The sequence below is a fragment of the Citrobacter sp. R-1.5.2 genome (assembly GCF_035064245.1).
Lineage (GTDB): Bacteria > Pseudomonadota > Gammaproteobacteria > Enterobacterales > Enterobacteriaceae > Citrobacter.
In genome coordinates this window covers 159,620-271,057 of record NZ_JASEYC010000007.1, presented here as the reverse complement: position 1 = coordinate 271,057, position 111,438 = coordinate 159,620, and the positions used below count along the sequence as shown (strand labels likewise).

The 111,438-nt window shown below is 52.3% G+C and carries 94 protein-coding genes and 1 tRNA gene (1 of these 95 running past the window's edge); 51 read left to right on the top strand and 44 right to left on the bottom strand.

Annotated elements, in window-relative coordinates:
- The first annotated feature begins 229 nt into the window (after nt 1-229).
- Nucleotides 230-970, top strand: coding sequence for a MipA/OmpV family protein (locus tag QMN38_RS15145; RefSeq protein WP_271456088.1), 741 nt, complete (start codon nt 230-232; stop codon nt 968-970).
- 92 nt (nt 971-1,062) lie between these two features.
- On the opposite strand, the gene QMN38_RS15140 is transcribed toward QMN38_RS15145, so the two are convergent.
- Both QMN38_RS15140 and QMN38_RS15135 read right to left on the bottom strand, forming a co-directional pair.
- Nucleotides 1,063-3,018, bottom strand: a complete 1,956-nt coding sequence (locus tag QMN38_RS15140; protein ID WP_271456087.1) for a glycoside hydrolase family 127 protein — start codon at nt 3,016-3,018, stop codon at nt 1,063-1,065.
- A gap of 10 nt (nt 3,019-3,028) precedes the next feature.
- On the bottom strand, nt 3,029-4,429 hold the full coding sequence (locus tag QMN38_RS15135) for an MFS transporter (RefSeq protein WP_271448746.1): 1,401 nt from the start codon (nt 4,427-4,429) through the stop codon (nt 3,029-3,031).
- Between the two features lie 252 nt (nt 4,430-4,681).
- Here QMN38_RS15135 and QMN38_RS15130 point away from each other — a divergent pair, with 252 nt between their 5' ends.
- Together QMN38_RS15130 and QMN38_RS15125 are read left to right on the top strand one after the other, a co-directional pair.
- Nucleotides 4,682-5,497, top strand: a complete 816-nt coding sequence (locus QMN38_RS15130; protein WP_323605294.1) for an AraC family transcriptional regulator — start codon at nt 4,682-4,684, stop codon at nt 5,495-5,497.
- Between the two features lie 98 nt (nt 5,498-5,595).
- Entirely contained in the window at nt 5,596-6,069 is a 474-nt protein-coding gene (locus QMN38_RS15125; protein WP_271440375.1) for a 4Fe-4S dicluster domain-containing protein, read from the top strand.
- Nucleotides 6,070-6,105: 36 nt separating this feature from the next.
- Here the strand turns inward: QMN38_RS15125 and avtA are convergent, their stop codons facing one another.
- Entirely contained in the window at nt 6,106-7,356 is a 1,251-nt protein-coding gene (gene avtA, locus QMN38_RS15120; RefSeq protein ID WP_271448745.1) for a valine--pyruvate transaminase, read from the bottom strand.
- Nucleotides 7,357-7,532: 176 nt separating this feature from the next.
- Nucleotides 7,533-9,563: an alpha-amylase gene (gene malS / locus QMN38_RS15115; protein ID WP_271448744.1), complete on the bottom strand. Its 2,031-nt coding sequence runs from the start codon at nt 9,561-9,563 to the stop codon at nt 7,533-7,535.
- Nucleotides 9,564-9,879: 316 nt separating this feature from the next.
- On the opposite strand from malS, the gene QMN38_RS15110 reads away from it, so the two are divergent.
- Entirely contained in the window at nt 9,880-10,704 is an 825-nt protein-coding gene (locus tag QMN38_RS15110; RefSeq protein ID WP_061066797.1) for a protein bax, read from the top strand.
- A gap of 70 nt (nt 10,705-10,774) precedes the next feature.
- On the opposite strand, the gene xylR is transcribed toward QMN38_RS15110, so the two are convergent.
- Nucleotides 10,775-11,953 (bottom strand): D-xylose utilization transcriptional activator XylR, encoded by a 1,179-nt coding sequence (gene xylR / locus QMN38_RS15105; protein WP_048213671.1) that lies wholly within the window; start codon nt 11,951-11,953, stop codon nt 10,775-10,777.
- A 359-nt stretch (nt 11,954-12,312) separates the two neighbouring features.
- Here xylR and xylA point away from each other — a divergent pair, with 359 nt between their 5' ends.
- The 3 genes from xylA to yiaB all read left to right on the top strand — a co-directional run bounded on the left by xylA (nt 12,313) and on the right by yiaB (nt 15,697).
- The gene (gene xylA, locus QMN38_RS15100) at nt 12,313-13,635 is read left to right on the top strand and encodes a xylose isomerase (RefSeq protein ID WP_323605293.1); all 1,323 of its coding nucleotides are present in this window, start codon (nt 12,313-12,315) and stop codon (nt 13,633-13,635) included.
- Nucleotides 13,636-13,707: 72 nt separating this feature from the next.
- On the top strand, nt 13,708-15,162 hold the full coding sequence (xylB, locus tag QMN38_RS15095) for a xylulokinase (protein WP_323605292.1): 1,455 nt from the start codon (nt 13,708-13,710) through the stop codon (nt 15,160-15,162).
- Nucleotides 15,163-15,331: 169 nt separating this feature from the next.
- Entirely contained in the window at nt 15,332-15,697 is a 366-nt protein-coding gene (gene yiaB, locus QMN38_RS15090) for an inner membrane protein YiaB (protein WP_323605291.1), read from the top strand.
- On the opposite strand, the gene QMN38_RS15085 is transcribed toward yiaB, so the two are convergent.
- A complete protein-coding gene (locus QMN38_RS15085) occupies nt 15,694-16,689 on the bottom strand; it encodes an acyltransferase (protein ID WP_271440381.1) in 996 nt (331 codons plus the stop codon). The two genes, yiaB and QMN38_RS15085, sit on opposite strands and share 4 nt — an antisense overlap.
- 170 nt (nt 16,690-16,859) lie before the next feature.
- On the opposite strand from QMN38_RS15085, the gene QMN38_RS15080 reads away from it, so the two are divergent.
- From QMN38_RS15080 to glyS, 3 genes are all read left to right on the top strand, one after another.
- Nucleotides 16,860-17,168, top strand: a complete 309-nt coding sequence (locus tag QMN38_RS15080) for a YsaB family lipoprotein (RefSeq protein ID WP_271448740.1) — start codon at nt 16,860-16,862, stop codon at nt 17,166-17,168.
- Nucleotides 17,169-17,263: 95 nt separating this feature from the next.
- Entirely contained in the window at nt 17,264-18,175 is a 912-nt protein-coding gene (glyQ, locus tag QMN38_RS15075) for a glycine--tRNA ligase subunit alpha (protein ID WP_001168551.1), read from the top strand.
- 9 nt (nt 18,176-18,184) lie between these two features.
- Nucleotides 18,185-20,254, top strand: a complete 2,070-nt coding sequence (gene glyS, locus QMN38_RS15070; RefSeq protein WP_271448739.1) for a glycine--tRNA ligase subunit beta — start codon at nt 18,185-18,187, stop codon at nt 20,252-20,254.
- Between the two features lie 113 nt (nt 20,255-20,367).
- On the opposite strand, the gene cueP is transcribed toward glyS, so the two are convergent.
- From cueP to QMN38_RS15055, 3 genes are all read right to left on the bottom strand, one after another.
- Nucleotides 20,368-20,907: a copper-binding periplasmic metallochaperone CueP gene (gene cueP / locus QMN38_RS15065; RefSeq protein WP_271440384.1), complete on the bottom strand. Its 540-nt coding sequence runs from the start codon at nt 20,905-20,907 to the stop codon at nt 20,368-20,370.
- Nucleotides 20,908-21,092: 185 nt separating this feature from the next.
- Nucleotides 21,093-21,305, bottom strand: a complete 213-nt coding sequence (gene cspE / locus QMN38_RS15060; protein ID WP_000014594.1) for a transcription antiterminator/RNA stability regulator CspE — start codon at nt 21,303-21,305, stop codon at nt 21,093-21,095.
- A gap of 280 nt (nt 21,306-21,585) precedes the next feature.
- Nucleotides 21,586-21,876 (bottom strand): HTH-type transcriptional regulator, encoded by a 291-nt coding sequence (locus QMN38_RS15055; RefSeq protein ID WP_048213664.1) that lies wholly within the window; start codon nt 21,874-21,876, stop codon nt 21,586-21,588.
- Between the two features lie 380 nt (nt 21,877-22,256).
- Here QMN38_RS15055 and QMN38_RS15050 point away from each other — a divergent pair, with 380 nt between their 5' ends.
- Nucleotides 22,257-22,967: a DUF3053 domain-containing protein gene (locus QMN38_RS15050; RefSeq protein ID WP_271440385.1), complete on the top strand. Its 711-nt coding sequence runs from the start codon at nt 22,257-22,259 to the stop codon at nt 22,965-22,967.
- Between the two features lie 61 nt (nt 22,968-23,028).
- Here QMN38_RS15050 and ghrB read toward each other — a convergent pair whose 3' ends face one another.
- The 6 genes from ghrB to QMN38_RS15020 form a co-directional block, all read right to left on the bottom strand.
- Entirely contained in the window at nt 23,029-24,003 is a 975-nt protein-coding gene (ghrB, locus tag QMN38_RS15045; protein ID WP_202037453.1) for a glyoxylate/hydroxypyruvate reductase GhrB, read from the bottom strand.
- Nucleotides 24,004-24,025: 22 nt separating this feature from the next.
- Nucleotides 24,026-25,306: an MFS transporter gene (locus QMN38_RS15040; protein ID WP_137382051.1), complete on the bottom strand. Its 1,281-nt coding sequence runs from the start codon at nt 25,304-25,306 to the stop codon at nt 24,026-24,028.
- Between the two features lie 64 nt (nt 25,307-25,370).
- Complete coding sequence (locus QMN38_RS15035) at nt 25,371-26,309, bottom strand: sugar kinase (protein ID WP_202037455.1); 939 nt, start codon at nt 26,307-26,309, stop codon at nt 25,371-25,373.
- Between the two features lie 3 nt (nt 26,310-26,312).
- Nucleotides 26,313-27,062 (bottom strand): sugar phosphate isomerase/epimerase family protein, encoded by a 750-nt coding sequence (locus QMN38_RS15030; protein WP_323605290.1) that lies wholly within the window; start codon nt 27,060-27,062, stop codon nt 26,313-26,315.
- A 100-nt stretch (nt 27,063-27,162) separates the two neighbouring features.
- On the bottom strand, nt 27,163-28,179 hold the full coding sequence (locus tag QMN38_RS15025) for a LacI family DNA-binding transcriptional regulator (RefSeq protein WP_286629949.1): 1,017 nt from the start codon (nt 28,177-28,179) through the stop codon (nt 27,163-27,165).
- 141 nt (nt 28,180-28,320) lie between these two features.
- Nucleotides 28,321-28,983 (bottom strand): OmpA family lipoprotein, encoded by a 663-nt coding sequence (locus QMN38_RS15020; RefSeq protein ID WP_271440388.1) that lies wholly within the window; start codon nt 28,981-28,983, stop codon nt 28,321-28,323.
- A gap of 159 nt (nt 28,984-29,142) precedes the next feature.
- Between QMN38_RS15020 and QMN38_RS15015 the strand changes: the two genes are divergently transcribed.
- Complete coding sequence (locus QMN38_RS15015) at nt 29,143-31,476, top strand: molybdopterin guanine dinucleotide-containing S/N-oxide reductase (RefSeq protein WP_323605289.1); 2,334 nt, start codon at nt 29,143-29,145, stop codon at nt 31,474-31,476.
- Here QMN38_RS15015 and QMN38_RS15010 read toward each other — a convergent pair.
- Nucleotides 31,445-31,885 carry an N-acetyltransferase gene (locus tag QMN38_RS15010; protein ID WP_271456074.1) on the bottom strand — a complete coding sequence of 147 codons (441 nt, stop codon included), beginning with the start codon at nt 31,883-31,885 and terminating at the stop codon, nt 31,445-31,447. The two genes, QMN38_RS15015 and QMN38_RS15010, sit on opposite strands and share 32 nt — an antisense overlap.
- A complete protein-coding gene (gene tag / locus QMN38_RS15005; RefSeq protein WP_271456073.1) occupies nt 31,875-32,444 on the bottom strand; it encodes a DNA-3-methyladenine glycosylase I in 570 nt (189 codons plus the stop codon). Before tag ends, QMN38_RS15010 begins: the two co-directional genes overlap by 11 nt.
- Nucleotides 32,445-32,603: 159 nt before the next feature.
- On the opposite strand from tag, the gene QMN38_RS15000 reads away from it, so the two are divergent.
- The 12 genes from QMN38_RS15000 to QMN38_RS14945 all read left to right on the top strand — a co-directional run bounded on the left by QMN38_RS15000 (nt 32,604) and on the right by QMN38_RS14945 (nt 44,889).
- A complete protein-coding gene (locus tag QMN38_RS15000) occupies nt 32,604-33,305 on the top strand; it encodes an autotransporter outer membrane beta-barrel domain-containing protein (protein WP_271456072.1) in 702 nt (233 codons plus the stop codon).
- A 251-nt stretch (nt 33,306-33,556) separates the two neighbouring features.
- Nucleotides 33,557-34,759: an L-lactate MFS transporter gene (locus QMN38_RS14995; protein ID WP_323605288.1), complete on the top strand. Its 1,203-nt coding sequence runs from the start codon at nt 33,557-33,559 to the stop codon at nt 34,757-34,759.
- Between the two features lie 210 nt (nt 34,760-34,969).
- On the top strand, nt 34,970-36,661 hold the full coding sequence (gene eptB / locus QMN38_RS14990) for a kdo(2)-lipid A phosphoethanolamine 7''-transferase (RefSeq protein ID WP_271456071.1): 1,692 nt from the start codon (nt 34,970-34,972) through the stop codon (nt 36,659-36,661).
- Between the two features lie 90 nt (nt 36,662-36,751).
- A tRNA-Pro gene (locus tag QMN38_RS14985) sits at nt 36,752-36,828 on the top strand.
- A gap of 251 nt (nt 36,829-37,079) precedes the next feature.
- On the top strand, nt 37,080-37,448 hold the full coding sequence (locus QMN38_RS14980) for a BTB/POZ domain-containing protein (protein ID WP_323605287.1): 369 nt from the start codon (nt 37,080-37,082) through the stop codon (nt 37,446-37,448).
- A gap of 209 nt (nt 37,449-37,657) precedes the next feature.
- A complete protein-coding gene (locus QMN38_RS14975) occupies nt 37,658-37,894 on the top strand; it encodes a hypothetical protein (protein ID WP_170974355.1) in 237 nt (78 codons plus the stop codon).
- Nucleotides 37,809-39,416, top strand: a complete 1,608-nt coding sequence (dppA, locus tag QMN38_RS14970; RefSeq protein ID WP_271456070.1) for a dipeptide ABC transporter periplasmic-binding protein DppA — start codon at nt 37,809-37,811, stop codon at nt 39,414-39,416. Before QMN38_RS14975 ends, dppA begins: the two co-directional genes overlap by 86 nt.
- Nucleotides 39,417-39,583: 167 nt before the next feature.
- Nucleotides 39,584-40,603, top strand: coding sequence for a dipeptide ABC transporter permease DppB (gene dppB / locus QMN38_RS14965; RefSeq protein WP_200008797.1), 1,020 nt, complete (start codon nt 39,584-39,586; stop codon nt 40,601-40,603).
- Between the two features lie 9 nt (nt 40,604-40,612).
- Nucleotides 40,613-41,515: a dipeptide ABC transporter permease DppC gene (gene dppC, locus QMN38_RS14960; RefSeq protein ID WP_137382040.1), complete on the top strand. Its 903-nt coding sequence runs from the start codon at nt 40,613-40,615 to the stop codon at nt 41,513-41,515.
- Between the two features lie 10 nt (nt 41,516-41,525).
- Complete coding sequence (gene dppD / locus QMN38_RS14955; protein WP_323605286.1) at nt 41,526-42,509, top strand: dipeptide ABC transporter ATP-binding protein; 984 nt, start codon at nt 41,526-41,528, stop codon at nt 42,507-42,509.
- Nucleotides 42,506-43,510, top strand: a complete 1,005-nt coding sequence (dppF, locus tag QMN38_RS14950; RefSeq protein WP_043018667.1) for a dipeptide ABC transporter ATP-binding subunit DppF — start codon at nt 42,506-42,508, stop codon at nt 43,508-43,510. The genes dppD and dppF overlap by 4 nt, the downstream gene beginning before the upstream one ends.
- Before the next feature lie 176 nt (nt 43,511-43,686).
- Nucleotides 43,687-44,889, top strand: coding sequence for a sigma-54 interaction domain-containing protein (locus QMN38_RS14945; protein WP_271456069.1), 1,203 nt, complete (start codon nt 43,687-43,689; stop codon nt 44,887-44,889).
- A gap of 33 nt (nt 44,890-44,922) precedes the next feature.
- On the opposite strand, the gene QMN38_RS14940 is transcribed toward QMN38_RS14945, so the two are convergent.
- Nucleotides 44,923-46,221 carry an SLC5/6 family protein gene (locus QMN38_RS14940; RefSeq protein ID WP_271454429.1) on the bottom strand — a complete coding sequence of 433 codons (1,299 nt, stop codon included), beginning with the start codon at nt 46,219-46,221 and terminating at the stop codon, nt 44,923-44,925.
- Nucleotides 46,222-46,338: 117 nt separating this feature from the next.
- Nucleotides 46,339-47,535 carry a methionine gamma-lyase gene (gene megL, locus QMN38_RS14935; protein WP_271440395.1) on the bottom strand — a complete coding sequence of 399 codons (1,197 nt, stop codon included), beginning with the start codon at nt 47,533-47,535 and terminating at the stop codon, nt 46,339-46,341.
- A gap of 439 nt (nt 47,536-47,974) precedes the next feature.
- Between megL and QMN38_RS14930 the strand changes: the two genes are divergently transcribed.
- The 4 genes from QMN38_RS14930 (at nt 47,975) to QMN38_RS14915 (ending at nt 53,460) form a co-directional block, all read left to right on the top strand.
- Nucleotides 47,975-48,067 carry a type I toxin-antitoxin system toxin Ldr family protein gene (locus QMN38_RS14930; protein ID WP_323605295.1) on the top strand — a complete coding sequence of 31 codons (93 nt, stop codon included), beginning with the start codon at nt 47,975-47,977 and terminating at the stop codon, nt 48,065-48,067.
- 226 nt (nt 48,068-48,293) lie between these two features.
- The gene (hmsP, locus tag QMN38_RS14925; RefSeq protein WP_271448730.1) at nt 48,294-50,300 is read left to right on the top strand and encodes a biofilm formation regulator HmsP; all 2,007 of its coding nucleotides are present in this window, start codon (nt 48,294-48,296) and stop codon (nt 50,298-50,300) included.
- A 157-nt stretch (nt 50,301-50,457) separates the two neighbouring features.
- Complete coding sequence (gene dctA, locus QMN38_RS14920) at nt 50,458-51,744, top strand: C4-dicarboxylate transporter DctC (protein ID WP_048213643.1); 1,287 nt, start codon at nt 50,458-50,460, stop codon at nt 51,742-51,744.
- A 222-nt stretch (nt 51,745-51,966) separates the two neighbouring features.
- Nucleotides 51,967-53,460, top strand: a complete 1,494-nt coding sequence (locus QMN38_RS14915; protein ID WP_271448729.1) for a M16 family metallopeptidase — start codon at nt 51,967-51,969, stop codon at nt 53,458-53,460.
- A gap of 58 nt (nt 53,461-53,518) precedes the next feature.
- Here the strand turns inward: QMN38_RS14915 and kdgK are convergent, their stop codons facing one another.
- Nucleotides 53,519-54,448, bottom strand: coding sequence for a 2-dehydro-3-deoxygluconokinase (kdgK, locus tag QMN38_RS14910; RefSeq protein WP_271456067.1), 930 nt, complete (start codon nt 54,446-54,448; stop codon nt 53,519-53,521).
- A 227-nt stretch (nt 54,449-54,675) separates the two neighbouring features.
- On the opposite strand from kdgK, the gene pdeH reads away from it, so the two are divergent.
- Nucleotides 54,676-55,443 carry a cyclic-guanylate-specific phosphodiesterase gene (pdeH, locus tag QMN38_RS14905; protein WP_271440399.1) on the top strand — a complete coding sequence of 256 codons (768 nt, stop codon included), beginning with the start codon at nt 54,676-54,678 and terminating at the stop codon, nt 55,441-55,443.
- 77 nt (nt 55,444-55,520) lie between these two features.
- On the top strand, nt 55,521-57,581 hold the full coding sequence (locus QMN38_RS14900) for an AsmA family protein (protein WP_323605285.1): 2,061 nt from the start codon (nt 55,521-55,523) through the stop codon (nt 57,579-57,581).
- Between the two features lie 83 nt (nt 57,582-57,664).
- Here the strand turns inward: QMN38_RS14900 and QMN38_RS14895 are convergent, their stop codons facing one another.
- The 3 genes from QMN38_RS14895 to QMN38_RS14885 form a co-directional block, all read right to left on the bottom strand.
- The gene (locus QMN38_RS14895) at nt 57,665-58,987 is read right to left on the bottom strand and encodes an MFS transporter (RefSeq protein ID WP_137382029.1); all 1,323 of its coding nucleotides are present in this window, start codon (nt 58,985-58,987) and stop codon (nt 57,665-57,667) included.
- Nucleotides 58,988-59,337: 350 nt separating this feature from the next.
- Nucleotides 59,338-60,336, bottom strand: a complete 999-nt coding sequence (gene yhjD, locus QMN38_RS14890; protein WP_202037475.1) for an inner membrane protein YhjD — start codon at nt 60,334-60,336, stop codon at nt 59,338-59,340.
- 70 nt (nt 60,337-60,406) lie between these two features.
- On the bottom strand, nt 60,407-61,306 hold the full coding sequence (locus QMN38_RS14885; RefSeq protein WP_323605284.1) for a LysR family transcriptional regulator: 900 nt from the start codon (nt 61,304-61,306) through the stop codon (nt 60,407-60,409).
- A gap of 119 nt (nt 61,307-61,425) precedes the next feature.
- Between QMN38_RS14885 and QMN38_RS14880 the strand changes: the two genes are divergently transcribed.
- Nucleotides 61,426-62,184, top strand: coding sequence for an SDR family NAD(P)-dependent oxidoreductase (locus tag QMN38_RS14880; RefSeq protein WP_271440443.1), 759 nt, complete (start codon nt 61,426-61,428; stop codon nt 62,182-62,184).
- 367 nt (nt 62,185-62,551) lie between these two features.
- Nucleotides 62,552-63,154, top strand: coding sequence for a helix-turn-helix transcriptional regulator (locus QMN38_RS14875; protein WP_323605283.1), 603 nt, complete (start codon nt 62,552-62,554; stop codon nt 63,152-63,154).
- Between the two features lie 12 nt (nt 63,155-63,166).
- On the opposite strand, the gene QMN38_RS14870 is transcribed toward QMN38_RS14875, so the two are convergent.
- Complete coding sequence (locus tag QMN38_RS14870) at nt 63,167-63,523, bottom strand: glycoside hydrolase family protein (RefSeq protein WP_271441319.1); 357 nt, start codon at nt 63,521-63,523, stop codon at nt 63,167-63,169.
- A gap of 411 nt (nt 63,524-63,934) precedes the next feature.
- Between QMN38_RS14870 and QMN38_RS14865 the strand changes: the two genes are divergently transcribed.
- Nucleotides 63,935-65,524, top strand: coding sequence for an STY4199 family HEPN domain-containing protein (locus QMN38_RS14865; RefSeq protein ID WP_271456063.1), 1,590 nt, complete (start codon nt 63,935-63,937; stop codon nt 65,522-65,524).
- Between the two features lie 38 nt (nt 65,525-65,562).
- On the opposite strand, the gene QMN38_RS14860 is transcribed toward QMN38_RS14865, so the two are convergent.
- Nucleotides 65,563-67,212: an alpha,alpha-trehalase gene (locus QMN38_RS14860; RefSeq protein ID WP_271448720.1), complete on the bottom strand. Its 1,650-nt coding sequence runs from the start codon at nt 67,210-67,212 to the stop codon at nt 65,563-65,565.
- A 426-nt stretch (nt 67,213-67,638) separates the two neighbouring features.
- Here QMN38_RS14860 and QMN38_RS14855 point away from each other — a divergent pair, with 426 nt between their 5' ends.
- Nucleotides 67,639-69,033, top strand: coding sequence for a cytochrome-c peroxidase (locus QMN38_RS14855; protein ID WP_323605282.1), 1,395 nt, complete (start codon nt 67,639-67,641; stop codon nt 69,031-69,033).
- A gap of 110 nt (nt 69,034-69,143) precedes the next feature.
- Here QMN38_RS14855 and QMN38_RS14850 read toward each other — a convergent pair whose 3' ends face one another.
- Entirely contained in the window at nt 69,144-69,866 is a 723-nt protein-coding gene (locus QMN38_RS14850; protein WP_323605281.1) for a hypothetical protein, read from the bottom strand.
- A 191-nt stretch (nt 69,867-70,057) separates the two neighbouring features.
- Between QMN38_RS14850 and QMN38_RS14845 the strand changes: the two genes are divergently transcribed.
- The gene (locus QMN38_RS14845) at nt 70,058-70,486 is read left to right on the top strand and encodes a hypothetical protein (RefSeq protein WP_271441279.1); all 429 of its coding nucleotides are present in this window, start codon (nt 70,058-70,060) and stop codon (nt 70,484-70,486) included.
- An 18-nt stretch (nt 70,487-70,504) separates the two neighbouring features.
- On the opposite strand, the gene gorA is transcribed toward QMN38_RS14845, so the two are convergent.
- Complete coding sequence (gene gorA / locus QMN38_RS14840) at nt 70,505-71,857, bottom strand: glutathione-disulfide reductase (RefSeq protein ID WP_323605280.1); 1,353 nt, start codon at nt 71,855-71,857, stop codon at nt 70,505-70,507.
- A 104-nt stretch (nt 71,858-71,961) separates the two neighbouring features.
- Nucleotides 71,962-72,804, bottom strand: a complete 843-nt coding sequence (locus QMN38_RS14835) for a 23S rRNA (adenine(2030)-N(6))-methyltransferase RlmJ (protein ID WP_271441281.1) — start codon at nt 72,802-72,804, stop codon at nt 71,962-71,964.
- Between the two features lie 207 nt (nt 72,805-73,011).
- Between QMN38_RS14835 and prlC the strand changes: the two genes are divergently transcribed.
- Both prlC and rsmJ read left to right on the top strand, forming a co-directional pair.
- Nucleotides 73,012-75,054, top strand: a complete 2,043-nt coding sequence (prlC, locus tag QMN38_RS14830) for an oligopeptidase A (RefSeq protein WP_323605279.1) — start codon at nt 73,012-73,014, stop codon at nt 75,052-75,054.
- Nucleotides 75,055-75,062: 8 nt separating this feature from the next.
- Nucleotides 75,063-75,812: a 16S rRNA (guanine(1516)-N(2))-methyltransferase RsmJ gene (gene rsmJ / locus QMN38_RS14825; RefSeq protein WP_323605278.1), complete on the top strand. Its 750-nt coding sequence runs from the start codon at nt 75,063-75,065 to the stop codon at nt 75,810-75,812.
- 222 nt (nt 75,813-76,034) lie between these two features.
- Here the strand turns inward: rsmJ and QMN38_RS14820 are convergent, their stop codons facing one another.
- A complete protein-coding gene (locus QMN38_RS14820; protein WP_271441284.1) occupies nt 76,035-77,234 on the bottom strand; it encodes an NAD(P)/FAD-dependent oxidoreductase in 1,200 nt (399 codons plus the stop codon).
- Between the two features lie 231 nt (nt 77,235-77,465).
- Here QMN38_RS14820 and QMN38_RS14815 point away from each other — a divergent pair, with 231 nt between their 5' ends.
- Nucleotides 77,466-77,969 (top strand): RrF2 family transcriptional regulator, encoded by a 504-nt coding sequence (locus QMN38_RS14815; protein WP_271448710.1) that lies wholly within the window; start codon nt 77,466-77,468, stop codon nt 77,967-77,969.
- An 86-nt stretch (nt 77,970-78,055) separates the two neighbouring features.
- Here the strand turns inward: QMN38_RS14815 and dtpB are convergent, their stop codons facing one another.
- Both dtpB and uspA read right to left on the bottom strand, forming a co-directional pair.
- Complete coding sequence (gene dtpB, locus QMN38_RS14810) at nt 78,056-79,528, bottom strand: dipeptide/tripeptide permease DtpB (protein ID WP_271448709.1); 1,473 nt, start codon at nt 79,526-79,528, stop codon at nt 78,056-78,058.
- 281 nt (nt 79,529-79,809) lie between these two features.
- Entirely contained in the window at nt 79,810-80,247 is a 438-nt protein-coding gene (uspA, locus tag QMN38_RS14805; RefSeq protein WP_137382013.1) for a universal stress protein UspA, read from the bottom strand.
- Nucleotides 80,248-80,640: 393 nt separating this feature from the next.
- Here uspA and uspB point away from each other — a divergent pair, with 393 nt between their 5' ends.
- The gene (uspB, locus tag QMN38_RS14800) at nt 80,641-80,976 is read left to right on the top strand and encodes a universal stress protein UspB (protein ID WP_003023371.1); all 336 of its coding nucleotides are present in this window, start codon (nt 80,641-80,643) and stop codon (nt 80,974-80,976) included.
- 64 nt (nt 80,977-81,040) lie between these two features.
- On the opposite strand, the gene pitA is transcribed toward uspB, so the two are convergent.
- Entirely contained in the window at nt 81,041-82,540 is a 1,500-nt protein-coding gene (gene pitA, locus QMN38_RS14795) for an inorganic phosphate transporter PitA (RefSeq protein ID WP_137382012.1), read from the bottom strand.
- 229 nt (nt 82,541-82,769) lie between these two features.
- Between pitA and QMN38_RS14790 the strand changes: the two genes are divergently transcribed.
- Together QMN38_RS14790 and QMN38_RS14785 are read left to right on the top strand one after the other, a co-directional pair.
- A complete protein-coding gene (locus tag QMN38_RS14790; protein WP_271448708.1) occupies nt 82,770-83,963 on the top strand; it encodes a BaiN/RdsA family NAD(P)/FAD-dependent oxidoreductase in 1,194 nt (397 codons plus the stop codon).
- A gap of 143 nt (nt 83,964-84,106) precedes the next feature.
- Complete coding sequence (locus QMN38_RS14785; protein WP_271441287.1) at nt 84,107-84,778, top strand: FadR/GntR family transcriptional regulator; 672 nt, start codon at nt 84,107-84,109, stop codon at nt 84,776-84,778.
- 10 nt (nt 84,779-84,788) lie between these two features.
- Here the strand turns inward: QMN38_RS14785 and QMN38_RS14780 are convergent, their stop codons facing one another.
- From QMN38_RS14780 to QMN38_RS14765, 4 genes are all read right to left on the bottom strand, one after another.
- Complete coding sequence (locus tag QMN38_RS14780) at nt 84,789-86,261, bottom strand: fructuronate reductase (protein ID WP_271456054.1); 1,473 nt, start codon at nt 86,259-86,261, stop codon at nt 84,789-84,791.
- 105 nt (nt 86,262-86,366) lie between these two features.
- Entirely contained in the window at nt 86,367-87,551 is a 1,185-nt protein-coding gene (uxuA, locus tag QMN38_RS14775; RefSeq protein ID WP_271441289.1) for a mannonate dehydratase, read from the bottom strand.
- A 20-nt stretch (nt 87,552-87,571) separates the two neighbouring features.
- The gene (locus QMN38_RS14770; RefSeq protein ID WP_271454585.1) at nt 87,572-88,597 is read right to left on the bottom strand and encodes a zinc-binding dehydrogenase; all 1,026 of its coding nucleotides are present in this window, start codon (nt 88,595-88,597) and stop codon (nt 87,572-87,574) included.
- On the bottom strand, nt 88,569-89,858 hold the full coding sequence (locus QMN38_RS14765) for an MFS transporter (protein WP_048213619.1): 1,290 nt from the start codon (nt 89,856-89,858) through the stop codon (nt 88,569-88,571). Before QMN38_RS14765 ends, QMN38_RS14770 begins: the two co-directional genes overlap by 29 nt.
- Before the next feature lie 548 nt (nt 89,859-90,406).
- Between QMN38_RS14765 and QMN38_RS14760 the strand changes: the two genes are divergently transcribed.
- From QMN38_RS14760 to QMN38_RS14715, 10 genes are all read left to right on the top strand, one after another.
- Nucleotides 90,407-91,897 (top strand): MFS transporter, encoded by a 1,491-nt coding sequence (locus QMN38_RS14760; RefSeq protein WP_323605277.1) that lies wholly within the window; start codon nt 90,407-90,409, stop codon nt 91,895-91,897.
- Nucleotides 91,894-93,438, top strand: coding sequence for an FGGY family carbohydrate kinase (locus tag QMN38_RS14755; RefSeq protein ID WP_323605276.1), 1,545 nt, complete (start codon nt 91,894-91,896; stop codon nt 93,436-93,438). The genes QMN38_RS14760 and QMN38_RS14755 overlap by 4 nt, the downstream gene beginning before the upstream one ends.
- Nucleotides 93,435-95,114: a glycerol-3-phosphate dehydrogenase/oxidase gene (locus tag QMN38_RS14750; RefSeq protein ID WP_323605275.1), complete on the top strand. Its 1,680-nt coding sequence runs from the start codon at nt 93,435-93,437 to the stop codon at nt 95,112-95,114. The genes QMN38_RS14755 and QMN38_RS14750 overlap by 4 nt, the downstream gene beginning before the upstream one ends.
- Nucleotides 95,111-96,667, top strand: coding sequence for an FAD-binding oxidoreductase (locus QMN38_RS14745; protein ID WP_323605274.1), 1,557 nt, complete (start codon nt 95,111-95,113; stop codon nt 96,665-96,667). The genes QMN38_RS14750 and QMN38_RS14745 overlap by 4 nt, the downstream gene beginning before the upstream one ends.
- Nucleotides 96,667-97,242 (top strand): glycerol-3-phosphate responsive antiterminator, encoded by a 576-nt coding sequence (locus tag QMN38_RS14740; RefSeq protein ID WP_323605273.1) that lies wholly within the window; start codon nt 96,667-96,669, stop codon nt 97,240-97,242. Before QMN38_RS14745 ends, QMN38_RS14740 begins: the two co-directional genes overlap by 1 nt.
- Nucleotides 97,243-97,260: 18 nt before the next feature.
- Complete coding sequence (locus tag QMN38_RS14735) at nt 97,261-97,575, top strand: putative quinol monooxygenase (protein ID WP_271441295.1); 315 nt, start codon at nt 97,261-97,263, stop codon at nt 97,573-97,575.
- A gap of 33 nt (nt 97,576-97,608) precedes the next feature.
- The gene (locus QMN38_RS14730) at nt 97,609-98,775 is read left to right on the top strand and encodes an iron-containing alcohol dehydrogenase (protein ID WP_323605272.1); all 1,167 of its coding nucleotides are present in this window, start codon (nt 97,609-97,611) and stop codon (nt 98,773-98,775) included.
- 362 nt (nt 98,776-99,137) lie between these two features.
- Nucleotides 99,138-100,205, top strand: coding sequence for an HlyD family secretion protein (locus QMN38_RS14725; protein WP_202037506.1), 1,068 nt, complete (start codon nt 99,138-99,140; stop codon nt 100,203-100,205).
- Complete coding sequence (rbbA, locus tag QMN38_RS14720; protein ID WP_323605271.1) at nt 100,202-102,949, top strand: ribosome-associated ATPase/putative transporter RbbA; 2,748 nt, start codon at nt 100,202-100,204, stop codon at nt 102,947-102,949. Before QMN38_RS14725 ends, rbbA begins: the two co-directional genes overlap by 4 nt.
- Nucleotides 102,949-104,073 (top strand): ABC transporter permease, encoded by a 1,125-nt coding sequence (locus QMN38_RS14715; protein ID WP_137381997.1) that lies wholly within the window; start codon nt 102,949-102,951, stop codon nt 104,071-104,073. Before rbbA ends, QMN38_RS14715 begins: the two co-directional genes overlap by 1 nt.
- Before the next feature lie 83 nt (nt 104,074-104,156).
- Here QMN38_RS14715 and nikR read toward each other — a convergent pair whose 3' ends face one another.
- The 8 genes in view from nikR to QMN38_RS14675 are tightly spaced (at most 49 nt apart) and all read right to left on the bottom strand, a layout consistent with a single transcriptional unit that may run on beyond the window.
- Nucleotides 104,157-104,558 carry a nickel-responsive transcriptional regulator NikR gene (nikR, locus tag QMN38_RS14710; protein WP_005121550.1) on the bottom strand — a complete coding sequence of 134 codons (402 nt, stop codon included), beginning with the start codon at nt 104,556-104,558 and terminating at the stop codon, nt 104,157-104,159.
- Between the two features lie 49 nt (nt 104,559-104,607).
- Entirely contained in the window at nt 104,608-105,186 is a 579-nt protein-coding gene (gene acpT / locus QMN38_RS14705) for a 4'-phosphopantetheinyl transferase AcpT (RefSeq protein ID WP_323605270.1), read from the bottom strand.
- Nucleotide 105,187: 1 nt separating this feature from the next.
- Nucleotides 105,188-106,417 (bottom strand): beta-ketoacyl-ACP synthase, encoded by a 1,230-nt coding sequence (locus tag QMN38_RS14700; RefSeq protein ID WP_271441300.1) that lies wholly within the window; start codon nt 106,415-106,417, stop codon nt 105,188-105,190.
- Nucleotides 106,414-107,145, bottom strand: coding sequence for a 3-ketoacyl-ACP reductase FabG2 (locus QMN38_RS14695; RefSeq protein WP_271454576.1), 732 nt, complete (start codon nt 107,143-107,145; stop codon nt 106,414-106,416). Before QMN38_RS14695 ends, QMN38_RS14700 begins: the two co-directional genes overlap by 4 nt.
- Nucleotides 107,142-107,618, bottom strand: a complete 477-nt coding sequence (locus QMN38_RS14690) for a hotdog family protein (RefSeq protein WP_271456046.1) — start codon at nt 107,616-107,618, stop codon at nt 107,142-107,144. Before QMN38_RS14690 ends, QMN38_RS14695 begins: the two co-directional genes overlap by 4 nt.
- A complete protein-coding gene (locus QMN38_RS14685; RefSeq protein WP_271448697.1) occupies nt 107,615-108,784 on the bottom strand; it encodes a beta-ketoacyl-[acyl-carrier-protein] synthase family protein in 1,170 nt (389 codons plus the stop codon). Before QMN38_RS14685 ends, QMN38_RS14690 begins: the two co-directional genes overlap by 4 nt.
- Before the next feature lies 1 nt (nt 108,785).
- A complete protein-coding gene (locus QMN38_RS14680) occupies nt 108,786-109,454 on the bottom strand; it encodes a DUF3261 domain-containing protein (RefSeq protein ID WP_271441304.1) in 669 nt (222 codons plus the stop codon).
- On the bottom strand, nt 109,451-111,438 hold the 3' portion of the coding sequence (locus tag QMN38_RS14675) for an MMPL family transporter (RefSeq protein ID WP_323605269.1). Its footprint extends 331 nt past the window's final position; 1,988 of the gene's 2,319 nt are visible here — the last part of the coding sequence; the start codon falls outside the window, past its right edge; the stop codon is at nt 109,451-109,453. Before QMN38_RS14675 ends, QMN38_RS14680 begins: the two co-directional genes overlap by 4 nt.

The following is a 111,438-nucleotide window of genomic DNA, read 5'->3' as shown; positions in this document are numbered from 1 at the left end:
CTGATAGAAACAGAAGCCACTGGAGCACCTCAAAAACACCATCATACACTAAATCAGTAAGTTGGCAGCATCACCCAGTTCCCGGTGTTTGAGTTGTAATTTATTCATCGCCAAGCCCGATATATATAATTTTTTATATATTACTATATAAATATGGATGTTGCACCGATGAAATTGTAAGCATTATTATGCACGCGCTTTGTAGCTTATTTTAAAATGGAATGTTGGCATGTTAATTAAACGCAATATTGTGGCGCTATTTGCCTTTTCTTTTATGGCGAGTGCGACAGCCGCGGAATTTTCTATTGGCGGTGGCGCTGTATATAATGAATCTCCTTATCGTGGATATAATGATAATGTTCACGCAGTACCGCTTGTCAGTTATGAAAGTGAATCATTTTATTTTAGGCAAACAACGTTAGGCTATATTTTGTCGAAGAGTAAAAGTAATGAATTTAGTCTTACTGCCTCATACATGCCGCTTGAGTTTGATCCAGGTGATAACGACGATCATGCGATGAAAAAGCTGGATAAGCGCGATGCGACCGCTATGGCGGGCGCCGCGTGGTATCACCATGAGAAATGGGGCAGCGTGAAAGTCTCCGCGGCGGCAGATGTTCTGGACAACAGCAATGGTTGGGTCGGGGAATTGTCGCTGTTCCGCCAAATGCCAATGGGTAAGCTGACGCTGACGCCTGCGATTGGCGTGCTCTACTATGACGAAAACTTCAACGAATATTACTACGGTATATCTGGCAATGAATCCCGCCGTAGCGGGTTATCAAGTTATTCCCCAGGCGATAGCTGGACGCCCTATGTCGGGCTGTCGGCAAAATATGCGTTAACCACTAATCTGACGTTGCTGGCAAGCGCCAACTATAGCGTGCTACCGGATGATATTAAGAATAGCCCAATGGTTGATCGCGACGACAGCTTCACTTTCCTGTCAGGGGTGAGCTGGCGCTTCTGATTCTCACCCGTTTGTCCTCATGGAGGAGGGCAATTTTTTCAGTGTTGCAGGCCGGATAGGACATGAAGCGTCGCCATCCGGCATGTTTTCACTTACCGCTCATTTACCCAGATGCGCATTTCACCTTCACCACGGTTTGCCCAGCTAAACCACGGAATAAATGTTAATGTCTGCGCCTTGCGGGAAGAGGGGGAGACATCGTAGTGCCACAAGGACTGTTGCGTCGCATCGTTCGCGCTGTGTTTCACGCCTTCAGCTTGAATCAGCATTTTATGGCTGAACAATCCCTTACCCTCAAATACCCTGAATTCACTCTCTTTCGGCAGCCACAGGTTATGTAACTCTTCACCATTGTCGGCTTGCTCCAGGCAATACACCAGCGGTCCACGTTGAACGGCAACTTTACCAGCAACATGGCGAACAAGTGGGTTCCCGTACACCCGACGCACTGGCATAGGAAGCGTCAGGCTGAGCGTATCGCCCTCCTGCCAGGTGCGACTGATGTGCAGATACCCTTTGCGAATATCCTGTTCAACCGGCAGACCATTCAGTGTGACCTGTGGTGCGGAGCACCAGTCTGGCAGGCGTAACGCCAGGGTGTGATACACCGGCTGGACTGAATCAATGGTGATTTTTACCTGCTCATGCCACGGATAGTTGCCACTAATGCGTAATTTGAGCGTCCCGTTCTCAACGGGAACCTCCATGCTATTGCCCACATACATATTGATATACAGCGCGTCCTGACGTGGTGTGTAGAGGTAATGACCAATTGAGGTTAAGACGCGGGCGATATTCGGTGGACAGCAGGCGCAACCGAACCAGCGCTGACGAACAGGTTTAACGTGATCATAAATATGATTGAATTTTAACGATTTAGGATGCACTTCCAGCGGGTTAACGTAGAAAAAATGCTTGCCGTCCAGCGCCATGCCACCGAGTACGGTGTTGTACAATGCACGCTCCATGACATCGGCATACTGGCTGTCGGCCTCCATCTCCAGCATCCGGCGGGCGAACATCATCAATCCGATTGAGGCGCAGCTTTCTGCATATACGGAATCGTTGGGTAGATCGTAATCGCTGCTAAATGCTTCACCGCTGCTCTGAGAGCCGATTCCACCCGTAATATACAGCTGGCGCTGGGCCATATTGTTCCACAGACGCAGACAATCCTGACGTTTGCTCTCGTCCTGGCTTAAACGCGCCAGATGCGCAACGCCAGTCATCAGATAGACAAAGCGCACGGCATGACCGATGGCTGTTTGCTGTTCTGAAATCGGTTGATGTGCCTGACTGTAAGGTTTGTCCTTCACCATCCACGCCGGGCCGTATATGTGCCAGTAAGAGGTTTTTCCGCGTTTTTCGTACTCTTCGTCGTAGAAATGAGGCTGTGTGCCGCGCTGCTCAACAAAGTAGTTTACCAACGTCATATAGCGTGATTGCTGGGTCACTTCGTACAATCGCATGAGCGCCAGTTCAATTTCCGGATGTCCGGGGTAGCCGCGCAGTTGATTTTTTCCGAGCCCAAACACGCTGTCGATATGATCTGCCAGGCGGCAAACGACGTCTAACAGGCGACGTTTTCCCGTGGCCTGGAAGAAGGCGACGCCCGCTTCAATTAAATGACCGGCGCAGTACAGTTCATGGCATTCGGCGAGGTTGGTCCAGCGTTCATCCGGTGCTTTTACCGTAAAGTAAGTATTGAGATAGCCATCTTCACACTGTGCCGCAGCCACCAGTTCAATGACCTCATCAGCGGTTTTCTCGAGCTCGGCATCCGGTTTTTGGCACAGTGACCAGGCGACAGCCTCCAGCCATTTCGCGACGTCGCTATCCTGGAAAACCATGCCGTAAAATTCGCCCTCTTGTTGCCCGGCCGCAATACGGAAGTTTTCTATCGCATGGCTGGGATCGGCTTCGGCGATGCGGTCATTGAGTGCATCCCACTGGTAGGGGATCACCACATCACGCACCAGCTGCTGATATTGTCCGAGGAACGGATCGCTGACCGTAAGCTTATGCAGGTCGACTTCCAGTACGTTCATTTCGTGCTCCTTAAGGCTGTACATGACGCTGACGCAGATCGGTGGAAATACGCGACATCATCGGGTTATTGAGTTTGCAGATGCGGATAAAGAGTGCCAGCAGAAGGTGGAACAGTGCCGGCAGCAGCGTCTCCATGGCAGTAATACCTTGCAATGAACTGACAGTTTGGTTGCCGGCACCTGGCTGGTAGGCGACAAAAATAAACAACAAGCTGATGATCCCCGCGCTGGAAGCCCAGGCCAGTTTGATGAAAAACAGGTTGAAGGCGAAGTTCATGCCTGATGAACGAACGCCGGTTTTCCACTCGCCGTAATCGTCGGCAAAAGCCATCAGTGAGAAGTGCAACGGAAGTGTGAAGCCCAGAATAATGCCGTTGCCGAGGATCACCGCCAGCCACAATGTCTGATAGGCCGGGCCGGTTGGCAGGAACCACATCATTACCGCCAGCGCGGCCAGTACCAGGTTGGTGTAGTAATAGAGTTTGACGGTATCGATGCGACGGGTTAGCGGACTGACAATCACCGAGCCAAGGATGGACGCGAAGGTGACCATGGTGAAAAACAGCGACGTGTAAGCGGTACTGCCTTTCAGCACGTAGGTAATGAAGTACATGTACCCGCCGCCGCGAATATTGAAAACGTTGATCAGCAGGAATGACATCACCAGCATCAGCAATAGCTGGTCATTTTTACGTAGCCCGCCGATATGTTCGCGCAGGGTAAATTTCCCCATCATCGCCAGCGGCACACGCTCGCGCACCCAGAAGAAACAGCACAGAAACATTACCACCGCGATAGCACACAGTATGCCAACGCCGAACTGATAACCCTGCGCGGCATTGCCCTGACCGAGAGCATCGACCATCCACGGCAGACCTACGGAGACAAGGAATCCAGCTACACCGCACAGCACAAAGCGCCAGGACTGACAGCCGATGACCTCACTGTGACGGGTTGTCATGGTGTTGATCAGCGCGCAATACGGCACGTTGATGGCGGTGTAGCCGACGGAAAGCAGCAGATAGGTGCCAAACGCCCACGCGATTTTTACGCCCATACTGGCGTCCGGGACGGTAAAGGTCAGTACACCAATGATGCCAATGGGAACTGCGATCCACAGTTGCCATGGGCGAAAGCGCCCCCAACGGCTTTGTGTGCGGTCGGCGAGTATGCCCATAATGGGGTCGGAAATGGCATCAAATACACGCAAAGCGATAAACAGTGTACCGACCAGTGCGGGCGTTAAACCGAACACGTCGGTGTAGAAAAAGGTGAGGAAGTTCATGATCAGGCAGGTAATTACCGTTCCACCCGCATCGCCTAATCCATAACCTATCTTTTCACGCAGAGATAATTTGTCGTCTTGCGCACGTTGCGCTAAATCGCTTGTCGTAATCGGAGCCGAAGTCATAAATAACTCCTGGAGATGATGTTCAGAAAGTATCCCGCTACATTGCGGGTTTTTTAGTGGTAATTTGCAAAGTACGTTATTTATTCTGCACGAAATGTTTAGCGCAACAAGGGAAGGGAAAAGTATAAAAAGATGACAATTCCGACTTCATTATGAAAATGTGATTTTGATCCTGCAGAACATGATTTTATCGTGAATAATCAAAGGCAAAGAGCACGTTAGATAATGTAAAAAGCAGAGGTTTGAATAGTTATGCTCGAATTATCCATGTCTCTTCCGATTAAAGTGCAAAATGGTGGCTTATTTATTTCCCGTGGTGTCGGTAGTCATCCGGCACGGCAATTGCAATCCTGGGAAATAATTTTTGTTGAAAAAGGGACATTAACGATTCGCGAGGGTAATGATCTTTTTCGCGTGAATGCCGGTGAAAGTTTGCTGTTATGGCCGCAACGATTACATATCGGTGTGGGGCAATTTCCAGCCGACCTGAAGTTTTACTGGCTGCACTTTGAGGTGGCGGCAGAAACCGACGCAGCCATACCTGAACCGCTACTCACAATTCCTCAGCATACCCGGGTGGGTGAGCCGCAGTATATTATTTCGCTGTTTCGCCAGTTCTTACGTGAGCAAGAAAATATACATCGCAGTATCGCATTAGAGCTGCTCTTGCTGTTGATTCTGCAGCAAATATCCGCCGCTGCCAGCGAACAGCCCGCTGATAGCCCTGGTAATGCGCTGGCATGGAAGGCCCAGCAAATTATACATACTCAGTTTCATCTGCCGATTTCGGCTTCAGCGCTGGCAAAAGAGCTACATTGTAATGCGGACTATCTGGGGCGTGTATTTCGTGGTGCTTTTCAACTGACATTAACCGAGGCGCTGCATCGTCAACGGGTGAGAGCAGCAGAAAAGCTGCTCATTAGCGATTCACTGTCGTTAACTGAAGTGGCGATGAAATGCGGATTTAATGACGTCGGTTATTTTCGCAAAATCTTTCGTAAGCACACCAGCCTGACACCGGCGGCGTGGAAGCGCCGCTATTGTAAGGAGCATATTAATTCGGCGTAACCGAAGCCTGACAAAATTTAACCGTTTCCCTTGTCCGATCAAGGCAGCATAACCGGGCTCTCTGGCACTCTGTGATTTTCATGCAGATGGAGGGGGCAATGAACGCGTTTATTATGGCGGATGCGGCGAAGTGTATTGGGTGTCGTACCTGTGAAGTTGCCTGTGTCGTCGCGCATCAGGAAAACCAGGATTGTGCGGCCGTCTCCTCTGGAGCATTTGCCCCGCGGATCCGGGTTATCAAAGATGATGCGTTTACCACTGCAGTTGCCTGCCATCAATGTGAGGATGCGCCCTGCGCTAACGTCTGTCCCACGTACGCTATTCGCCGTGAACATGGACATATCTTCGTTGAACAGGCGCGTTGCATTGGTTGTAAAAGCTGTATGCTGGCCTGCCCGTTTGGGGCGATGAATGTCGTCGCGCACACGTCACGGGTGCAGGCGATTAAATGCGATTTGTGCTGGCATCGCGAGACGGGTCCGGCGTGTGTAGAAGCCTGCCCGACCAGCGCGTTGCAGTGCATTGATGCTGTTAGTATTCAGCGGCAGCGTCTGCGGTCACAACCGCTGTAAAGCGAGTCCCGACCTGCACAGAGATCGGGGTTTTCGTCAGCCTTCAAGCCAGGCGTGTTCTATCTCTTCAGCCAGAATCTTCACGCCAGCCTCGATTTTTTCCGGGTCCGGTACGTAATTCATCCGCATGCACTGATGCGTATGCGGCCAGGGTTTATCCAGCCCTGGGAAGAAATAGTCGCCAGGCACCATCAGGACACCGCGCGCTTTCAGACGCTGATATAACAGCTCGGTGGAAATCGGTAAATCCTTGAACCATAACCACAGGAAAATCGCCCCTTCGGGTTTATGAATCAGGCAGCGATCTTCAGATAAATAGCGGCGAATAATCGCAATTGTTTCCTGAACGCGCTGGTAATAAAACGGTTTGATAACCGTCTCAGACAGACGCAGAAGGTCGTTGCGCTTGATCATTTCGCACATGATTGCCGGACCCATTCCGCCAGGTGCAAGGCTGATAATGCCGTTCATATTGGTGATGGCGGTGATGATTTTTTCATTAGCAATAATGATGCCGCAGCGAGAGCCCGGTAGCCCCAGCTTGGAAAGGCTCATGCACAGTACAATGTTTGGGTTCCACAGCGGACGCGCTTCGCTAAAAATGATGCCTGGGAATGGGACACCATAGGCGTTATCGATAACCAGCGGAATTCCATGCTGATTGGCCAGCCGGTCCAGCTTCATCAGCTCTTCATCGGTGATCACATTGCCGGTCGGGTTCGTCGGACGTGACACGCAAATCATGCCTGTCTCTTCGCCGATATGCAGGTGTTCAAAGTCAACGTGATACTTAAACTGGCCTTCCGGTAACAGTTCGATGTTTGGGCGTGCTGAAACGAAAAGGTCTTCTTCGAGCCCTGAATCGGCATAACCAATGTATTCCGGTGCCAACGGGAACAACACTTTTCGGGTGGTTCCATCGGCGCGACGTCCGGCGAAGAGGTTGAATAAGTAGAAAAACGCGCTCTGACTGCCATTTGTCAGTGCAATATTTTGTGGTTCGATATCCCAGCCCAGCTTCTCACGTAGTAGTTTCGCCAGCTCAGACAGTAGCTCGGTTTTACCTTGTGGACCGTCATAATTACAAAGCGCATCAGTGGCTTTGCCGTTTTCCAGCATCTCTGCCAGCAGAGACTGGAAGTAATTTTGCATCTCTGGGATTTGTGCCGGATTACCGCCACCGAGCATGATAGCGCCTGGGGTGCGTAAGCCGTCGTTGAGGTCCTCCATCAGGCGTGTGATGCCTGAATGGCGGGTAAATTTGTCGCCAAAAAGTGAGAATGTCATAGCAGGTGGTCTGTCGAACTCAGTATTAAAGTGGCTAACCATAGCGCTACCTATGGCGGGGTGCAAATCAGGCCTACAGAGCCGAATTGATGTTTTGTGCTGCAGATTTTTTGCTGGATAGTTTTTTATATTGAATCTGGCTTCCCGCACCGTTGAGCACGAGAAGCCTGTTGGGATCAGCGTTGTCCGGCCCACACGACCATGACTTTATCGTCGCCGTGTTCGCGGATAAATCCGTATCCTTGCTTTAATGAAAGCGTGGTTTGTTTACCCGCTCCGATTGCGGGATGCCGGGCCCTGAACTGGCTAATGCGCTGCCAGTGTGCGACGCTGGCGGCCGATTTCCCGCTAACGTCCTGCCAGTTCATCTGCGAGCGCGTACCTTGTAACGGGTCTGAGCCGGTTGGGCCGAAGGGGCGTGCCGATTCGTCACCGTAAAAAAGTTGTACCGCGCCTGGTGCCAGCAACAACAACTCGGCGGCTTTGTCTCCACCTTCACGGAACAGCCGGGTGTCGTGTGATGAGAGATAGCTTAGCACGTTGAAATTCTGCAATTTATCGGCCATCTGTTGCCAGGTGAGATCGATATTCGCCAGACAATCGACGGCCCTGGCCGCCTGCTCCTGATAGTCAAAATTGATCATCGCATCGAAACCGTGGCGGTAATAATCGCTTTGCATGACGCCATGTCCCCAGGCCTCACCGGTCATCCAGAAGGGTTTATCATCCAGCGCTTTGTCTGGATTAGCTTTCTTCCATTCGGCCAACGCTGAGCTGGCCTGCGCTTTTAGCTGTTGCCAGGCCGGAAGCTCGACATGTTTAGCGGTATCGACCCGAAAACCGTCAATGCCGTAGTCACGCACCCACTGGCTGAGCCAGTGAGTCAGATAATCTCGTGGCGTATAACCAGGGATGGCTTTGGCGTGGGTATCCGGCTTGTGTTGATAAAAATTCGGCAAACCCGAAGGCGCAGTGGACTCCGTTTTCAGATCGGGCAGGAAAGCCAGCGACATGGTCAGGTCGTCAAAACCTGGATTGTCGTAGTCGCCAATGTCAGTGCGGATCCACTTTTCCCCCCACCATTTTTCCCACGCGGCTTTATCACTGAAGTTGATGTAATCATTAAAGCTGTGCCAGCTCTGCCCGGACACGGGTTTCCAGTCCGTCCAGCGTTCACCGAGCGTTTTTTTCAGTTCCTCACCTGACAAGTACAACGCCCCAAACTGGTACTCCTGCATATCAGCCAGCGTGGCGTAACCGGTATGGTTCATGACAATATCGAACAGAATGCGGATGCCGCGTTGATGTGCGCCGTCAACCAGCGCGCGCAGGTCGGCCTCGTTACCCATATTGGCGTCGAGCGTGGTCCAGTCCTGGGTGTAGTAACCGTGATAGGCGTAGTGGGGAAAATCGCCTTTAGTACCACCGCCAACCCAGCCGTGGATTTGTTCAAACGGTGCGCTGATCCACAAGGCGTTGATGCCCAGATGTTGCAGGTAGTCGAGTTTGTTGGTCAGCCCGCGTAAATCTCCCCCGTGAAAGGTACCAATTTCCTGCATACCGTCATTGCGACGTCCATAGCTGTGATCATTAGTTGGATCACCGTTTTCAAAGCGGTCTGTCAGTACGAAATACACCGTGGCGTTGTGCCAGTCGAAAGCGGCAGGTGTATCTGTTTCCGCCCGTTCTAACAGTAAAAGTCCATTACCGGCCGCGTCGGGTTGTAGGGTAATGGTTCCGTTTTTCACCGTTGCCGTTTGCTGGCTATAGTAATCACGTACCACGGTGCCTTCCGGGAAGGTCTGGCTCACATCCAGCGTCAGTGGCGAGCCATCCCATTTTGGACACTGGCGGATCTGGGCGGTGATGGGGTCCGCCTCATTTTTTACTGACAGCATTAGCGTCGGTGTACCGGAGCGGGTATCGACTTCCAATGTGTAATCGCCGTCTTTAAATAAACGCCACTGTGGCGGTGTGCCTTCACAGGGTTTTAGCGACAGCATCTGATTGAGTTTAATGGCATCTGTAGGCTGCCAGCACTGTTGGTCAAAATTCAGGGTCAAAGGGCGAGTACCCTTCGTCAACGCTGCATGGCTGACAAATTTACCCGTACCTTCCGCTTCGAAAGTCGGGAATCCCTGAGAAGTCCATGATGAGGCGATGGCAATGCCGGGCAGTAATACCAGCGCAACGGCGGCAAGTTTCATAATGCTGTCCTTGATGCTGCGATTTACGCCAGTTTGCCAGTGAAATCAGAGCGGAAACTCATCCTTAGCGTCGATTTTGCCCGGATGAGAGATGAGGGTGAGCGATCGCGCGCAAAAAACGACCTGATTTTGCGATAACCTCCACATTTTCTTCGAATTAACCGCACCCGGAACGGTTTGTACGTGACATAGTTTCAGAATTGGACTATTCCTTTGGGTGCTCTTGACGGCTATTTTTGATATGATTTGAGATTCATCTCTCATTTTTGTGAAAAATATAAGGTGTTGGAATGTTTAAATCCGACCAGGAGACCTAATGATATTGACTCCCATTCGACGATATGGGGCAATGATTCTTATGTTACTCACCATTGCATTTTCGGGTGAGGTGCTGGCAAAGACACACACGGCGACAACGAGTCATAAGCCCCAGGTAATCAAGGCAAGTAATACACAGGTAAGCAGTAAACAAGAGTATTCTCGCAATAGTGCAAAGAGTAGTTCACTTCCTGATTTGCGAAAATACCCTTCCGGAACACCAAGGAAAAAAGCGTTTCTCCGGACGGTTATGCCTTATATTACCAGTCAAAATGCTGCCATTACGGCGGACCGTAACTGGCTGATCTCAAAGCAGTACCAGAATCGCTGGTCACCGACTGAGCGTACGCGTATGAAAGACATCGCGAAACGCTACAAGGTGAGCTGGTCTGGTAACACGCGTAAAATTCCATGGAATACGTTGCTTGAGCGCGTAGACATCATTCCTACCAGTATGGTGGCGACTATGGCTGCGGCTGAAAGCGGTTGGGGCACATCGAAACTGGCGCGTAGCAATAACAACCTGTTTGGCATGAAATGTGTCAAAGGCCGCTGCAACAATGCACCCGGTAAGGTGAAAGGCTACTCACAGTTTGAATCGGTAAAAGAGTCGGTGAATGCCTATGTCATTAACCTGAACACGCACCCGGCATACTCTTCCTTCCGTAAATCGCGCGCGCAGTTGCGTAAAGCCGATCAGGAAGTGACAGCGACCGCGATGATCCATAAGCTGAAGGGGTACTCCACCAAAGGACAGAGTTACAATAACTATCTGTTCGCGATGTACCAGGATAACCAGCGTTTAATCGCCGCGCATATGTAATTCCACAGGCCTGATGGCGCGACGCTTATCAGGCCTGTGAGTCGCTCTGTGGGCTCCGGCACAATTCCCCTTACAGCAACACCTCACTGTTCATGTCACGGTACTCTTTTGGCGTCGTGTCATACTCTTTCTTGAAAACGGAATAGAAATACTGCAACGACGGGTAGCCGCACATTTGTGAAATTTCGTTTATCGCGAGCGTCGTGGAGATCAACAGGCTACGCGCTTTTTCCAGTTTTTCGGCATGAATCACGGCGTGGATGGTCTCCCCGACCTCGTCTTTAAAGCGCTTCTCGAGATTCGAACGTGAAATCCCAACTGCATCCAGCACTTGTTCGACTTTGATGCCTTTACAGGCATGGTTGCGGATAAAGTGCATTGCCTGAATGACAGCGGGATCGGTCAGTGAGCGATAGTCGGTTGAACGACGATTCACGACGCGTACCGGAGGCACCAGAATGCGTTGCAGCGGCAGTTCTTCATTCGCCAGTAAGCGGTGCAGAAGTTTTGCAGCCTGATAGCCCATCTGTCGTGCGCCCTGAGCAACGGATGACAGCGCGACGCGGGACAGGTAACGGGTGAGTTCTTCGTTATCGATCCCAATGACACACAGTTTTTCCGGCACCGGGATATGCAAATGCTCGCAAGCCTGCAGAACATGCCGCGCACGTGCGTCGGTCACGGCGATAATACCGGTTTGCGGGGGTAAAGTTTGCAGCCAGTCCGCCAGTCGATTTTGAGCGTGCTGCCAGTTTTCTGGTGCGGTTTCCAGCCCCTGATAAACAACGCCACGGTACTTCTCTTTGGCGACCAACTGGCAAAAGGCATATTCACGCTCGGCAGCCCAGCGCTTGCCGCTGGAAGAGGGCAGACCATAAAATGCGAATCGGTTGACCCCTTTTTCTTTTAGATGCAAAAAAGCGCTTTCCACCAGTGCATGGTTATCAGTCGCAATGTAATGGACGGGTGGATAATCGCTTTCAAGATGGTAGGAACCACCGACACCGATGATGGGAACATCGACATCAGCAAGTAATTGCGCAATGTCATCATCGTCATAATCAGCAATAACACCGTCGCCTAACCAGTCTTTGATATTATCAATACGGGCACGGAAATCTTCCTCAATGAATATATCCCACTCGGATTGCGATGCCTGTAAATATTCACCTACGCCCTCTACCACCTGGCGGTCATAGGCTTTATTAGCATTAAATAATAGGGTGATGCGGTGTCGTTTATCAAACATAAGAGCCTATCCTGAAAGGTTAACGTGGCCTGTCGATACTACCAAAACCGCAGGTGCGACTACTTGATGAAGCGTGACAAATTTCTTATTTGCGTAACGCTACGCAAAATTCACACACCCCGACCAGGAAGACAATTGTCATTTCTTATCTGCGTATTACGGTTTTTTGTTTATTGATGAAGAGCCGATCGCGATCGCTTTTTTAATTGCTTATTCAGTGTGCATTTTTGGGAGCCAGCGCACATTTGGGTATTCTCTTAATGGCGGTGTGAAATAACGTAATTGAGCAATAAATCAGGAAATTCCAGTATGACTGTATCGCAGTTTACTTGCCGTATTACCTGATTATGGAGCTTATTATGCAGGCTTATTTTGACCAACTTGATCGCGTTCGTTTTGAAGGTACAAAATCCACTAACCCACTCGCATTTCGCCATTACAACCCTGATGAAATCTTGCTGGGCAAGCGCATGGAAGATCATCTGCGTTTTGCCGCCTGCTACTGGCACACTTTCTGCTGGAACGGCGCGGATATGTTCGGTATGGGGGCCTTCGACCGTCCGTGGCAACAGCCGGGTGAAGCATTGGCGCTGGCAAAACGTAAAGCGGATGTGGCCTTTGAGTTTTTCCATAAGCTGAATGTGCCTTATTACTGCTTCCATGATGTTGACGTCTCGCCTGAAGGCGCGTCACTGAAAGAGTATAAAAATAACTTTGCCCAGATGGTGGATGTGCTGGCGGCAAAACAGGAACAGAGCGGCGTGAAACTGCTGTGGGGTACAGCAAACTGCTTTACTAACCCACGTTATGGCGCAGGTGCGGCGACTAACCCGGACCCGGAAGTCTTCAGCTGGGCGGCCACGCAGGTCGTGACTGCCATGGATGCCACACATAGATTAGGTGGTGAGAACTACGTTCTGTGGGGCGGCCGTGAAGGTTATGAAACGCTGCTTAATACCGACCTGCGTCAGGAGCGTGAGCAGATTGGCCGCTTTATGCAACTGGTGGTCGAGCATAAACACAAAACAGGTTTTCAGGGCACCTTACTGATCGAACCGAAGCCGCAAGAACCCACTAAACACCAGTATGACTACGATGCCGCGACCGTTTACGGATTCCTGAAGCAGTTCGGTCTGGAAAAAGAGATCAAACTGAACATTGAAGCAAACCATGCCACGCTGGCAGGGCATTCGTTCCACCACGAAATCGCTACGGCGATTGCTCTGGGGCTATTTGGTTCCGTCGATGCGAACCGTGGCGACGCACAACTGGGCTGGGATACCGACCAATTCCCGAACAGTGTAGAAGAGAATGCGCTGGTCATGTACGAAATCCTGAAAGCGGGCGGATTTACCACAGGTGGCCTGAACTTTGATGCCAAAGTCCGTCGTCAGAGTACTGATAAATACGATCTGTTCTATGGTCATATTGGTGCGATGGATACCATGGCGCTGTCGCTGAAAATTGCGGCCCGTATGATTGAAGACGGTGGCCTGGATCAGCGCGTGGCAAAACGTTATGCCGGTTGGAATGGTGAGCTGGGCCAGCAAATTCTGAAAGGTCAGATGACGCTGACGGAAATTGCACAGTACGCTGAACAACATAACCTGGCACCGGTGCATCAGAGCGGCCATCAGGAACAGCTGGAAAATCTGGTAAACCATTATTTGTTCGACAAATAACGGACTGCCGAGTACGTCCGTAAGCCCGGATAGCGATTCGCTACCGGGCCTTTCTTTAAGGAACGATACCCTATGTATATCGGGATAGATCTTGGTACATCAGGCGTAAAGGCCATTCTGCTGAACGAGCAGGGCGATGTGGTGGCCTCGCACACGGAGAAATTGACCGTCTCCCGGCCTCATCCATTATGGTCGGAGCAGGATCCTGAACAGTGGTGGCTGGCGACGGATCGTGCTGTAAAAGCGTTGGGCCAGCAACATTCTCTCAGCGAGGTAAAGGCGTTAGGTATTGCCGGGCAGATGCACGGCGCGACGCTGCTTGATAAGCAGCAGAAGGTTCTGCGTCCGGCAATCCTGTGGAATGACGGTCGCTGCGCTGAAGAATGCGTGATGCTGGAAAATCAGGTGCCACAATCTCGTGTGATTACCGGCAATCTGATGATGCCTGGCTTTACCGCCCCTAAATTGCTGTGGGTTCAGCGCCATGAACCGGATATTTTCAGCCAGGTTGATAAAGTCTTGCTGCCGAAAGATTATCTGCGTCTGCGTATGACCGGAGAGTTTGCCAGCGATATGTCGGATGCCGCAGGTACGATGTGGCTGGATGTCGCGAAACGTGACTGGAGTGACGTCATGTTGTCTGCGTGTCAACTGACTCGCGCACATATGCCGGCCTTGTACGAGGGCAGTGCGATTACCGGAACGCTGTTGCCTGCTGTCGCGCAATCCTGGGGCATGTCAGAAGTTGCGGTCGTTGCCGGTGGTGGCGATAACGCGGCGGGTGCGGTTGGCGTAGGGATGATGAATGCAGGCCAGGCGATGCTGTCATTGGGTACGTCCGGCGTCTACTTTGCTGTAAGCGATGGCTTTCTCAGTAAACCAGAAAGTGCGGTACACAGCTTTTGCCACGCGCTGCCTGAACGGTGGCATCTGATGTCAGTGATGCTGAGCGCCGCATCCTGCCTCGACTGGGCGGCAAAATTAACCGGGCTGGCAAGCGTACCTGCGCTGATTGATGCCGCACAGCAGGCAAATGAGCAGGCTGAACCGGTCTGGTTCTTGCCCTATCTGTCAGGTGAACGTACGCCGCACAATAACCCGCAGGCGAAAGGTGTCTTTTTTGGCCTGACGCATCAGCATGGTCCGGCAGAACTGGCGCGAGCGGTACTTGAAGGTGTGGGATTTGCCTTAGCTGACGGTATGGATGTGGTACATGCCTGTGGCGTTACACCGGCCAGCATTACGCTCATCGGTGGTGGGGCGCGTAGCGAATACTGGCGGCAGATGTTGTCCGATATCAGCGGGCTGCAGTTGGATTACCGTACAGGCGGCGATGTCGGTCCTGCCCTGGGCGCAGCACGGCTGGCGCAAATTGCGATGAATCCACAACAACCACTCTCTGACTTACTGCCTCAACTGGTGCTGGAGCAGGCGCATTATCCTGATGCAGAGCATCATGCTCGTTATCAACAACGTCGGGAAACCTTCCGTCGTATCTATCAGCAATTGCTGCCCTTAATGTCCTGATCGTGTTCCCCTCTGATGAGCAGAGGGGATTTTCCTCATATATGTTTCCATTGAATCAATAGCTCATGTGCATGAATGTATTCTGAAATTTCAGTTGGATAGCGTTTTTCTGTGTTGTCTTGAGTGGGTTATTCATATTGTATCCGTGGTAGAGGATAAGGAGATCCCAATGAAGACGACGCGGCTATTGCCATGGCTATTGTTTCTTTCCGGCGCACTCATTTACTGCGCAGGCCTATGGTGGTCATGCCCCTTACTCAGCGGAAAAGGTTACTTTTTAGGTGTTCTGATGACCGGATTGTTCGTGACCTACGCTTACCTGCGAGCTGAAAACCGTAATCAGAGTGATGAACGCTTTGCTTTTGTGTGTCAGATGGTTGCGCTCATAACGGTCGGGTTACTGCTCGTGGGGGTGTGGAATGCCCCGTTAGCTCCCCTCGAAATGGGGCTGTACCCGGCAGCATTCTGTGTGTGTATATCAGGGCTGATTTTGCTGATGTGCCCAACGGAAGAGGCACATTCTGATGAATTCTAACTTACCAGTCTGCGTGTATCGATGCGCTGTAGCAGCATGGAAAGCAATAGACTGCCCGCCAGCGTAGCGCTAAAAATCCATAGCATATCCAGCGGTGGCCAGTTTTTGAGTTCAATACCGCGGGTACGTAGCGCATGAATGATCAGCGCGTGGAAACCGTAAATACCTAACGAGTGACGGGAAACAATCCCCAGTATGGGCAGTGTGCGTGTGCTGAGCGTGTTTTTGACCAGCGTCAGGAGCGATGCAGCAAAGATAAATACCGCCGGGCCACAATAGAGATACCAGGTATCGGCAAAATTACCTCTCCACTGGAGCTCATGCAGCGTCCCGCGGGAAATAACAAACACGGCGACGATACACAACGCTGCACAGAGCCAGGTGAGTGAGCGCTTTTGTGTCTCCATCATGCCAATTGCCCGGCCCAGCATGCCGTACAGAATGTAGTAGAAGGTATCGCCACTGATGTACAGGTTGATGGGTAGCCACTCAAAGCTGCCCAATTTTTGCGATACGGTATTGGGATTGGCAATAACGCCAATCACGACCATCAATGCCAGCAGCATTTTTCCGCTGACATTTTTCACCTGAATTAACGGGGATACCAGGTAGATAACGGTAATAGCGAAGAAAAACCACAGGTGGTAGAACACCGGTTTTTGTAGCAGGTTTTTCAACGATAGCTCAGCGTTGATCGAGGTAAACAGCAGGATGTAGGCCAATGCAACGGTGCTGTAAAACAGTATGCACAACGCAATGCGGATGAAATGTCGCGGTCTGGCGCTGCGTTCGCCAAAAAAGAGATAACCCGAGATCATAAAAAACAGCGGGACGCTAACGCGAGAAGCAGAATTTAGCACATTGGCAAGATCCCAATTTACCGGGCTGACGCTTTGCGCATTGGTGATGTACCAGGTCGTGGTGTGAATCATCACAACCATTAAACAGGCTATCCCGCGTAAGTTATCAATCCAGAAAATTTTGGGCTGCATCAGTTCCTCTGTTTTCATTAAAAAAGTCTGACCGGTATTTGCGAACGTCGCTCACTGGATTAATCCGAGTTATTACGCTAAAGCTTGTGATGGCCTGGGGAGATTCTCACAATAGGATCTGTTTCCAGACACTAATAATAAGACTGACCAGTAAACCAGGCGGTAATAAAATGATGATGAAGTATTTCTTTCCAGCAATCCTTACGCTGCTGCTGGCGGGGTGCGCCGATCCACAATCGTCAGCACCCGTGCAGAAAGCGCAAAAGGTCAAAATTACTGCCACGCGTTCACTGGATATGGAGTCATTGTGCAAAAGTGAAGCATCGGAGCTTTATAATACGGGTGCCCAGAAAATTGCTATCACCGGTCTTGAGCAATTCCAGGGTAGCTATGAGATGCGCGGTTCTACCTTCCGTAAAGAGAGTTTTGTCTGCTCATTTGACGCAGACGGGCAGTTTTTGCACCTTTCCATGCGCTAAGTTCCCCCTTTTTCCCGTTTCGTACTGTATATCTTGCAGCCAGCGGGTATACTGATCGCTTCCTTTAAATCCACACGTATCCAGCACGAAATAATATGCAAAAGTTTGATACCAGGACCTTCCAGGGCTTGATCCTGACCTTACAGGATTACTGGGCTCGCCAGGGCTGCACCATCGTTCAACCATTGGACATGGAAGTCGGCGCGGGAACATCTCACCCAATGACCTGCCTGCGTGCACTGGGGCCGGAACCGATGGCGACTGCTTATGTGCAGCCTTCTCGTCGTCCGACCGACGGGCGCTATGGCGAAAACCCGAACCGCTTACAGCACTACTATCAGTTCCAGGTAGTGATTAAGCCGTCACCGGACAATATTCAGGAATTGTACCTGGGTTCTCTGAAAGAGCTGGGTATGGACCCGACCATTCACGATATCCGTTTCGTGGAAGATAACTGGGAAAACCCGACGTTGGGTGCCTGGGGTCTCGGTTGGGAAGTGTGGCTGAACGGCATGGAAGTCACGCAGTTCACCTACTTCCAGCAGGTTGGTGGTCTGGAATGTAAGCCAGTTACCGGGGAAATCACCTACGGTCTGGAACGTCTGGCTATGTACATTCAGGGCGTAGACAGCGTTTACGACCTGGTCTGGAGCGACGGTCCGCTGGGCAAAACAACCTACGGCGATGTGTTCCATCAGAACGAAGTGGAGCAATCCACTTACAACTTCGAATACGCTGACGTGGACTTCCTGTTCACCTGCTTCGAGCAGTACGAGAAAGAAGCGCAGCAGCTGCTGGCGCTGGAAAACCCACTGCCACTGCCTGCGTATGAACGTATTCTGAAAGCCGCCCATAGCTTCAACCTGCTGGATGCGCGTAAAGCCATCTCCGTCACCGAGCGCCAGCGCTATATCCTGCGCATTCGCACGCTGACCAAAGCAGTGGCAGAAGCTTACTACGCTTCCCGTGAAGCCCTTGGCTTCCCGATGTGCAACAAAGACAAATAAGAGGCGGCCATGTCTGAGAAAACTTTTCTGGTGGAAATCGGCACTGAAGAGCTGCCACCAAAAGCACTGCGCAGCCTGGCTGAGTCCTTTGCTGCGAACTTCACCGCGGAGCTGGATAACGCTGGCCTCGCGCACGGCAATGTTGAGTGGTTTGCTGCTCCGCGTCGTCTGGCGCTGAAAGTCGCTGCCCTGGCGGAATCTCAACCCGATCGTGAAGTTGAGAAGCGTGGACCGGCAATTGCCCAGGCGTTTGATGCTGAAGGTAAACCGAGTAAAGCGGCGGAAGGTTGGGCGCGTGGTTGCGGTATCACCGTTGATCAGGCTGAGCGTCTGACCACTGATAAAGGTGAGTGGCTGCTGTACCGTGCGCACGTGAAAGGCGAAAGCGCTGAAGCGCTGCTGCCGAACATGATTGCGACTTCGCTGGCGAAGCTGCCGATCCCGAAACTGATGCGCTGGGGGGCGTCTGACGTCCACTTCGTGCGTCCGGTTCACACTGTGACCCTGCTGCTGGGCGACAAAGTGATTCCGGCAACGATTCTGGGGATTCAGTCCGATCGCGTGATCCGCGGTCATCGTTTTATGGGCGAGCCGGAATTCACCATCGATTCTGCCGATCAGTATCCAGAAATCCTGCGTGAGCGTGGCAAAGTGATCGCGGATTACGCTGAGCGTAAAGCGAAAATCAAAGCCGATGCTGAAGAAGCAGCGCGTAAGATTGGCGGTAACGCTGACCTGAGCGAAAGCCTGCTGGAAGAAGTCACCTCGCTGGTGGAATGGCCGGTAGTGCTGACTGCGAAGTTCGAAGAGAAATTCCTCGCAGTTCCGTCTGAAGCGCTGGTACACACCATGAAAGGTGACCAGAAGTACTTCCCGGTTTATGCGAACGACGGCAAACTGCTGCCGAACTTTATCTTCGTTGCTAACATCGAATCGAAAGACCCGAGCCAGATTATCTCCGGTAACGAGAAGGTGGTTCGTCCGCGCCTGGCAGATGCCGAGTTCTTCTTCAATACTGACCGTAAAAAACGTCTGGAAGACAATCTGCCGCGTCTGCAAACCGTGCTGTTCCAACAACAGCTGGGTACGCTGCGTGACAAGACTGACCGTATTCAGGCGCTGGCGGGCTGGATTGCCGAACAGATTGGCGCTGATGTAAACCACGCAACGCGTGCTGGCCTGCTGTCCAAGTGCGACCTGATGACCAACATGGTCTTCGAGTTCACTGACACCCAGGGCGTAATGGGCATGCACTACGCACGTCATGATGGCGAAGCGGAAGATGTGGCCGTCGCGTTGAACGAGCAGTATCAGCCGCGCTTCGCCGGTGATGACCTGCCGTCTAACCCGGTTGCCTGTGCGGTGGCGATTGCCGATAAGATGGACACCCTGGCGGGTATTTTCGGTATCGGTCAGCATCCGAAAGGCGACAAGGACCCGTTTGCACTGCGTCGTGCCGCGCTGGGCGTGCTGCGTATCATCGTTGAGAAGAACCTGAATCTGGATCTGCAAACGCTGACGGAAGAAGCGGTACGTCTGTATGGCGACAAGCTGACCAACGCCAACGTGGTGGATGACGTTATCGACTTCATGCTGGGTCGTTTCCGCGCCTGGTATCAGGACGAAGGCTATACCGTAGATACCATTCAGGCCGTGCTGGCGCGTCGTCCGACTCGTCCGGCTGATTTCGATGCGCGTATGAAGGCGGTCTCGCACTTCCGTACGCTGGAAGCCGCTTCTGCACTGGCTGCCGCGAACAAGCGTGTATCGAATATTCTGGCGAAGTCCGAAGAAACGCTGAATGAGCGTGTCAATGCAGCAACGCTGAAAGAGCCAGAAGAAATTGCGCTGGCGATGCAGGTTGTGGTGTTGCGCGATAAGCTGGAGCCTGTCTTCGCTGCGGGGAACTATCAGGAAGCGCTGGTTGAATTAGCTGAGCTGCGCGCGCCGGTCGATGCGTTCTTCGAGAAAGTGATGGTGAACGTAGAGGATAAAGACCTGCGTATTAACCGTCTTTCTATGCTCGAAAAACTGCGCGAACTGTTCCTGCGCGTGGCGGATATTTCGCTGCTGCAGTAACGGTTCTGAGCTGATTTAGAAAATGCCGGATGGTGGCTGTGCCTTATCCGGCCTACAAGAAAGACACCAGTAGGCCGGATAAGCATTGCGCTATCCGGCATTTTTTTATGCTGTTAGCGCAGTTGTAATTTTGTCAGGCAGGTCTGGCTATCTTCCATCGTTTTAATGGGATACTCGGCTGATTTACCGTTGTAGCTTACCGCGATGGTACCTGTCATATTGCGCGGTAACCAAATCCCGACGAAACCATTTCGGCCACTTTTCATCTCTTTTTGTACAACCACATCCCCTTTGCTATCCGTCACTTTGACGTTGAATTTTTTCCCAGGCATTTCTCCCTGACAACCGGAAAGGCTGTGGTTGAAACAAGGGTGCGTTTGCCACTCATAGGGGGCAAACGACAGATAGAACTTATCGCCGAGCGGCATCGTATACACCTGGTCGCCCGAAGACAGCTTCAGCGCGGTACTGGTGACAGAGGCTGAGTACGGCAGCGGGCGACTCTGGGGGGATTGGTCAATGGTCTCGACTATTTGCTCGACGGATTTCCCGCTGAGTCCGTGTTCAGCCAGGAAATTGGCTTCCGGTGTTGCCGCGAAGGCGGTACCGGTTGTGAGCAAACCTAAAAATAACAGCAGTGAGGATTTCGACATAGCTTCAATTCCTTGTGAAAATTGTGGAATATAAACTCGCTCACTATAAAGCTTGCCCTTAGGGAAAGGTCAAAGGTGTGATGGGTAAAGTAATGCAAAGACGTGTTCGGGAGAGGGGGCGTGGAGAACAAATAAAAAAAATCCCCGCCGTTTGGCAGGGATCTTGAATTCTGAGCTTTTTAAGCTTACAGGCTGGTTACGTTGCCAGCTGCCGGGCCTTTAGCGCCGCTTTCGATGGTGAAGGAAACTTTCTGACCTTCGTCCAGAGATTTGTAGCCATCGTTCTGGATAGCAGAGAAGTGTACGAACACGTCTTTAGAGCCATCGTCAGGAGTGATGAAGCCGAAACCTTTATCAGCGTTGAACCATTTTACGATACCAGTCATTTTACCGGACATAGTGTATTACCTTTTAAAAAATAAGTGTGCCTTTCGGCGATATGGCGTGCTCTACAGATTTTTTAACAGTAAAGGAAATGCTCACTACGAGGGGTATCAATGATAACTCTTGAAGGGACTTGCCTTACTAAACTGCTTTAATGGTCTGTACGTCAAACCGTAGAGCGCATTAACTCATTTTACGCCTGTGGATGCAACTACTATTTTCTTATTTGTGGATACCCTCCGTAAGGGAACGGCCCTTTTACCGGACCGTTCTTCAGAAAAATTAAAAAATAGCTCAATCCATCAACTGTTTACTTAATCGAGGGTCTGCCTGAATCAGACGCATCAACTTCAATTCGGTACTGGATGGCTTCACGCGTTTAGACTCCCATTCATGAACCATCGCGACCGTTACGCCCATCACCCGGGCGAAATCATCTGTTTTTAAACCTGTCCCTCGTCGTAGTTGTTCAAATTCAGCGAAAGGGTTGGTTTTTTGCGTCTGAGTAACTGTCTGCGATACATCTTTAAAAACAATCTGCTCCAGACTGCTTAGCAGTTCAAACATAGGATCTTTGTATTCCATTGAGAACTCCTATAAATCACACAGCGGGATCGTGAATTTCATCGAAGCTCATTAAGCGTAGTCGGAAAAAATGAAGGCGAATTTAAGGTATGCGTTGTGGATTCGTTTCAGCGAATCGCGGGTGACAACCTTTAGTTGGCTAACGAACTGATAAAGGTCGGGATCTCCGATCGAACCCTTCCAATTGTAAAGATGACTAAAATAGACCGCCGTTATGTGAATGGAGCATTGTTGAGCAAAACACCGGGTGGTGGAAACCGTTATTTTCCCCGACAAGATTACGCGGAAAGGGTATCTTGCGGGGCTGACCTGGACTATCCTTGTCAACGTCAGGCACGCGGGTGTCGTTGTGCGCATTTTTGGGTGAAAGGAGTATTAAAATGGCGACAGGTAAGTCCTGCTCTCGCTGGTTTGCGCCTGTTTTGGCGCTCTTAATGGTAGTTGGCCTGAGTGGGTGTTTTGATAAAGAAGGCGATCAACGCAAAGCGTTTATCGATTTTCTGCAGAATACTGCAATGCGTAGCGGAGAGCGTTTACCGACGCTTACTGCCGATCAGAAAAAACAGTTTGGCCCGTTTGTGTCCGATTACGCGATTCTTTATGGCTATTCACAGCAGGTTAATCAGGCAATGGACTCCGGTCTGCGCCCGGTTGTTGATAGCGTAAACGCAATCCGTGTTCCTCAGGATTACATGACTCAGCGTGAACCGCTGCGTCAGGCAAATGGCGCGCTGGGCGTGTTAGGACAACAGTTGCAGAATGCGAAGCTACAGGCAGATGCTGCCCATGGCGCGCTGAAGCAGGGTGATGATCTGAAACCTGTCTTTGATCAGGTTTACAGCAAAGTCGTGACCGCACCGGCAGAGGCGTTACAGCCGCTGATCCCAGCCGCGCAAGTTTTCACGCAGCAGTTGGTGCAGGTAGGCGATTTTATCGCGCAGCAGGATACGCAGGTGAGCTTTGTTGCGAACGGCATCCAGTTCCCAACCTCACAACAGGCCAGTCAGTACAATACGCTGATTGGCCCGCTGGCGGCGCAGCATCAGGCATTTAATCAGGCATGGACTGCTGCGGTGAGTGCCGCGCAGTAATCGTCGTACGGTAAGACACATTAAAGGCCGGGTGAGCACCAATGCTACCCGGCCTTTTGTGTTATTTGGCCACTTGCGGATTTACGCAGTTCTTCTCAACTTTTCCCTGCAGTGCGTCAATTAAGTTATCCACAGCACAAGCCGCCATGTTATAGCGCGTTTCATGCGTGGCTGAACCAATATGCGGCACCGCCACCACATTCGGCAGTGACAGCAGCGGTGAGTCTGACGGCAACGGCTCTTGTTCAAACACATCCAGCCCAGCGGCATGAATCTCCCCGCTTTGCAGAGCGGCGATCAGTGCGTTCTCATCCACCACCGGGCCACGCCCGGCGTTAATGAAAATGGCAGAAGACTTCATTTTGGCAAACTGTTCGGTACTGAACAGATGGTGGGTTTCGTCCGTTAACGGCAGAATCAGGCAAACAAAGTCCGATTCTTGCAGCAGCGTATCCAGGTCGCAGTAGCGCGCGTTGAAACGTTCTTCCGCTTCCTGATGGTGGCGGCGCGCGTTGTAGAGAATCGGCATGCTAAAGCCGAAATGCGCGCGTTGTGCCAGCGCCAGCCCAATACGTCCCATGCCGACAATACCCAACGTCTTATGGTGAACATCGGTACCAAACCAGTCGGCTCCGATGCTTTTTGTCCATTCGCCTGCCTTCACGCGTTCAGCGACTTCCACCACGCGTCGCGCCGTACTTAACACCAGCGCCATTACCGTGTCCGCCACGGTTTCTGTCAGCACCGTTGGCGTGTGCATCAGCAGCACCTTACGTGCGTTTAAGGCTTCAACATCGAAATTGTCATAACCTACGGAAATGGTCGAGGTCGCACGCAGTTTGGGCATTTTCTCCAGCAGGGCGGTATTGACGGCTTCACTGGAGCCCAGCAGGCCTTCCGCGCTGGCAAAGGCTGCGGCGTGCTGTGCTACGGTTTCCGCACGCAGGTTAGGCACCTGAGTGACAGTAAAATGCTCTTCCAGGCGATGCAGTAAATCGTCAGGTAACGCTTTATAGAGAATAATGGACGGCTTCATGCGAATCTCCGTAAGTTAAAATTTAAGCGTGGCGTGCGCCAATAGGTAGCTGTTGATTATTAGCAGGCTTAACAATAAGAGTTAGCCACACTGAGACAAAAAGCGCTACCCCCATAAAAATGTATGAGGCGGACGGGCTGCCGGTGGTGCCATTGAGGTAGCCGACAAACCAGGAACCAAAGAAGGAGCCTAATGCGCCCATGCTGTTGATCAACGCCATGGCTCCCCCAGCGACGTTGCGCGGCAACATCTCAGGAATGATGGCGAAGAAGGGACCATACGGGGCGTACATCGCCGCGCCGGCGATAACCAGCAGTGTGTAAGAAATCCAGAAGTGGTCTGCGCCAACGGCCCAGGAGCCAATAAAGGCGAAAGCGGCAATCAGCAGCAGTGGCCAGACAAACAGCTTACGGTTTTGCAGTTTATCGGAAGCCCATGAAACCAGGATCATCGCCGCCGTTGCGGCCAGATACGGAACGGACGAAAGCCAACCGACCTCTACCATACCCAGGTTGGCACCGCCGCTGCGGATAATTGACGGCAACCACAGAACAAAACCGTAGACGCCAATACTCCAGGCAAAGTACTGCATGCACAGCAGAATAACGTTACGTGAACGGAACGCTTCGCCGTAGTTACGCACGGCTTTGATACCCTGCTGTTCTTTTTCTAACTGGGCCTGCAGCGCGGCTTTTTCGGATTCTGACAACCAGCCCACCTGCGACGGTTTATCTTTTACCAGTACCCACCAGCAGAACGCCCAGATGATGGCCGGAAAACCTTCAATGATGAACATTTCACGCCAGCCCAGCGCCTGAATCAGGTATCCGGACACGACGGACATCCACAGGACGGTGACAGGGTTACCGAGGATCAGGAAGGTATTGGCACGCGAACGCTCGGACTTCGTAAACCAGTTGCTGATATAAATCAGCATGGCCGGCATTACCGCGGCTTCAACGACGCCAAGAATGAAGCGAATGGCGGCCAGCATCGGAATGTTGCTGACCATCCCGGTCAGTGACGCGCAGGCGCCCCACAGAATCAGACAGACAAAAATCAGTTTACGTACGCTGCGGCGTTCGGCGTAAATTGCGCCTGGGATCTGGAAGAAGAAATAGCCGAGAAAAAACAGCGCGCCCAGCAGGGAAGAGATCCCTTTGGTAATGCCGAGGTCCTCGTTGATACCGGCGGCGGAAGCGAAGCTAAAGTTCGCACGGTCAAGGTACGCCAGGCTGTACGTGATAAACACGATTGGCATGATGTACCACCAGCGTTTTGCTGCGTTGGTTGAGCTATTCATAGACTGCCCTCTGGTTATGCTGATACGCCGCCTCTGTCTGTAGGGTACAGAGTTGGCCGGGAATTTATTCCCCTAATTGTTCACGTGTGGGTAATCCTTCGCTGTCGCCCTGAACCTGAATGGCCAGAGCGCCAATTTTATTGCCCCGGGTCACTGCCTGATGCAGCGTTCGGCCTTCCAGCAGCGCGCTGATCACGCCGACGGCAAAGCCATCACCCGCGCCGACGGTATCGACCACGTTGTCGACTTTCACCGGCGCGACGCTGCCTTGCTCGCCGCTAGCTGCTTTGTACCAGGCCCCATCAGCCCCGGTCTTCACGATGACGGCCTTCACGCCATGACGCAGATAAAAGTCTGCAATGGCTTCTGGTGTCTGTTGTCCGGTTAAAATCATGCCCTCTTTTAACCCCGGCAGTACCCAGTCAGCCTGGAATGCCAGTCGGTTGAGTTTTTCCACCATCTCGCCTTCGCTTTTCCACAGTACCGGGCGCAAATTCGGGTCGAACGAGATGGTCTTCCCCTGGGCCTTCATGGTGCGGGCGGTGTGCGCCAGTAGTTCATATGAACTGGCAGACAGCGCAGCCGCAACGCCGCTCAGGTGCAGGTGGCGTGCGCTGGAGAAATACCCATCGTGATAATCCTCAACGCTGAGATGGCTGGCTGCAGAGCCTTTGCGGAAATATTCCACAATGGGATCGGTTCCATTTTCGACTTTAGATTTAAGCTGAAAGCCGGTAGCGTAGCGCCCGTCCAGAGTGACTCCCTGCGCATCAATCCCTTCTTTCTCCAGCGACTTAATAATAAAACGGCCAAAACTGTCGTTACCCACGCGGCTGACCCAGCCTACGTTCAGACCCAGACGAGCAAGGCCGGTCGCCACGTTAAGTTCAGCGCCTGCAACGCGTTTAATAAACTGCTCCACGTCCGCCAAATCACCGGTTTGCGTGGCGACAAACATCGCCATCGCTTCACCAATGGTGACAACGTCCAGTGAATTTTTCATGTGTTACTCCTTGCGTAACAGAGCGACGTAATGACGGGTAACCGCCGTCAAGTCTTGCCCTTCCAGGGGGAATTCAATGCCGCGCGGAACATCTGCGGGCAACGTGTCCAGCAGCGACAGCCAGCGTGGTTCCGTGTGATCCGGCGGCACGGCACGGTAACTGTCACGATGTGGTGTGGCGGCTTTCACATGGATATATCCAACGCTTGAGGCCAACTGCTGTGCAGCCTCTTCCGGAGAATCACCTACCCACAACCAGTTACCCATATCGAAGGTCAGAGAAATGGGCAGATTGAATGCCTGACAGGCATCGTTAAAGCGCTTCATCGGTTGCAGGCGTCCACAGGATGTCTGATCGTTTTCGACAACCAGCTCCATCCCGCTGTTGTCCAGCCATTCGCGCAACACGTCGAACTGTCCGTCATGGGCAAAATGGCCGAGGGAAACTTTTAACCACAGTGCTTGCAGGGCTTGCGCTTCCTGGAGTAATTCCGGAAGGCGAGGATTAAGATTTCCGTCTTCGGTGAACAGCGGTTCGGGGGCGGAGTAGCATGCCAGCAGGCCGAAAATCTCAATCGCAGAGGCCATTGTTGGCAGTGTTTTTAGCTCGGCGTCGGTCAGCATCTCGCGGCGGATTTCAACCCCGTCAGCACCGGCTTCGGCAATGATGGGCAGCAGGGCCGTTTGCCCACCTGCGGCGCGTACCTGGTCGTAGCCGTAAGCGGCAGTGACCACCATAATTTTTCTTTTCATGGAAACTCCAAAACTAGCGTTCTTGCTATAACGCTAGATGGAACCGGTTCCAAAGAAAAGCCTGTGATGTTGAATTTATGATCACCATCACGAAGGAAATTTAGCGGGCGGTGGAGCCACGAACGATCAGTTCGCCGGAAAAAACCTGTTCCTGGATTGCGTCTGAGTCGCCATCGATCCGGCGTACTACCTGCTCGACGGCGGTGTAGCCAATCTGCCAGGTGGGCTGTTTTAGCGTAGTGATGCCGACGCCAGCCAGCTCGGCCCATTCCAGCTCGTCAAACCCGAGCAAACCGATGTCGCTGCCCCAGTTGAGGCCAATACGCTTTAACGCACGGGCAACCTGCAACGTCAGGGCGCCATTGGCAGAGATAACGGCTTTGCGCATCCCTCGATGCTGCTGGTGAAACTGGCGCAGTGTGTCATCGAGTTGCGTATTGTCCGTTAGCGGGACTTCCGCATTTTGTGCGATGACACCAGGGTATTGTGCGAGCGTGGCGCGAAAGGCGCTCAGGCGCTCGCGGCGAGTATTCACCATCCCCAGCGGCTCGCTAAGGAACAGAATGGCTTCAAAACCTTGTTCAAGCAGGTGTTCGGTAGCGACGGTCGCTGCCTGGGTGTTATCCAGCCCGACCATATCGCAGGCGAAATCCGGGATCTTACGGTCAATCAGTACCATTGGCAGCGCAGACTGTTGCAGACGGTTCAGTCCTTCTTCACGCATCCCGACGGCGTTCACCACGATCCCTTCGACCTGGTAGCTGCGCAGCAGATCGAGATAATGCAGCTCCTGATCCACTTCGTTGTTCGTGTTACAGACCAGCGGGGTAAAACCTTTGTCACGGCAGGCGGCTTCAATACCGCTTAACACGTTGACGGAGTAGGGGTTGGTTATATCAGCGATAATCAGGCCAATCAGGCGAGTACGCCCATGCTTCAGGCCTCTGGCCATCAGGCTGGGACGGTAGTCGAGTTCGGCAATGGCTTTTTCAATGCGGGCTAACAGCGCGTCGGATAGCAGATGCTTTTCACCATTGAGGTAGCGTGAAATGCTGGTCTTGCCGGTTTTTGCGGCCTTTGCCACATCGCTGATGGTTGCCCGTGTTGATTTGCTCATCGCTGATTTCCCTGGATTTAGTGAGAATACCTTAGCGGGAAAATCTGACGAAGCAAGTAATTTGCCCGGTGGCGCTGTGCTTACCGGGCCTATATGTCGAACGTAGGCCGGGTAAGGCGAAGCCGCCACCCGGCTCAACGATTACTGCACAGGACTCAACGTAATCTCTACGCGACGGTTCTGCGCTTTACCCTCAGCCGTGCTGTTGCTGGCGATGGGGTTCGCCGGGCCCATACCCTGAGTGCGAATGCGGTTCGCTGCCACGCCCTGGGTAATCAACGCGCTGGCGACGGAGTCGGCACGCTGCTGTGACAGACGCATGTTCAAATCGTGGCTGCCAGTGCTGTCGGTGAAGCCCAACACGTTGACGGCTGTTTTATTGTACTCTTTCAGTACCATTGCCACGCCGGTCAGCGTGTTTGCGCCCGCTGGTTTCAGGTTGGCGCTGCTGCTGTCGAAGGTGACATTGTTTGGCATGTTCAGAATGATGTTATCGCCGCTACGCGTCACGCTCACGCCTGTTCCCTGCATTTTCTCACGCAGTTTTGCTTCCTGCACATCCATGTAATAACCGATACCGCCACCTACAGCCGCACCTGCCGCTGCACCAATCAGCGCGCCTTTGCCGCGATCTTTCTTCGAAGACGAGAGTGCGCCAATACCCGCACCAACCAGTGAACCGATACCCGCGCCGATGCCGGATTTCCCTGCTTCTCGCTCGCCGGTGTAAGGGTTTGTTGTGCAGCCAGATACCGCCAGGGCGCCGCTCACGATGGCAGCAATAACAAATACACGTTTCTTCATCTTAATTCCTTAATGACTTTTTTCTTCTTTACCACAGCGACCGTGGCGGTTGATTATGACGTCTGAACATGAAGAAAATTCCAGGGAAGACTCTGAAATTTGTAAGTAACATTGAACGGCATAACAATAAGCCGTCACATCGTATTCAGGAGCGCCATCTTGGCTAATTCACCTGCACATTACCCGGTGTTAACTGCCGCACACTGGGGGCCCATTCTTGTCGAAACCGATGGCGAGACTGTTTTTTCATCCCGGGGGGCATTACCCACCTCTCATCCCAACTCGCTGCAAACCGTGGTTCGCGATCAGGTACACAGTAAAACGCGGGTACGTTTTCCCATGGTGCGTAAAGGATTCCTTGCCTCGCCGGATAATCCGCAAGGCGTGCGCGGGCAGGATGAGTTTGTTCGTGTTAGCTGGGACGATGCACTGAATCTTATCGATGCGCAGCATAAACGCATCCGTGACAGTTACGGTCCAGCCTCGATTTTTGCCGGCTCGTACGGCTGGCGGTCGAACGGTGTATTACACAAAGCGGCGACCCTGCTGCAGCGCTATATGGCGCTGGCGGGGGGTTATACCGGGCACCTGGGGGATTATTCTACGGGGGCGGCACAGGCCATCATGCCGTATGTGGTAGGTGGCAACGAAGTTTACCAGCAGCAGACCAGTTGGCCGATGGTGCTGGAGCATAGCGATGTGGTGGTGCTGTGGAGTGCTAACCCACTGAATACGCTTAAAATTGCCTGGAATGCTTCTGACGAACAGGGTATTGCTTACTTTGAAGCGCTGCGCGATAGCGGTAAGCGATTGATCTGCATCGATCCAATGCGATCGGAAAGTGTGGCGTTCTTTGGCGACAAGATGGAATGGATTGCCCCGCATATGGGGACCGACGTAGCGTTGATGCTGGGTATCGCGTATACGCTGGTGGAAAACGACTGGCATGACGAGGATTTTCTCGCCCGTTGTACAACCGGATATGATTCGTTCGCCGACTACCTGCTGGGTAAATCCGATGGGATAGCGAAAACGGCAGAGTGGGCTGCTGAAATTTGTGGTATTCCGGCAGCGAAAATACGCGAACTTGCGGCAATATTTCACCAAAATACCACCATGCTGATGGCGGGATGGGGCATGCAACGCCAGCAGTATGGCGAGCAGAAACACTGGATGATCGTCACCCTGGCCGCCATGCTCGGTCAAATTGGCACGCCCGGCGGTGGCTTTGGACTGTCGTATCATTTTGCCAACGGAGGAAACCCGACGCGTCGTGCAGCGGTACTGGCTTCGATGCAAGGGAGCCTCAAAGGCGGCACCGACGCGGTGGATAAAATCCCGGTGGCGCGTATCGTCGAGGCGCTGGAAAATCCCGGCGGTTTCTATCAGCACAACGGTATGGATCGGCATTTCCCGGACTTCCGCATGCTCTGGTGGGCCGGGGGTGCAAACTTCACGCATCACCAGGACACCAATCGTCTGATCCGCGCCTGGCAAAAGCCGGAACTGGTGGTTATCTCGGAGTGTTTCTGGACCGCTGCGGCGAAGCATGCCGATATCGTGTTACCCGCGACAACCTCTTTTGAACGTAACGATTTGACCATGACCGGAGACTACAGCAACCAGCATCTGGTGCCGATGAAGCAGGTCGTACCGCCACAGGCTGAAGCGCGCAACGATTTTGATGTTTTTGCCGAGCTGAGTGAGCGCTGGGAACAGGGCGGTTATACCCGATTCACTGAGGGGAAAAGCGAACTGGCGTGGCTGGAAACTTTTTACGACATTGCTGCGCAGCGTGGTGCCAGCCAGCAGGTTACACTGCCGCCCTTCGCTGAGTTCTGGCAAAAGAATGCACTGATCGAAATGCCGGAAAACGCCGCAAATACGCAGTTCATCCGTTTTGCTGATTTTCGCCGCGATCCACAGGCGCATCCGCTGAAAACGGACAGTGGAAAAATTGAAATCTATTCTGCAAAAATTGCAGGTTACGGCTATGCAGATTGTGCAGGACACCCGATGTGGCTGGAGCCTGATGAGTGGTTCGGCAACGCCGAACCCGACCAGCTGCAGGTGCTCTCCGCCCATCCGGCTCACCGTTTGCACAGCCAGCTCAACTACAGTGCGTTACGCGAACAGTATGCGGTGGCGGATCGGGAGCCAGTGACGATTCATCCGCAGGATGCGCAAGCGCGGGGGATTGCAGATGGCGATACGGTCAGGGTGTGGAACCACCGTGGGCATATCCTGGCGGGTGCTGTTGTGACGACAGGGATCAAACCCGGCGTCATCTGTATTCACGAGGGGGCCTGGCCTGATTTGGACCCTACCGCCGACGGTATTTGTAAAAATGGCGCTGTTAACGTGCTGACCAAAGATCTCCCCAGCTCGAAGCTGGGGAACGGCTGTGCGGGCAATACCGCGCTGGCGTGGCTGGAGAAGTACAATGGGCCTACGCTGACACTTACCGCGTTTGATCCACCTGCCAGCCCATAATCCAGGTTGGATGGTGAGTCTCTTCCTGCCATGCGCTGTCTTCAATGCGAAATCCCAGTGCGTGGTAGAAGTTTACCGCTGATTGATTCTTCTGGTAGACCTCCAGGCTGAGCCACGAAAAGCGCTGCTGCACATGTTGCACCAGCGCTTTGCCGATGCCGCTTCTGATGGCGGAAGGTTCTACAAACAGCGCGCCTAAAAAGCGCTCTTCCATCACGCTGGCAAAACCTTTGAGCACACCGTTTTCTTCCCACACCCAGGTTTGCGCAGCGGGCAGGTAGACATCACGTACGATAGGCTCACTCTCGCGCCAGTAGCGTTCTTCGATAAAAGGATGGGCAAAAATGGTGCTTTCCATCCACAGTGCCAGAATGGGTGCCAGATCGTCAGCATTGGATTCACGAATCATGTTGTTCTCCTGGGTAGCACATGCAGCCGATGACATGGTCGTTGACCAGACCGCATGCCTGCATAAAGGAGTAACAGATGGTGGTGCCAACAAACTTAAATCCCCGTTTTTTTAACGCTTTAGAAAGTGCGTCAGAGGCGGGCGTTGAAGTAGGGATATCGCTCAGACTGGCTGCACGGGTTAACTGCGGTTGGTTATCGACGAATGACCAGACGAACTCGCTAAACGGCTCACCGTTTTGCTCCATTGCCAGCCAGGCGCGGGCGTTGCCGATAATGGCCTGAATCTTTCCTCGATGGCGAATAATACCGGCATCCAGTACCAGCCTTTCTACATCCTCTTCGGTCATCGCCGCAACGGTTGCAGGATCGAAGTGGTGGAATGCCTGGCGATAGTTTTCCCGTTTCTTTAGCACCGTTATCCACGACAGCCCAGCCTGCTGGCCTTCAAGGCAGATCATTTCGAACAGCTTTTTACCATCGGTTTCCGGGACGCCCCATTCCTTGTCATGATAGGCAATGTATAGTGGATCCTGACTGACCCAACCGCAACGCTGCATACTCTTCCTCGCTGTTTTTACTGGCGTAAAAATTTCATTCGGCCCGCCTTGACGCGCCCGCTAAAAAGACAATATTTAATACAGGGCCTCATGTGCCCGATATCCTTTAAACAATGACAATAATATCGCCGAATTCGGCTCTTTTCTGGAGTCGCGTTGATGATTATAAGAAACAGTAGTGGTCGTCAGAGGTTAATCCTGGCGAACGTCATCGTCTGTGCGCTGTTTGCCAATACGGCATATGGCTGGCAACAAGAATATATCGTTGATGCGCTGTCCGGTCATACGTCGGAACGTTATACATGGGACAGCGATCACCAACCACGTTATAACGACATCCTGGAAGAGCGTATTCGCTCCACCCAGAACGTGGCGGGGCCGGTGGTGAATCTTGCGGACCAAGCGGCTCTGGATGCGACCAGCGGTATGAGTGTGGGCTGGAATTTTCCCCTTTCCCGTAAGGTGACGACGGGGCCCGTCGCAGCCCTGCATTATGATGGTTCAACCACATCTACCTACAACGAATTTGGCGACAGTGTGACTTCGTTAACGCTGACCGATCCGATGTGGCATGCCAGCGTCAGTACCTTGGGCTGGCGGGTCGACTCGCAGTTTGGTGATGTGCGGCCATGGGCGCAAATCAGTTATAACCAGCAATTTGGTGAGAATATCTGGAAGGCGCAATCGGGCCTCAATCGTATGGCGGCGGCGAGTCAGGAGGGTAACTGGGTCGATGTCACTGTCGGTGCAGATATGCTGCTGAATCAGCATATGGCTGCCTATGCGGCACTTTCTCAGGCAGAAAACAGTACGAATAACAGCGATTATCTGTACACCATGGGAGTGAGTGCCAAATTTTAACGAAAAAAAGCCTGGTTAAAACATCTGTGTTACATATTGGGATCAATAATCACACGCATTCCAGCGATAGCGTGCACTAACTCCGGCAATAAAATTCAGTAACCCGACTTTTTGTCTCGTCATTCATTCCGCAATCCAGGCATTTCATTCCGTCCTGATGGCATTTCATGCCGTTTTCCCCAGGTCATAAAAGCACTTCGGTATGGTTGTCGGCAGAGAATTTCCCATTTTGTTTATGCAGGAAGACTGCCATGAAAACTTCTGATTATCAGCGTACCCGGTGGCTGACACTGATCGGCACCATCATTACCCAATTTGCATTAGGTTCTGTTTATACCTGGAGCCTGTTCAATGGCGCACTCTCTTCAAAGCTCGATGAACCGGTTAGTCAGGTCGCATTTTCCTTTGGTTTGCTGAGTCTGGGTCTGGCGATCTCTTCTTCCGTCGCCGGGAAGCTTCAGGAACGTTTCGGCGTGAAACGCGTCACCATGGCATCCGGTATCTTACTGGGTGTGGGCTTCTTCTTAACCGCGCATTCTGACAGCTTGATTATGCTGTGGCTGAGTGCCGGTGTACTGGTTGGCCTGGCTGACGGTGCAGGATACCTGTTAACCCTGTCCAACTGCGTGAAATGGTTCCCTGAGCGTAAAGGGCTGATTTCCGCCTTTGCGATCGGTTCTTACGGCCTGGGTAGCCTCGGCTTTAAATTTATCGACAGCCAACTGCTGAGCACAGTGGGTCTGGAAAAGACCTTTATGATTTGGGGCGCGATTGTACTGGTGATGATTGTCTTTGGCTCCACGCTGATGAAAGATGCGCCAAACCAGGAAGTTAAAGCCGTAAATGGCGTGGTAGAGAACGACTACACGCTGGCGCAATCCATGCGTAAACCACAGTACTGGATGTTGGCAGTGATGTTCCTGACAGCATGCATGAGCGGGCTTTACGTGATTGGTGTCGCGAAAGATATCGCCCAAAGCCTGGCAAAAATGGATGTGGCAACAGCGGCGAATGCGGTAACTGTTATTTCTATCGCGAACCTGTCAGGTCGTCTGGTTCTGGGTATTCTGTCCGACAAAATTTCCCGTATTCGCGTTATCACCATTGGTCAGGTTGTTTCGCTGGTGGGTATGGCGGCGCTGCTTTTTGCTCCGCTGAATGAAGTGACATTCTTCGCAGCCATTGCCTGTGTCGCCTTCAACTTCGGTGGCACCATTACGGTTTTTCCGTCACTGGTGAGTGAGTTCTTCGGCCTGAATAACCTCGCGAAAAACTATGGGGTCATCTACCTGGGCTTCGGGATTGGCAGCATCTGCGGGTCAATTATCGCCTCGCTGTTCGGCGGTTTCTATGTGACCTTCTGCGTTATCTTTGCGCTGTTAATCATCTCGTTGGCGCTGTCCACGACCATTCGCCAGCCGCAGCGTAGTGTATTTACTGAGGCACACGCCTGATTTTACTCTTTGTCTGATTTATACACGGCGCATATATTTACAAAAATATATGCGCCGTTTGCATTCTCCATAAGCACTTTTCTCCCCTCCTGTGGTCTACTTAGCCGCGCCCGTAGACATTTCATCTCTGCTGTTGTCGCATTTTTCCCTGTTTGGTTCGATTGACCACTTCACAGGGTGTTTTTATCCCGATTCCCAGGGTTTTTTTGCATGAGATACATTAAATCGATGACGCAGCAAAAGCTTAGCTTCTTGCTTGCGCTCTATATCGGTCTGTTTATGAACTGCGCAGTTTTTTATCGCCGCATCGGCAGCTATGTGCAGGAATTTACCGCGCTGAAAGGAATCTCTGCGGTTGTTGAATTAGCCGGCACCGTGCTGGTTACCTTCTTTTTACTTCGTCTTCTGTCTCTGTTTGGTCGGCGGGCCTGGCGTGTACTGGCTACCTTTGTGGTGCTGTGTTCCGCTGGTGCCAGCTATTACATGACCTTCCTGAATGTGGTAATTGGCTACGGCATTATTGCCTCGGTCATGACAACCGATATTGATTTATCAAAGGAAGTTGTGGGCTGGCATTTTATTGTGTGGCTGGTCTCGGTCAGCATCTTACCGCTGCTGCTTATCTGGAGTAATCGCTGCCGCTATACCCTGTTAAAACAGATACGTACGCCAGGTATGAGATGGCGTAGCGTGGCCGTTGTTCTGTTGGCTGGCTTGATGGTGTGGGCGCCGATTCGGTTACTGGGAATACAGCAGAAATCGGTTGAACGGGAAACGGGTATTGATTTGCCCAGCTACGGTGGCGTAGTGGCAAATTCATATTTGCCTTCAAACTGGTTGTCCGCGCTGGGTCTGTATGCCTGGGCGCAGGTTGATGAGTCTTCAGATAACAAGTCGCTGATGAATCCGGCGAAGAAATTTACCTACGTCGCCCCCAAGAATATTGATGATACCTACGTCGTGTTTATTATCGGCGAAACGACCCGTTGGGATCATATGGGTATTTTTGGCTACGAGAGAAATACTACGCCAAGGCTGGCTCAGGAAAAAAACCTGGCCGCTTTCCGCGGATATTCGTGTGATACGGCAACCAAACTTTCGCTACGCTGTATGTTTGTTCGTGAAGGCGGAGCAGAGGAAAACCCGCAGCGTACGCTGAAAGAACAAAACGTCTTTTCCGTACTCAGCCAGCTAGGTTTTAATACCGATCTCTACGCGATGCAAAGTGAGATGTGGTTCTACAGCAACACGATGGCGGAGAACATCGCATATCGTGAGCAGATTGGCGCTGAGCCGCGTAACCGTGGCAAAACGGTTGACGATATGCTGCTGATTTCTGAGATGCAGCAATCAATCAAACCGGACGATAATGGTAAGCACCTGATTATCCTGCATACCAAAGGCTCACACTTTAACTACACGCAGCGCTATACCCGTGAGTACGCCCAGTGGAAGCCGGAGTGTGTCAATGTTGATAGCGGTTGTTCGAAAGCGCAGATGATTAACTCATTTGATAACTCGGTAACTTATGTTGACCACTTTATCACCAAAGTGTTTGACCAGCTGCGCGATAAGAAAGCGATCGTGTTCTATGCTGCCGATCACGGTGAGTCGATCAACGAGCGTGAGCACCTGCACGGTACGCCACGTAAAATGGCACCACCAGAGCAGTTCCGCGTTCCTATGTTGGTGTGGATGTCTGATAAGTATCTGGAAGACCCCGATCATGCGAAAGCCTTCGCCCACCTTAAGCAGGAGGCTGATATGAAGGTTCCGCGTCGCCATGTTGAACTGTACGACACCATTCTCGGTTGCCTTGGATATACCTCGCCAAACGGCGGTATAAATGAGAATAACAACTGGTGTCATGTCCCGGACGATAAGAAGGTTGTAGCCCGGTAATGGGCTGCTGACTTTCTCACCGATCGAATGGCATTTTGATACTAAGGGATTGACGGGCGCGCAGCTGAGCAGTAAGATGCGCCCCGCATTCGGTGATTGGCGCAGCCTGGTAGCGCACTTCGTTCGGGACGAAGGGGTCGGAGGTTCGAATCCTCTATCACCGACCAAATTTAAAACCCTGCTCAACGAGCAGGGTTTTTTGCTTTCTGGAATCCAAAATATTTGTAGGCCTGATAAGCGCAGCGCCATCAGGCAATTAAAGCGCGCGGGAGTCGGCATCGCCGGATGGCGGCGTAGACGCCTTATCCGGCCTACGAACGCAGTGCTATCAGGCAAAACATTGCAGCGTTTTGGCATCGCCGGATGGCGGCGTAGACGCCTTATCCGGCCTACGAACACAGAGCCATCAGGCAAAACATTGCAGCGTTTGGCATCGCCGGATGGCGGCGTAGACGCCTTATCCGGCCTACGAACGCAGCGCCATCAGGCAAAACATTACACCGTTTTGGCATCGCAAGCACCTTATCCGGCCTACAGGCAAGCGCTGACAGGATGTATTTTGCGGTTTCCCATCCCTATTTTGACCTTCATTTTATCTGCAAAAATTGTGCACCACTTCCCACTGACTGTTAACGATTCTGTGACATATTCCATTGCCTTTTTTTATATTTGCTTGAATCTTTTTTTGCGTTACTTATGGCTGAACCCAGCATTTTCCGCTGTGCGTTTTAACGTTCATGGTATTAATCGCTCAGATATGCAGCATGTGTTGAGAAAATTTTCATAATTTGCATAAATGTTAATCACCAAATGTTTCTGAATATGAAGATATTTATTCTGGCATAGTGCGCGTAGCACAAATTTCCCTGCTGAAAATACCCGCCTGCACTTTTTTTAATCTTTGTTTGCCAATTCTCACCGTTGGTGTAAATCACGGTTACCTGTATTGACGTTTTCACATTCTGTTGACAGATTGTAGGGCATGAGGGGCATTTCATGGAGAATCCGCACTGCAACTCAGTCGCTTATGTGAACGGAATCCCCATCCTCTTAACGCCGACCCGGCCGGGTAAAAAACAAAAAAGGCCAGGCGGTGCAAACCCACTGCAAAGGGTAAAACAACAAACATCACATTTGGAGCAGAAGAATGAGTATTTCCTTGAAGAAGTCAGGGATGCTGAAGCTTGGTCTGAGCCTGGTGGCCATGACCTGCGCCGCAAGCGTACAGGCTAAAACTCTGGTTTATTGTTCAGAAGGATCTCCTGAAGGCTTTAACCCGCAGCTTTTCACCTCTGGTACTACCTATGATGCCAGCTCCGTACCGATCTATAACCGCCTGGTTGAATTCAAAACCGGTACCACCGAAGTGATCCCCGGCCTTGCTGAGAAGTGGGAAATCAGCGAAGACGGTAAAACCTATACCTTCCACCTTCGCCCTGGCGTGAAGTGGCAGGACAATAAAGAATTCAAGCCGACGCGTGATTTCAACGCTGATGACGTGGTGTTCTCTTTCGATCGTCAGAAAAATGCTCAGAACCCGTACCATAAAGTTTCTGGCGGTAGCTACGAATACTTCGAAGGGATGGGTCTGCCTGACCTGATCAGCGAAGTGAAAAAAGTGGACGATAAAACTGTCCAGTTCGTACTGACCCGTCCGGAAGCACCGTTCCTGGCTGACCTGGCCATGGACTTCGCCTCTATTCTTTCTAAAGAATATGCGGACAACATGCTGAAGGCCGGTTCGCCGGAGAAAGTTGACCTGAACCCAATCGGTACCGGTCCGTTCCAGCTGCAACAGTACCAGAAAGATTCTCGTATTCTGTATAAAGCGTTCGACGGCTTCTGGGGCACCAAGCCGCAGATTGACCGTCTGGTCTTCTCCATTACGCCTGACGCTTCCGTGCGTTATGCCAAACTGCAGAAAAATGAATGCCAGGTGATGCCGTATCCGAACCCGGCGGACATTGCGCGCATGAAGCAGGACAAAAATATCAATCTGATGGAGCAGGCTGGTCTGAACGTCGGTTATCTCTCTTTCAACACCGAGAAGAAACCGTTTGATGACGTGAAAGTTCGTCAGGCGTTGACCTATGCGGTAAACAAAGAAGCGATCATCAAGGCTGTTTATCAGGGGGCTGGAGTTGCCGCGAAGAACCTGATCCCGCCGACCATGTGGGGCTATAACGACGACGTTAAAGATTACAACTACGATCCTGAGAAAGCGAAAGCACTGCTGAAAGAAGCCGGTCAGGATAAAGGCTTTACCGTTGAACTGTGGGCAATGCCGGTACAGCGTCCGTATAACCCGAACGCGCGCCGTATGGCTGAAATGATCCAGGCTGACTGGGCGAAAATTGGTGTTCAGGCCAAGATTGTTACCTACGAATGGGGTGAGTACCTCAAGCGTGCCAAGTCTGGTGAACATCAGGCTGTAATGATGGGCTGGACCGGTGATAACGGGGATCCGGATAACTTCTTCGCCACGCTGTTTAGCTGTGCTGCGGCGAAAGATGGCTCCAACTACTCTCGCTGGTGCTACAAGCCGTTTGAAGATCTGATTCAGCCGGCACGTGCAACCGATGACCACAACAAGCGTATTGAGCTCTACAAACAGGCTCAGGTTGTGATGCATGACCAGGCACCTGCGCTGATCATTGCTCACTCCACCGTGTACGAGCCAGTGCGTAAAGAAGTCAAAGGCTATGTGGTTGATCCATTAGGCAAACACCACTTCGAAAACGTTTCTGTCGAATAATTAAAAGCAATTAAGGAAGCGCTGCGCCCCGGTATTGTGTAAGCCGGATAAGCGCAGCGCCCTCCGGCGTAATGCTTTACCCGCGATGCAGTTTGCGTGGGATAAGATTTGTGAGCAATACAGACGCACTGTCACCAGGCTGCGCGTCATTAGAGAGAATCCGGGTTATGTTGCAGTTCATTCTCCGACGTTTGGGACTCGTCATCCCCACGTTTATCGGTATCACTCTTCTCACCTTTGCCTTCGTCCATATGATCCCCGGCGATCCGGTCATGATCATGGCAGGTGAACGTGGGATCTCCCCTGAGCGTCACGCTCAATTGCTGGCTGAACTTGGTCTGGATAAGCCGATGTGGCAGCAGTACCTCCATTATATTTGGGGGGTTATGCATGGTGATCTCGGTATCTCGCTGAAAAGCCGCTTACCGGTGTGGGAAGAGTTCGTGCCTCGCTTTAAAGCGACACTGGAACTCGGTGTCTGCGCCATGATTTTCGCCACCGCAGTCGGTATCCCAGTCGGTGTACTGGCCGCCGTTAAGCGTGGTTCTATTTTTGATCATACCGCCGTTGGTCTGGCGCTGACCGGCTACTCAATGCCTATCTTCTGGTGGGGCATGATGCTGATCATGTTGGTTTCTGTGCAGTGGAATCTGACGCCGGTTTCCGGTCGCGTGAGCGACATGGTGTTCCTTGATGATTCCAATCCACTGACCGGATTTATGCTGATCGACACAGCCATCTGGGGTGAAGAGGGCAACTTCATTGATGCGCTGGCGCATATGATCCTGCCGGCGATGGTGCTTGGCACCATTCCCCTGGCGGTGATTGTGCGTATGACCCGTTCATCGATGTTGGAAGTGCTGGGCGAAGACTACATTCGTACCGCGCGCGCCAAAGGGTTGACCCGTATGCGCGTCATCATCATTCATGCTCTGCGTAACGCCATGCTGCCTGTTGTGACCGTTATTGGCCTTCAGGTCGGTACGCTGCTGGCGGGGGCGATCCTGACCGAAACCATCTTCTCGTGGCCGGGTCTGGGGCGCTGGCTGATTGATGCGCTGCAACGCCGTGATTATCCGGTAGTGCAGGGCGGGGTATTACTGGTGGCGACGATGATTATTCTCGTCAACCTGCTGGTAGACCTACTGTACGGCGTGGTGAACCCGCGTATTCGGCATAAGAAGTAAGGGGCCATCATGTCACAGGTTACTGAAAATAAAGTTATTGCTGCACCGGTGCCGATGACCCCGTTGCAGGAGTTCTGGCACTATTTTAAACGCAACAAAGGTGCGGTTGTCGGGCTGGTGTATGTGGTGGTGATGATCCTGATTGCGGTCTTTGCCAACGTTCTCGCACCGTACAATCCAGCTGATCAGTTCCGCGATACGCTATTGGCTCCTCCTGCGTGGCAGGAAGGCGGCACCATGGCACATCTGTTCGGTACTGACGATGTCGGCCGCGATGTGCTGTCGCGTCTGATGTATGGTGCGCGTTTATCGCTGCTGGTTGGCTGCCTGGTGGTCGTACTGTCCCTGTTGATGGGCGTGGTGCTCGGTCTGGTTGCCGGTTACTTTGGCGGTATCGTCGATAACGTCATCATGCGTGTGGTCGATATTATGCTGGCGCTGCCGAGCCTGCTGCTGGCTCTGGTGCTGGTTGCCGTATTTGGTCCTTCTATTGGTAACGCCGCGCTGGCGTTGACGTTCGTGGCATTGCCGCACTATGTCCGTCTGACGCGTGCCGCAGTTCTGGTGGAAGTGAACCGCGATTACGTTACCGCTTCCCGCGTAGCGGGTGCAGGTGCGATGCGTCAGATGTTCGTTAATATTCTTCCTAACTGTCTTGCGCCGCTGATCGTTCAGGCGTCGCTCGGTTTCTCTAACGCTATTCTCGATATGGCCGCGCTTGGCTTCCTGGGTATGGGTGCGCAACCACCAACACCGGAATGGGGAACCATGCTCTCCGATGTGTTGCAGTTTGCGCAGAGTGCCTGGTGGGTCGTGACCTTCCCGGGTCTGGCGATCCTGCTGACGGTGCTGGCATTTAACCTGATGGGTGACGGTCTGCGTGACGCGCTCGATCCCAAACTGAAGCAGTAAGAGGTTCGAGATGGCGTTATTAAATGTAGATAAATTATCGGTGCACTTCGGTGACGTTGGTTCCGAATTCCGCGCCGTAGACCGTATTAGTTACAGTGTGAACCAGGGCGAAGTGGTTGGTATTGTGGGCGAATCCGGCTCCGGTAAATCGGTCAGTTCGCTGGCGATTATGGGGCTGATTGACTACCCCGGCCGCGTGATGGCCGAAAATCTGGAGTTTAACGGTCGCGATCTGAAGCGTATCTCTGAGAAAGAGCGTCGTCAGTTGGTGGGTGCGGAAGTGGCAATGATCTTCCAGGACCCGATGACCAGTCTTAACCCGTGCTATACCGTGGGTTACCAGATCATGGAAGCCATTAAGGTGCACCAGGGCGGAAATAAAAAAACGCGTGTTCAGCGGGCAATTGACCTGCTAACCCTGGTGGGTATCCCTGACCCGGCCTCGCGTCTGGATGTGTATCCGCACCAGCTGTCCGGTGGGATGAGCCAGCGTGTGATGATCGCGATGGCGATCGCCTGTCGTCCGAAGCTGCTCATTGCCGACGAACCGACAACAGCGCTGGATGTGACCATTCAGGCACAGATCATTGAGCTGCTGTTGGAACTGCAACAGAAAGAGAATATGGCGCTGGTTCTGATCACTCATGACCTGGCGCTGGTGGCGGAGGCTGCGCATAAAATTATCGTGATGTATGCCGGTCAGGTGGTGGAAACCGGAGCGGCGCACGACATTTTCCGCGCACCGCGTCATCCATATACCCAGGCGTTGCTGCGTGCGTTGCCAGAGTTTGCTCAGGATAAAGCGCGTCTGGCATCGTTGCCGGGTGTGGTGCCAGGGAAATATGACCGCCCGAACGGTTGTCTGTTGAATCCTCGCTGCCCCTATGCAACCGAAAAATGCCGGGCTGAAGAACCTGAACTGAACCTGCTGGAAGGCGGTCGTCAGTCGAAATGCCACTACCCACTTGATGATGCCGGGAGGCCTGGGCTATGAGTACGCAAAAGGCCGCTTTGCCACAGCCGCTGTTGCAGGCCATTGATCTGAAAAAACACTATCCGGTGAAGAAGGGTATGTTCGCTCCGGAACGCCTGGTGAAAGCGCTGGACGGTGTTTCGTTCACCTTAGAGCGCGGTAAAACATTGGCGGTAGTCGGTGAGTCGGGTTGTGGGAAATCCACTCTTGGACGCCTGCTGACGATGATTGAAGTCCCGACCGGCGGTGAACTGTATTACCAGGGACAGGATCTGCTGAAGCACGACCCGCAGGCGCAGAAGTTGCGTCGGCAGAAAATCCAGATTGTGTTCCAGAACCCGTACGGTTCTCTGAACCCGCGTAAGAAAGTGGGGCAGATTCTGGAAGAGCCGTTGCTGATCAACTCCACGCTCAGCAAAGAGCAGCGCCGTGAAAAAGCGCTGGCGATGATGGCGAAAGTGGGGCTGAAAACCGAGCACTACGACCGCTATCCGCATATGTTCTCCGGCGGTCAGCGTCAGCGTATTGCGATTGCCCGTGGCCTGATGCTTGACCCGGACGTAGTGATTGCCGACGAACCCGTTTCCGCGCTGGATGTATCCGTGCGCGCGCAGGTGTTGAACCTGATGATGGATCTGCAGCAGGAACTGGGGCTGTCCTACGTCTTTATCTCGCACGACCTGTCGGTAGTGGAACATATTGCGGATGAAGTGATGGTGATGTACCTGGGCCGTTGTGTGGAAAAGGGCACCAAGGATCAGATCTTCAATAATCCGCGCCATCCGTATACGCAGGCGCTGCTTTCTGCGACACCACGTCTGAACCCGGATGACCGCCGCGAGCGCATTAAGCTGACCGGCGAGCTGCCAAGCCCGCTGAATCCGCCACCGGGCTGTGCGTTCAATGCCCGTTGCCGTCGTCGCTTTGGTCCTTGTACCCAGCTACAGCCACAGTTGAAAGACTACGGCGGCCAACTGGTAGCGTGCTTTGCCGTTGACCAGGATGAAAATCCGCAGCAATAAACGTGGGTTATGACCTAATAACCGGAGCCTTGTGCTCCGGTTTTTTTATAATTCGTTTTTACTCCCACAATGTGAGTCCATTGGCAGAACATTATTCCATAGTGTCTAGAATGTAGTCAGGTTGGCTTTCGTCACAGAAATATCTACTTCGCAGTTGCTAACTACCAGGAGCAAATGTGGTCACGATACGCTGGGATATTAAAACAATTGATCGTCTGTCGATGGTTGAGGATGTCCTGAAGGAATTTTCCTGCTGTGATATCAATATCATCTCCATGAAAGTTACGCCTGGACGCATTCTGATTAAATCCTGGTGTCGACAGTTGCAGGATATTTCCTGCGTACAATCCAGCTTAAGCCAACGCGCTGATATTATTAACGTTGCTTATCTGTGTGAAGAGATAAGCGAACTGTCGATGTCTGAACCGGAACGTCCGCGTTATTTTTCTGACATTATTTGCAGCAGCCAGAGTATGCAACTGCTGATAGAAAAAGCGATCAGAATAGCGGATAGCAAATATACCGTTTTGGTTCGTGGTGAAACCGGAACCGGTAAGGAGCTGCTGGCCCGGGCCATCCATAATTCCGGGTCACGGCGTTTTTATCCGTTTATTCCGGTTAACTGTTCAGCGCTTCCCGAATCGCTGATGGAAAGTGAATTTTTTGGCTATGAGAAAGGGGCCTTCAGTGGCGCGGACTGTAAAGGCAAAAAAGGGTTGTTTGAAATGGCTGATAAAGGCACCCTTTTTCTGGATGAGTTTGGTGAAATGTCGCTGAGCTTACAGGCCAAATTGTTGCGTGTCCTTCAGGATGGGGGGATCCGTCGCGTTGGCGGGGCGCAAACCATTCCGGTTAATGCGCGTATTATTGTGGCGACTAACGCGAATCTGGAAGAGATGGTGGAGCAACGTCTGCTGCGCGCCGATCTCTATTACCGCATCAACGTACTTTCACTCACCATTCCACCGTTACGCGAGCGCCCACAGGATATCAGTCTGCTGATCCGCCACTTTGTGCAGAAATACGCGAAGGAGTTCCAACGGCGAATTATTCTGGATAAAGCCTGTTTTGACGCTTTGCACCAGCACAGCTGGCCGGGGAACGTACGTGAGCTGGAAAACACGATTATTCGTCTGATGCTGATGGCCGAATCTGATGTTATTACCCGGGAGGACCTGGGGATGGCGAATCTGTCGGCAGGCGAATTGCGCCACACCCAACGTCCGTTTAAAGAACAGGTCCAGTGTGCTGAGCGTCAGTTAATTGAGCAGATGGTGGAAGAGAATGTGTCGTCGCGGCATATTGCTAAGGCGCTGGGCGTATCGCATACCACGGTATTGAATAAAATTCGGAGTTACCAGCTTGAGAGCGTGAGTTAAGCGCCGCCAGACATTGACGGCGCTGTCATCGGATTATTCAATCAGTTTTAACAGTGGCGACAGGCACAGCAAAATCCCGTAGATCAGGATTAGCCAGGTTTTTAGCCCGCGCAGTTTTTCCAGTTGCGCCACTTTATAGATCAAGAAAAACGGAATAATACACGACACAATTCCATATAGCGGACTGCCTAACTGGAAGAATACCAGCACTGAGACGCGGAACGAAACCCAAATAACCAGCGTAATAACGATAAACGTGCAAATACCCAATGTAAGCACTAGTGGGTTTATTTTATCAACATCAATTACGCGGCTAAGCACGTTAAGGATAATTCCTTTAATCGCTTCATGGAAGCCCAGGTAAATACCGAAGAATGCGGTCAGGACAGCAAAGATATTCAATATCGTGGAGGTGATATGAATAATCTGACCAGGAATGACCTGCGCCGCCAGAGCCAGTGCAGAAATATTCTGTTCGAAGGCTGAAACCGCCTCTTCATGGCTAATCGAAAAGGTAAATGAGAATGAGAAAAACAGGATGACTGCAATCAACGTAATGTAGCTGATGCGGTGGGTACGAATGGCCATGCGCGTTGCCAGTACCCGATCAGCCACCCGTTTGCGGTAGGCGATATTCATGGGGTTGAGCACCTGAATAAACACCGCAGAGAAGAAGCAGAATGGGATGGTCAACAGAACGTCACGAAAGAAGACCGAAGCTTCAGGAAAGGCGCTGATATTGCTGAAGTTCCAGTGTGGGACCATCGCAAAGCCGAAGATAATGATAATGCCGACTTTTACCACCACCATCGGGCCGGAGATTTTGAACAGCAGCTTTTCTCCACCGGAAGCAATGGCGACCAGTACCGCAAAAATAGCCACTTTATAGATGATTGATTGCGAAAGGTCGGTGTCGGTTAGCCCGAAGGTTTTTATATATGAGGCACTGTCAAAAACAACGGATAATGAATAGATGAATATTCCATGAATAATCATCAAAAAGTAAATCACACCGAGAAATACACCCCAGTTTTTTCCAAGGTAATGACTTATAATATCGGTGTAGTCATTGCAGGTTTCACTTTCGGATAATGTTTTTAAATAAATGTCCTGCACAATATACGTTGCCGGGTAAGCGATAATAAAGGCGACAATAAAAACCCAAATGCCGGTTAAGCCAATTTGTACCGGCATCAGAACTGTACCAGCACCAATTGCCATGCCGATGCAGAGTAATACCCAGCCAAAATCGTATTTTGTAAATGGTATTTTCTTTGAGAATGGTACGGCGGTTGCTGTATTGTTGCTTAATTGTAATGTGTTGTCCTGCATAGAACCCCCTGCCCAAAATACCCGTTCTCCCCAAAAAAGGAGTGCGCGTATAGCCAGACTGTTGTGCCTTGATTCTCAACGACCTGAACCGAGCATCGTCGGTTCAGGTCGTAATGGTCAGAATGTTGCCTTTCTGATGGCGTGTTCAAGGTCGTTAATAATATCTTCTGGATCTTCAAGACCGACAGAAAGACGGATAAGTCCGTCGGTAATACCTGCTTTAAGCCGTTCCTCTGGCGCAACGGGCGAATGTGTCATAGACGCTGGGTGCTGAATGAGGGTTTCGGTATCACCGAGACTGACCGCGAGGAGGCACAATTCTACAGAATTGATCATCCGTCTGCCAGCATCGAGGCCGCCGGCAATTTCAAAGCTGATAATTCCCCCGGGCAGGCTCATCTGCCGTTGGCCCAGCTCATACTGTGGGTGCGAAGTCAGACCTGGATAATACACGCGGGTAATGGAGGGATGTCCTTCCAGGAAACGGGCAATTTTCAGCGCGTTTTCACAGTGACGTTCCATACGAATGCCCAATGTTTTAACGCCGCGTAGGGTTAGCCAGGCGTTGAAAGGGCTCATACAGCCACCGGTAATATCCTTCAAACCGACAAACCGCGCCTGGTCGATAAACTCCTGCTTCCCGACAATGATGCCGCCAATCACATCACCGTGTCCGTTAATGTACTTGGTTACACTGTGGACCACGATGTCTGCGCCCAATTGCAGAGGCTGCTGACAATATGGCGACATAAAGGTGTTATCCACGACCAGCAAAGCGCCCTGCTGGTGGGCAATGCCCGCCACTGTTTCGATATCGACCAATGAGAGCGTCGGGTTGGCGGGCGTTTCGATATACACCACTTTAGTTTCCGGCCGCATTGCGGCGCGGATTTCTTCCGGTTTCGCGGCGTCGACAAAACTCACGTTAATGCCGAACTTCGGCATGCTGTGCGACAGAAATGCGTGAGTACAACCATAAATTGCGCTGGCAGAAACGATATGGTCACCTTGTTGACACAGCGTCAGCAGAGTTGTGGTGATGGCGGAAATGCCGGATGCCGTTGCCAGCGCGGCTTCACCCCTTTCCAGAACTGCCAGCTTTTTCTCCAGCGCATCGGTGGTGGGGTTACCCAAACGGGTATAAATGTACCCGGACTCTTCGAGCGCAAAGCGGGCGGCACCCTGTTCGGCGCTGTCAAAAACAAACGTTGAAGTCTGGAAGATAGGCGTACTGAGCGCGCCGGTTGAAGGGTCGGGTTGTTGTCCCGCGTGAACGATCTGGGTATTGAATCCGTAAGTACGACAGTCAGACATGATATCTCCTTTAATTCGGAACAGAACAGCTCACACTCAAATAGCAATTGCTGTGCCAGAAAATGAATTAATAGATATCAATGGGTTATGTGTTTTCCTTGATTGATGGTCGGCAGGAATGTTGCCAACTGGCAAGAATCTTTCCAGCGTACTGGCGAGAAACGGGTGAAGTGCGAGGCGCTACGCAGAGCGGAATATTGCGCAGTGATATGGCGAATGGGTTACCGTAGAATCAGCGGCAAGCCGGGATATCCCGGTGAGGCGCAATGTTGCGGGGGCTTGATCCCCGGCGGCATAGGTTGCTGGAAAGAGAAAACCCCCGCACGTTGTTCGGTAAAAACCTGGCAACAAAACGGGGGCTAACTTGAACCTGAACAACTCAAGAATAGCCGTGAATAGTTGCCATTGCAACGCAGGCGGCTATATGACGCTCATGTAACTGGGTAGTGCTTTCTGGCACGATCTGGCAGCGCCGATCATCGCTGGTATTATTGCCAGCCTGATTGTGAACTGGCTACGTAACAGTAAGTAATGCCCCTTATGGGTGTCTGGTTGCCGTAATGGCAATATGCGTCCGAACCAGGCCGCAGAGGCAACTTTGCGGCCTTTTTCGCCTTAATTGCAGGTAAATCCCAGCGTCATGTGTCTAACCTGCGGCGATAATGCCCAAAGGGAAGTTTTCAGATACCGCCTCTCTTAATACCGCTACGATGGGGTATACTCTGACGGCAGTTTTTGTCTATCCGTGGAGAGTCAGTTTGCGTGTCAGTCGCTCGTTAACAATTAAGCAGATGGCGATGGTTGCGGCCGTTGTCATGGTGTTTGTTTTTATTTTTTGCACCGTTTTGTTGTTCCATTTGGTCCAGCAGAACCGCTATAACACGGCTACGCAACTGGAAAGCATCGCTCGCTCCGTCCGTGAACCTCTGTCGGCCGCCATCCTGAAGGGGGATATCCCCGAAGCGGAAATGATTTTAAGCCGTATCCAGCCCGCTGGCGTGGTCAGTCGCGCGGATGTGGTACTGCCTAACCAGTTTCAGGCATTGCGGATGAGCTTTATCCCTGAACGCCCCGTTCCGGTTACGGTGACTCGACTGTTTGAACTGCCGGTGCAGATTTCGCTCCCGGTCTATTCTCTTGAGCGCTCCGCCAACCCACAGCCGCTGGCGTATCTGGTGTTACAAGCGGATTCATACCGCATGTACAAATTCGTGACGAGCACGCTTTCAACGTTAGTGACCATTTACTTACTTTTGTCGTTAATCCTGTCGGTCGCCATCTCCTGGTGTATTAACCGCCTGATTGTGCACCCGTTACGCAAAATTGCTCGCGAACTGAACGATATCCCGCAGCAGGAACTGATCGGCTATCAACTGACATTACCGCCTATGCATCAGGATGATGAGATTGGGATGTTGGTGCGTAGCTACAACCTGAATCAGCAACTGGTCCTGCGCCACAGTGAAGAGCAGAACGACAATTCGATGCGCTTTCCGGTCTCTGAACTGCCAAATAAGACGTTCTTAATGGGACTACTTGAGCAGATTGTTACTGGCCCGCAAACAACTGCGCTGATGATTGTCACCTGCGAAACCCTGCGTGATACCGCCGGTGTATTGACCGAGACCCAGCGGGAAATCCTGCTGTTGACGCTGGTTGAGAAACTGAGATCGGTGCTGGCACCCAGAATGGTGCTTACTCAGGTGAGCGGCTATGACTTCGCGATTATCGCGCACGGTGTGAAGGAACCCTGGCATGCAATCACATTAGGTCAGCAAGTACTCACTATCATGAATGAACGGTTGCCTATTCAGGGTATCCAGCTACGCCCGAGTTGCAATATTGGGGTGGCGATGTACTACGGCGATTTGACGGCGGAACAGCTATACAGCCGCGCGCTATCGGCAGTGTTAACCTCGCGTCGCAAGGGTAAAAACCAGATCCAGTTCTTTGATCCGCAACAAATGGAAGAAGCACAGCAGCGTTTGACCGAAGAGAACGACATTCTGACCGCGCTTGATCACCAGCAATTTGCGTTGTGGATGCAGCCGCAGGTAGAGATCGCCAGCGGCAAGATGTTGAGTGCTGAAGCTTTATTGCGGATGCAGCAGGCAGACGGAAGCTGGGAATTACCGGAAGGGTTAATCGACAGGATTGAATCCTGTGGTCTGATGGTGAAGGTTGGATATTGGGTGCTGGAGGAGTCTTGTCGCCAACTTGCAGCCTGGCAGGAACGAGGTCTGATGTTACCGCTTTCGGTGAATCTGTCTGCGCTACAACTGATGCACCCTAGTATGGTGTCGGATCTGCTGGAGTTGTTAAACCGTTATCGCATTAAGCCCGGCACCTTGATTCTTGAAGTTACCGAAAGCCGACATATCGATGATCCGAACGCCGCTGTCGCTATCCTGCGTCCGCTGCGCAATGCGGGGGTACGCATTGCGTTGGATGACTTTGGTATGGGCTATGCGGGTCTGCGACAGTTGCAGCACATGAAGTCACTGCCAGTTGATGTGCTCAAAATCGATAAGATGTTTGTTGAAGGCCTGCCAGAGGATAGCAGTATGATTTCTGCCATTATTCAGCTGGCTCATAGTCTCAATTTGCAAATGATTGCGGAAGGCGTTGAAACCGAAGCGCAACGCGACTGGTTATCACAGGCAGGGGTGGAAGTCGCGCAAGGATTCCTGTTTGCCCGTCCGGTTCCGGCAGATATCTTCGAAGAACGCCATTTAGCGAAGGAATCAGCTGATTACAAAAGTTAAAAAAGGTAGCGCTTGTGCGAGCCAGTTCAAAATTTTTAACAAATTTGTATCAATTATGATCCAGGTGCATTTCTGTCATGTTGTGTGGGTGTTACTTTAAGGCCGCAGGTTAAACAAAACCTTACAAGACCTGTGGTTTTTACTTTAAGGACACCCTATGAAAACCTCTATCTTCAAAAGCCTTTACTTTCAGGTCCTGACAGCAATTGCCATTGGTATCCTCCTTGGCCATTACTACCCTGAATTAGGCGCCCAAATGAAACCGCTTGGCGACGCGTTCGTTAAGCTCATTAAGATGGTCATCGCACCTGTTATCTTCTGTACTGTCGTTACCGGCATTGCAGGTATGGAAAGTATGAAAGCAGTAGGCCGCACCGGTGCGGTTGCACTGCTTTATTTTGAAGTGGTTAGTACGATTGCGCTGATCATTGGTCTTATCATCGTCAACGTGGTGCAACCCGGTGCCGGGATGAACGTCGATCCGGCAACGCTGGATGCCAAAGCGGTAGCGATTTACGCCGAGCAGGCAAAAGACCAGGGGATCGTGGGCTTCCTGATGGATATTATCCCGGGTAGCGTCATCGGCGCGTTCGCCAGCGGCAACATCCTGCAGGTATTGTTGTTCGCGGTGATGTTTGGTTTTGCTCTGCACCGTCTGGGCAGCAAAGGCCAGATGATTTTCAACGTAATTGAAAGTTTCTCGCAGGTTATTTTCGGCATTATCAACATGATCATGCGCCTTGCGCCGATCGGTGCTTTCGGTGCCATGGCCTTTACCATCGGTAAGTATGGCGTCGGAACGCTGGTGCAACTGGGTCAGTTGATTATTTGCTTCTACATCACCTGTATCTTGTTTGTGGTCGTGGTGCTGGGTTCGATTGCCCGCGCAACCGGCTTCAGCATCTTTAAGTTCATCCGCTATATCCGTGAAGAACTGCTGATCGTTCTGGGGACCTCTTCTTCCGAGTCAGCGCTGCCGCGTATGCTTGATAAGATGGAAAAGCTGGGCTGCCGGAAGTCTGTCGTTGGTCTGGTTATTCCCACCGGCTACTCGTTTAACCTTGATGGAACATCGATATATCTGACGATGGCGGCGGTGTTTATCGCGCAGGCCACCAATAGTCATATGGATATCTTCCATCAGATAACCCTGTTGGTGGTGCTGCTGCTCTCCTCGAAAGGTGCAGCGGGCGTGACCGGAAGTGGCTTTATCGTGCTGGCAGCGACGATTTCCGCAGTAGGGCACCTGCCGGTAGCGGGTCTGGCGCTCATCCTGGGTATTGACCGCTTTATGTCTGAAGCGCGTGCGCTGACTAACCTGGTCGGTAACGGTGTGGCAACGGTCGTTGTGGCTAAGTGGGTGAAAGAACTGGACCACAAAAAGCTTGATGATGTGCTGAATAATCGTGCGCCGGATGGCAAAACGCACGATTTATCCTCTTAATCTCGCCACTTATGCCCGTAGTCCCTTCCAGGACTGCGGGCGTTTGCGCATAATTACCCCCTGAGCCTGAAACTGTCTGTTCGACGGTTTCGGGATTTTTTCACTTCTTCCGTGACATTTTTATGTTCTTGCGGTCTAACACGAAGTGTTTTTAACGTCATATTCAGAGAGTCCTTCTCAGGGCTGTCTTTTTATTACCAGGATAGTTGATCAGGGGTTCACATGCAGGGCACAAAAATTCGACTTTTAGCGGGCGGCTTGCTGATGATGGCCTCTGCCGGCTATGTGCAGGCAGATGCGCTCCAGCCTGACCCGGCGTGGCAACAGGGCACGCTGGCGAATGGCCTCCAGTGGCAAGTGTTAGCCACCCCCCAGCGCCCCAGCGACCGTATTGAGGTTCGCCTGCTGGTAAATACCGGTTCACTCACCGAAAGTACGCAACAGAGTGGTTTTAGCCATGCGATCCCACGTATCGCGCTGACGCAAAGCGGTGGCCTTGATGCCACGCAAGCCCGTTCTCTGTGGCAGCAGGGGTTTGATCCTAAACGCCCCATGCCGCCCGTTATCGTTTCCTATGATTCCACGCTGTATAACCTTAGCTTGCCCAATAGCCGAAATGACCTGCTGAAAGAGTCGCTTTCATATCTGGCGAATATCTCCGGCAAGCTAACCATTACCCCTGAAACGGTTAACCATGCGCTGAGCAGCGAAGATATGGTGGCAACATGGCCGACGGATACCAAAGAGGGGTGGTGGCGTTATCGTTTGAAAGGTTCCACGCTGTTAGGGCACGATCCCGCCGATCCGCTGAAAAAACCGATTGATGCAGCAAAAATTCAGTCGTTCTACCAGAAATGGTATACCCCGGACGCAATGACGCTCATTATCGTCGGTAACGTTGACGCGCGCAGCGTGGCTGAGCAAATCAATAAAACCTTCGGGGAGTTAAAAGGAAAACGTGAAACGCCGGCTCCGGTGCCTACGCTCTCTCCACTGCGTGCGGAAGCGGTAAGCATTATGACCGATGCGGTACGTCAGGATCGTCTTTCCATCATGTGGGACGCGCCGTGGCAACCTATTCGTGAATCCGCCGCGTTGTTACGCTACTGGCGTGCTGATTTAGCCCGTGAAGCGCTGTTCTGGCATATTCAGCAGACGTTATCCAGGAACAACGCAAAAGATATCGGCCTCGGTTTTGATTGTCGGGTGCTGTTCCTGCGTGCACAGTGCGCCATTAACGTTGAATCGCCGAACGATAAGCTAAATGCGAACCTGGGCACGGTGGCACGTGAACTGGCGAAAGTGCGGGATAAGGGCCTGCCGGAAGAAGAGTTTAATGCGCTGGTGGCGCAAAAAAATCTGGAATTGCAGAAACTGTTTGCCACCTACGGCCGCACCGATACCGATATTTTGATCAGCCAGCGTTTGCGCTCGTTGCAAAACCAGGTGGTGGATATCGCGCCAGAACAGTATCAGCGTTTACGGCAGAACTTCCTGAATGGCCTGACCGTTGAGATGTTGAATCAGGATTTGCGTCAGCAGCTATCGCAGGATATGGCTCTCATTCTGCTTCAGCCGAAAGGGGAACCTGAGTTCAACATGAAGGATCTGCAGGCGACATGGGATAGCATCATGGTGCCAGCGACTACGGCGGCAACGCCGGTTGAAACGGATGAATCTCACCCAGAAGTGACGGATATTCCGGCGGTACAGTAAAGGTATCGTAACGTGTAGGCCGGGCAAGCGAAGCGCCTCCGGCCTACAAGGATAATAGTTACTGCGGCATGGCGTCGCGTGGAATAATCGCCCCGCGATGCTGAATAACGGTACTTGCCGTCAGGTGACCGCGTTTAGCGGCTTCAGCGGCATCGCCACCGGTTAAACGTACTGCCAGATACCCGGCACTGAAGGAGTCTCCTGCCGCCGTGGTATCGATCACTTTCTCTTTCGGTAATTTTACAGCCGGTACGTCGATAAGTCCTTCACCCTCGATGGACACCAGGCAAGAGTCTGCGCCGCGCTTCACAACCACTTCCTTTACGCCGGCTGCGTGAGTCCGGGCAATCACGTCCTCTACGGGTTTTTCACCCCACAGCGCGTCTTCATCGTCCAGCGTCAGGAACGCAATATTGGTGCACTCCAGCATCTGCTGATACACCTGCTGAGTTTCTTCTTTGCTGCTCCACAGACGCGGGCGGTAGTTGTTGTCAAAAATGACCTTGCCGCCGTTGGCACGACACTCGCGCAGCAGCGACAGCAGTTTGTCACGGCTGGCCGGGCTTAAAATCGCCAGGCTGATTCCGCTCAGATACAGATAGTCAAATGTCGCCAGCTCTTCGCAAATAGCGGCGGATTGTTCGCTCTCCAACCAGAATTTCGCCGCTGCTTCATTACGCCAGTAGTAGAAGGTGCGCTCACCAGTACTGTCAGTCTCGATGTAATAGAGACCCGGCAGACGGTTTTCCATACGCTGGGTTAATGACGTATCGACGTTTTCGCCCTGCCAGGATTCCAGCATTTGCTGGCTGAAACTGTCAGTGCCCAGCGCCGTGACATAATGTACGGAAAGGGCCGCAGAATCGACCTGACGGGCAATATAAACGGATGTATTCAACGTGTCGCCACCGAATCCGCGCTGAACGTCAGCGCCTTTCTGTGACAGCTCAATCATGCATTCGCCAATCACGGCAATCTTCCTGGACATAGTCGTAACCTGCTCTGAAAAAAATTAGCGTTAGTGTGCGCTGTGGGTGTTAAGTGGTCAACTATATTAAAACAACGTTCCATTATTTTTTTGAGCCAGAACGTGTTCTGTGTCGTTTTTGCTGCTGTTTTTATTTTGCGTACTGCTGAACGTAAAGTTCTGCGCCTGAGCGCCGATAACCTTTGACGAGTCCGGTCAGTCACACTCTTATTTACAGGACACCTCAGATGATAAAGCAGGTCACCCAGCAGCTAATTACGCCAGATGCGAGTATCGAATGCTTGCAGGAGCGACGCTATTGGCTGCAGTGCGAGCGTGCTTACACTTATCAGCCCATTTACCAGACCAATGGTCGGCTGATGGCCGTTGAGCTGCTAACCGTCGTGAGCCATCCTGATAACCCTTCTCAACGCATTGCGCCAGACCGTTATTTTGCTGAAGTTGCTGTTCGGCATCGCGTTGAGGTAGTGAAAGAGCAGCTTGAACAACTTGAACTTAAAAGTGATTTTTTCAGAGCCCACGATCTGCTGGCCTCCGTCAATGTTGATGGCCCGACGCTCATTGCGATGCGCCAGGACCCCGAGATCCTGAAAATCATTGAATGCCTGCCCTGGTTGCGCTTTGAGTTGGTAGAGCATATCCGTTTACCGAAGGGGTCGTCGTTTGCCTCAATGTGCGAATTCGGCCCGCTCTGGCTGGATGATTTTGGTACCGGAATGGCCAATTTCTCGGCCCTTAGCGAAGTGAGCTACGACTACATCAAAGTGGCGCGGGATCTGTTTGTGATGCTGCGTCAGACGCCGGAAGGCCGTAACCTCTTCACTCTGCTGCTCCAGCTTATGAACCGCTATTGCCGTGGCGTGATTGTCGAAGGTGTTGAAACCCTGGAAGAGTGGCGCGATGTGCAAAACTCACCGGCTTTTGCTGCTCAGGGCTATTTTCTCTCTCGTCCGGTGCCGCTGAGCACCCTTGACGAGGTGATTCTGTCGCTTTGATGCGGATGTAGCGTGCCTCCTTTTCGCCCTGCTGGACTATCTTTAGGACAGGCAAGGGAGGAAGTCAGGAGGAAAAAGTGACGAAAACAAGCAAAATAGCCACAACTGTAGCAGGGGTTTTCTTGTTGCTGATCGTCGTGCTCATCATTGTGATTGCGACATTTGACTGGAACCGGCTCAAACCGACCATCAACCAGAAAGTCTCTACTGAACTTAACCGTCCATTCGCCATACGCGGCGATCTGGGCGTCGTCTGGGAACGCCAGAAGCAGGAAACCGGCTGGCGCAGTTGGATTCCGTGGCCGCATGTTCATGCTGAAGATATTATCCTCGGCAACCCGCCAGATATTCCCGACGTCACAATGGTACATCTCCCCCGCGTTGAGGCGACGCTTGCCCCGTTGGCACTGCTGACAAAAACCATCTGGTTACCGTGGGTCAAGCTGGTGAAACCCGATGCGCGGCTCATCCGGCTGTCGGAGGAAAACAACAACTGGACCTTTACGCCCGTTGGGGATAAAAACCGCGATCCGGATGCCACTCCCTCTGCCTGGTCATTTCGCCTGGATAACATTCTGTTCGATCAAGGGCGTATCGCTGTGAACGATAAGGTGACGCAATCGGAGCTGGAGATCCTGGTCGATCCATTAGGCAAGCCGCTACCGTTTAGCGAAGTGACAGGTACCAGCAGCAAAGAAGGGAGCGCCAGCGTTGAGGATTACGTTTTTGGTCTGAAAGCCCAGGGCCGCTACAACGGTGAACCGCTAACCGGAACGGGAAAAATAGGCGGGATGCTGGCGTTACGCGGCGAAGGTACCCCTTTTCCGATACAGGCTGACTTTCGCTCGGGCAACACGCGCGTGGTATTTAGCGGCACGATAAATGACCCGATGAATATGGGCGGTGTCGATCTACGGCTTAAATTCTCTGGGGATTCACTCGGGGATTTATACGATTTGACCGGTGTGCTGTTACCGGATACGCCACCGTTTGAAACGGATGGGCGTCTGGTGGCAAAAATCGATCCAGAAAAGTCCTCTCTTTTTGAATACCGCCATTTTAATGGTCGCATTGGCGATAGCGATATTCACGGAACGCTTACCTATACCACCGGCAAGCCGCGCCCGATGCTAAAAGGCGACGTTGAATCACGCCAACTACGACTGGCGGATTTAGGACCGTTGATTGGCATTGATTCGGGTAAAGGGGCCGAGCGGGCAAAACAATCTGAACGACGCAAAGGTGAGACCAGCGTGCAACCCGCCGGCAAAGTTTTGCCATATGACCGTTTTGAAACCGATAAATGGAACGTGATGGATGCTGACGTGCGTTTCAAAGGGCAACGGATTGAGCACGGTAGCCGCTTGCCCATCAGCGGTCTCTCCACCCATATCCTCCTGAAAAATGCTGACCTGCGCCTGCAGCCACTGAAATTTGGTCTGGCAGGGGGCAGCATTGTTTCCAGCATCCATCTGGAAGGTGATAAAAAGCCGATGCGGGGGCAGGCGGATATTCAGGCGCGGCGGCTTAAGCTAAAAGCGCTGATGCCGGATGTGGCGCTGATGCAGAAAACGCTTGGTGAGATGAACGGTGACGCCAGGTTGAGCGGTAGCGGAAATTCAGTGGCTGCGTTGCTGGGTAACAGCAACGGTAATCTGAAGCTGTTGATGAATGATGGATTGGTCAGTCGCAATCTGATGGAGATCGTTGGGCTGAATCTGGGTAACTATATCGTCGGACAAATATTCGGTGATGACGAAGTACGGGTGAACTGCGCAGCGGCAAATCTGGATATCGTCAAGGGTATCGCGCGCCCACAAATTTTCGCGTTCGACACGGAAAACGCAGTCATTAACGTGACCGGGACTGTAAGCTTTGCATCGGAGCAACTGGATTTAACCATCGACCCGGAGAGCAAAGGTATTCGTATTATTACCCTGCGTTCACCGCTGTATGTTCGCGGGACATTTAAGAACCCACAGGCCGGGGTAAAAGCTGGGCCGTTGATTGCACGCGGTGCGGTGGCTGCCGCGCTGGCAGCGCTGGTTACGCCAGCGGCGGCGCTGCTGGCGCTAATTTCTCCGTCGGAAAACGAAACGAATCAGTGCCGGACGATTTTGTCGCAGATGAAGCAGTGATGTCTGGCCGGATGTTTATCCGGCCTGGATTGTATGCTCAATCCAGACCGGAGAAGGGCTTACACCGCCATCCGGCAAAAAAATCACAATGACTTATGCCGTGTCTCATGGGTTAACAGCAGGGCGACCAGGGTTAACGCCGCCATTGATGCCAGATAGGTTCCTACCGCCGCCAGACCGTAGTTCCCCTGCAGCCATGCGGCAATATAGGGGGCAACAGAGGCACCGAGAATCGACGAGACGTTATACGAGAATGATGCGCCCGTGTAGCGAACTTCGGTCGGGAACAACTCCGGAAGCAGTGCTCCCATCGGGCCGAATGTCAGCCCCATCAGGCTCAATCCCAGCAACAGGAAGGCGAACACCAGCACCGGGTTACCGGAACCCAGCAACGGCTTAAAGGCAAACAGTGCAAACAGAATGATAAGCGTGGTGATGATGAGCATGCTTTTGCGACGACCAAACGCATCGGCCAGTAGACCTGCCACTGGTACCATCACACCGAAGCCAATCACCGCCATCATCAGCATCCACAATACGTCATTACGCGGTAAGCCAAGACCCACAGGTGCTGCGGCGGTACTGAACGTCATCGAGTAGACGGTCATGATATAGAACAGCGTATAGGTCGCCAGCATGATGAACGTGCCGAGGATGGTCACGCGAACATGCTTTGTCAGCAGAGTGCCCAGCGGGATTTTTACCTGCTTTTTCGCTGCGGCGACTTTGGCAAATACCGGTGATTCGTGGAGCGAAACACGGACGTACAGACCGATAATAACCAGTACGGCAGAGAAGATGAAAGGTACGCGCCATCCCCAGCTCATAAATTGCTCATCAGTCAACAGCCAGGAGAGCAACAGGAACGTGCCGTTAGCGAAGAAGAAACCGATAGGCGCACCCAACTGCGGGAATGAACCGTACAGCGCACGTTTACGCGGTGGCGCGTTTTCCGTCGCCAGCAGTGCAGCACCGCCCCATTCACCTCCCAGGCCTAAACCCTGGCCAAAACGCGCCAGCGCCAGCAGCAACGGGGCGAAAATGCCGATGGTTTCATAACCCGGCAGCAGACCGATGACGACCGTTGAAATCCCCATGGTGAGCAGTGAAGCAACCAGCGTGACTTTACGTCCAACACGATCGCCGAAATGGCCGAATACGGCAGAGCCGATCGGACGGGCCACGAAGGCGATAGCAAAGGTAGCCAGCGACTGTAGCGTTGCCGCCGCTGGGTCACCCTGCGGGAAGAAGATGTGGGGGAACACGATCACCGCTGCGGTCGCGTAAATATAGAAGTCGAAGAACTCAATAGCGGTGCCGATGAGCGAAGCGACGACGACTTTATTGCGCGAGTTGACCGGGGCGTGTTCCTGTTCGTTATCGAGTGTTGTAGCGGTTGCTTGCATAATATTTTCTTATTTTGGGTCGAACGAAAGGTCATATTACGCACAGCAAAAGAGACATTTCAATCTGTAACAAACGCTGAGCCTGGTCAAAATAAAGTCAAAAAGAGGATAATTTTTATGCTGGCGTTTTCACTTCCATGAAATGCTTCACATAATTTAAAACTTAGTTGATAAAACTGGTTTTTGGTTAAATAAAAGTTACGAGTTGGATTTATTCACTAAATCGGTGAGAACAGACGGCATTATAATTGCCGGATGGCGCTGCGCTTATCCGGCCTACACAACTCCCCCGTAGGCCGGATAAGGCGCGCGCGTCGCCATCCGGCAATTCACAACTCATCCGGCGGTGACTATTGCGTTTTCCCCGGCATGCGCGGGTCATCTTTGTATTCTGCGGTCGCAATCCAGGCCGCGCAGAACAAGGTCAGACGGGCGAAGAAGTAGAAAAATGCCATCAGCCCAAGTACAGAGCCAAATGCTGCGCCTGACGGTGATTGCACCAACGATGGCAGCGTGTACGTCATAATCATTTTGATCGCTTCAAAGCCCAGCGCGGCGATAAATGTGCCACGAATCAGCGCTCTCTTGCGCGGACGATGGCGCGGCAGGCGCCAGAAAATCCAGAAGAACAGCAAATAGTTGGCGAAAATGGAGATCGCCAGGCCAATCAACCGCCATGCGGGTTTCAGCCATTCAATGCCGTCGAGATACAGTGCCGAGATGATCATTTGCTGGGCAGAACCGGCAATGGAGGTAATCGACAGCGTAACGATCAACGCAATCAGCAATCCAATCAATGAGACAAAATCACGCAGGTATTTAACCCATATTTTTTCCTGATCCTGCGGTGTGCGTTCCCAGACGTCCCGCGACTGTGCACGAATAGCTTCACGCAGGTTTCCCATCCAGTTGATACCAGAGTAGAGGGCGATGCCAAGCCCCACCAGACCCACGGTGGTACGTTGCTGAACGGCAGTATTGATGGTGTTTTTCAGCGTTGAGGCCAGCGTCGGATCGCTAACGTTGAGCAATATTTTGCTGAAGATATCCTGTAATAACGTGGGGTGTGAGGCGAGTATAAAACCGGCCGCCGCAAACGACACCATCAGGATAGGGATCATCGACAGAAACGAGAAATACGTGATGGCTGCGCCAAACTGATTCCCCATTCGGTCATTAAAACGCTCTGCAGCGCGGATCAGGTGGGCGATAACAGGTTGACGTTGAATTTTATCTGCGAAGGTTATGGCTGTTTTCAGCGCCTGGTTCGCTTTGGCGTTTTTCACCGGCGTTGTGGTGGTTTGCTGTTGTTCAGGCGTAGGGTGTTTTGCGTCGTGTTCCTGCGTCATCCGATCGGTAGTCCTTATTTTGTTTACTCATGACATTATAGCCGCTCAGACCCACTTCCCGGAAAATGGGCTAATCCACATAGTTTTTCATCACACCGGTCAACCATTCCATGAACAGATGTACCCGGCGGGAAAGGTTACGGCGATGTGGATACAGCAAAGAAACGGGCATGGGCTCGGCCCGATATTGCGGCAGCACTTCAACCAGCGTACCGGCGCGAAGAGCTTCACGCACCCCGACGCGTGGTACCTGAATAATGCCCAGCCCGGCAAGGCATGCTGCATGATAGGTTTCGGTGCTGTTCACTGTCAGCATGCCGCCCGTTTTTACCCATGCAGTCCCATTGTCTGTAGCCACCTCGAAACCCTGTGCGCGCGTACCCAAATTCACCGAGTAATGCACTACAGCATGTGAGGCCAAATCCTCCAGACTTTCCGGATAACCAAAGCGGGCCAGATACTGTGGACTGGCACAGTTAATCTGTGTGAGTTTCCCCAGCGGTCGAGCAATCAACCCCGAATCTTTCAGTGTGCCAACGCGTACGACGCAGTCGAAACCCTCACGAATTAAGTCTACCAGGCGGTCACTGCTGCTGAGTTCAAGCTCCAGACCCGGATACTGATGCAAAAAGGTGGGCAGGCGGGGCATGACCAGATTTCTCGCCACGCCAACCGGCATATCGACGCGCAGCTTACCGCTGATACTGGCTGGATCGTGATGGAACAACCCATCCAGTTCATCCAGATTGCTCAACAGATCTTTTGCACGTTCGTAATAGATCATGCCGTCCTGCGTCAGCTGAACGCGCCGGGTGGTGCGGTGCAGAAGCTGCGTACCCAGGTGATTTTCCAGGGCCTGAATTTGGCGCGATACGCTACCTTTAGGAAGTCCAAGGGTGTCTGCCGCACGCGAAAAACTCTCCAGTTCTGCGACGCGGATGAACAACTGCATTGCGTGAATTTTATCCATTCCCATGCCCTATTGTTGTTCTGTATGAAACAGTAATGCGCAATTAGCGATATTTATTGTTCTTCTACCACCTAATAAGCTTTGTCTCAATCATCACAACACCTGAAATGAGGTTTCTTATGACGCAACGTATCGCATTAGTGACCGGTGGCGGTCGTGGGCTCGGTAAAAACGCGGCACTTAAGCTGGCGAACAAAGGAATAGGTATCGTCCTGACGTGGAACAGCAATGAAAAAGAGGCACAGCAGGTTGTGGATGAAATTCGGCAATCTGGTGGAAAAGCAGCGGCATTGCCGTTAAATGTCGGCGATATTTCAACGTTCCCATCCTTCGTGGAACAGATGAAGCACACCGTAAAGGCACAGTGGCAGAGCGAAGGGTTTGATTATTTATTGAACAACGCCGGAATCGGCATTAATGCGCCGTACTCTGCATTCACCGAAGCGCAATTTGACCAACTGATGAACATCCAGTTTAAGGGGCCATTTTTCCTGACGCAGAGTCTTCTTCCGCTGATGAACAAGGGGGGAAGGATCCTCAATGTCTCGACTGGTCTGGCGCGTTTTGCTCTACCGGGCTACAGCGCCTATGCCGCCATGAAAGGGGCGATGGAAGTGCTCACCCGCTATCAGGCTAAAGAGTTGGGGGAACGCGGTATTACGGCAAATATCATTGCGCCGGGCGCGATTGAAACTGATTTTGGCGGAGGGAATGTGCGCGATAACGCGCAACTGAATGCGTACATTGCCTCGCAAACGGCGCTGGGACGCGTCGGGTTACCGGATGATATCGGTGCTGCCATCGCCGCGTTGCTCAGCGATGAGCTCGCCTGGATGACGGCACAACGTATTGAGGTATCTGGCGGGATGTTCCTGTAACGCTGCAACGTGCTTATTCAATAGACGCAGTATCTGTTGAATGAGCACTTAATGCTATATTGTCATTTGTAACATATTCATTGTTTGTTCAGGATTTCTTATTTTCAGCTAAAAATGTATTCTCCGAAAAATTAATATTAATAAGGAGTTCTGACCCGCGATAAATGAGGAATATCTCAGAAATCTATCCTGTTCTGCCCGCTTTGTGTAATCCTTTTTTTTGAGCTGTAACTATTCATAACTCCTGCTTCTTTATTCTTCTGTTATCGGTAGAATGACCCCTGCCAAATGGTGAGTTCTTATTTTTCCTCGTGAATAATACCCTTTCACGTCTCAAAGCCACTATTTTTCAGACGGAGAGTTAATAATGCAGGTAATAATGTTTGACAGGCAGTCAATATTTATTCATGGAATGAATGTAAGTTTGCAGCAACGAATTCCAGGAGTGAATGTTCAGGGTGTCAGTCAGGCAGATGACCTTTGGCAAAAACTGGAAAACACCCCAGATGCGCTGCTTATGCTGGATGGCGATCTCGACGGTGTGTTTTGCTGCGGCTTGTTGCAACAGATTGCACACTCTTTTTCAACGGTGAAGGTGCTGATCTCAGCCACTGATTGCAGTAAGAAATGGCTGCAGGATGTGACGCAATTAAACGTGCTGGCCATTGTGCCACGTGACTCTGATGCTGAAACCTTTACTCTGGCGCTTAACAGCGTTGCGATGGGCATGATGTTTCTTCCCAGGGATCACTTAGCGACAAACGATAGCAGTAGGCAAAATATAAAAACATTAAGCGCCCGCCAGCGAGAGATCCTGACCATGCTGGCGGCTGGTGAGTCAAATAAGCAAATTGGTCGGCTGTTAAATATCAGTACCGGAACGGTAAAAGCCCACCTTGAGTCACTTTATCAGCGCCTGGAAGTTAAAAACCGTACTCAGGCGGCAATGATGTTAAATGAATTTCTATAATTGATATTTATTTCACGGCCAGACGCTATCTGGCTGTGAAATATTAACTGACCACATTTCTGCGTGACAAAAGCGCGTTATCCCAACACTTAGCATCCACGCAATAAAGGCCTCTTGTTGAAACGGGTCGTTAAGCTGAGGTTTATTTGTGCGTATTAATGCTTTGCAGATATCCAGATCCGCGAGCAACAGAGCCTCTGCCTGCGCCATTGAAATGGGGGTAACAAAGGTTTCATCGGGTGTAATTTCATGCCCGTAGCCAATGACCCATACACCATTTTTATCCTGATACTTTTCCAGCGACAGGCCCTGCCATTGCTTGATAAATGCAATACCGGCGGGGGTAAAATGAGCGGCGCAATGCGGCATAATGATTTCTCTTAAAAGAAAAACAGTATAAAGATAATTATCAGCAGACGTAGTTGCCATATGGCCATTTTTGGCCATAAACGCCTTACGACTTAAGGGGCGGCACTCACGTTTTTACCGGCTGAACATCCTGTCATCTCAGGCACTTTTCCCGATATGCTATTGCGAATCACCAGACATAGCCAGTCACTCTCCGTCATTGTGAGGCGGTCGCGCTGTTTTCAACACAGACACGGGTTTATCTCCAGAATTAATTTCAATGATTTTGCCGTTGTCACTGCAAAACACATTTATTTGTTATATGAATGTGTTCTAGTGTGCTGCGGCGCAATTCTGCGCAGTACCACGTTTATAAAAAGATAACGAATACATCGTGAGGCCGCACCTTTCTGGGCTCTTTTAGGGAAGATAATGACCAATAGCGCGTTACAGGCGACATGTGCGCCATTCGAACATTGTTTGGGGATCATCCGTCAGGCGTCGGTGGAAATTTTGCTGCTATTAGGCGTCCATGTGGCCGAGGGCAAAGATCCGCGCTGGTTTCTGGAGCAACTCGATCAGGCCCGACTGAATCTGGGAGGTTGGGGGGCTGTCGCCAGACGCTTGCAGATGAATGATGCGCAACTCAGCCAGTTCACGTTGCGTTTACGCCATCTTCAACAGAGTGTGCCTCAGTATGAAAGCGGTCAGGATGTCAGTGAAAACCAGCTGATTTCCGCGCTGCGTTTTGTGGCCGCACTGGAGCAATTACGCCAGCAACAGCCGCTCCTGAACTATCAAACCGATATCGAAATCGGGGGGCCGGATGCGCAGATGCGGGCGCAACGTCAGCTTCGCGCAATAGAGTTGACGCTCAAAGCCCTCGTCGCTCGGGTATGGCCAGATCAGCATCCGCTAAACAGTTTCCTGAAGCAGCACTTTGGCGCCGAACGCTTGCGCCGCTGGCTAAAGCTGGGCGAAGGGCGTGATGCGCTGGATGGCATGTTGTTTAGCGAACTGGCGTTGATGGTGGTCGATAAGAAGCTATTTGTTCGTCACTTTACGCAGATTTTTAATGATACGTCAGTGTTGATGCTGTTTGTCGAACCGCGCTTAACGCTGCGGATGTTTCTGGATGATTGCCGACTGGCACGAAACGCTGTCATTGCTCAGCAACCGCTGACGTCAGTACAGCTGATGCTGTTAAATTACCAGTACCAACAAATTACGCATTCTGTGCAGCGGGCGTTTGAAGAGCGCCGAACACGTATCAATCCCGCATCATATCTGGACTCTGATGAGTCGACAGTTCGTCAATTCTGGGAAACGGCAAGGCAAAAAGACGAGCAGGCTGGAGGCGATAAAAAGGAAATAGCCGACAGTATCGATCCTCCTGAAAAACGAGCGCAGCGCACGGCCGAAGAGCGCGAACAACTGATTTCCGGCATGCTGTGGGTGGCTGTCGGTGTCATGGTACTGGCGATCTCGCTGGGTGCTTTCTGGCTATTCAATGCACCCGCACCGCAAGCATCTTCAGGGCAAGCTGTTGAGATAGTACAGGAGGAGCCGCGGCGTGATGCACCTTCCGCGCGAGAATCGGTGACCCGAATGGGCATTACATGGGATACCTTTAATATGCGAGCGGCTATCGATCGCAACGATACCCGCGTCACGTCACTGTTCCTGCAAGGGGGTATGGACTGGAAGCTGGCGTGGACGGAGCAGGCATTTTCCGCGGGGAATACCGCCGTTCTGAAGCTGCTGCTGCGATATCCCTCACAGATGGATGAGGCCAGGCCCTGCCAGCAGTTTATGAATACGCTCAGCCATGCCATGTCGAATGGCGCATCACTAACGTCACTGCATAAAAGCTACCTACACAGTTTCTGCTCTACACCGGAGGTCGTTGCTCGTCAGCAGTATGATGTGGAACAGGCCCAACTGCGTGTGCGTGCAGATCCCAATGCAGAGAACAAGAAATGGCAGAAAATCCACACCGCGCTGTACGATGCCATTAACTAACGGCCCGATGCATTTCGTGGCATCAGGCCGTCAGACATTTACGGTTCACCGTACAAACCGATTAATCGGCGCACCACGCCATTCGTCCAGCCAAATCCGTCCTGCAGCGGATATTCCCCACCGCCGCCTTCGCGCGGCGTGCCGTCAGCGATATGGTACTTTTCAATTAGCTTGTGGTGTTCCTGATAAAAAATATTAACCGTCTTCAGCCAGTTACGGGCAATCTCATCGCCGAGATGGTCATCGCCATACAGTTTAAACCCCTGAATCGCCATCCACTGCAACGGTGCCCAGCCGTTGGGTTTATCCCACTGTTCACCGGTTTCATACTCGGTTGCTAAAATGCCGCCTGGCGTGAGTAAGCGACTGCGTACCGTGTTGGCGAGTCGGTCAGCTTGTTCATGGGTCGCCATGCCGACATACAGCGGAACGATGCTGGCAGCAGAGAAGAGGGCCATCTGCTCACGTCGCCAGTCGTAATCGCGATAGCAGCCATTTTCATCGTCCCACAAATAGCGGTTCACGGCGGCACGGCGGTCGCTGGCTTTCTGGCGAAACAGTGCTTCGGTATCTCGCTCTCCCTTTAATGCAGAAATGTTCGCAATCGTACTTTCCAGTTTGTAGAGGAATGCGTTCAGGTCAATCGGGATGAACTGAGTGGTGCGGATGCTGGCGAGGCGACCGGCATCGCGCAACCAACGTGATGAATAATCCCAGCCGGAGGCCGCACCCGCACGTAGATCCCGATAAACCTCATTTGGTGGTCGACCTGAATGCTTAGCCGTTTCTACATCTTCAAGCCAGGACTCATCGCGCGGGGTATCACGATCGTCCCAATAGCGGTTGAGCAGAGAACCGTCCGGCATTCTGATAACATGACGGTACGCCTGATTAAGTACCAGCGAGTCGGCACCATCCATCCAAAACGCGTACTCCATTTTGAGATGATCAAGATAGCGACGAGCGCCGCGTACGCCATCTTCTTCGAACAGTTCGACCATTAGCGCAAAGACCGGTGGCTGGGAGCGACTCAGATAGTAGGTGCGGTTACCGTTTGGGATGTGACCATAGTTTTCGATCATCCAGGCAAAGTTATCTGCCATACATTTCAGTAAGTCTTCCCGGCCACTCTCCGCAAGACCCAGCATGGTGAAGTAGGAATCCCAATAATAGGTTTCGCTAAAGCGTCCGCCTGGCACGATGTATGACTGCGGTAGCGCCAGCAGTGAAGACCAGGGAATATGATCCTGCGGCTCGCGAGTCAGCACTGGCCACAGTTGATCAATATGCTCTTTCAGCGAGCTTTCAGGGTCGGAAACATATTCGCTGGTGGGGGTTTCCGGCAGCCAAAAGTGGTTCTCGACAAAGCGTTGTAGGTCAAAGTCCCGGTGTCGTTTGACTTTACGATAGCGAATCAAAATATCCAGTGGGTCCATTCTGGGGGCGCAGTCGGGAAAGGTTTTGCTATCAGCAAACAGTTTTGATGACTGGACGTGCTCGAACAGTTCGAGGTAACGATCGGCGGGGGTTAACGCGTCCGAGGCGGGAAGTCCCTCAATCATTTCCGGTTCAGGCTCCGCCTCAATCATTTCATCCAGCTTTAACTCGCACGGATCCATTTCATAAAGTAGATCGACGTCGATCGTCAGTTCTTCTGAAGGGGCGTGGGGTAGTTTCTGGTTGAGCATAATGAGAAAGACCTCCGGTAACGGTTGAAATGCTAAGGCTATTGCCTGGTCGTCTGTTAAGCGTAGACATTCGCTTCGGTGCCGGGTGAGTAAAGCGTGCGGTCGATCACGTTTTTATGCTTATCAATAATAAAGAAATAAAACTATCCCAATGATAACAATGGGAAAATTATAATTCTTCGCAATCTAAAACTATTTCATTTTCAGAACATTCGATTGCAACGAGGTGTGAATAGAACCAGGTAACGGCTCATTCTTATAATAGGCGCAGGCTATTCTATCGATAGTTCCCGCCCATGTAATTGATTGATACTTATCAAAAAAGTAATCCCTCCATTTCCTATGATGGTCAGGTCTGACAAAGACTGTGCATTAATTATTCTAATTTTCTGGGTCACAATAACTCACAACAGTGAGGGTAAAATAATGAAAATCATTACCCGTCTTACCGCGATTGCTATAGCAGGCATCGTGATTTGTTATTTTGGATTATCCGGTTATGTGTGGTATCACGATAATCAACGTAGTAAACAAGCTGATGTTCAGGCTTCTACGCTGGAAGAAAATAATAAAGTATTAGGGTTTTTACGCGAAAAAGGATGCGATTATTGTCATACCCCTTCAGCGGAATTACCTTTCTATTCTTCTTTTCCTGTCGCTAAACAGTTGATGAATTACGATATTCAACTGGGCTATAAATCCTTCAATCTTGAAGCCGTACGTGCGGCACTGGTCGCGGATAAACCCGTTTCGCAAAGCGATCTGAATAAAATTGAGTGGGTGATGCAGTACGATACTATGCCGCCAACGCGTTATACCGCGCTGCACTGGGCCGGTAAGGTTAGTGATGCTGAGCGCAAAGAGATTCTTGGCTGGATCGCAAAACAACGCGAGCAGTACTACGCCAGCAGTGATACGGCAGCTCAACATCGCAACGAACCGGTGCAACCGATACCGGAAAGTATCCCGACAGATGCCCGTAAAGTGGCGCTCGGTTTCACGCTCTATCATGACCCACGGATTTCTGGCGACAGCACGATTTCTTGTGCGCACTGCCATGCCCTGAATGCGGGCGGTGTGGATGGCAGAAAAACGTCAATCGGCGTGGGGGGCGCGGTTGGTCCTATTAATGCGCCGACGGTATTTAACTCGGTGTTTAATGTGGAGCAATTCTGGGATGGGCGTGCGCCGACGTTGCAAGCTCAGGCGGGTGGCCCGCCGTTAAATCCGATTGAAATGGCGTCGAAATCCTGGGATGAAATTATCCAGAAACTGGATAAAGATCCGCTTCTGAAGCAACAGTTTATCGCGGTTTATCCGCAGGGATTTAGTGGTGACAATATTACCGATGCGATTGCTGAGTTTGAGAAAACACTCATTACGCCAAATTCACCATTTGATAAGTGGTTACGTGGTGATGAAACGGCGTTAACAGCCCAGCAAAAACAGGGTTATCAGCTGTTTAAGGATAATAAGTGCGCGACCTGTCATGGCGGTATTATTTTAGGTGGACGCTCATTCGAGCCTCTGGGGCTGAAAAAGGACTTTAATTTTGGCGAAGTCACCGCGGCAGATATTGGCCGGATGAACGTCACGAATGAATTACGTGACAAGCTGCGTCAGAAAGTACCGGGTCTGCGTAACGTTGCGCTAACTGCACCTTATTTCCATCGTGGCGATGTACCGACGCTCGATGGCGCGGTGAAACTGATGCTGCGTTATCAGGTGGGTAAAGAACTGCCACAGGAAGATATCGACGATATCGTGGCGTTCCTTGAAAGCCTCAACGGGGTATATACGCCGTATATGCAGGGTAAATAATTCCTGGCGTTATCCAGCCTGACACGTTTTGCAGGCTGGATAATTTTCCTCAATGAACGGGTATAACATGCCCGCTCGGTTGCAACAGCACGTCGATATCAGGCGATAAGTTAAGCTATTTCTTGCTCTTCTTCCTGCACGTAGCCTTCCTGTGCTTGTGCAAATATTTCGTTGGAGGAAACGAGAGCATGGTATCCCTGACCTTCAGGTTGAATAACAATCTTCAACGATTGAGAAAGGGGAACGCCGTTGTCTTTTTTGTTCTGACCGATGATTGCGCCGGGCGCAAAAGGCGCGACGGCAGTAGCGAAAGCCTGAACCATTTTCTCGCGACTAGCGTAATGTGATTTCTTGATGCTGAGGGCGTTACTGATGATAGCGCAGTCAATCATCGTTCCGGTCAACCAGTCGCATGATGAAGAGTAACCTGCACACCAACGCAAACCACTTCCCTGAGTGTGCTCTTTCAACAGTTGAGTTTTGGTTCCTGCAAAACACGATCCCAGCATCAACCCGCTGATGTTATTGTCTGCGGCTTTTTCTCTGACTGCTTGGAGAATATCTTTGAGCAGAATGCCACTGATGTGTGATTCGCTACCATGTGCTGCCACGTAAACAATCGTATTGCGAAAAACCTGCATACAAAGGCATTCAAGGGCAATTTCGAAGCTCTTTTTATTGTAGAAATTCAGAAAATAGACCTCAGTATCGCCCTGAAGTCTGGCGATCCCTTGAATAAAGGGAACGACCGAAGAACGATTTGAATCATGATCATCCAGTTTCCAGGGGGATTCAATGACCAGGATACAATTGCTGCTTTTACTTTTTGGCATGAAATATACACCTAAGTGAAATTATTCTTTTTTATTTGTGTAATAACTGTGTTTTTGAACTTTTATCTCGCCAGGCAACTCTGCAAATAATTGGACAAAAACGGTCTTGTTTCCAGGTAGTTAAACAGGTCATTTAAAGGTCCCTCTTATTTGTTATCCGTCCGGATAACGTCACAATTATTGGAATCTTTATGAACCTTAACGCTAAGCGTCAGGGGGCTACCCCTTTGTATTTGCAAAATACTCGTGAGAAGAATACTTTGCAACATCAAGGAGATAAACCCACGAAATTTGCTGTGTATGGCTTGCAAGAACACCAGCAATTTATAGACCAGCATATTCAGAGTCAGCCCGTAAAAGCGATTTTCTTTCGCAGTAATTTAATTAACAGTAGTTTCAAAAATATTCTTTTCGCAAATTTAACACTTAATCGTTGTTATCTCGAAAATCTTATTTTCGAAGATTGTGTCATGCGAAATGTTTGGTTTTCATACTGCGTGATCACACAGCCTGTGGTTTTACGACGTTGCAATGTGGCGGGAATGCGTCTGCTGAATGTGCATCGGAGGATGTTTGTTTTTGAAGAGTGTACCGGTGTCGGGGAATTACTCATTTCCTGACACCGGTCATTCGGGCGCTTAACGCATGGTGACGAATTCTTCAGCCGCAGTTGGGTGGATCGCTACGGTATTGTCGAAATCTTTCTTGGTTGCGCCCATTTTCAGCGCCACCGCGAAGCCTTGCAGCATTTCGTCCATACCAAAGCCGATGCCGTGAATACCGACAATCTTCTCTTCTGGTCCAACGCAGACCAGCTTCATGCGGCACGGTTGGCGGTGAGTGGTAACGGCGGTATACATCGCGGTAAACGATGATTTATACACTTTTACCTGATCATCACCGTGCTGTTCGCGTGCCTGCTGCTCGGTTAACCCTACAGTACCAATTGGCGGATGGCTGAAGACCACGGTTGGAATGTTGCTGTAGTCCAGATGCTCGTCCGGCTTGTTATTAAACAGACGTTCGGACAGACGACGGCCTGCGGCAACCGCAACCGGCGTCAGTTCAACGGCACCGGTATTATCGCCGACCGCATAAATACCAGGAACGCTGGTATTCTGGTATTTATCAACAACGATGTACCCTTTTTCGTTGGTTTTCACACCTGTTGCCGCCAGGTTGAAGTTGTCGGTTGCCGGTTCACGACCAATCGCCCAGATCAGGCAATCTACCGTTTCGCTACGACCATCTTCCAGTTGCAGAGTCAGGCTGCCGTCTGCATTTTTAACCACAGCTTTTGGGATAGCGTGGGTATGCAGAGTTGGGCCTTCAGTGTTCATCACTTCAACCAGTGTCTCGACAATCATCGGGTCAAAGCTACGCAGCGGTGCGTGTTTACGCACAAAGAGATGTGTTTGCGCGCCCAGACCGTTGATGACACCCGCCAGTTCAACGGCAATGTAGCCTGCGCCAACGACTGCCACGCGTTTCGGCAGTGCTGGCAGTTCAAAGAAACCATCGGAGTCGATGCCGTATTCCACACCCGGAATGTCCGGATGGCTTGGACGGCCGCCGGTGGCAATTAAAATATGATCGGCAGTGATCGTTTCACCGTTCACTTCAATGGTTTTAGCATCAACGAAGCGGGCAAAGCCTTTAATAACATCGACATTATTTTTACCCAACACATTATCGTAAGAGGTATGAATGCGATCGATATAGGCGGTACGGCTGGCGATCAGTTTATCCCAATCGAACTTATTAATAGTGGTGTCGAAACCATAATCCGGGCCGTACATATGAATAGCTTCGCGGATCTGCGCGGCATGCCACATCACTTTCTTCGGTACGCAGCCAACGTTGACGCAAGTGCCGCCTAACGCTTTGGCTTCAATCAGTGCGCATTTCTGGCCGTACATTGCCGCACGGTTAATGGAGGCAATACCGCCGCTGCCGCCGCCGATAGCGATGTAATCATAGTGCTTGGTCATGACCGCTCCTTCATGTTCATTGTAGGGCGGAGAAGCGTTATGCCATCCGCCAAAATATTCGCGATTGTATACCTGAAATTAAAAGGTTCCACCGATGGCTGCGATTACTCCGGCACGATCCAACTGACGGACGTGTGCCCGGTTCCTGCCGGAACCAGTTTGCTGTGTAGCCACGGCAGGACGTTGTTCATCTGCTGTTCCAGCTTCCACGGCGGGTTAATCACAATCATGCCGGAAGCCGTCATACCGCGCTGATCGCTGTCCGGGCGAACCGCCAGCTCAATTTGCAGGATGCGACGAATGCCGGTGTCTTCCAGATCATGAATCATACGTTTGATTTGCTGACGCAGGACTACCGGATACCACAGTGCATAGGTACCGGTTGCGAAACGTTTGTAACCTTCGCTGATGCCGGCAACGACGGCCTGATAGTCGGACTTAATTTCGTATGGGGGATCGATAAGGATCAATCCGCGGCGAGAAACCGGCGGTAATTTTGCTTTTAACTGCTGATAGCCGTCGGCTTTAGCGACGCGCGCACGTTCGTCTTTCTGGAACTCGGAACGCAGTAGCGGAAAATCGCTTGGATGCAGTTCTGTCAATTGCAGGCTGTCCTGCTCACGCAATAACTGGCGGGCAATCAGCGGAGAACCCGGGTAGTAGCGCAGCTGACCACTCCGGTTGAAATGTTGCACGACCGAAATATAGGGTTCCAGTTCAGCAGGTAAATCGTCCTGCTGCCAGATACGGGCGATGCCTTCCAGATATTCACCGGTACGTTCGGCATGCTCACTGCTCAGCTGATAACGGCCAGCCCCGGCATGGGTGTCCAGATAGAGAAACGGTTTTTCTTTCTCTTTGAGCGATTCAATGATCAGGCTCTGAACGGTGTGTTTAAGGACGTCGGCGTGGTTGCCTGCGTGATAACTGTGGCGATAACTGAGCATGGGTAATGAAATTCCGCTGAAATGACGATTTGCCACAGTTTACAGCAGATCGGCACAGATTACCCGTAGGCCCGGTAAGCGCAGCGCCACCGGGCGTCTTTCCATCACGGTTAGCATTGAAATCCTCTACACTTAACCCCATTCTACAAATAATATGCACAGCGCCGGATACGCGCTTCATTCACTCTTTTCAACAGGACCGCGCTAATGACCAATCCATTGCTGACTCCCTTCGAACTGCCACCGTTTTCTAAAATTCAGCCTGAGCATGTCGTGCCCGCTGTGACTAAAGCGCTAAACGATTGCCGCGAAAACGTTGAACGCGTGGTTGCGCAGGGTGCGCCGTATACCTGGGAAAATCTCTGCCAGCAGTTGGCGGAAGTGGACGATGTCCTGGGACGTATTTTCTCTCCGGTCAGTCACCTGAATTCGGTGAAAAACAGCCCGGAGCTGCGCGAAGCCTACGAACAAACGCTGCCGCTGTTGTCTGAATACAGCACCTGGGTTGGGCAACATGAGGGGCTGTACAAAGCCTACCGCGACCTGCGTGATGGCGATCATTACGCCACCCTGAACACCGCGCAGAAAAAAGCGGTCGATAATGCACTGCGTGATTTTGAGTTATCTGGCATTGGCTTGCCGAAAGAAAAACAACAGCGCTATGGCGAAATCGCGACCCGTCTGTCTGAACTGGGTAACCTGTACAGCAACAACGTGCTTGATGCGACCATGGGCTGGACCAAACTCGTCACCGACGAAACTGCGCTTGCCGGGATGCCGGAAAGTGCGCTGGCCGCCGCTAAAGCTCAGGCCGAAGCCAAAGAGCAGGAAGGTTATCTGCTGACGCTGGACATCCCGAGTTACCTGCCAGTAATGACCTACTGCGATAACCAGGCTCTGCGTGAAGAGATGTACCGCGCTTATTCCACCCGTGCATCTGACCAGGGGCCAAACGCGGGCAAATGGGATAACAGCCCGATAATGGAAGAGATCCTCGCGCTGCGCCACGAACTGGCTCAACTGCTGGGCTTTGAAAGCTACGCCTTTAAATCTCTGGCCACGAAAATGGCGGAAAACCCGCAGCAGGTGCTCGAATTCCTGACGGATCTGGCCAAACGTGCGCGTCCGCAGGGTGAGAAAGAGCTGGCCCAACTGCGCGCCTTCGCAAAAGCGGAATTTGGCGTTGATGAGCTGCAGCCGTGGGACATCGCGTACTACAGCGAGAAGCAAAAACAGCACCTATACAGCATCAGCGACGAGCAGTTGCGTCCTTACTTCCCGGAAAACAAAGCGGTTAACGGCCTGTTTGAAGTGGTTAAGCGCATTTACGGCATTACCGCGAAAGAGCGTACTGATGTAGACGTCTGGCATCCGGAGGTTCGCTTCTTTGAACTGTACGATGAAAACAACGAGCTGCGCGGCAGTTTCTATCTGGATCTGTACGCGCGTGAACACAAACGCGGTGGGGCGTGGATGGACGACTGTGTCGGCCAGATGCGTAAAACCGACGGTACGTTGCAAAAACCGGTCGCTTATCTGACCTGTAACTTCAACCGTCCGGTGAACGGTAAACCGGCGCTGTTCACCCACGATGAAGTGATCACCCTGTTCCATGAGTTTGGTCACGGCCTGCACCACATGCTGACCCGCATCGAAACGGCCGGCGTTTCGGGTATCAACGGTGTGCCATGGGATGCCGTTGAACTGCCGAGCCAATTTATGGAGAACTGGTGCTGGGAGCCAGAAGCGCTGGCGTTTATCTCCGGTCACTATGAAACCGGTGAACCGCTGCCGAAAGAATTACTGGATAAAATGCTGGCGGCGAAAAACTACCAGGCGGCGCTGTTTATTCTGCGTCAGCTGGAATTCGGCCTGTTTGATTTCCGTCTGCATGCTGAGTTTAACCCGCAGCAGGGGGCGAAAATCCTTGAAACCCTGGCAGAGATTAAAAAGCAGGTTGCTGTAGTGCCAGGGCCGACATGGGGCCGTTTCCCACACGCTTTCAGCCATATTTTTGCGGGCGGCTACGCAGCGGGTTATTACAGCTATCTGTGGGCTGATGTCCTGGCGGCTGACGCGTTCTCTCGCTTTGAAGAAGAGGGGATTTTCAACCGCGAAACCGGACAGTCGTTCCTCGATAGCATCCTGACTCGTGGGGGTTCTGAGGAGCCAATGACGCTGTTCAAACGCTTCCGTGGCCGTGAACCTCAGCTCGACGCCATGCTGGCGCATTACGGCATCAAGGGCTGATTGTTCGCGTGAAAATTTGTTTACTGGATGAAACGGGCGCCGGAGACGGCGCCTTATCTGTCCTGGCCGCCCGCTGGGGGCTGGAGCATGATGCAGACAACCTGATGGCGCTGGTGATGACGCCGGAACATCTGGAACTGCGCAAGCGAGACGAACCGAAACTCGGCGGCATTTTCGTTGATTTTGTCGGCGGGGCGATGGCCCATCGGCGTAAGTTTGGCGGTGGACGAGGCGAAGCGGTGGCGAAGGCTGTCGGCATTAAAGGCGATTATCTGCCAGACGTGGTGGATGCTACCGCAGGACTGGGACGCGATGCGTTTGTGTTGGCCTCCGTTGGCTGCCATGTACGGATGCTGGAACGTAATCCGGTGGTGGCGGCGCTGCTCGACGATGGCCTGGCCCGTGGTTATGCCGACCCGGAAATCGGGCCGTGGTTGCAGGAGCGATTACAACTGATCCATGCGTCCAGTCTGACGGCGTTGACCGATATCACGCCGCGCCCGCAGGTGGTGTATCTCGACCCGATGTTCCCACATAAGCAGAAAAGTGCGCTGGTGAAAAAAGAGATGCGCGTGTTTCAGTCGCTGGTGGGGCCAGACTTAGATGCCGATGGGTTGTTGATGCCAGCACGTCAGCTGGCGACTAAACGTGTTGTGGTGAAGCGCCCGGATTACGCGCCGCCGCTCGCGGATGTGGCGACACCCAATGCGGTAGTCACCAAAGGGCATCGCTTTGATATTTACGCCGGGACGGCGTAACGTGTTGGCCGCATCCTGTTTGATGCGCTGAATCGCCTGATGGCGCTACGCTTATCAGGCCTACGGCTGAGTGTGGTTTGAAAGCCGGATAAGGTGTTACCGCAGTGGTGTCGATAATCGCCTGATAGTTTGTAGGCCGGATAAGGCGTTACCGCAGTGGTGTCGATAATTGCCTGGTAGTTTGTAGGCCGGATAAGGCGTTAGCCGCATCCGGCGATTCGACTACACGAATGGAGCCAGCGGATCGGCAATCTCAAACGCCACGGTCTTGTCAGCCTTCGGTGGATATATCAACTCACTGACAATTGAGACCTTCAGTTTTTTCGCCTCTGCACGCGTCAGTTTCACCTGCTGATCCCACCCTTCGGTATACACCGCGCCCCATGCACCAAGATCCAGACAGGTAACGTAGTTTTCCTGACGGTACGGCAGTGGCGCAACGTTTAGCAAGCTGGCTGCCGCGTTATTTCCGGCAAATTTGCCCAGTAAAATAGCGTGCTGACAGGTCATTAGCGCGTGATTGCCTTTGTCATCGGTGGCGGCGTAAGCCACATCGCCGGTGGCATAGATATCATCATGGCCGATGACCTGAAGGTTAGCGTCCACATGCAGGCGACCCTGGCGATCGCGCGGTGCGTCAATTTGCGCCGTTAACCCGTTTGCCTGGACGCCAACCGTCCAGATAACGGTCTGTGAGGCGATGGTCTGCCCATCTTTCAGCGTGACGCCGGAGGCATCCACGCACTCCACTTCCGCATTGACCCGCCATTCGACGCCCAGTTCAGCGGAGGCTTCGATAATGACGTCACGTAATTCCGGGCTCCAGCGCCCGCCTGGTTGAGCGCCGCGTTCAACTACGACAACTCTGGTCTTAGCATCAGCACCCAATATTTCGCGCAAACGCCCCGGTAATTCCAGCGCCATCTCAATCCCGGTAAAACCGCCGCCGCAGACTACCACGGTATTGCGCGCGTCACTTTCCGGTTTCTGTGCCAGATCTTTCAGGTGTTGTTCCAGTACAGCTGCGCTTTCCAACTGATCGAGGTCGAAGGCGTGTTCGGCAGCACCGGTAACCCTGGTGCGGTCGACGTGGCTACCGCTGGCGAGAACCAAACGGTCGTAATGGCGCAAGTGGGTTTCACCGTTGACGTCTTTCCAGCTGACTTCTTTAGAGGCCGGGAGGATCTGCTCAACGTGACCTTGCAGGAAGTTAACGCCGGTAGCGTCGAATAAGGGTTGCAGCGGGGCGACCAGCGTGTGGACCGCGCTTTCATAAAAACGCGGGCGTACACGCAGCTCTGGCTGTGGCGCAATCACCGTAATATCAATGGTCTGCTGGTTTTTCTCCGCCAGACGTGCGGCGCTCAATGCTGCCCACATACCGGCAAAACCGGCACCCACGATCAGAATTTGTTTCTGCATTAGTTTTATCTCACTGGTGACTACGATTTATTTACTCGGATTTTATTGGTCGTAGTTATGGATTGCAATGCGATCCTGATCCTTTTTTCATTATTGTGCCGGGTTGTTTTATTATCTATTTGATAAATATCTATTTATATTTTTATTCTTATGCAGGGTTACTCTGTTCTCTGGAATGCATTAGATGAAAAAGCTACAATAAACTCAGATTCATTTTGGCTGAGATAAAAAATGGCATTTTACAGTTCCGGGGTTGAGTACGGCATCCATAGCCTGATGTGTATGGTCGACAGCAAAGGCGACGCGCGGGATATGAGCGTGCGAGAAATTGCCGAACTACAAAGCGTGCCGTATGACTATCTGGCAAAAATCTTCACTCGTCTGTCGAAAGCAGGTCTGGTGCGCAGTATCGAGGGTAAGGGCGGCGGGTTCCAGTTGGCCAAACCCGCGGAAGACATCACTGTGCTGGATGTGGTCAATGCCATAGATGGCGATAAGCGTATTTTTGAATGTCGTGAAATTCGTCAGCGTTTAGCCGTTTTTGAGGAGCATCCGCCAGAGTGGGCTTGTGAAGGCATTTGCGGCGTACGTTCAGTAATGGACATGGCGCAACAGCGCATGGAAGAAGCACTTGGCCAGCATACCATTCTGGATTTGGCTCGTAAGATGTACCGCAAAGCGCCGGACACCTTCGTAGTGGAAGTACAGGAGTGGATTGCCGCGCGCAAAGGGTAATGCATTGAAAATGCCCAATAGCGCAAAGCGATCGGGCATGTTGAATGTAGGCCGGATAAGGCGTAAGCCGCATCCGGCACTGAAGATTATTGCTCGGTACTCGGCGTATTAATCATCCGGTTCAGCCATGGCACCATAATCGCCATCACAACCGTTACCGCCAGGGTCACCAGGCCTATTTTACTGAACACGTTGGTGTAGATAGGCAGGGTCTGGAGTGGATCGGTTATGTTTTCCGGTACCGCGGTGAACGTTGCGACGTAACCCCCCATCAGGAAGGCTGCTGCCTGCGTCAGGAACCACATCCCAAGAATAAAGCCCATCAGGTGTTGTGGCACCAGCGCGGCGACCATTGCCAGTCCCAGGGCGCTAATCAGCAGTTCACCCAGACTCTGGAACAGATAAACCAGCACGATAAACCACGGAGACGTCAAACCCTGAGCATCGGCAAACCACATTCCGGCTGCGGCGGCAGTCAGGAAGCCTAGTGAGCACAGGAACATGCCAAGCGTAAACTTCATCGGCATGGTCAGATCTTTGCCTTTGTTACCCAGACGGGTATAAATCGCGGCCAGGACCGGGCTTGCCAGTACTACCCAGAAAGGGTTCAGCGCCTGGAAACTCACCGGGTTGATGGTAATACCGAGAATTTCATGATGCACGTTATTGATGGCAAAGAAGTTCAGTGATGTCGGCATCTGTGCATACAGCACGTAGAACACCACCGCTTCCAGCATCAGGATAAAGGCCACGAACATCTTATTGCGTCCGGTTTTATCCAGTTTGAATGCCTGACGGAAGAAGATAATGGTGACGGCAATCGACAGTACGATCAGCACCAGGTTGGCAACTTTAACGTTGTGCATCAGCCAGGCGCAGATGAATACCATCACCACCGTACCAGCCAGCACATAGAGCAGGTTACGGAAATTCAGCGGCTTATGATCGGGTTCAGAACCGATATTCTTTACCATTCCACGGCAGGCAAAGTAGACCAGTAGTGCAACGATAAGCCCGGCACCGCACAGGTTATAGGTAACGGCGTAGCCAAACTTATCGGCAATCACCGGTGCCAGCGACAATGACAACAGCGAACCGATGTTGATCGACATATAAAACAGGGTAAAAGCACCGTCCAGACGTGCGTCTTTCGGGGGATAGCATTTTGACAGCAGGCTTGCCGGGTTGGCTTTAAACAGCCCGTTACCCACGGCAATGGTACCCAGTGCGACAAAAATCAGGTCGGGCTTGAGCAGTGACATCCCGGTCATGAAGTAACCAAGTGCCAGCACGATAGCGCCAAGCACCAGCGTGCGTTTGGTCCCTAAAAGATGGTCGCCGACATAACCGCCGATGGAGATCAGGCCGTATACCAATGCAGCAAACGCGCCAAAGGTGACAAATGCCTGTTCCTGAGAAAATCCGAGTTGCTTAACAAAAAATACCGCCAGGATGCCCTGAACGCCGTAATAGCCAAATCGTTCCCATAATTCCACAAAGAAGATCATGAAGAACGGACGAGGTTGCTGCAGCAAGCCCGTAGGTGCAGTTTTATTCATATTCCATCGCCTTTCAAAGCCATCCCGAAAAGTATGAACGCGTATGCTTAAACGCGCCGAAAAAGTCTTGTTTTGTTATAGACTGCGGCGATTAGCCGTAAGGGTAGATTATTATAGAGATAGTTTTCGATCCAATTAGTTGATCACACTAATTATGATTTATTTGTTGGATTGATGTACTAATTGTGTCCGAATGATAAAAACAAAAACGCCCGCATAGGCGGGCGTTTACAGGCTTTAATGCTTGCAGTGGGCCGGGTTATTCCCCGGCAGCAAGTATTTTATGCTTCTTCTTCGTCACGCAGCGGAACAATCAACATGTCGACGTGAACGGTGTTGATCAGTTGACGCGCGGAGGACATCAGTTTGCTCCAGAAATCCTGGTGGTGGCCACAAACGACGAGATCCATGTCGTATTTTTTGATGGCATCGACCAGGACCTGGCCCAGGTCACCGCTACCGCTCAGGGTTTCGGTGATTGGGTAGCCTGCATTGGTGGACAGCTCGGTTAACGCGTGGTGGGTTTCTTCAGAAATGCGTTTCTGCATGTCGCCCAGATTCACGTCGATTAGCCCGGTGTACAGGTCGGAATAGTTTACGTCAACGTGGATAAGGGAGACTTTCGCATTGTAAGGCCGCGCCATAGAGACCGCTTTTTCAACCAGAACTTTGCTTTCTGGAGAAAGATCAACCGCGATAAGAATGTGTTTATAAGCCATAGTGTTACTCCTTCCATAAGTTGTCGATGACTAGCCTGCTGGCGTTCATTTGCCGCCGCGTCATCCGCGTCCTGCGAACTTTGTGCGCGGGGCTAGCCCAGTCGTAAAAACGTACCTTTTAAGGACTATCCTTACATTATAGCGACCGGGATAATCCGTCAATCCGCCTTGCTTGCCAAGTAGTTAAACAAATTTTTTAGTTAATTGCATTGATAGTGATTAACCTTCTGGCAAAAAAATTAACTAATCTCCTACACTATTTAGAGAGGCGTTCGGATGCGTGACACTAACACGAGCGGTTTCGGTTGTACTCTTCACTGAATGGTTTGGCAGGGTATCGGGGAGCGGTAGTCCCGGAAAGGAGTTCCGTGGGCGGGTCGCCGGGGAGGAGATATGATAAGCACCATTGCGTTATTCTGGGCTTTATGTGTCGTTTGCATTGTTAATATGGCGCGTTATTTTTCTTCGCTACGCGCACTGTTAGTGGTACTTCGTGGTTGCGATCCATTACTTTACCAGTATGTCGATGGGGGCGGCTTTTTTACCTCGCATGGGCAACCTAACAAGCAGATGCGTCTGGTGTGGTATATCTACGCTCAGCGTTACCGTGATCATCATGACGATGAGTTTATTCGCCGCTGTGAGCGGGTTCGCGGTCAGTTCATCCTTACCAGCGCGTTATGTGGGCTGGTGTTAATCAGTATGGTCGCGCTGATTATCTGGCACTGATTTCTACGACAGATATAAAAAAAGCGGGTCAGTTTCCTGACCCGCTTTTTTACTGTGCATGCGCTTAGATTAGCTTCAGGGAGAGCCAGTACAGCACCCCGGAAAGGATAATCGCTGCTGGCAGGGTGAAGACCCAGGCCATCAGAATGCTGGTTACCGTTTTACGCTGCAAACCGCCACCGTCAACAACCATCGTCCCTGCAACAGAAGAGGAGAGAACGTGAGTGGTGGAAACAGGCATACCGGTGTAACTGGCGAGACCGATAGAGACTGCGGCAGTCATCTGTGCCGACATCCCCTGAGCATAGGTCATGCCTTTCTTACCGATTTTCTCACCGATAGTGGTCGCCACGCGACGCCAGCCAATCATCGTACCGCAGCCCAGAGCCAGGGCAACAGCCATGATAATCCAGACGGGGGCGTACTCGATGGTGCTCAGCATGTCGGTTTTCAGTTTCTTCAGCAGGCGCTGATCGTCGCTGCTTACGCCAGGCAGTTTCACGACTTTATCGGTCGTATCAGAAATGCACAACATAATGCGACGCAGCTGGCTACGCTGCTCAACGCTTAACTTGTCGTAGGTTTCCAGGTTTGCCAGCATACCTTTCGCACGCTCAAGCGCGTTGATGGTATTTGCCGGGTGACAATGGAACTCTGCCGGTGTCGTTGTCGCCGTTTCCGTCGGAGACGGAATCAACTGATCAACGCCGGTCGCCTGCTTGAGCAGATCAGGGCGCTGCTGGAAGTAGGTTTCGACGTTATTGATAGCATCACGGGTACGCGTAATTTCGTAACCAGAAGCATTCATATTCACCACGAAGCCTGCAGGCGCTACGCCAATCAGTACCAGCATTACCAGACCAATACCTTTCTGCCCATCGTTAGCGCCATGAGAGAACGCCACACCAATAGCGGAGAGGATCAGCGCGATACGCGTCCAGAACGGCGGCTTTTTCTTACCGTCTTTCTTTTCACGCTCTGCTGGAGTCAGGTGAATACGCGCCCGCTTCTTGGTGCCGTTCCAGTAACGACGCAGCAAGAAGATCAGACCGCCAGCGAACACCAGACCGACAATAGGGGAAATGATCAGCGAACCGAAAATATTGAGCACTTTCGGGATGTTAAGTGCATCCACCACTGAAGTCCCGTTCATCAACGCATTGGTTAAACCAATACCGATGATCGCGCCAATCAGCGTGTGGGAGCTGGATGCAGGCAGACCAAAGTACCAGGTACCGAGGTTCCAGATAATTGCCGCCAGCAGCATGGAGAACACCATGGCGAGGCCATGTGAAGAACCCATGTTGAGCAGCAGATCCGTTGGTAGCATATGCACGATGGCATAAGCTACGCTGAGACCACCCAGCAAAACACCAAAGAAGTTGAACAACGCAGCCATAACCACCGCCAATTGCGAACGCATTGCACGGGTATAGATCACGGTTGCGACAGCATTGGCTGTATCGTGGAAGCCGTTAATTGCTTCGTAGAACAGCACAAAAGCCAGAGCAAGCAATAATAAAAGCCCGGTATGTAAATCCAGGCCAGCAAACAAATGTAGCATAGGACGTTACGCCATTTTGAGGACATGAACGCGGCGCATTATCAGTGACTTTGGCGGCGCGGGCAAAGTGAAATATAGAGTTTTTTTGATTTGTCTCCTGCTTTGTTTTACACCACTAAAGAATTATCCTATAGAATTCAGATAAATACCTATTATTGATAGTTTGGTGCTGGTGCGACCACTGAGGAATCTTTACAATTCACGCCCGCTTTTTAGAGAGGATCGCAACGTGGAAAGGTTTGATACCGTTATTATAGGCGCTGGCGCAGCGGGTATGTTCTGTGCCGCGCAGGCAGGGCAAGCAGGCAGTCAAGTACTGCTGATTGATAATGGTAAAAAGCCTGGACGTAAGATCCTCATGTCCGGCGGAGGACGCTGCAACTTTACCAATCTTTATGTGGAACCGGCCGCATATTTGAGTCAAAACCCGCATTTTTGCAAATCGGCGCTGGCTCGCTATACGCAGTGGGACTTTATCGATCTGGTGGGGAAACACGGCATTGCCTGGCACGAAAAAACGCTCGGTCAGCTGTTCTGCGATGATTCGGCCCAACAAATCGTCGATATGCTGGTTGCCGAGTGCGAAAAGGGTAACGTTACGATGCGGTTACGTAGCGAAGTCCTGAGCGTCGCACGAGATGATAACGGCTTCATTCTGGAACTGAACGGGATGACGGTCGGGGCGAAGAAATTGGTTATTGCCTCCGGTGGGCTTTCCATGCCGGGTTTGGGGGCAACGCCGTTTGGTTATAAAATTGCCGAACAGTTTGGACTGAAGGTGTTGCCGACGCGCGCAGGCCTGGTGCCCTTTACGTTGCATAAGCCACTGCTGGAGCAGCTTCAGGTGCTCTCTGGTGTGTCTGTTCCTTCCGTTATCACCGCTGAAGATGGCACCGTATTTCGTGAAAACCTGCTCTTTACGCACCGTGGGCTTTCAGGTCCGGCCGTTTTGCAAATTTCCAGTTTTTGGCAGCCCGGCGAATTTGTCAGCATTAATTTGTTGCCGGATGTTGACCTTGCGAGCTTTCTCGACGAACAACGAAGCGCACATCCAAATCAGAGCTTAAAGAACACGTTAGCGATGCAGTTGCCGAAACGTCTGGTGGAGTGCCTGCAGCAATTAGGGCAAATCCCGGATGTGACGCTGAAACAACTTAACGTACGCGATCAGCAAACGCTGGTGGAGACGCTAACTGAATGGCGGGTGCAGCCGAACGGTACCGAAGGGTATCGCACAGCGGAGGTCACGCTGGGTGGTGTAGATACCAACGAACTGTCTTCGCGCACGATGGAAGCCCGCAAAGTGCCAGGGCTGTACTTTATTGGTGAAGTGATGGATGTCACCGGCTGGTTGGGTGGGTATAACTTCCAGTGGGCGTGGTCGAGCGCCTGGGCATGCGCACAGGATTTGGTGTCTGCATAAGTGAAAGACTCTGTCTGCACACAATAAGAAAAAATATCATCGTGATGTGTGATACATGAACTGACTCTGACGTGCGTTTCTTAACTCCAGGAATGATATGATAAATCAGTTAAAAATCGCACAGATAAGAGAACGGGAGACACATGGTTATTCCTGAGGTAAAACAGGAGCGGCTCTATCAAAAGATAGCCAATCTCATCATTAAGCTCATCAATGATAGTATTTTTCCGCCGGGAAGCTTCTTACCACCCGAACGTGAGCTGGCGAAGCAACTTGGTGTAAGTCGCGCATCGCTCAGAGAAGCGCTGATTGTGCTGGAGATTTCCGGATGGATCACCATCCAGTCAGGTAATGGTGTGATTGTTGCGGATAAAAAGCATTCCACCAGTGATTATTCGATTGAAGAAATTCTCTATTCACGTGAGTTGGTCGACAGCCATTGCGCGCGTCTTGCTGCTCAGGCCGGGAAAGATGATCTCATTAGCCAGCTTGAAGCACTGCATCTCAGCATGGAAAAGGCCATAAGCGAAAACAATGTGCATGGTTTTTATTCCCTCGATAAGCAATTCCATCTGACAGTATCAGAGGCCAGCCAGAACCGCGTACTGCTTGATATGTCGCGAATGCTGTGGGAACAGCGCGTTAATATCCCGTATGCCGGGCTGGACAAACGTTCCGGCAATCGGGATGTATTAACCAGCATGAATACACAGCATAAAGCGATTGTGGATGCGATCCGCCAGGCTGATGCTGACGGTGCTTACCAAAAATCGCTGGAACATCTGGCCTATGTCAGACAGATTGTGGGTCTTTAATAACACCACGCTATTGGCTTAGAGCGGCTACCGCTGCACGTGCGCCTACGCTGTGCAATTGCTGACAGGCAGCGGTTACGCGTTCGATAAAGTCTGCGTTATCGCAAAGGTCTCTCCCAAAGATAGTGTCAATGGCTAACAGCGCCCGGACACGTTCTTCTATTGATGGATACTGTTGATAAATAGCCTGATACTGTGCTGACAGCGGATCTATCACCTCAATCGGATGACCTTGTTCATCCACACCGCTGATGTAGCGCATCCAACCGGCGACTCCCAACGTCAGATGGCGAGCGTCTTCGCCTTTTTTCAGATGGAGTCGAATGGGGTCCAGCAAGCGTTGCGGTAATTTTTGGCTGCCATCCATCGCAATTTGCCAGGTTCGGTGCTTCAGTGATGGATTAGTAAAGCGCGCGATCAACAGCTCTGCATAAGCCGCAAGGTCTGTTCCTTCCGGCATCGACAGCGTCGGCGCTTGTTCATTGAGCATCAAAGCCAGCGCAGCGTTGCGATACGCCGGGTTAGTCATCGTATCGGCAATCGTTTCGTAACCGCCCAGATAACCAAGATAGGCCAGGAAAGAGTGGCTGCCGTTGAGCATGCGTAACTTCATCATCTCAAATGGCACCACATCTGCTACAAACTGTGCGCCCACGCGATCCCAGTCAGGGCGTCCATTGACAAAGTTATCTTCAATCACCCACTGACGGAACGGCTCACAGGCAATGGCACAGGGATCATCTACCCCAAGCTGTTCAGCGATTTGCGCTAACGTCTCTTCTGTTGCTGCCGGAACGATGCGGTCGACCATTGTGCATGGGAACGTTGCCTGTTCGGCAATCCACTCAGCCAACTGCGGATCGCGCTCGGCGGCTAAACCCAGGACAGCGGTTTTTGCGACGTGACCATTTTCTCGAACGTTGTCGCAGGACAGCACAGTAAAAGCTTTCAATCCCTGCTGACGGCGAAGAGCGAGGGCTTCGACGATATAACCCATTGCTGATTTGGGGGACTGTGGGTGAGCAATGTCGTGCTGGATAAACGGATGATTCAGATCCAGCTCGCCGCTGGCGGCATCCGTGCAATATCCTTTTTCGGTGATGGTCAGCGAAACGATGGCCGTTTCTGGACGGGCCATTGCGTGGATAATGGCTTCACAACCGTCAAATTCAGGATGCAGCGCTTCTTTCATCGAGCCAATGATTTTAAGCTCTGTCGTTTGTGCTCCGCGCTCGGCAACGGTGTATAGCAGATCCTGCGCCTTCAGGTTTTGAATCAGTGTGGCATCGTTTCCGGGCATCAGGTTGACCTCACAGATACCCCAGTCGCTGTCACTGCTTTCCAGCAAATGATGTGTATAGAGCGCCTGATGAGCGCGGTGAAAAGCACCGCAACCAAGATGTACGATGCGCGAAACAAGGCGTGAACGATCCCAGCGTGGGCGTGGGGTGGAAATCTGGGCGGTGGCGAGATTCTTGTCCATGACAAACTCCTGTCATTGATGATCTTCTTTGATAATGCGCTATCAAAGACCGGTCCTGACTGAAAGTGAAAAACCGCATGGCGGGGATACCATGCGGCAATGTGGTTACTGATTGAAGAAGGCGCGCTGGATAGCCAGTTCAACACCGCGTACTTCAGCCAGGCCTTTAAGGCGACCAATAGCGGAATACCCTGGGTTGGTTTTCTTTTTCAGATCATCAAGCATTTGATGACCATGGTCTGGTCGCATGGGGATAAGTGAGGCGTTGCCTTCCGCTTTACGCCGCTGTTCTTCTTCGACTATCGCTTTCACGACGCTGTACATATCGACATCCCCGGAAAGATGCGCCGCCTCATGAAAGGTTTTGGGATTATCTTCGCGTTGTGTGGAACGCAGGTGCGTAAAGTAAATCCGCGGGCCGAACTGTTTGATCATATCAACCAGATCGTTGTCTGCGCGTACACCGTAAGATCCTGTACACATCGTAAAACCGTTGGCAGTACTGTTTACGGTATCCACCATCCACTGCATATCTTCTACAGTAGAAACGATGCGCGGCAGGCCAAGAATTGGGCGCGGCGGATCGTCCGGATGAACCGCCATACGTACACCCACTTCTTCCGCAACGGGGATAATGGCTTTCAGGAACCAGGCAAAATTTTCCCGTAAGGCCGCTTTGTCGATATCTTTATAGGTTGCAAGGTGGCTACGGAATTGGTCCAGCGTATAGCCTTCCTCGGCACCTGGCAGACCGGCAATGATATTTCGCGTCAGCCGGGCTTTGTCCTCTTCGCTCATATCCGCAAAACGCTGGTGAGCCTGTGCAATTTCCTCCGCGCTGTAGTCCGCTTCCGCACCGGGACGCTTGAGGATATGCAGTTCAAAGGCGGCAAACTCAATCTGGTCAAAACGCAGAGCCTTTGAACCATCGGGTAGCACATACTCCAGGTCGGTACGGGTCCAGTCCAGAACCGGCATGAAGTTGTAGCACACGGTAAAGATGCCGCAGTGGGCGAGATTGCGCAGCGTCTGCTGGTAATTCTTGATCCACAGGTCGTACTGGCCCGTGTGGGTCTTGATGTCTTCATGGATCGGCACGCTTTCCACGACCGACCAGACCAGACCCGCTTTTTCCACGATCGCTTTGCGTTTGAGAATTTCTTCTACGGACCAGACTTCACCGTTTGGAATATGGTGCAGTGCAGTTACCACACCCGTTGCACCGGCTTGACGAACATCGGACAACGACACGGGATCGTTCGGGCCATACCAACGCCAGGTTTGTTCCATCGCTTTATCTCCTGGAAAAATTAATGAAAGGTCGCATTGATCTTCAGATAGCGTTCCGGGTATTGATCGAGTTCCTTCACGGCGTCAGGCACATCATCAATATTCACCACCTTGCTGACGACATCCGCAGGATTAATGTTCAGCGTAGCCAGCATCTGTAACGCTTCTTCGAATTCGCCAGCACTGGTACGTGATCCGCGCAGATCCAACTCTTTAAACGTGATCAGGTTAGTGGGTAACGATGTCTCCTGTTTTGGCCAGCCGGTGAAAGCAATACGACCCGCAAACGAAGCAAGATCCAGCGTTTCGCGAATTGCACTGTTGGCACCAGATGCTTCGACGACAACCTGTGCCATCGTCCCCTGCGTGATATCTTTTATCGCCTCAACAACCTGGGTGTTCGACGGATTGATGACGTAAGGCACGCCCAGCGATTTTGCGTACTGAAGTCGTTCGTCCACGATATCGATCAGAATTGGCGTCGCACCGTAGCGCAATGCGCTCAATGCAGCCATCAGACCAATCGCACCGGCTCCAATAATGGCGATATGCTCCCCGGCCGTCAGTTTGGCGCGATGTAACGCATGCAGTGCGATAGTCAATGGTTCAGCCAACGGAGCCATCTCAGTGGCGACGTCATCCGGGATTTTGTGAATCAAATGCGCGGGGTGAGCAACCACCTCCTGCATTGCACCATCAATATGTACGCCAATGACCTTCAGGTTTTCACAGCAATTTGTTCTCCCCACTGAACAGGGGTAGCAATGACCACAATAAATATAAGGATCAACAATAACGCGGTCACCTTCCTTAATATTTGCTGGCATGCCATTGCCTTGTTTAATAACAATACCCGTGACTTCATGTCCAATAATACGTGGATAGGTCACCAGGGGGTTGGTGCCGCGAAATGCACCTATATCAGAGCCACATATTCCAGCAGCATCAACTTTTATTAATACTTCATTATCTTTCTTTTCTGGGTAATCAACCCAACGAGTTTCAATTTCACCAGGTTTATTGATGTAGACAGCTTTGACTTTCATTTGTTTTTAATCCTTTATTTTTGACAAATACGAATACCAGACAGCTGGAAACAATCGCAATAGCACCAGCCAGATAGAATGCGTAATCATATTTACCGCTGAACTGAACAATAAACCCGGTGACCAGAGGGCCAATAATTCCGGATATATTTGCCAGCCCATGCATGGCGCCACCGACGCTACCCACTTTATCTTTGTGCACGACATCCTGAATAACTGCCCAATAAATAGGTCCAGTCAAATACAGCAGGAATAACGAGACTGACATCAATCCAACGGCACTGCCGATAGTGGTAACCGTTCCAGAAACCGCCACACAGATTGCCGCTCCAGCCAGGCAAACACCGAGAATGAGACGGCGAGAAAGCAGGGCGTTGCCCGTTACCCGATAGATAAAGTCAGAGCATACGCCACCCAATACCATGCCGATTGCACCAATTACCCAGGGGATCACCGTTGCAATACTGATTTCTTTAATATCAAGGTGTAGCGAGTGGTTCAGATAGCTTGGGAACCAGGTCAGGAAGAAAAAGAGTATGTAGTTATAGCTGAAGAAGGCCAGCGTCGTTGCCCACACCATCGGCTGCTTCATGTAGTAGCCGAGAGAAGGCATCGCTTTACCGTCATCCGCTAAAATGATGTCATCATGGTTTTCAAAATCGACACGTTCTTCCGGGGCGAGGTGTTTACTTTTTGAGGGTTTATCACTGGCAATGAAATACCAAAGTAATACCCAGGCTAAACCAAACAGGAAAATAATACCGAATGCCGGACGCCAGCCTAATGAAAGAGCCAGCAGGCCAACTACTGGACCGGAAATTGCGCCGCCCAACGGCGAGCCTGCGCTGAAAATACCGATGGCAGTGGCAGATTCTTTACGCGAAATCCAGTTGTTGATAATTTTATTACCTGCAGCACTGACCGGTCCTTCAGCCATGCCGAATAATACGCGAACAGCCAGCATAGTCCATAAGCCAGTAACCAGACTGGTCATCCCACAAAATACTGACCAGAGTAATGCGGCGACCAGAAATACTGTTTTGGGGCCAAATCGGTCACTGGCCCAGCCACCGATAAAGTTAAACAGTGCATAACCAACAAAGAATGCGCTGAATATCATACCCATTTCAGCAGCATTGAATCCTAATTCCTTTTCGATGAGTGGAGCGGTGATCGACAATGCTGAACGATCCATATAGTTAAGCATGTAAACTATAAAAAGAAGAAAAACGATAAGCCATCCCATTGTTTTTCTTTTCATGATATATCCTCTTATTGTGGTCTAGCGGCCTGACCACAATATTTAAAAGCTATTTTAAGATCACCATTCTTTTGATACGAATGTGATCAACATAACGAAAAATTAGCGCGTTAAATAATCACGATCAAATGCCTGTTGACATATCTTTATGAATTTTAAGGTTTTTGATGTTAACGGTGAAAATTAGGATAAAAACGAGCTTCGTATTCAACACCTATTTTGGGTGGATATTGCAATAGCTTCGTACAGGGAAAACGGCGAACGTTCAGCGCAAATCAGTCAACCAGCGCAGCGGCCAGGTACAGTCACAGTGGTATCCCACCCGCTGAGAACGGAAAAAGGGTTCATAACGATCTCTTTTTGTAATGTTTTATTAACATTTGAGCTACATGTCACAGAATCAACGATGGGACTAAAAGTCGCTTTGACACGCTTTGGGTTACCTTCTAGAGTGGAAAAATACAGATTTTAGATAAGAGACTATCTGTGAAATTAAGATGGTCTCTTATTGCATTTTTTTAGCTAATGGCGACCTTCTTCCGAATATTATGAAGGGGAAAGCCATGTCCGCATGTTCATTCTCAAATCCGATAAAAATCCGTGGTGTAGATGATGTTATTAATTGCATCGATGCCAGGGGAAAAATCAGTGGCAGAGCTGGTGTTATTTGGTGGTTGGCACTAGGCGGTCTTTTTCTTGATGCTTTTTCAAATTCAGCCCTCAGTGCTGGATTAAACCCAATGACCCGCAATTTAAATCTTACTGCGACCGAAGTTGCACTACTCACCTCATTTTCATCGTGGGTTGCCATATTATTTAATCCGATTGGCGGCTGGATTGCCGATCGCTGGGGGCGTGTGCCACCGCTGATTATTGCCAAAATAATGGCGGTGATTGGTGCTTTGTTGGTGATGTCATCTTCCAGTTTTAGCACGATTATCGTAGGTCGCTTCTTTGTTGGTGTCTCTTACGGGATGGACTTTGCTGTGGCAATGGCCATGCTGGCAGAGTTCACGCCTGTGAAACTCAAAAGCCGTCTAAATACCTGGCAGGGTGTCTGGTATGTTGCCGTTTGTTTAAATTTGGTATTAGCGCTGATGTTTTACTCATGGGACGTAGGTGATGCCATCTGGCGTTATTCTATTGCTGTAACGGCGTTATGTGGACTCATCGTTCTATTTTTCCAGTTCCGCTATTTAGTGGAAAGCCCGGTTTGGCTGGCAAGGAAATCCCGATTACCTGAAGCTATCGTTGCCATGAATAAAATATACGGTGACCAATTTATTCTGGCGCCGAAAGCAGAACAGAAACCCGTTATTGGGCAGGCTGAAAAAGGTGCAAAAAATGTGCTGTTAATATTTCGTGGCGTCTATTTACCACGTACGATTCTGGCTTCGACCGTTCAAATCTGTCAGTCGATCCAATATTTTGGTGTGGGCTGGTATTTGCCGGTTATTAGTGCTGCGATGTTTGGTAAAAACTTTGTTTACGCAACCTTGTGTTCACTATTTTTTAACGTTTTCGGTATCGTTGGCGGTTTCTTATCTCCCGCCATTGGCCGCCGTCTGGGGTTGCGTCGCTCCTCGGCGATCGGCTTTGCCGTGGCCTTCCTCGTGCTACTCACGCTGGGTCTGTTCAGTGACACTATGCCACTTTGGGCCTCTTTGTTGGTACCTGCATTGTTTATTCTTTGTCACTCAGGTGGACCCGGTGCAAACGGGAAAAGCCTGTCGTCACTCTCTTTTCGCAGTGAACTGCGGGCTGGCGCGAACGGCGTGGTCGGTGCGCTCGGGGCAATAGGTGCGGCGCTTGGGCTGTTTATTTTCCCGGTCTTCCGTGATTTGTATGGCCTGCAAACGACCTTCCTGATCATGTCTGCCGTGCCGCTGTTTGCGAGCATTATCTGTTTTGTTATTCCGTGGGACCCCACTCGCACCACTATTCAGCCGGATAACGAGCCAGGTGCACCGCAGTTCGAATCACCCCATTCATCTTATCCAGAGTCGATGGCCCCAGAATCAAACAGGAGTACGAAATGAGTGAATACGAAGATGTCATTCTGGCTATCGATGAAGGTACATCGGGGACCCGTGCGGCAGTTGTTGCACAAAATAGCCAGGTTCACTGCCTGGAATACCAGCCGCTTCAGGTCAGTAGTCTGCGTCATGGTGTGGTGGAACAAGATGCTGACGAGGTCTTGCAGGCCACTATTGAGGTTTGTCGCAAAGCGATAGCTAACGCGCAATGCAACAAGATGCGCATTGTGGCGCTGGCGATTGCGACCCAACGCTCAACGGCAGTGCTGTGGGATGCGCAAACGGGCAAGGCATTAACTCCGGCGATGGTCTGGCAGGATGCGCGTTTCAACGATGAACTGGCCCAGCTAGCCCCTGAATGGGATGCAAAACTGCTGCCGCTGATTGGGCGACCGGTTGGGATACGCTCTCCTTATCTTTGGGCGTCGCACCATCTTGCCAATACGCCTGCGGTGGCGAAGGCGTATCAGGCTGGAACACTGGTCTTTGGTACCGTTGATAGCTGGTTGCTTTGGCATTTGGCGCAGGAGAAAAAAAGTGTCACCACACCGACAAATGCCACCTCTGCTGGCGCGTATTGCCTCAAAGAGCATCACTATCATTTGCCATGGCTACAGACCCTGGGCTTCCCGGCGTCATTGTTGCCTGAATTACATGACGATGCCGATGACTTCGGCACCACGCGTGAAGATATTCTGGGGATTAGCGTGCCAATCCTGGCCTGTGCAGGGGATCAGTTTGCAGGGGCAATTGGGCTGGGGTGTACCGAGCGAGGGCAGGCTTTTTGTATGCATGGCACTGGCAGCTTTGTTGATTTAATGATGGGGCCAACGGTACCAACATTGCAAAAGGGTTGTGAAAGTACGCTCACCATGACGGCGCGCCGCCAAAAAGGGCTTTCGCATTTCTCTGTCGAAACCTTTGTCCCCACTACCGGTTCGGCGCTCAACTGGGTGTGCGAAAAGCTGCATTGGTTTGACTCACCTGAACAAATCAGCGAGCTGGCCGCGCAGGCCAGCGACGCGGGTGGCGTAAGTTTTATTCCGGCGCTAACGGGGCTACGCGTACCCCATCTCCAGCCTCATGCCCGTGCGTCCCTGAACGGTATCTCAATCTCGACCACGCGCTCGCAGGTGGCCTACGCGATTCTGGAAGGGATTGCGCATTCGGTCGCGGCCTGTATTCGCGCAAATGAAGCGGCAACCGGGATCCCCACAAAAGAGTTGGTGGTCGGGGGAGGGTTATCAAATAGCGATACGCTATTGCAAATCCAGGCCGATCTTAGCGGTATTCCCGTGCGGCGAATGGCCGAAACGGCGCGGGCAAGCTTACGTGGCGTTGCGTTTTTGGCCGGTGCCAATGGGCTGCTGTGGGACTCGCTGTCGGATGCCTGCGCCATGCTAAAAACCGCGCGGCTATTTGAGCCGAAAATCAGTCATGACCTTCGCGAACAAAAAATTAACCGCTGGGCGATGCGTATTGCACTCGAAATGGAAGCCGCCGACAGCCTCACCTCAGCTAATCAGGAGCACACTTACTCATGAAGTTTTTCCCTTCGCGAAAGCCCAACAAAACCTGTAGTGAGATGTACGGTGCGGAGCCATTACGTCTCCAGCGTGCTGAACAACTGGATCGACTGGAAAGCGACACCTACGACATTCTGATTGTCGGTGGCGGTGTAACCGGAGCCTACGCGGCGTTGGATGCCAGCCTGCGTGGCTACCGGGTGGCGCTGATTGAGAAAAGTGACTTTGCCTCAGGCACTTCATCAAAGTCATCGAAAATGGTACACGGCGGTCTGCGCTATATCGAACAAGGAAATCTGGGACTGGTTCGCCACTCTTTACTCGAACGCCAGCGTATGCGGAGGAATGCCCGTCATCTGGTGCAACGGTTACCCTTTTTATTCCCGGTACTCGATAAAAATGGCGTATTCGACAAGCGGATGTCCGCTGCATTTGAAAGCCTGCTCTGGACCTACGACCTTGCGGGAGGATGGCGGGAAGGCATCCTTCACCAAAAATTGACCCCTGCGGAAGTGCTGTCGCATTGCCCGACGCTCAAAGAAGAACAGCTATCCGGTGGTTTTATGTATTTCGATGCCCGCGTCGACGATGCCCGACTTACGTTGGCATTGGTGCGCACGGCGGCGTTTCATGGCGCGGTGGTGACCAACCACGCGGAAGTCATCGAAACCACGCGTGACCGGCACGGCAAAGTGAATGGGGCCATCGTTTATGCCGATGGCAGAGAAATTCAGGTCAATGCGCGGGTTGTCATCATGGCGACGGGCGTCTGGCTGCGTGACTGGAATGGACTGAAAAAAGGTGATGCATCGCCGCTGAATATCCGTCCTGCCAAGGGGGTACATGTTGCTATTCCGTGGATGAAGATCCGCAATGATTGCACGGTGACGATCCCGGTTGCCGGGCGCAGTCGCCGTGCGACGATCACCCGTTGGGGCAACGTTTCCTATTTGGGTACCACGGATGAGGATTATCAGGGCGATCTCAATGATGTTCACTGCAATCGCGCTGAACTGGACTTTCTGCTGGAAGGGGCGAATTCGGCATTGAAAACCGATCTCCGCCCGGAAGACGTGGTGGGAAGTATCGCCGGTTGCCGCCCTCTTGTGGGGACGGCGGGAGGCAAGACCGTTGAGATGAAACGTAATCATGAAATCACGGTTGCGGCAGATGGTCTGATTACGATTGTCGGCGGCAAACTGACGACATCACGTCATATGGCAGAAGAGACCATCGATGCCGCCAGCAAAATACTCGGCCGTAAAAAGGCCTGCTCAACCAAAACCGCCTGGTTGCTGGGGGCGGCGGGCTATGACCCGCAGGCGATTCTGGCATCGGGCGGTTTGTCTGCGCACCTGGGGGAGCGCTACGGGACTGAAGCGCATTTTGTCAGTGACCTTATCCAGTCCAATCCCTTACTGGCAAAGCCAATTGTGGAAGGGCTTCCCTATACCGAAGCGGAAGTGGTGTATGCCGTGCGCCATGAACTCGCCAGCACCATTGATGATGTGTTATCGCGCCGAATTCGTGCCCGTCTGATGGCTCGTGATGCGTCAGCGAATGCTGCGGAACGCGTGGGGGAAATTCTGCAACAAGAGCTCAAGCTTCAGCCTGAACAGGTGGCAAAACAGGTAGCCAGCTATCAGGCGGCAATTAAACATGAAAAATCAACACTTATGGGGACATCCGAATGATCAGTAAAGAAGCGATTAAACGCGGTTACAACCGTGGAAACTATACCGTTGGTGCACATACTCGCCCCGTATGGGCAACGGATATCACCAGCAGCAGCGGCGCAAAAGGAATGCAGGTAGATCCCGTTGCGGTTAGCGAAGCGACGTGTGACCGGCTGCGGGTGATTGCTGATGAGGTGCTGACGTCGGAGTCTGATGTGATTACCTGGACCCGCGACTGGTGGGCCGGATCGATGATTGCGGAAACCCAGGGCGCGCCCGCCACCTCAAAAGGCGTGATTGTACGCGTTTCTACCGTAGAACAGATTCAGGACGTAATGCGCCTCGCCAGTGAATCCGCTATTCCGGTCACAGTTTCTGCCGGGCGCAGTAACGTCACTGGTGCCGCATTGCCGTTGCGGGGGGGCATCGTACTGGATGTTTGCGAACTCAACAAACTTATCGACTTCGATCCACAAAGCCAGATTGTTGACGTTGAAGCCGGCATGTTCGGCGACATTTTTGAACAAACTATCCAAAAAGAGTACGGCATGACGATGGGCCACTGGCCGTCATCGTTTGGTATCAGTACCGTGGGCGGTTGGGTGGCCTGTCGTGGCGCGGGACAGCTGTCGACCCGCTACGGCAAAATTGAAGATATGGTTTATGGGATGGATGTCGTCCTTGCCGATGGCCGCTTAATCACCGTGGGTGGCTATGCGCGTAGCGCAACGGGGCCTGATTTACAGCAGATTTTTATTGGTTCTGAAGGCACATTGGGTGTGATTGTCCGTGTGCGTCTGAAACTGCATCGATTACCTGACTATGGCCGTGCCATCGCCTGGGGATTCTCCAGTTTCGCCAGTGGACTTGAGGCATGCCGTGAAATTTTACAGCATGGCGCGAACCCCGCAGCGTTGCGCCTGTACGATAACCTGGAAAGTGGCGTGCAGTTTGGTCTGCCAGAGACCAATGTCCTGTTGATTGCGGATGAGGGGGAGCCTGAGATTGTCGATGCGGTGCTGGCTATCAGCGAACGTGTGTGCCAACGCAGCGGACAACAACTCGACGGCGAGGCTATTTTTGAACGCTGGCTGGACACCCGATATCTGACCGGAAAAAGTGCTGAAGGCTTTAAAAAGAGCCCGGGTCTGGTGGCGGATACACTGGAAATGGTGGGACGTTGGCGCGATCTGAGCGACGTGTATGATGATGTGGTGGCTGCGATTAACGCCGTACCCGGCACGCTGGCCGGTTCGGCGCATCAGTCTCACGCCTACATTGACGGCGCATGCCTCTATTTCTCATTGCGCGGTGATGTGGCGATTGAGCAACGTGCGGCCTGGTACCGTGCGGCATGGGATGCAGCGAATGCGGTGCTAATTAAGCACAACACCTCCCTTAGCCACCATCATGGTGTTGGTCTCCTGCGTTCGCCTTATATGCAGGCTTCTTTAGGCGAATCGCTTTCCGTTCTGGCGGATATCAAATACGCGCTGGATCCGAAAAACATCCTTAACCCTGGCAAACTGGGGTTAAGCGTCGATCTTCCTTCACATCAGGCAGGTCAATAATGATCAAAAATCTTGGCGTGCTCCTGGCACGCCAGCCCGTCATCATGGCGATTTACGGTATTGAGCAATTGAAAACCGCGCTGTCCAGCAAGGCGGAAGTCTGCATTATTGCCAATATTGACCTGATTAAGCTCCATCCGGTGATAGAACTGCTGTCGAAGGCGGGGAAGTACGTCATCGTGAATATCGACAGCTGCAATGGGCTGTCCCAGGATAAGGGCGGCATTGATTATGTGGCCGAAACGGGAGCGATGGGGTTGCTTTCGACGCGTTTACAAACCGTGCAGCGTGCGAAAAAGTGTGGACTGGTGACGATGCAGAAAATCTTTGTCACCGACCGTTCCACCTGGTTACGTAGCCTGAAAGCCGTAGAACAAAGCGAACCCGATTACGTGCAACTGATGCCTGCGCAGATGTTGCCGCTACTCCCACAGGCTGACCGTAATGTGTTGCCGCCGATAGTGGCATCAGGCTTCGTCTGTAACGAGGAACATGCTCAAACGGCGCTGTTACACGGCGCGATAGCTGTTTCGAGCAGTGATAGCGCGTTATGGGATATAGACCTTCACAGTTAGAACACCGGGAGCCCGACTATGGAGAATTCACAACTTTTTGTTATTGCACATTATTTTTCTCGTCAGGGAATGGGGGACAAGGTCAATGATGCGCTCAGACTGCTTGCGGATGCCTCGCGTCAGGAGCCTGAAAACATCACCTATGAGTTTTTCCGTTCCACGGAAGACGGCGATCGCTTTGTGATTATTGAGACTTATCGTTGCGCACAAGGTCTCGAAATTCACCGACAAACTGAGCATTTTCAACGTATTGGCGTTGGGATTATCAACCCGTTGCTTGAGCGTAAAGAGGTGAAAAGCTTTCTCACTCATGCCGATGCACCGCGTAGTTAAAAGCTGGTCATTTTTACTACCAGGAGTACATCAATGAACACTGTCATGAAGGATTTTACGTTTTCAACTGTACCGGAAATTATCGTCGAGTGGGCGGGAGCATCACGAGCAGGGGAGATTATTCAGCCGCGATTTAGCGCGCGTCGCGTGTTGTTGGTGACCGACCCCGGACTGGTCAAAGCCGGGATTCTGCCGCCTGTTTTGCATAGCCTGCAAGAGGCAGGGTTTCAGGTGACGGTCTATGATCGGGTCCAACCCGATCCGCAGGAACGTCTTGTCCGGGAAGCCTTACAGGTTGCTCGCGATGGCCATTGCGACATGGTTATTGGTCTGGGCGGCGGCTCCTCGCTGGATGTCGCGAAGCTGGTGGCCGTGTTAATCCACTCAGAGCAAGATCTGCAGGCGCTTTACGGTATTGGCAAAGTGTCTGGGCAGCGTCTGCCGTTGATTAACATCCCTACCACGGCAGGGACGGGATCAGAAGTCACTAATATTTCGATTTTGACGACCAATGATGACAGCAAAATGGGGATTGTCGCACCACAGCTATATGGCGACCTGGTGCTGCTGGATGCGCAATTGACGCTTGGACTTCCTCCGGTTCATACAGCGGCGGCTGGCATCGACGCGATGGTTCATGCCATTGAGGCTTATACCGGTAAACATAAGAAGAACCCGATTTCGGATGCGCTGGCACGGGAAGCATTACGCTTAATTAGCCGCCATCTGGTGACGGCCTGCCGTGATGGCCACAATCGGGAAGCCAGAGAGAGTGTGTTGTTGGGGGCAATGCTGGCAGGTCAGGCTTTCGCCAACTCTCCCGTGGGGGCGGTGCATGCGTTGGCTTATCCATTGGGGGCTCGCCATCATATTCCACATGGTTTGTCGAATGCGCTGATGCTGATTCCGGTGCTGCAGTTTAATGCGCCAGTCGCTGCGCCGTACTATGCCGAGTTGGCTGCTGTCATTGGCGAGGAGGTGTCGGGGGATACGGAGAAAGATGCCGCGGTATTTATTGCTGCGATGGTACGCATTATTGCTGAATCTGGTGCACCGAAAAGGCTGCGCGATGTCGATATACCTGCTGAAACGCTGGTGATATTGGCTCAGGATGCCATGCAGCAGACTCGTCTTCTGGATAACAATCCCGTTCCGCTCACGGCAGACGATGCGTTGCAGCTATACCAACACGCGTTTTAAACAGAACACTCGCCAGAAGCGTGTCCGGCGAGCGGATTGCCGGACACTGTTTTGGCCGATGACATCACGAGAACAACCGAATAGACATATTGAATCCAGGTGTTAGTATTCAATAGATAGCAGTTATGAGTATGCGTGTTTCATTTCCGGCCAGGAACGCTGATGATGACAACATTACTACCCGATTTCACAGCATTTTCGTCATTCACTTCCTTCGCGGTAAGCGTTGCCTTAACGCCTGTCCGCTCCTTGGCCATCGTTTTTCATTCCTTCTCATCCCGGATGGAATCTCTCACTGAATAGCGGTTCAGTGGGTTTTGTGACACGCATCGTTTGATAACAGGGATTACGGCGGGTCGAATATGGATAAGTTTAAGCGTCATTTGGTGTGGTGGGGTGCGGGCATCCTGGTGGTGGTGGCCGCGATAGCATGGTGGATGCTACGTCCTGCGGGGATACCTGAAGGGTTTGCAGCCAGCAATGGCCGAATTGAAGCCACTGAAGTGGATATCGCCACCAAAATTGCCGGGCGTATTGATACGATCCTCGTGTCGGAAGGGCAGTTTGTCCGCCAGGGCGAGGTGCTGGCGAAAATGGATACCCGCGTGCTGCACGAGCAGCGACTGGAAGCGGTCGCGCAAATCAAAGAAGCGGAAAGTGCGGTGGCGGCGGCACGGGCGCTGCTGGAACAACGGCAAAGTGAAATGCGCGCTGCGCAGTCGGTAGTCAAACAGCGTGAAGCAGAGTTGCAGTCGGTCTCTAAACGCCACGTGCGCTCCCGTTCACTGTCCCAGCGTGGTGCGGTGTCTGAGCAGCAACTGGATGACGACCGCGCCGCCGCTGAAAGTGCGCGTGCTGCGCTGGAATCGGCAAAGGCGCAGGTCTCTGCCGCGAAAGCGGCGATTGAAGCCGCCCGCACCAGTATCATCCAGGCGCAAACCCGGGTCGAAGCTGCACAGGCCACCGAACGACGCATTGCGGCAGATATCGATGACAGCGAGCTTAAAGCTCCACGCGATGGTCGCGTGCAGTACCGCGTGGCTGAACCGGGCGAAGTGCTGTCCGCTGGTGGGCGCGTGCTGAATATGGTCGATCTCAGCGATGTCTACATGACGTTCTTCTTGCCGACCGAACAGGCTGGCCTGCTGAAGATTGGCGGTGAAGCGCGACTGGTGCTGGATGCCGCGCCGGATCTGCGAATTCCGGCGACCATCAGCTTTGTCGCCAGCGTCGCGCAGTTTACGCCGAAAACGGTTGAAACCAGTGATGAGCGGCTAAAGCTGATGTTCCGCGTGAAAGCGCGTATCCCACCGGAGCTGTTACAACAGCATCTGGAGTACGTGAAAACCGGTCTGCCGGGCATGGCCTGGGTGCGTCTGGATGAAAGCCGCGCCTGGCCTGACTCCCTGGTGGTGAGGTTGCCGCAATGACGCATCTGGCGCTGGTTCCCGTTCCTCCCGTGGCGCACCTTGACGGCGTGAGTCAGCATTACGGGACAACGGTCGCGCTGAACAATATCACGCTGGATATCCCCGCCCGCTGTATGGTGGGCCTGATTGGCCCGGATGGCGTCGGAAAATCGAGCCTGCTGTCGCTTATTTCCGGTGCGCGGGTGATTGAACAGGGTAACGTGATGGTGCTGGGTGGCGACATGCGCGATCCGAAGCATCGTCGTGATGTCTGCCCGCGTATTGCCTGGATGCCGCAAGGGCTGGGTAAAAACCTGTACCACACGCTGTCGGTGTATGAGAACGTCGACTTCTTTGCCCGGCTGTTTGGCCATGACAAAGCAGAGCGTGAAGCGCGCATTACCGAACTGCTGAACAGCACCGGGCTGGCGCCGTTTCGCGACCGCCCAGCCGGGAAGCTCTCGGGCGGGATGAAACAAAAGCTGGGGCTGTGCTGTGCGTTAATCCACGACCCGGAATTGCTCATTCTTGATGAACCCACCACAGGGGTAGACCCGCTGTCGCGTGCCCAGTTCTGGGATCTGATTAACAGCATTCGCCAGCGTCAGACCAATATGAGCGTGCTGGTTGCCACCGCCTATATGGAAGAAGCCGAGCGCTTTGACTGGCTGGTGGCGATGAACGCGGGTGAGGTATTAGCTACCGGCAGCGCGCAGCAGTTGCGCGAAAAAACGAACAGCGCCACGCTGGAACAGGCGTTTATCGCGCTGTTACCGCAAGCGCAGCGTCAGGCGCACAAGCCGGTCGTGATCCCGCCTTATCACGCCGAGCAGGAAGAGGTCGCCATTGAGGCGAAAGATTTGACCATGCGCTTCGGCAAGTTTGTCGCCGTTGACCACGTTAACTTTCGCATTCCCCGCGGGGAGATCTTCGGCTTTCTCGGCTCCAACGGCTGCGGTAAATCCACCACCATGAAGATGCTCACCGGACTGCTGCCCGCAAGCGAAGGTGAGGCGTGGCTGTTTGGGCAAGCAGTTGACCCGAAAAATATCGATACCCGCCGTCGGGTGGGCTATATGTCGCAGGCGTTTTCGCTCTACAGCGAACTGACCGTGCGGCAAAACCTTGAGCTTCATGCACGGCTGTTCCATATCCCCGAAGCAGAAATCCCTGGGCGGGTGCAGGAGATGAGCGAACGCTTTTCGCTGACCGATGTTGAAGATGTGCTGCCTGGTGCCTTACCGCTGGGGATTCGTCAGCGCCTGTCGCTGGCCGTGGCGGTGATTCATCGCCCGGAAATGTTGATTCTCGACGAACCGACTTCCGGGGTTGATCCGGTGGCGAGAGATATGTTCTGGCAACTGATGGTCGATCTGTCGCGGCAGGATAAAGTCACCATTTTTATCTCTACCCACTTTATGAATGAGGCGGAGCGCTGCGACCGTATGTCGCTGATGCACGCCGGAAAAGTGCTCGCCAGTGGTACGCCGCAGGAGCTGGTGAAACAACGCGGCGCAGCCAACCTGGAAGAAGCGTTTATCTCCTGGCTACAGGAAGCAGCAGGCCCGGCGCCGGAAGCGACGCTTTCGCAAGCGGCGGCCCCGGTGGTGCATGAAAACAGTCAGCCGCCGCGCCAGGGCTTTAGCCTGCGGCGATTGTTCAGCTACAGCCGGCGTGAAGCGCTGGAGCTACGGCGGGACCCGGTGCGTTCAACACTGGCGCTGATGGGTACGGTGATTCTGATGCTGATCATGGGCTATGGCATCAGCATGGACGTGGAAAATCTGCGTTTCTCCGTACTCGACCGTGACCAGACCGTCAGCAGCCAGGCGTGGACGCTGAATCTGGCGGGATCGCGCTATTTTATCGAGCAGCCGCCGCTTACCAGCTATGACGAGCTGGACAAGCGAATGCGTTCGGGCGAAGTGGCGGTGGCGATAGAAATTCCACCTAACTTTGGCCGCGATATTGCGCGTGGCACGCCGGTGAAGATTGGCGTCTGGGTTGATGGCGCGATGCCGAGCCGGGCCGAAACGGTAAGGGGTTACGTACAGGCCATGCACCAGACCTGGCTGCAGGATGTGATGGCGCGTCAGCCCAATGCCAGTGGTCAGAACGGGCTGATGACCATTGAGACGCGTTATCGCTATAACCCGGATGTGAAGAGCCTGCCGGCGATTGTTCCGGCAGTGATCCCGCTGCTGTTGATGATGATCCCTTCCATGCTCAGCGCACTCAGCGTGGTGCGCGAAAAAGAGCTGGGATCGATTATCAATCTGTACGTTACCCCCACGACCCGCAGCGAGTTTTTACTCGGCAAACAGTTGCCGTACATCGTGCTGGGGATGCTTAACTTCCTGCTGCTGTGCGCGTTGTCGGTGTTTGTGTTCGGTGTGCCGCATAAGGGGAGCTTTTTAACCCTGACGCTGGCCGCGCTGCTGTACGTCACCATTGCTACCGGACTGGGGCTGCTCATCTCCACGTTTATGAAAAGCCAGATCGCCGCCATTTTTGGTACCGCGATTATCACGCTGATCCCGGCAACGCAGTTTTCCGGGATGATCGACCCTGTGGCTTCGCTGGAAGGGCCGGGCCGGTGGATTGGTGAAATTTACCCGACCAGTCATTTTCTGACCATCGCGCGTGGAACCTTCTCTAAAGCGTTGGATCTGATGGATCTGTGGCAGCTGTTTATCCCGCTGGCAATCGCCATTCCGGTGGTGATCGGTCTGAGCGTATTACTGCTGAAAAAACAGGAGGGGTGATGCGCCGATTACGCAATATTTATAATCTTGGTATCAAAGAGCTGCGCAGCCTGCTGGGCGACAAAGCGATGCTGACGCTGATTGTCTTCGCCTTCACGGTATCGGTTTACTCTTCTGCGACGGTGCTGCCTGGGTCGCTGCATCTTGCGCCGATTGCTATCGCCGATATGGACCAGTCGCAGCTGTCGAACCGCATTGTGAACAGCTTTTATCGCCCGTGGTTTTTACCGCCGGAGATGATCACTGCCGATGAAATGGATGCCGGGCTGGATGCCGGACGCTATACCTTTGCTGTGAATATTCCGCCTGATTTTCAGCGCGATGTGCTGGCAGGACGACAGCCGGATATTCAGGTTAACGTGGACGCCACGCGAATGAGCCAGGCGTTTACTGGTAACAGCTATATCCAGAATATCATCAGTGGTGAAGTGAACAGCTTTGTGGCGCGTTACCGTGACAATACTGAACCGCCGGTGGCGCTGGAAATGCGCATGCGCTTTAACCCGAATCTGGAACCTGCCCGTTTTGGCGCGGTGATGGCGATCATCAACAACATTACCATGCTGGCGATTGTGCTCACCGGGTCGGCGCTGATCCGCGAACGTGAGCACGGGACGATAGAGCACCTGCTGGTGATGCCGGTGACACCGTTTGAAATCATGATGGCAAAAATCTGGTCGATGGGGCTGGTGGTGTTGGTCGTTTCCGGGTTGTCGCTGATGTTGATGGTGAAAGGGGTACTCGGCGTGCCGATTGAAGGCTCGATACCGCTATTTATGCTGGGTGTGGCGCTGAGCCTGTTTGCCACTACCTCGATCGGTATTTTTATGGGGACGCTGGCACGATCGATGCCGCAACTGGGATTGCTGATGATTCTGGTGCTGTTGCCGTTACAGATGCTCTCAGGGGGCTCTACGCCGCGTGAAAGTATGCCGCAGGCCGTGCAGGACATCATGCTAACCATGCCGACCACCCACTTTGTCAGCCTGGCGCAGGCGATCCTTTATCGTGGGGCTGGGTTCAGTATCGTCTGGCCGCAGTTTCTGACGCTGCTGGCGATTGGCAGCGCGTTTTTCCTGATAGCGTTGTTACGCTTTCGCAAGACGATTGGCACGATGGCGTAATCATCATTGCCGGGGGCGCTTCGCTTGCCCGGTCTACGTAGGCCGGATAAGGCGCAGCCGCCATCCGGCAACGAAACTGGCAATTACTCTTCTTTCGGCAGGCACTGCAAATGACCATGACGTACGCCGCGCTGGGAAATCACATCATCGGCAAAATGCTGCACATCGCCCATATCGCCTTTCAGCACGGCGATTTCCAGGCAGTCGTCATGGTTGATGTGAACGTGTAGCGTAGCGACCGACAAATCATGGTGATGGTGCTGCGTCGAAACAATGCGGCTGGCCAAATCACGCTTCTCATGTTCATAAACATACGAGAGTACCGCGAAGCCCTGAGTGCCATGCTCCTGGGTCGTTTCCTGCGCCAGTGCGCCACGCAAAATATCGCGAATCGCTTCAGAACGGTTGTTGTAACCACGGCGCTGGCTCAGGCTATCCAGCGTTTCCAGTAAATCGTCATCGAGAGTAATGGTGACTCGTTGCATCTGCAGTTAACCTTTCATGTCGCGCGTCGGCGCACAGGGAATGCGGGAGTTACAGCCTCTGCACGGCGTCGGCTGTCAGGGTAAATGGCGTTGGCGTGCACACGGCCAGACTCAGGGTGTCGAGCTGGCACTGGCTAACGGAGAGCGAGGATGTCAGCGTAGTGCTATCGACGCTGACAATTTGCCAGGCGCTGCCGCCACGCTGCTTAACGATGGCTTCTTTGCGCGTCCAGATGCGCCAGAAAGCCGCCAGTTGGTGTTCCGGATGTTCTGCTTCGATTTCGGCATGTTCCCCGAGACTGAACACCGTATTTGCCAGTGTCTTCCAGTTTTCGCGCGGGCGCACGACTTCAATATCGCAGCCCACTTCCCCTTCGTCGCTAAGCAGCAGAGCAATGTCATCACCGCTGTGGCTAAGATTGAACCACAGCGGCGTGTCGGCTGAAAAGGCCGGTTTTCCTTGCTCGCCGTAGACGATATCAGGCAATGGCGAAAGGGCATGGGAAAGCAGCACGCGGCCCGCCAGCCAGCGTGCGCGGCGAGCACCCTGCGGTGCCTGCTCATAGAGCGCATGAGGCAGTACGCCGGTGCTTAAATCAGAAACTTTCCCTAGAACGATCCGGTACATATCACGGCCAACGTTTGATGATGATAGAAGTATTGATGCCGCCAAACGCAAAGTTATTGCTCTGCAAAAACTCGCAATCAATCTTGCGGGCTTCACCCATAATGTAATCCAGCGCGCCACAATTGGCATCTGGTTGACTCAAATTCAGCGTAGGCGCAAACCAGCCTTCACGCATCATTTGCAGACTCATCCAGGCCTCCAGTGCGCCACAAGCGCCAAGGGTATGCCCAAAATAGCTTTTAAGCGAGGATAGCGGCACATTATCACCATAAATTGCGGCAGTCGCCTGACTTTCTGCAATATCGCCACGATCGGTTGCGGTACCGTGCGCTGAAATATAGCCGATATCCTGGGCGCTAATACCGGCCATGCTCAGCGATTTTTCCATGCAAATCTGCATCGTTTCGCGCTGTGGCTGGGTGATATGGGCTGCATCGCAGTTAGTGGCAAAGCCGACGATTTCACCGTAAATCGTTGCTCCACGTGCTTTAGCGTGTTCCAACTCTTCCAGCACCAGCGTACCAGCACCTTCTCCGATGACCAGACCATCGCGTTTTTCATCGAATGGGGAGGGGGTGGTTTTCGGTTCGTCATTGCGCTGGCTGGTGGCGAACAGCGTATCAAATACGGCGGCTTCGGAAGGGCACAGTTCTTCTGCACCACCGGCAACCATCACCGTTTGATAGCCGTGACGGATGGCTTCCCATGCGTAACCAATGGCCTGGCTACCGGAGGTGCAGGCGCTGGATGTCGGGATGACTCGCCCACGCAGGCCGAAAAATAATCCGGTGTTAACGGCCGTGGTGTGCGGCATCATTTGCACGTAGGTCGTGCCGGTGATGTTATTGGTGTGCTTCTCGGTCAGCATGGTCGCGAACTCACTCACCGGCCCGGTGCTGCCTGTGGAGGAACCGTATGCTATTCCGGTTTCACCGTTGGTCAGTACCCGATCGCCAATCAGTCCGGCCTGTTCTAACGCCAGTTCTGATGCGCGAGTGGACATCAGCGACACGCGACCCATGGCGCGAATGCGCTTGCGGGTATAGTGTTCCGGCAGCGTGAAGTTGTCGATCGGCGCACCCAACAGCGTGTGCAGTCCGTCATAAACCTGCCACTCCGGCATTTTGCGTACCGCATTTTCATACGCCAATAGCCTGGCGGAGACATCCTGCCAGTTTTCCCCAAAGGCGGTGACTCCGCCCATGCCTGTAATCACGACACGACGTGTCATAACATCCCTCCATTGATGGAAATCACCTGGCGAGTGACATAGCCCGCCACATCCGACATTAAATAGCTGGCAAGCCCGGCCACTTCTTCAGCCTGACCTATCCGTTTCATGGGGATCATCGACATCGCCTCTTTCAATGCGGCTTCTTCCATCTCGATCATCCCGGTATCAATCAGTCCTGGTGCAATGCAGTTTACGGTAATTTTGCGTTTTGCCAGTTCGATGGCCAGCGCTTTGGTGGCGCCAATAATACCGGCTTTTGCTGCACTGTAATTAACCTGACCGCGGTTGCCCATCACGCCGGATACCGAAGACAGTGTGATGATACGACCACCCTGGCGTGCGCTAATCATTGGCATCATGCACGGATGAATGACGTTGTAAAAGCTGTCGAGGTTGGTGTGGATCACCGCATCCCAGTCGTTATCACTGAGTGCAGGGAAGGCGGCATCACGCGTCACCCCGGCGTTGCTGACAATACCGTACCATGCGCCGTTAACCTCAATATCGTGCTCCAGTACTTCACGGCACTGCTCGCGATTGGCAACGTCAAACGTCAACAGACGCCCTGTGCCGCCCGCGGCGAGGATAGCCTCCAGCGTGTCTTGTGCACCTTGCGCATCGCGATGATAGTGCACGCCGACCACAAAGCCGTCTGCCGCCAGTTGTCTGGCGATGGCGCGACCGATACCTTTGCTGGCACCCGTAACTAAAACTGAACGACTCATGTGGACGCTCCTTGTTGAAATAGCGTGTTAATTTCTTCTGCTGTTGGCTGGAAGGTGTTGACGCGACCGGTTGCCAGCGTCTTGTTGTCTGCCTGAATGGCGCATTCAAAGCTACCGAATCGTGCATCCTGCATCAGCAATTTGACATGGATGCTCAGCCTCTTCCCGGCAGGCAGAACACCCGCAGCACAGACTAACTCGCGTGCGCCCAGCACCATACCTAACGCAATACTCGCCTGACCGTGTTGCTGGCGGTGCCAGCCAGACCAGACGCCAATGGTCTGCGCCATTAATTCCAGTGCGAACCAGCCGGGCAAATTGCCATCAGGGTCGAGGAAAGGGGCCAGTACGCTGTTTGCTGATACCGTCACGTGGCAGGTGGCGGTTTCGTCCGCCACACTGACGACCTCTTCAAGGAGCAGCATCGGTGCATCATGCGGTAAATAATCGCCCGGTGATAAATAGTGGCTCATGAGATTCTCCCGAGCAGGATGCTGGCATTATTACCGCCGAAGGCGAACGAGTTAGATAAGATTACTGGACGAGTCAGCGGCTGCGGCTGTTCAATGATGCCGCAGGGGGGCAATGTTTCATCGCGCGGTGACTGGCTAAAATCCTGCGGTGGCAGTGGCAGGTTGCGTTGCAGAATCAGCATACTGATCGCGGCTTCGGTGATCCCCGCAGCGCCCAGCGTGTGGCCGGTCAGGTGTTTGGTCGAGCTGCATGGGACCGTGTCGCCAAATAGTGTGCTCACGACGTTGGATTCAATTTGATCATTTAACGGAGTGGCCGTTCCGTGCAGATTGATATAGCCCACGTGTTCCGGTGTCATTCCTGCGTCGTTAAGTGCCTGGCCTATGGCGCGAATGGCACCTTCTCCCTGCGGGTGGGGAGCCGAAATATGGTACGCATCGCTGGATTCGCCGACGCCCAGGAGTGCAATGGGCTGTGGCTCGCGGGTTAATACCATCAATGCGGCACCTTCGCCGATGGTGATCCCGTTGCGGTCGCGGCCAAACGGCTGGCATCGCGTTGGGGAGAGCGACTCCAGACTGTGGAACCCGTTGATTGGCATTCGGCTTAGCGTATCCGCACCGCCGACAATGGCGATATCGACCAGACCAGATTCGATCAAACGACGTCCGCTCATGATAGCCCGCGCACTGGACGAGCAGGCGGTTGAGAGCGTAAAGGCCGGGCCATCCAGCGCCAGCCAGTGGCTAAGAAAACGCGACGGATCGCCCAGTTCCTGCTGCGGGTAGCGCCAGTCGGTGCTCTCTTTGTCGTTGAGTATTAGATCAACGTGAACGTCACCTTCATCCAGACCGGAGGTGCTGGTACCGAGAACGACAGCAATACGATCGCGGCCAAACCGGGTGATAGCGTCGTCCACCTGCGGCTGGATTTGTGCCAGTGCGGCCAGCAGTAGCTGGTTATTGCGCGAACGATGTGCGCTAAATTGCTGAGGGATCGCGGGCAGCTCACCGTCTACGCCTGCTAATACGGCGGGTGGGTGTCCTTGCAGCCAGTTCGCGCGTGGGCGCATTCCCGGCGCGATGCCACGTGTGAGGTTGGCTGCTATTTCATCGGTGTTATTGCCCAACGCGTTAATCATGCCAACGGCAGAAATGTAGATCATCTCAGTCACCCAGGTATTGAATGGTGATGTGGTATTTAAATACGTGCTGCTCAATGCTGATCGGTTCGCGTTTTCCTTTTCGATTCAGATACGTGATTTCCGTGACCAGTTTGCCGCGGCTATTGCGCAGTTCACGTGTATCACCCGTATCGACGAGCCTCCAGCCTTGAGGTAATTGCGGTTGCCAGGCGCTAATTGGCCAATGGCTGAGCATCACGTCAGCCAGCACCTGACTGGCGGGCGGCAGTTGCGGAACGATGATCGATTGCTCGGTGTGCAATCCTTTTTCATCGTAAGTCACGAGGAACAGGCGAATGCCAACTGATGACAAGCCGGCCAGTGTGATTTTCTTATCATCAGCGTTAAGCATGACCAACAGCGACTGAGTTTTGCCGTTAAAACTTCCGGTCAGCAGCTGTTGTGAATTCACCGCGGGAGAAATCCCCGGAGCAGGTAGCGTCACACGAGCGCCCGGCTCTAACCAGGCTTGCGGACGGCCTTGCTGTTCCGGCTGCGAGTGGCCGCATCCGGCCAGCAGTAACGTGGCGACGAGCAGGCCCCGCCGGATGGCGCTGTGCTTATCCGGCCTACAATTGATGCGCTGGTGTTGACCGACAATGCCGCCATCCGGCAAAAGCCCACTCAACCAACGAAATATCGGTTTACTCATCGTTTTTTCTTCTCTCTTTTCGTTGGCATCGCCAGCGGTGACAGCAGGAAGGCGGTGAAAATGCCGCTTACCAGCACAATGCCAAAACTGCTGATTGCCTGAGTGGCGCTAAAGACCAGCATGCCGAGCGTCAGGAGCGTGGTCATCATCGCCAGCGTGATAGCCAGTAGTGACGTCAGTGGCGTACCGCGTGGATTACTGAAAAACAGCGTGTAGTTAATGCCAATTCCCAGTACCAACACCAATGCCAGCAGTGAGAACAAGTTGAGCGCATGGCCACTCAGGGCCAGTACCGCCAGACCACAACCTAAAGATAACACGGAGGGGACCAGGCTAATTAAGCCCTTACGCCAGCCAAGTCGAATCACGGCACCACAGGCAATTACTGCCAGTGCAACACACAGCAAGCCCGTCAGAATATGGCGATAAAGGGCAAACAGATTGTCAAAGCTGCTCTTACGATCCACCCACGCCACGCCGGAATATTTCGTGCTGAGTGTGTTTAAAGCATCACTTTGTTTCACGCCTTCAACGGGAACCAGTACGCTGCTTTCGCCGTCCGCCAGCGACAGCCACAGCAAGCGCCAGCCCTCACTGGCCGGGCTGGAAAGCCAGGCATCGACGGTGACCGGCATGGCGCTAAGATCGGGGTTCACCGTTGCCAGCCCGGCGCTGTTTAAGGCCTTTGTGACGGCGGGCGCGGCATCTTTTAACAGGGTGAGATCCTGCTGCTGCCGGGCGAGTGAATTGAGCGGAATGGTGCGATACCCGCTGAGTAATCCGTCTTTTTTTGCCTCTTCCAGCGCGGGAGTAAAGGCTTCCAGTCGCTCCAGCGTTTGCTGAGCGGATTTGCCGTACACGACAAACCACTTCTGGTCGACGCTTTGCCCGGTCAGGGCGGTAATCGCTTTTTCCTGAGCGAGAATGCCCTGCGGCAGCGCCTGTAACTGGGAGATATCATCGTCTACGCGTAGCGTCGCCATGCCTGCCAACGAGAACAATGCCAGCGCCACCGGCAGGCCAACGGATACTGTCTTATTCCGCCGCCAGGCGGCAAGCCAGCGTAGCATGAGCACCATTGCCGGAACCGGGCGCACCGGCAAGCGACGACACAACCAGGGGTGCCAGAAAATGACTGTCAAACATGAGGCACTCAGACCCACCGCCGCGAATACCGCCATCTGGCGAATACCGGGGAAGGGGGCGAGCATCATAATCAGATACGCCGCCACGGTGGTCAGTAGTGCCAGGAGCAGGGCATTGCGTACTTTGGCAAGGCTTTGCCATGGCGATGTTTCTGCACCGTGCACCATCCGCTCGGTCAAATAGTAGAGCGTATAGTCGGCGGAAATACCGATGATGCTCATGCTCATCACCAGCGTCATCAGATGGAGCTCGCCAAAAATCAGCAGCGTGACGACGGTTCCCGCCAGCGCGCCAATACCAATTGAAATCAGGCACAGCAGCAGCGGACGCAGCGAACGAAACACGGCCACGATGAGCAGGATCACCCCGATCACGGTCGCTATGCCGAGGGTCGAGATATCCTGTTTCGCCTGCTGGCTGGCGTAATCGCTGTAGAACAGCGTCCCGCGAGACAGCAGTTGTGCCTGCGGATAGTGGGTTTTGAACTCACCTTCCAGCGTATTCAGTGTAGTGACCAATTGGTGCGTCTGTTGCATATCAAACGATGAACCGGTCAGCTCGCCATGTAACAGATACCAGTAGTTGCCTTGCTCGTCCTGCGTGACCAGCCAGCCGTCCATCAGGCGTAAACGCTGCCCATTTTTAGCCATGGCCAACTGCGAGCCGCGCATCAGCATGAGAGGGTCGTTTTGTAGCTCTTTGCCGCTGACGCCGGAGAACGCCGAGTAAAGCTGGGACAGAATCCACTGGGCCTGCGCTTCGCCGCCGTTTTGCAGACGGGTGCGGGTGTCGTTATCTATCAGGCCGTTACGATGTTGCCAGAAGAAAGCCCCCCAGG

Bases quoted from the DNA above. Each gene is read 5' to 3' on its own strand.
- QMN38_RS15000 (WP_271456072.1), top strand. From the start codon at position 32,604: ATGATTATAAGAAACAGTAGTGGTCGTCAGAGGTTAATCCTGGCGAAC.
- QMN38_RS15025 (WP_286629949.1), bottom strand. From the start codon at position 28,179: ATGAGCAAATCAACACGGGCAACCATCAGCGATGTGGCAAAGGCCGCA.
- QMN38_RS15125 (WP_271440375.1), top strand. From the start codon at position 5,596: ATGAACGCGTTTATTATGGCGGATGCGGCGAAGTGTATTGGGTGTCGT.
- QMN38_RS14940 (WP_271454429.1), bottom strand. From the start codon at position 46,221: ATGCAGGACAACACATTACAATTAAGCAACAATACAGCAACCGCCGTA.
- QMN38_RS15030 (WP_323605290.1), bottom strand. From the start codon at position 27,062: ATGAAAAGAAAAATTATGGTGGTCACTGCCGCTTACGGCTACGACCAG.
- QMN38_RS14835 (WP_271441281.1), bottom strand. From the start codon at position 72,804: ATGCTCAGTTATCGCCACAGTTATCACGCAGGCAACCACGCCGACGTC.
- dtpB (WP_271448709.1), bottom strand. From the start codon at position 79,528: ATGAATAAAACTGCACCTACGGGCTTGCTGCAGCAACCTCGTCCGTTC.
- QMN38_RS14750 (WP_323605275.1), top strand. From the start codon at position 93,435: ATGAAGTTTTTCCCTTCGCGAAAGCCCAACAAAACCTGTAGTGAGATG.
- xylB (WP_323605292.1), top strand. From the start codon at position 13,708: ATGTATATCGGGATAGATCTTGGTACATCAGGCGTAAAGGCCATTCTG.
- QMN38_RS14770 (WP_271454585.1), bottom strand. From the start codon at position 88,597: ATGAAAGTCAAAGCTGTCTACATCAATAAACCTGGTGAAATTGAAACT.
- QMN38_RS15040 (WP_137382051.1), bottom strand. From the start codon at position 25,306: ATGAATAGCTCAACCAACGCAGCAAAACGCTGGTGGTACATCATGCCA.
- nikR (WP_005121550.1), bottom strand. From the start codon at position 104,558: ATGCAACGAGTCACCATTACTCTCGATGACGATTTACTGGAAACGCTG.
- acpT (WP_323605270.1), bottom strand. From the start codon at position 105,186: ATGTACCGGATCGTTCTAGGGAAAGTTTCTGATTTAAGCACCGGCGTA.
- pitA (WP_137382012.1), bottom strand. From the start codon at position 82,540: ATGCTACATTTGTTTGCTGGCCTGGATTTACATACCGGGCTTTTATTA.
- QMN38_RS14975 (WP_170974355.1), top strand. From the start codon at position 37,658: ATGGAGAATCCGCACTGCAACTCAGTCGCTTATGTGAACGGAATCCCC.
- dctA (WP_048213643.1), top strand. From the start codon at position 50,458: ATGAAAACCTCTATCTTCAAAAGCCTTTACTTTCAGGTCCTGACAGCA.
- cspE (WP_000014594.1), bottom strand. From the start codon at position 21,305: ATGTCCGGTAAAATGACTGGTATCGTAAAATGGTTCAACGCTGATAAA.
- pdeH (WP_271440399.1), top strand. From the start codon at position 54,676: ATGATAAAGCAGGTCACCCAGCAGCTAATTACGCCAGATGCGAGTATC.
- QMN38_RS14860 (WP_271448720.1), bottom strand. From the start codon at position 67,212: ATGCTCAACCAGAAACTACCCCACGCCCCTTCAGAAGAACTGACGATC.
- kdgK (WP_271456067.1), bottom strand. From the start codon at position 54,448: ATGTCCAGGAAGATTGCCGTGATTGGCGAATGCATGATTGAGCTGTCA.
- QMN38_RS14880 (WP_271440443.1), top strand. From the start codon at position 61,426: ATGACGCAACGTATCGCATTAGTGACCGGTGGCGGTCGTGGGCTCGGT.
- QMN38_RS14855 (WP_323605282.1), top strand. From the start codon at position 67,639: ATGAAAATCATTACCCGTCTTACCGCGATTGCTATAGCAGGCATCGTG.
- glyQ (WP_001168551.1), top strand. From the start codon at position 17,264: ATGCAAAAGTTTGATACCAGGACCTTCCAGGGCTTGATCCTGACCTTA.
- QMN38_RS14690 (WP_271456046.1), bottom strand. From the start codon at position 107,618: ATGAGCCACTATTTATCACCGGGCGATTATTTACCGCATGATGCACCG.
- avtA (WP_271448745.1), bottom strand. From the start codon at position 7,356: ATGACATTCTCACTTTTTGGCGACAAATTTACCCGCCATTCAGGCATC.
- xylA (WP_323605293.1), top strand. From the start codon at position 12,313: ATGCAGGCTTATTTTGACCAACTTGATCGCGTTCGTTTTGAAGGTACA.
- yiaB (WP_323605291.1), top strand. From the start codon at position 15,332: ATGAAGACGACGCGGCTATTGCCATGGCTATTGTTTCTTTCCGGCGCA.
- dppF (WP_043018667.1), top strand. From the start codon at position 42,506: ATGAGTACGCAAAAGGCCGCTTTGCCACAGCCGCTGTTGCAGGCCATT.
- QMN38_RS14740 (WP_323605273.1), top strand. From the start codon at position 96,667: ATGATCAAAAATCTTGGCGTGCTCCTGGCACGCCAGCCCGTCATCATG.
- QMN38_RS14780 (WP_271456054.1), bottom strand. From the start codon at position 86,261: ATGGACAAGAATCTCGCCACCGCCCAGATTTCCACCCCACGCCCACGC.
- ghrB (WP_202037453.1), bottom strand. From the start codon at position 24,003: ATGAAGCCGTCCATTATTCTCTATAAAGCGTTACCTGACGATTTACTG.
- uspB (WP_003023371.1), top strand. From the start codon at position 80,641: ATGATAAGCACCATTGCGTTATTCTGGGCTTTATGTGTCGTTTGCATT.
- QMN38_RS14725 (WP_202037506.1), top strand. From the start codon at position 99,138: ATGGATAAGTTTAAGCGTCATTTGGTGTGGTGGGGTGCGGGCATCCTG.
- QMN38_RS14730 (WP_323605272.1), top strand. From the start codon at position 97,609: ATGAACACTGTCATGAAGGATTTTACGTTTTCAACTGTACCGGAAATT.
- glyS (WP_271448739.1), top strand. From the start codon at position 18,185: ATGTCTGAGAAAACTTTTCTGGTGGAAATCGGCACTGAAGAGCTGCCA.
- megL (WP_271440395.1), bottom strand. From the start codon at position 47,535: ATGTCTGACTGTCGTACTTACGGATTCAATACCCAGATCGTTCACGCG.
- QMN38_RS14755 (WP_323605276.1), top strand. From the start codon at position 91,894: ATGAGTGAATACGAAGATGTCATTCTGGCTATCGATGAAGGTACATCG.
- QMN38_RS14875 (WP_323605283.1), top strand. From the start codon at position 62,552: ATGCAGGTAATAATGTTTGACAGGCAGTCAATATTTATTCATGGAATG.
- prlC (WP_323605279.1), top strand. From the start codon at position 73,012: ATGACCAATCCATTGCTGACTCCCTTCGAACTGCCACCGTTTTCTAAA.
- QMN38_RS14815 (WP_271448710.1), top strand. From the start codon at position 77,466: ATGGCATTTTACAGTTCCGGGGTTGAGTACGGCATCCATAGCCTGATG.
- QMN38_RS14715 (WP_137381997.1), top strand. From the start codon at position 102,949: ATGCGCCGATTACGCAATATTTATAATCTTGGTATCAAAGAGCTGCGC.
- yhjD (WP_202037475.1), bottom strand. From the start codon at position 60,336: ATGACGCAGGAACACGACGCAAAACACCCTACGCCTGAACAACAGCAA.
- QMN38_RS14845 (WP_271441279.1), top strand. From the start codon at position 70,058: ATGAACCTTAACGCTAAGCGTCAGGGGGCTACCCCTTTGTATTTGCAA.
- QMN38_RS14895 (WP_137382029.1), bottom strand. From the start codon at position 58,987: ATGCAAGCAACCGCTACAACACTCGATAACGAACAGGAACACGCCCCG.
- malS (WP_271448744.1), bottom strand. From the start codon at position 9,563: ATGAAACTTGCCGCCGTTGCGCTGGTATTACTGCCCGGCATTGCCATC.
- dppD (WP_323605286.1), top strand. From the start codon at position 41,526: ATGGCGTTATTAAATGTAGATAAATTATCGGTGCACTTCGGTGACGTT.
- QMN38_RS14820 (WP_271441284.1), bottom strand. From the start codon at position 77,234: ATGCAGAAACAAATTCTGATCGTGGGTGCCGGTTTTGCCGGTATGTGG.
- QMN38_RS15145 (WP_271456088.1), top strand. From the start codon at position 230: ATGTTAATTAAACGCAATATTGTGGCGCTATTTGCCTTTTCTTTTATG.
- QMN38_RS14680 (WP_271441304.1), bottom strand. From the start codon at position 109,454: ATGAGTAAACCGATATTTCGTTGGTTGAGTGGGCTTTTGCCGGATGGC.
- QMN38_RS15050 (WP_271440385.1), top strand. From the start codon at position 22,257: ATGGCGACAGGTAAGTCCTGCTCTCGCTGGTTTGCGCCTGTTTTGGCG.
- QMN38_RS14765 (WP_048213619.1), bottom strand. From the start codon at position 89,858: ATGAAAAGAAAAACAATGGGATGGCTTATCGTTTTTCTTCTTTTTATA.
- dppB (WP_200008797.1), top strand. From the start codon at position 39,584: ATGTTGCAGTTCATTCTCCGACGTTTGGGACTCGTCATCCCCACGTTT.
- QMN38_RS14785 (WP_271441287.1), top strand. From the start codon at position 84,107: ATGGTTATTCCTGAGGTAAAACAGGAGCGGCTCTATCAAAAGATAGCC.
- QMN38_RS14695 (WP_271454576.1), bottom strand. From the start codon at position 107,145: ATGAGTCGTTCAGTTTTAGTTACGGGTGCCAGCAAAGGTATCGGTCGC.
- QMN38_RS15020 (WP_271440388.1), bottom strand. From the start codon at position 28,983: ATGAAGAAACGTGTATTTGTTATTGCTGCCATCGTGAGCGGCGCCCTG.
- cueP (WP_271440384.1), bottom strand. From the start codon at position 20,907: ATGTCGAAATCCTCACTGCTGTTATTTTTAGGTTTGCTCACAACCGGT.
- QMN38_RS15055 (WP_048213664.1), bottom strand. From the start codon at position 21,876: ATGGAATACAAAGATCCTATGTTTGAACTGCTAAGCAGTCTGGAGCAG.
- QMN38_RS14850 (WP_323605281.1), bottom strand. From the start codon at position 69,866: ATGCCAAAAAGTAAAAGCAGCAATTGTATCCTGGTCATTGAATCCCCC.
- QMN38_RS15110 (WP_061066797.1), top strand. From the start codon at position 9,880: ATGATATTGACTCCCATTCGACGATATGGGGCAATGATTCTTATGTTA.
- QMN38_RS15010 (WP_271456074.1), bottom strand. From the start codon at position 31,885: ATGATTCGTGAATCCAATGCTGACGATCTGGCACCCATTCTGGCACTG.
- QMN38_RS15085 (WP_271440381.1), bottom strand. From the start codon at position 16,689: ATGCAGCCCAAAATTTTCTGGATTGATAACTTACGCGGGATAGCCTGT.
- dppC (WP_137382040.1), top strand. From the start codon at position 40,613: ATGTCACAGGTTACTGAAAATAAAGTTATTGCTGCACCGGTGCCGATG.
- QMN38_RS15135 (WP_271448746.1), bottom strand. From the start codon at position 4,429: ATGACTTCGGCTCCGATTACGACAAGCGATTTAGCGCAACGTGCGCAA.
- gorA (WP_323605280.1), bottom strand. From the start codon at position 71,857: ATGACCAAGCACTATGATTACATCGCTATCGGCGGCGGCAGCGGCGGT.
- QMN38_RS14995 (WP_323605288.1), top strand. From the start codon at position 33,557: ATGAAAACTTCTGATTATCAGCGTACCCGGTGGCTGACACTGATCGGC.
- QMN38_RS14735 (WP_271441295.1), top strand. From the start codon at position 97,261: ATGGAGAATTCACAACTTTTTGTTATTGCACATTATTTTTCTCGTCAG.
- uxuA (WP_271441289.1), bottom strand. From the start codon at position 87,551: ATGGAACAAACCTGGCGTTGGTATGGCCCGAACGATCCCGTGTCGTTG.
- eptB (WP_271456071.1), top strand. From the start codon at position 34,970: ATGAGATACATTAAATCGATGACGCAGCAAAAGCTTAGCTTCTTGCTT.
- QMN38_RS14865 (WP_271456063.1), top strand. From the start codon at position 63,935: ATGACCAATAGCGCGTTACAGGCGACATGTGCGCCATTCGAACATTGT.
- QMN38_RS15035 (WP_202037455.1), bottom strand. From the start codon at position 26,309: ATGAAAAATTCACTGGACGTTGTCACCATTGGTGAAGCGATGGCGATG.
- uspA (WP_137382013.1), bottom strand. From the start codon at position 80,247: ATGGCTTATAAACACATTCTTATCGCGGTTGATCTTTCTCCAGAAAGC.
- rbbA (WP_323605271.1), top strand. From the start codon at position 100,202: ATGACGCATCTGGCGCTGGTTCCCGTTCCTCCCGTGGCGCACCTTGAC.
- QMN38_RS14685 (WP_271448697.1), bottom strand. From the start codon at position 108,784: ATGATCTACATTTCTGCCGTTGGCATGATTAACGCGTTGGGCAATAAC.
- QMN38_RS14915 (WP_271448729.1), top strand. From the start codon at position 51,967: ATGCAGGGCACAAAAATTCGACTTTTAGCGGGCGGCTTGCTGATGATG.
- QMN38_RS15130 (WP_323605294.1), top strand. From the start codon at position 4,682: ATGCTCGAATTATCCATGTCTCTTCCGATTAAAGTGCAAAATGGTGGC.
- xylR (WP_048213671.1), bottom strand. From the start codon at position 11,953: ATGTTTGATAAACGACACCGCATCACCCTATTATTTAATGCTAATAAA.
- QMN38_RS14870 (WP_271441319.1), bottom strand. From the start codon at position 63,523: ATGCCGCATTGCGCCGCTCATTTTACCCCCGCCGGTATTGCATTTATC.
- QMN38_RS14700 (WP_271441300.1), bottom strand. From the start codon at position 106,417: ATGACACGTCGTGTCGTGATTACAGGCATGGGCGGAGTCACCGCCTTT.
- QMN38_RS15140 (WP_271456087.1), bottom strand. From the start codon at position 3,018: ATGAACGTACTGGAAGTCGACCTGCATAAGCTTACGGTCAGCGATCCG.
- QMN38_RS14885 (WP_323605284.1), bottom strand. From the start codon at position 61,306: ATGGATAAAATTCACGCAATGCAGTTGTTCATCCGCGTCGCAGAACTG.
- tag (WP_271456073.1), bottom strand. From the start codon at position 32,444: ATGCAGCGTTGCGGTTGGGTCAGTCAGGATCCACTATACATTGCCTAT.
- QMN38_RS14760 (WP_323605277.1), top strand. From the start codon at position 90,407: ATGAAGGGGAAAGCCATGTCCGCATGTTCATTCTCAAATCCGATAAAA.
- QMN38_RS14745 (WP_323605274.1), top strand. From the start codon at position 95,111: ATGATCAGTAAAGAAGCGATTAAACGCGGTTACAACCGTGGAAACTAT.
- dppA (WP_271456070.1), top strand. From the start codon at position 37,809: ATGAGTATTTCCTTGAAGAAGTCAGGGATGCTGAAGCTTGGTCTGAGC.
- QMN38_RS15080 (WP_271448740.1), top strand. From the start codon at position 16,860: ATGATGATGAAGTATTTCTTTCCAGCAATCCTTACGCTGCTGCTGGCG.